At 70.0% G+C, this 109,019-nt stretch carries 123 protein-coding genes, 3 tRNA genes and 2 riboswitches (2 of these 128 cut by a window edge); of the genes, 43 read left to right on the forward strand and 83 right to left on the reverse strand.

What is annotated here, in order from left to right; genetic code table 11:
* The 12 genes from ACFQRI_RS11595 to ACFQRI_RS11650 all read right to left on the reverse strand — a co-directional run.
* On the reverse strand, positions 1-943 hold the 5' portion of the coding sequence (locus tag ACFQRI_RS11595) for an FtsK/SpoIIIE domain-containing protein (protein WP_380667552.1). It extends 890 nt beyond the left edge of the window; the window shows 943 of its 1,833 coding nt (coding positions 1-943); its start codon is at positions 941-943; its stop codon lies beyond the left edge, outside the window.
* Between the two features lie 83 nt (positions 944-1,026).
* Positions 1,027-2,211, reverse strand: a complete 1,185-nt coding sequence (locus ACFQRI_RS11600) for a hypothetical protein (protein ID WP_380667554.1) — start codon at positions 2,209-2,211, stop codon at positions 1,027-1,029.
* 1 nt (position 2,212) lies between these two features.
* A complete protein-coding gene (locus ACFQRI_RS11605; RefSeq protein WP_380667556.1) occupies positions 2,213-2,620 on the reverse strand; it encodes a hypothetical protein in 408 nt (135 codons plus the stop codon).
* Positions 2,621-2,635: 15 nt separating this feature from the next.
* The gene (locus tag ACFQRI_RS11610; protein WP_380667558.1) at positions 2,636-3,151 is read right to left on the reverse strand and encodes a hypothetical protein; all 516 of its coding nucleotides are present in this window, start codon (positions 3,149-3,151) and stop codon (positions 2,636-2,638) included.
* Complete coding sequence (locus ACFQRI_RS11615) at positions 3,151-3,393, reverse strand: hypothetical protein (RefSeq protein WP_380667560.1); 243 nt, start codon at positions 3,391-3,393, stop codon at positions 3,151-3,153. The genes ACFQRI_RS11610 and ACFQRI_RS11615 overlap by 1 nt, the downstream gene beginning before the upstream one ends.
* Positions 3,394-3,605: 212 nt before the next feature.
* Positions 3,606-4,547, reverse strand: coding sequence for a hypothetical protein (locus ACFQRI_RS11620; RefSeq protein WP_380667562.1), 942 nt, complete (start codon positions 4,545-4,547; stop codon positions 3,606-3,608).
* Positions 4,547-5,050, reverse strand: a complete 504-nt coding sequence (locus ACFQRI_RS11625; protein WP_380667564.1) for a WhiB family transcriptional regulator — start codon at positions 5,048-5,050, stop codon at positions 4,547-4,549. Before ACFQRI_RS11625 ends, ACFQRI_RS11620 begins: the two co-directional genes overlap by 1 nt.
* Complete coding sequence (locus ACFQRI_RS11630) at positions 5,050-5,616, reverse strand: hypothetical protein (protein ID WP_380667566.1); 567 nt, start codon at positions 5,614-5,616, stop codon at positions 5,050-5,052. The genes ACFQRI_RS11625 and ACFQRI_RS11630 overlap by 1 nt, the downstream gene beginning before the upstream one ends.
* 93 nt (positions 5,617-5,709) lie before the next feature.
* Positions 5,710-5,979 (reverse strand): hypothetical protein, encoded by a 270-nt coding sequence (locus ACFQRI_RS11635; protein ID WP_380667569.1) that lies wholly within the window; start codon positions 5,977-5,979, stop codon positions 5,710-5,712.
* On the reverse strand, positions 5,960-6,874 hold the full coding sequence (locus ACFQRI_RS11640; protein ID WP_380667571.1) for a helix-turn-helix domain-containing protein: 915 nt from the start codon (positions 6,872-6,874) through the stop codon (positions 5,960-5,962). The genes ACFQRI_RS11635 and ACFQRI_RS11640 overlap by 20 nt, the downstream gene beginning before the upstream one ends.
* Before the next feature lie 16 nt (positions 6,875-6,890).
* Positions 6,891-7,358, reverse strand: a complete 468-nt coding sequence (locus tag ACFQRI_RS11645) for a transcriptional regulator (protein WP_380667573.1) — start codon at positions 7,356-7,358, stop codon at positions 6,891-6,893.
* A complete protein-coding gene (locus ACFQRI_RS11650) occupies positions 7,355-7,603 on the reverse strand; it encodes a helix-turn-helix domain-containing protein (protein WP_380667575.1) in 249 nt (82 codons plus the stop codon). The genes ACFQRI_RS11645 and ACFQRI_RS11650 overlap by 4 nt, the downstream gene beginning before the upstream one ends.
* 186 nt (positions 7,604-7,789) lie before the next feature.
* Here ACFQRI_RS11650 and ACFQRI_RS11655 point away from each other — a divergent pair, with 186 nt between their 5' ends.
* From ACFQRI_RS11655 to ACFQRI_RS11665, 3 genes are all read left to right on the forward strand, one after another.
* Positions 7,790-8,152, forward strand: coding sequence for a helix-turn-helix domain-containing protein (locus tag ACFQRI_RS11655; protein WP_380667578.1), 363 nt, complete (start codon positions 7,790-7,792; stop codon positions 8,150-8,152).
* 234 nt (positions 8,153-8,386) lie between these two features.
* Entirely contained in the window at positions 8,387-9,586 is a 1,200-nt protein-coding gene (locus tag ACFQRI_RS11660) for a helix-turn-helix domain-containing protein (protein WP_380667580.1), read from the forward strand.
* Positions 9,583-10,125: a flavoprotein gene (locus ACFQRI_RS11665; protein ID WP_380667582.1), complete on the forward strand. Its 543-nt coding sequence runs from the start codon at positions 9,583-9,585 to the stop codon at positions 10,123-10,125. The genes ACFQRI_RS11660 and ACFQRI_RS11665 overlap by 4 nt, the downstream gene beginning before the upstream one ends.
* Here the strand turns inward: ACFQRI_RS11665 and ACFQRI_RS11670 are convergent.
* The 3 genes from ACFQRI_RS11670 to ACFQRI_RS11680 form a co-directional block, all read right to left on the reverse strand.
* Positions 10,119-11,129 (reverse strand): hypothetical protein, encoded by a 1,011-nt coding sequence (locus tag ACFQRI_RS11670; protein ID WP_380667585.1) that lies wholly within the window; start codon positions 11,127-11,129, stop codon positions 10,119-10,121. The genes ACFQRI_RS11665 and ACFQRI_RS11670 overlap by 7 nt on opposite strands.
* A 119-nt stretch (positions 11,130-11,248) precedes the next feature.
* Positions 11,249-11,458 (reverse strand): MerR family DNA-binding transcriptional regulator, encoded by a 210-nt coding sequence (locus ACFQRI_RS11675; protein WP_380667587.1) that lies wholly within the window; start codon positions 11,456-11,458, stop codon positions 11,249-11,251.
* A gap of 134 nt (positions 11,459-11,592) precedes the next feature.
* Positions 11,593-11,781 (reverse strand): hypothetical protein, encoded by a 189-nt coding sequence (locus ACFQRI_RS11680; protein WP_380667590.1) that lies wholly within the window; start codon positions 11,779-11,781, stop codon positions 11,593-11,595.
* A gap of 119 nt (positions 11,782-11,900) precedes the next feature.
* On the opposite strand from ACFQRI_RS11680, the gene ACFQRI_RS11685 reads away from it, so the two are divergent.
* Both ACFQRI_RS11685 and ACFQRI_RS11690 read left to right on the forward strand, forming a co-directional pair.
* On the forward strand, positions 11,901-12,287 hold the full coding sequence (locus ACFQRI_RS11685; RefSeq protein WP_380667592.1) for a hypothetical protein: 387 nt from the start codon (positions 11,901-11,903) through the stop codon (positions 12,285-12,287).
* Positions 12,256-12,606 (forward strand): Tn3 family transposase, encoded by a 351-nt coding sequence (locus ACFQRI_RS11690; RefSeq protein WP_380667595.1) that lies wholly within the window; start codon positions 12,256-12,258, stop codon positions 12,604-12,606. The genes ACFQRI_RS11685 and ACFQRI_RS11690 overlap by 32 nt, the downstream gene beginning before the upstream one ends.
* On the opposite strand, the gene ACFQRI_RS11695 is transcribed toward ACFQRI_RS11690, so the two are convergent.
* The 4 genes from ACFQRI_RS11695 to ACFQRI_RS11710 all read right to left on the reverse strand — a co-directional run bounded on the left by ACFQRI_RS11695 (position 12,545) and on the right by ACFQRI_RS11710 (position 16,276).
* Positions 12,545-13,066: a (R)-mandelonitrile lyase gene (locus ACFQRI_RS11695; RefSeq protein ID WP_380667596.1), complete on the reverse strand. Its 522-nt coding sequence runs from the start codon at positions 13,064-13,066 to the stop codon at positions 12,545-12,547. The genes ACFQRI_RS11690 and ACFQRI_RS11695 overlap by 62 nt on opposite strands.
* 82 nt (positions 13,067-13,148) lie before the next feature.
* Entirely contained in the window at positions 13,149-14,273 is a 1,125-nt protein-coding gene (locus ACFQRI_RS11700; protein WP_380667598.1) for an alpha/beta hydrolase, read from the reverse strand.
* Between the two features lie 147 nt (positions 14,274-14,420).
* The gene (locus ACFQRI_RS11705) at positions 14,421-15,443 is read right to left on the reverse strand and encodes a zinc-dependent alcohol dehydrogenase family protein (RefSeq protein WP_380667600.1); all 1,023 of its coding nucleotides are present in this window, start codon (positions 15,441-15,443) and stop codon (positions 14,421-14,423) included.
* A 65-nt stretch (positions 15,444-15,508) separates the two neighbouring features.
* A complete protein-coding gene (locus tag ACFQRI_RS11710; RefSeq protein ID WP_380667602.1) occupies positions 15,509-16,276 on the reverse strand; it encodes a glucose 1-dehydrogenase in 768 nt (255 codons plus the stop codon).
* A gap of 181 nt (positions 16,277-16,457) precedes the next feature.
* On the opposite strand from ACFQRI_RS11710, the gene ACFQRI_RS11715 reads away from it, so the two are divergent.
* Complete coding sequence (locus tag ACFQRI_RS11715; RefSeq protein WP_380667604.1) at positions 16,458-17,351, forward strand: helix-turn-helix transcriptional regulator; 894 nt, start codon at positions 16,458-16,460, stop codon at positions 17,349-17,351.
* Positions 17,352-18,021: 670 nt separating this feature from the next.
* Here ACFQRI_RS11715 and ACFQRI_RS11720 read toward each other — a convergent pair.
* From ACFQRI_RS11720 to ACFQRI_RS11735, 4 genes are all read right to left on the reverse strand, one after another.
* Positions 18,022-19,767 carry a tyrosine-type recombinase/integrase gene (locus tag ACFQRI_RS11720; RefSeq protein WP_380667606.1) on the reverse strand — a complete coding sequence of 582 codons (1,746 nt, stop codon included), beginning with the start codon at positions 19,765-19,767 and terminating at the stop codon, positions 18,022-18,024.
* Between the two features lie 164 nt (positions 19,768-19,931).
* Positions 19,932-20,003, reverse strand: a tRNA-Val gene (locus tag ACFQRI_RS11725).
* Positions 20,004-20,104: 101 nt separating this feature from the next.
* Positions 20,105-20,569: a peroxiredoxin gene (locus tag ACFQRI_RS11730; RefSeq protein ID WP_380667608.1), complete on the reverse strand. Its 465-nt coding sequence runs from the start codon at positions 20,567-20,569 to the stop codon at positions 20,105-20,107.
* Between the two features lie 111 nt (positions 20,570-20,680).
* Positions 20,681-21,115 (reverse strand): DUF3052 domain-containing protein, encoded by a 435-nt coding sequence (locus tag ACFQRI_RS11735; protein WP_344131635.1) that lies wholly within the window; start codon positions 21,113-21,115, stop codon positions 20,681-20,683.
* Between the two features lie 298 nt (positions 21,116-21,413).
* Here ACFQRI_RS11735 and aceE point away from each other — a divergent pair, with 298 nt between their 5' ends.
* Both aceE and ACFQRI_RS11745 read left to right on the forward strand, forming a co-directional pair.
* Positions 21,414-24,176 (forward strand): pyruvate dehydrogenase (acetyl-transferring), homodimeric type, encoded by a 2,763-nt coding sequence (gene aceE / locus ACFQRI_RS11740; RefSeq protein WP_380667610.1) that lies wholly within the window; start codon positions 21,414-21,416, stop codon positions 24,174-24,176.
* A gap of 103 nt (positions 24,177-24,279) precedes the next feature.
* Complete coding sequence (locus ACFQRI_RS11745) at positions 24,280-25,323, forward strand: isocitrate/isopropylmalate dehydrogenase family protein (protein WP_380667612.1); 1,044 nt, start codon at positions 24,280-24,282, stop codon at positions 25,321-25,323.
* 19 nt (positions 25,324-25,342) lie between these two features.
* On the opposite strand, the gene ACFQRI_RS11750 is transcribed toward ACFQRI_RS11745, so the two are convergent.
* A complete protein-coding gene (locus tag ACFQRI_RS11750; RefSeq protein WP_380667614.1) occupies positions 25,343-26,032 on the reverse strand; it encodes a nicotinamide mononucleotide transporter family protein in 690 nt (229 codons plus the stop codon).
* A gap of 77 nt (positions 26,033-26,109) precedes the next feature.
* Positions 26,110-26,240, reverse strand: a riboswitch (FMN riboswitch).
* A gap of 147 nt (positions 26,241-26,387) precedes the next feature.
* Between ACFQRI_RS11750 and ACFQRI_RS11755 the strand changes: the two genes are divergently transcribed.
* Positions 26,388-26,630: a DUF3263 domain-containing protein gene (locus tag ACFQRI_RS11755; protein WP_380667616.1), complete on the forward strand. Its 243-nt coding sequence runs from the start codon at positions 26,388-26,390 to the stop codon at positions 26,628-26,630.
* Positions 26,631-26,684: 54 nt separating this feature from the next.
* Here the strand turns inward: ACFQRI_RS11755 and ACFQRI_RS11760 are convergent, their stop codons facing one another.
* Together ACFQRI_RS11760 and ACFQRI_RS11765 are read right to left on the reverse strand one after the other, a co-directional pair.
* Positions 26,685-27,545, reverse strand: coding sequence for a peptidoglycan recognition protein family protein (locus tag ACFQRI_RS11760; RefSeq protein ID WP_380667618.1), 861 nt, complete (start codon positions 27,543-27,545; stop codon positions 26,685-26,687).
* A 132-nt stretch (positions 27,546-27,677) separates the two neighbouring features.
* A complete protein-coding gene (locus tag ACFQRI_RS11765; RefSeq protein ID WP_380667620.1) occupies positions 27,678-28,421 on the reverse strand; it encodes a mechanosensitive ion channel family protein in 744 nt (247 codons plus the stop codon).
* A 221-nt stretch (positions 28,422-28,642) separates the two neighbouring features.
* Here ACFQRI_RS11765 and ACFQRI_RS11770 point away from each other — a divergent pair, with 221 nt between their 5' ends.
* From ACFQRI_RS11770 to ACFQRI_RS11795, 6 genes are all read left to right on the forward strand, one after another.
* Positions 28,643-29,857 (forward strand): PucR family transcriptional regulator, encoded by a 1,215-nt coding sequence (locus ACFQRI_RS11770; RefSeq protein ID WP_380667622.1) that lies wholly within the window; start codon positions 28,643-28,645, stop codon positions 29,855-29,857.
* 198 nt (positions 29,858-30,055) lie between these two features.
* On the forward strand, positions 30,056-30,976 hold the full coding sequence (locus ACFQRI_RS11775) for an ACP S-malonyltransferase (RefSeq protein ID WP_380668053.1): 921 nt from the start codon (positions 30,056-30,058) through the stop codon (positions 30,974-30,976).
* Positions 30,973-31,953, forward strand: coding sequence for a beta-ketoacyl-ACP synthase III (locus ACFQRI_RS11780; protein ID WP_380667624.1), 981 nt, complete (start codon positions 30,973-30,975; stop codon positions 31,951-31,953). The genes ACFQRI_RS11775 and ACFQRI_RS11780 overlap by 4 nt, the downstream gene beginning before the upstream one ends.
* Before the next feature lie 63 nt (positions 31,954-32,016).
* Positions 32,017-32,256: an acyl carrier protein gene (locus ACFQRI_RS11785; RefSeq protein ID WP_380667626.1), complete on the forward strand. Its 240-nt coding sequence runs from the start codon at positions 32,017-32,019 to the stop codon at positions 32,254-32,256.
* Complete coding sequence (locus tag ACFQRI_RS11790) at positions 32,253-33,497, forward strand: beta-ketoacyl-[acyl-carrier-protein] synthase family protein (RefSeq protein WP_380667628.1); 1,245 nt, start codon at positions 32,253-32,255, stop codon at positions 33,495-33,497. Before ACFQRI_RS11785 ends, ACFQRI_RS11790 begins: the two co-directional genes overlap by 4 nt.
* Before the next feature lie 134 nt (positions 33,498-33,631).
* Entirely contained in the window at positions 33,632-35,068 is a 1,437-nt protein-coding gene (locus ACFQRI_RS11795; protein WP_380667630.1) for an acyl-CoA carboxylase subunit beta, read from the forward strand.
* Between the two features lie 69 nt (positions 35,069-35,137).
* Here ACFQRI_RS11795 and ACFQRI_RS11800 read toward each other — a convergent pair whose 3' ends face one another.
* Positions 35,138-35,704 (reverse strand): hypothetical protein, encoded by a 567-nt coding sequence (locus tag ACFQRI_RS11800; RefSeq protein WP_380667632.1) that lies wholly within the window; start codon positions 35,702-35,704, stop codon positions 35,138-35,140.
* 80 nt (positions 35,705-35,784) lie between these two features.
* Positions 35,785-36,261, reverse strand: a complete 477-nt coding sequence (locus ACFQRI_RS11805; protein WP_380668055.1) for a DUF3145 domain-containing protein — start codon at positions 36,259-36,261, stop codon at positions 35,785-35,787.
* 423 nt (positions 36,262-36,684) lie between these two features.
* Here ACFQRI_RS11805 and ACFQRI_RS11810 point away from each other — a divergent pair, with 423 nt between their 5' ends.
* Entirely contained in the window at positions 36,685-37,893 is a 1,209-nt protein-coding gene (locus ACFQRI_RS11810) for a hypothetical protein (RefSeq protein ID WP_380667634.1), read from the forward strand.
* Here the strand turns inward: ACFQRI_RS11810 and ACFQRI_RS11815 are convergent.
* The 3 genes from ACFQRI_RS11815 to ACFQRI_RS11825 all read right to left on the reverse strand — a co-directional run bounded on the left by ACFQRI_RS11815 (position 37,880) and on the right by ACFQRI_RS11825 (position 40,152).
* Positions 37,880-38,500 carry a hypothetical protein gene (locus ACFQRI_RS11815; protein WP_380667636.1) on the reverse strand — a complete coding sequence of 207 codons (621 nt, stop codon included), beginning with the start codon at positions 38,498-38,500 and terminating at the stop codon, positions 37,880-37,882. The genes ACFQRI_RS11810 and ACFQRI_RS11815 overlap by 14 nt on opposite strands.
* Before the next feature lie 153 nt (positions 38,501-38,653).
* A complete protein-coding gene (locus ACFQRI_RS11820; RefSeq protein ID WP_380667638.1) occupies positions 38,654-39,664 on the reverse strand; it encodes a hypothetical protein in 1,011 nt (336 codons plus the stop codon).
* A complete protein-coding gene (locus tag ACFQRI_RS11825) occupies positions 39,661-40,152 on the reverse strand; it encodes a SigE family RNA polymerase sigma factor (RefSeq protein WP_380667640.1) in 492 nt (163 codons plus the stop codon). The genes ACFQRI_RS11820 and ACFQRI_RS11825 overlap by 4 nt, the downstream gene beginning before the upstream one ends.
* A gap of 257 nt (positions 40,153-40,409) precedes the next feature.
* Between ACFQRI_RS11825 and ACFQRI_RS11830 the strand changes: the two genes are divergently transcribed.
* Complete coding sequence (locus ACFQRI_RS11830) at positions 40,410-41,234, forward strand: LLM class F420-dependent oxidoreductase (protein ID WP_380667642.1); 825 nt, start codon at positions 40,410-40,412, stop codon at positions 41,232-41,234.
* 8 nt (positions 41,235-41,242) lie between these two features.
* Here the strand turns inward: ACFQRI_RS11830 and ACFQRI_RS11835 are convergent, their stop codons facing one another.
* Positions 41,243-41,836 (reverse strand): TetR/AcrR family transcriptional regulator, encoded by a 594-nt coding sequence (locus ACFQRI_RS11835; protein WP_380667644.1) that lies wholly within the window; start codon positions 41,834-41,836, stop codon positions 41,243-41,245.
* Positions 41,837-41,994: 158 nt separating this feature from the next.
* Between ACFQRI_RS11835 and pobA the strand changes: the two genes are divergently transcribed.
* The 5 genes from pobA (at position 41,995) to ACFQRI_RS11860 (ending at position 45,720) form a co-directional block, all read left to right on the forward strand.
* Positions 41,995-43,167: a 4-hydroxybenzoate 3-monooxygenase gene (gene pobA / locus ACFQRI_RS11840; protein ID WP_380668057.1), complete on the forward strand. Its 1,173-nt coding sequence runs from the start codon at positions 41,995-41,997 to the stop codon at positions 43,165-43,167.
* 53 nt (positions 43,168-43,220) lie between these two features.
* Positions 43,221-43,919: a class I SAM-dependent DNA methyltransferase gene (locus tag ACFQRI_RS11845; RefSeq protein WP_380667646.1), complete on the forward strand. Its 699-nt coding sequence runs from the start codon at positions 43,221-43,223 to the stop codon at positions 43,917-43,919.
* 55 nt (positions 43,920-43,974) lie between these two features.
* Entirely contained in the window at positions 43,975-44,796 is an 822-nt protein-coding gene (locus ACFQRI_RS11850) for an LLM class F420-dependent oxidoreductase (protein WP_380667648.1), read from the forward strand.
* Between the two features lie 363 nt (positions 44,797-45,159).
* The gene (locus tag ACFQRI_RS11855; RefSeq protein ID WP_380667650.1) at positions 45,160-45,462 is read left to right on the forward strand and encodes a hypothetical protein; all 303 of its coding nucleotides are present in this window, start codon (positions 45,160-45,162) and stop codon (positions 45,460-45,462) included.
* A 183-nt stretch (positions 45,463-45,645) separates the two neighbouring features.
* Positions 45,646-45,720, forward strand: a tRNA-Ile gene (locus ACFQRI_RS11860).
* 186 nt (positions 45,721-45,906) lie between these two features.
* Here ACFQRI_RS11860 and ACFQRI_RS11865 read toward each other — a convergent pair.
* The 13 genes from ACFQRI_RS11865 to ACFQRI_RS11925 all read right to left on the reverse strand — a co-directional run bounded on the left by ACFQRI_RS11865 (position 45,907) and on the right by ACFQRI_RS11925 (position 53,948).
* Positions 45,907-47,082 (reverse strand): tyrosine-type recombinase/integrase, encoded by a 1,176-nt coding sequence (locus ACFQRI_RS11865; protein WP_380667652.1) that lies wholly within the window; start codon positions 47,080-47,082, stop codon positions 45,907-45,909.
* Positions 47,082-47,264 (reverse strand): helix-turn-helix domain-containing protein, encoded by a 183-nt coding sequence (locus ACFQRI_RS11870; protein ID WP_380667654.1) that lies wholly within the window; start codon positions 47,262-47,264, stop codon positions 47,082-47,084. The genes ACFQRI_RS11865 and ACFQRI_RS11870 overlap by 1 nt, the downstream gene beginning before the upstream one ends.
* A 2-nt stretch (positions 47,265-47,266) precedes the next feature.
* A complete protein-coding gene (locus tag ACFQRI_RS11875; protein WP_380667656.1) occupies positions 47,267-48,793 on the reverse strand; it encodes a replication initiator in 1,527 nt (508 codons plus the stop codon).
* 105 nt (positions 48,794-48,898) lie between these two features.
* Positions 48,899-49,837 (reverse strand): hypothetical protein, encoded by a 939-nt coding sequence (locus ACFQRI_RS11880; RefSeq protein ID WP_380667658.1) that lies wholly within the window; start codon positions 49,835-49,837, stop codon positions 48,899-48,901.
* Between the two features lie 9 nt (positions 49,838-49,846).
* On the reverse strand, positions 49,847-50,038 hold the full coding sequence (locus ACFQRI_RS11885) for a hypothetical protein (protein ID WP_380667660.1): 192 nt from the start codon (positions 50,036-50,038) through the stop codon (positions 49,847-49,849).
* On the reverse strand, positions 50,035-50,286 hold the full coding sequence (locus ACFQRI_RS11890; protein WP_380667662.1) for a hypothetical protein: 252 nt from the start codon (positions 50,284-50,286) through the stop codon (positions 50,035-50,037). The genes ACFQRI_RS11885 and ACFQRI_RS11890 overlap by 4 nt, the downstream gene beginning before the upstream one ends.
* A gap of 23 nt (positions 50,287-50,309) precedes the next feature.
* Positions 50,310-51,656, reverse strand: a complete 1,347-nt coding sequence (locus ACFQRI_RS11895) for a cell division protein FtsK (RefSeq protein WP_380667664.1) — start codon at positions 51,654-51,656, stop codon at positions 50,310-50,312.
* Between the two features lie 142 nt (positions 51,657-51,798).
* Positions 51,799-51,990 carry a hypothetical protein gene (locus ACFQRI_RS11900; protein WP_380667666.1) on the reverse strand — a complete coding sequence of 64 codons (192 nt, stop codon included), beginning with the start codon at positions 51,988-51,990 and terminating at the stop codon, positions 51,799-51,801.
* Between the two features lie 2 nt (positions 51,991-51,992).
* Entirely contained in the window at positions 51,993-52,223 is a 231-nt protein-coding gene (locus ACFQRI_RS11905; RefSeq protein WP_380667668.1) for a hypothetical protein, read from the reverse strand.
* A gap of 38 nt (positions 52,224-52,261) precedes the next feature.
* A complete protein-coding gene (locus ACFQRI_RS11910; protein ID WP_380667670.1) occupies positions 52,262-52,450 on the reverse strand; it encodes a hypothetical protein in 189 nt (62 codons plus the stop codon).
* Positions 52,447-52,770, reverse strand: coding sequence for a hypothetical protein (locus ACFQRI_RS11915; RefSeq protein ID WP_380667672.1), 324 nt, complete (start codon positions 52,768-52,770; stop codon positions 52,447-52,449). Before ACFQRI_RS11915 ends, ACFQRI_RS11910 begins: the two co-directional genes overlap by 4 nt.
* Positions 52,746-53,120 carry a hypothetical protein gene (locus ACFQRI_RS11920; RefSeq protein WP_380667675.1) on the reverse strand — a complete coding sequence of 125 codons (375 nt, stop codon included), beginning with the start codon at positions 53,118-53,120 and terminating at the stop codon, positions 52,746-52,748. Before ACFQRI_RS11920 ends, ACFQRI_RS11915 begins: the two co-directional genes overlap by 25 nt.
* Before the next feature lie 465 nt (positions 53,121-53,585).
* On the reverse strand, positions 53,586-53,948 hold the full coding sequence (locus tag ACFQRI_RS11925; RefSeq protein ID WP_380667677.1) for a hypothetical protein: 363 nt from the start codon (positions 53,946-53,948) through the stop codon (positions 53,586-53,588).
* A 155-nt stretch (positions 53,949-54,103) separates the two neighbouring features.
* Here ACFQRI_RS11925 and ACFQRI_RS11930 point away from each other — a divergent pair, with 155 nt between their 5' ends.
* From ACFQRI_RS11930 to ACFQRI_RS11940, 3 genes are read left to right on the forward strand one after another with little or no spacing between them, the layout of a single operon-like run.
* A complete protein-coding gene (locus ACFQRI_RS11930; protein ID WP_380667679.1) occupies positions 54,104-54,871 on the forward strand; it encodes a GntR family transcriptional regulator in 768 nt (255 codons plus the stop codon).
* Complete coding sequence (locus ACFQRI_RS11935) at positions 54,868-55,350, forward strand: HIT family protein (protein WP_380667681.1); 483 nt, start codon at positions 54,868-54,870, stop codon at positions 55,348-55,350. Before ACFQRI_RS11930 ends, ACFQRI_RS11935 begins: the two co-directional genes overlap by 4 nt.
* Before the next feature lie 10 nt (positions 55,351-55,360).
* Entirely contained in the window at positions 55,361-55,831 is a 471-nt protein-coding gene (locus ACFQRI_RS11940) for an NUDIX domain-containing protein (RefSeq protein WP_380667683.1), read from the forward strand.
* Positions 55,832-56,301: 470 nt separating this feature from the next.
* Here the strand turns inward: ACFQRI_RS11940 and ACFQRI_RS11945 are convergent, their stop codons facing one another.
* From ACFQRI_RS11945 to ACFQRI_RS11955, 3 genes are all read right to left on the reverse strand, one after another.
* Positions 56,302-57,801 carry a hypothetical protein gene (locus tag ACFQRI_RS11945; protein ID WP_380667685.1) on the reverse strand — a complete coding sequence of 500 codons (1,500 nt, stop codon included), beginning with the start codon at positions 57,799-57,801 and terminating at the stop codon, positions 56,302-56,304.
* A gap of 180 nt (positions 57,802-57,981) precedes the next feature.
* Positions 57,982-58,536 (reverse strand): hypothetical protein, encoded by a 555-nt coding sequence (locus tag ACFQRI_RS11950; protein ID WP_380667687.1) that lies wholly within the window; start codon positions 58,534-58,536, stop codon positions 57,982-57,984.
* A gap of 843 nt (positions 58,537-59,379) precedes the next feature.
* A complete protein-coding gene (locus ACFQRI_RS11955; protein ID WP_380667689.1) occupies positions 59,380-61,092 on the reverse strand; it encodes a carbon starvation CstA family protein in 1,713 nt (570 codons plus the stop codon).
* 141 nt (positions 61,093-61,233) lie between these two features.
* Between ACFQRI_RS11955 and ACFQRI_RS11960 the strand changes: the two genes are divergently transcribed.
* Positions 61,234-62,052, forward strand: a complete 819-nt coding sequence (locus ACFQRI_RS11960) for a hypothetical protein (RefSeq protein WP_380667691.1) — start codon at positions 61,234-61,236, stop codon at positions 62,050-62,052.
* A 47-nt stretch (positions 62,053-62,099) separates the two neighbouring features.
* On the opposite strand, the gene ACFQRI_RS11965 is transcribed toward ACFQRI_RS11960, so the two are convergent.
* The 3 genes from ACFQRI_RS11965 to ACFQRI_RS11975 are packed head-to-tail and all read right to left on the reverse strand — an operon-like array spanning position 62,100 to position 64,929.
* On the reverse strand, positions 62,100-62,903 hold the full coding sequence (locus ACFQRI_RS11965; RefSeq protein WP_380667693.1) for an ABC transporter ATP-binding protein: 804 nt from the start codon (positions 62,901-62,903) through the stop codon (positions 62,100-62,102).
* Positions 62,900-63,916 carry a FecCD family ABC transporter permease gene (locus ACFQRI_RS11970; RefSeq protein ID WP_380667695.1) on the reverse strand — a complete coding sequence of 339 codons (1,017 nt, stop codon included), beginning with the start codon at positions 63,914-63,916 and terminating at the stop codon, positions 62,900-62,902. The genes ACFQRI_RS11965 and ACFQRI_RS11970 overlap by 4 nt, the downstream gene beginning before the upstream one ends.
* A complete protein-coding gene (locus tag ACFQRI_RS11975; protein ID WP_380667697.1) occupies positions 63,913-64,929 on the reverse strand; it encodes an ABC transporter substrate-binding protein in 1,017 nt (338 codons plus the stop codon). Before ACFQRI_RS11975 ends, ACFQRI_RS11970 begins: the two co-directional genes overlap by 4 nt.
* 57 nt (positions 64,930-64,986) lie before the next feature.
* A riboswitch (cobalamin riboswitch) is annotated at positions 64,987-65,174 on the reverse strand.
* Between the two features lie 93 nt (positions 65,175-65,267).
* Here ACFQRI_RS11975 and ACFQRI_RS11980 point away from each other — a divergent pair.
* Positions 65,268-65,891: an alpha/beta fold hydrolase gene (locus ACFQRI_RS11980; protein WP_380667699.1), complete on the forward strand. Its 624-nt coding sequence runs from the start codon at positions 65,268-65,270 to the stop codon at positions 65,889-65,891.
* Positions 65,892-65,969: 78 nt separating this feature from the next.
* On the forward strand, positions 65,970-66,233 hold the full coding sequence (locus ACFQRI_RS11985) for an alpha/beta fold hydrolase (protein ID WP_380667701.1): 264 nt from the start codon (positions 65,970-65,972) through the stop codon (positions 66,231-66,233).
* A 48-nt stretch (positions 66,234-66,281) separates the two neighbouring features.
* Here the strand turns inward: ACFQRI_RS11985 and ACFQRI_RS11990 are convergent, their stop codons facing one another.
* Positions 66,282-66,488, reverse strand: a complete 207-nt coding sequence (locus tag ACFQRI_RS11990) for a hypothetical protein (RefSeq protein ID WP_380667703.1) — start codon at positions 66,486-66,488, stop codon at positions 66,282-66,284.
* Between the two features lie 781 nt (positions 66,489-67,269).
* Between ACFQRI_RS11990 and ACFQRI_RS11995 the strand changes: the two genes are divergently transcribed.
* Positions 67,270-68,133, forward strand: coding sequence for an SAM-dependent methyltransferase (locus ACFQRI_RS11995; protein WP_380667706.1), 864 nt, complete (start codon positions 67,270-67,272; stop codon positions 68,131-68,133).
* A gap of 53 nt (positions 68,134-68,186) precedes the next feature.
* Here ACFQRI_RS11995 and ACFQRI_RS12000 read toward each other — a convergent pair whose 3' ends face one another.
* The 3 genes from ACFQRI_RS12000 to ACFQRI_RS12010 are packed head-to-tail and all read right to left on the reverse strand — an operon-like array spanning position 68,187 to position 69,361.
* The gene (locus ACFQRI_RS12000; RefSeq protein WP_380667708.1) at positions 68,187-68,675 is read right to left on the reverse strand and encodes an ADP-ribosylglycohydrolase family protein; all 489 of its coding nucleotides are present in this window, start codon (positions 68,673-68,675) and stop codon (positions 68,187-68,189) included.
* 51 nt (positions 68,676-68,726) lie between these two features.
* Positions 68,727-69,083 (reverse strand): hypothetical protein, encoded by a 357-nt coding sequence (locus ACFQRI_RS12005; protein ID WP_380667710.1) that lies wholly within the window; start codon positions 69,081-69,083, stop codon positions 68,727-68,729.
* A complete protein-coding gene (locus tag ACFQRI_RS12010) occupies positions 69,080-69,361 on the reverse strand; it encodes a YbaB/EbfC family nucleoid-associated protein (protein ID WP_380667712.1) in 282 nt (93 codons plus the stop codon). Before ACFQRI_RS12010 ends, ACFQRI_RS12005 begins: the two co-directional genes overlap by 4 nt.
* A gap of 235 nt (positions 69,362-69,596) precedes the next feature.
* Between ACFQRI_RS12010 and ACFQRI_RS12015 the strand changes: the two genes are divergently transcribed.
* Positions 69,597-70,964, forward strand: coding sequence for an FAD-binding oxidoreductase (locus tag ACFQRI_RS12015; protein WP_380667714.1), 1,368 nt, complete (start codon positions 69,597-69,599; stop codon positions 70,962-70,964).
* A 100-nt stretch (positions 70,965-71,064) separates the two neighbouring features.
* Here ACFQRI_RS12015 and ACFQRI_RS12020 read toward each other — a convergent pair.
* The 4 genes from ACFQRI_RS12020 to dnaG all read right to left on the reverse strand — a co-directional run bounded on the left by ACFQRI_RS12020 (position 71,065) and on the right by dnaG (position 74,492).
* Positions 71,065-71,136, reverse strand: a tRNA-Asn gene (locus ACFQRI_RS12020).
* Positions 71,137-71,247: 111 nt separating this feature from the next.
* Entirely contained in the window at positions 71,248-72,009 is a 762-nt protein-coding gene (locus ACFQRI_RS12025; RefSeq protein ID WP_380667716.1) for a trans-aconitate 2-methyltransferase, read from the reverse strand.
* A gap of 84 nt (positions 72,010-72,093) precedes the next feature.
* On the reverse strand, positions 72,094-72,606 hold the full coding sequence (locus ACFQRI_RS12030; RefSeq protein ID WP_380667718.1) for a hypothetical protein: 513 nt from the start codon (positions 72,604-72,606) through the stop codon (positions 72,094-72,096).
* Positions 72,603-74,492 (reverse strand): DNA primase, encoded by a 1,890-nt coding sequence (dnaG, locus tag ACFQRI_RS12035; RefSeq protein WP_380667720.1) that lies wholly within the window; start codon positions 74,490-74,492, stop codon positions 72,603-72,605. Before dnaG ends, ACFQRI_RS12030 begins: the two co-directional genes overlap by 4 nt.
* A gap of 68 nt (positions 74,493-74,560) precedes the next feature.
* On the opposite strand from dnaG, the gene ACFQRI_RS12040 reads away from it, so the two are divergent.
* Positions 74,561-75,448 (forward strand): sigma-70 family RNA polymerase sigma factor, encoded by an 888-nt coding sequence (locus ACFQRI_RS12040; RefSeq protein ID WP_380667722.1) that lies wholly within the window; start codon positions 74,561-74,563, stop codon positions 75,446-75,448.
* Between the two features lie 77 nt (positions 75,449-75,525).
* Here the strand turns inward: ACFQRI_RS12040 and ACFQRI_RS12045 are convergent, their stop codons facing one another.
* The 6 genes from ACFQRI_RS12045 to ACFQRI_RS12070 all read right to left on the reverse strand — a co-directional run bounded on the left by ACFQRI_RS12045 (position 75,526) and on the right by ACFQRI_RS12070 (position 81,264).
* Positions 75,526-76,086, reverse strand: a complete 561-nt coding sequence (locus tag ACFQRI_RS12045; protein WP_380667724.1) for a carboxymuconolactone decarboxylase family protein — start codon at positions 76,084-76,086, stop codon at positions 75,526-75,528.
* Between the two features lie 79 nt (positions 76,087-76,165).
* Positions 76,166-77,257 carry a serpin family protein gene (locus ACFQRI_RS12050; protein ID WP_380667726.1) on the reverse strand — a complete coding sequence of 364 codons (1,092 nt, stop codon included), beginning with the start codon at positions 77,255-77,257 and terminating at the stop codon, positions 76,166-76,168.
* 135 nt (positions 77,258-77,392) lie between these two features.
* Positions 77,393-77,578, reverse strand: coding sequence for a hypothetical protein (locus ACFQRI_RS12055; protein ID WP_380667728.1), 186 nt, complete (start codon positions 77,576-77,578; stop codon positions 77,393-77,395).
* Positions 77,579-77,755: 177 nt separating this feature from the next.
* The gene (locus ACFQRI_RS12060) at positions 77,756-79,060 is read right to left on the reverse strand and encodes a deoxyguanosinetriphosphate triphosphohydrolase (protein WP_380667730.1); all 1,305 of its coding nucleotides are present in this window, start codon (positions 79,058-79,060) and stop codon (positions 77,756-77,758) included.
* Between the two features lie 97 nt (positions 79,061-79,157).
* The gene (locus ACFQRI_RS12065; RefSeq protein ID WP_380667732.1) at positions 79,158-79,808 is read right to left on the reverse strand and encodes a YdcF family protein; all 651 of its coding nucleotides are present in this window, start codon (positions 79,806-79,808) and stop codon (positions 79,158-79,160) included.
* A gap of 70 nt (positions 79,809-79,878) precedes the next feature.
* Positions 79,879-81,264, reverse strand: a complete 1,386-nt coding sequence (locus ACFQRI_RS12070) for a glycine--tRNA ligase (protein WP_380668059.1) — start codon at positions 81,262-81,264, stop codon at positions 79,879-79,881.
* A gap of 234 nt (positions 81,265-81,498) precedes the next feature.
* On the opposite strand from ACFQRI_RS12070, the gene ACFQRI_RS12075 reads away from it, so the two are divergent.
* Positions 81,499-81,930, forward strand: a complete 432-nt coding sequence (locus tag ACFQRI_RS12075) for an ArsR/SmtB family transcription factor (protein ID WP_380667734.1) — start codon at positions 81,499-81,501, stop codon at positions 81,928-81,930.
* Positions 81,927-82,352 carry a Fur family transcriptional regulator gene (locus ACFQRI_RS12080; protein WP_380667736.1) on the forward strand — a complete coding sequence of 142 codons (426 nt, stop codon included), beginning with the start codon at positions 81,927-81,929 and terminating at the stop codon, positions 82,350-82,352. The genes ACFQRI_RS12075 and ACFQRI_RS12080 overlap by 4 nt, the downstream gene beginning before the upstream one ends.
* Positions 82,353-82,416: 64 nt before the next feature.
* Here the strand turns inward: ACFQRI_RS12080 and ACFQRI_RS12085 are convergent, their stop codons facing one another.
* The 5 genes from ACFQRI_RS12085 to recO form a co-directional block, all read right to left on the reverse strand.
* Positions 82,417-83,106 carry a TIGR03943 family putative permease subunit gene (locus ACFQRI_RS12085; RefSeq protein ID WP_380667738.1) on the reverse strand — a complete coding sequence of 230 codons (690 nt, stop codon included), beginning with the start codon at positions 83,104-83,106 and terminating at the stop codon, positions 82,417-82,419.
* Positions 83,106-84,119 (reverse strand): permease, encoded by a 1,014-nt coding sequence (locus ACFQRI_RS12090; RefSeq protein ID WP_380668061.1) that lies wholly within the window; start codon positions 84,117-84,119, stop codon positions 83,106-83,108. The genes ACFQRI_RS12085 and ACFQRI_RS12090 overlap by 1 nt, the downstream gene beginning before the upstream one ends.
* A gap of 164 nt (positions 84,120-84,283) precedes the next feature.
* A complete protein-coding gene (locus tag ACFQRI_RS12095) occupies positions 84,284-84,703 on the reverse strand; it encodes a YbjN domain-containing protein (RefSeq protein ID WP_380667740.1) in 420 nt (139 codons plus the stop codon).
* Complete coding sequence (locus tag ACFQRI_RS12100) at positions 84,703-85,536, reverse strand: isoprenyl transferase (protein WP_380667742.1); 834 nt, start codon at positions 85,534-85,536, stop codon at positions 84,703-84,705. Before ACFQRI_RS12100 ends, ACFQRI_RS12095 begins: the two co-directional genes overlap by 1 nt.
* A 67-nt stretch (positions 85,537-85,603) precedes the next feature.
* Positions 85,604-86,401 carry a DNA repair protein RecO gene (gene recO / locus ACFQRI_RS12105; protein ID WP_380667744.1) on the reverse strand — a complete coding sequence of 266 codons (798 nt, stop codon included), beginning with the start codon at positions 86,399-86,401 and terminating at the stop codon, positions 85,604-85,606.
* Positions 86,402-86,527: 126 nt separating this feature from the next.
* Here recO and ACFQRI_RS12110 point away from each other — a divergent pair, with 126 nt between their 5' ends.
* The gene (locus ACFQRI_RS12110; RefSeq protein WP_380667746.1) at positions 86,528-86,881 is read left to right on the forward strand and encodes a DUF4190 domain-containing protein; all 354 of its coding nucleotides are present in this window, start codon (positions 86,528-86,530) and stop codon (positions 86,879-86,881) included.
* A 35-nt stretch (positions 86,882-86,916) separates the two neighbouring features.
* Here the strand turns inward: ACFQRI_RS12110 and ACFQRI_RS12115 are convergent, their stop codons facing one another.
* The 13 genes from ACFQRI_RS12115 to hemW all read right to left on the reverse strand — a co-directional run bounded on the left by ACFQRI_RS12115 (position 86,917) and on the right by hemW (position 98,087).
* Entirely contained in the window at positions 86,917-87,333 is a 417-nt protein-coding gene (locus ACFQRI_RS12115) for a DUF2752 domain-containing protein (protein WP_380667748.1), read from the reverse strand.
* Positions 87,333-87,728, reverse strand: a complete 396-nt coding sequence (locus ACFQRI_RS12120) for a CD225/dispanin family protein (RefSeq protein ID WP_380667750.1) — start codon at positions 87,726-87,728, stop codon at positions 87,333-87,335. Before ACFQRI_RS12120 ends, ACFQRI_RS12115 begins: the two co-directional genes overlap by 1 nt.
* Positions 87,729-87,798: 70 nt before the next feature.
* Positions 87,799-88,569 (reverse strand): RDD family protein, encoded by a 771-nt coding sequence (locus tag ACFQRI_RS12125; protein WP_380667752.1) that lies wholly within the window; start codon positions 88,567-88,569, stop codon positions 87,799-87,801.
* 157 nt (positions 88,570-88,726) lie between these two features.
* A complete protein-coding gene (era, locus tag ACFQRI_RS12130; RefSeq protein ID WP_380667754.1) occupies positions 88,727-89,632 on the reverse strand; it encodes a GTPase Era in 906 nt (301 codons plus the stop codon).
* 95 nt (positions 89,633-89,727) lie between these two features.
* Entirely contained in the window at positions 89,728-90,093 is a 366-nt protein-coding gene (locus tag ACFQRI_RS12135; RefSeq protein WP_380667756.1) for a cytidine deaminase, read from the reverse strand.
* Positions 90,086-91,408 (reverse strand): hemolysin family protein, encoded by a 1,323-nt coding sequence (locus ACFQRI_RS12140; protein WP_380667758.1) that lies wholly within the window; start codon positions 91,406-91,408, stop codon positions 90,086-90,088. The genes ACFQRI_RS12135 and ACFQRI_RS12140 overlap by 8 nt, the downstream gene beginning before the upstream one ends.
* A 9-nt stretch (positions 91,409-91,417) precedes the next feature.
* Positions 91,418-91,969 carry an rRNA maturation RNase YbeY gene (ybeY, locus tag ACFQRI_RS12145; protein WP_380667760.1) on the reverse strand — a complete coding sequence of 184 codons (552 nt, stop codon included), beginning with the start codon at positions 91,967-91,969 and terminating at the stop codon, positions 91,418-91,420.
* On the reverse strand, positions 91,966-93,030 hold the full coding sequence (locus ACFQRI_RS12150; protein WP_380667762.1) for a PhoH family protein: 1,065 nt from the start codon (positions 93,028-93,030) through the stop codon (positions 91,966-91,968). The genes ybeY and ACFQRI_RS12150 overlap by 4 nt, the downstream gene beginning before the upstream one ends.
* Positions 93,031-93,147: 117 nt before the next feature.
* A complete protein-coding gene (locus ACFQRI_RS12155; protein ID WP_380667764.1) occupies positions 93,148-93,513 on the reverse strand; it encodes a histidine triad nucleotide-binding protein in 366 nt (121 codons plus the stop codon).
* A 101-nt stretch (positions 93,514-93,614) separates the two neighbouring features.
* Positions 93,615-94,349: a 16S rRNA (uracil(1498)-N(3))-methyltransferase gene (locus ACFQRI_RS12160; protein WP_380667766.1), complete on the reverse strand. Its 735-nt coding sequence runs from the start codon at positions 94,347-94,349 to the stop codon at positions 93,615-93,617.
* Between the two features lies 1 nt (position 94,350).
* Positions 94,351-95,523 carry a molecular chaperone DnaJ gene (dnaJ, locus tag ACFQRI_RS12165; RefSeq protein ID WP_380667768.1) on the reverse strand — a complete coding sequence of 391 codons (1,173 nt, stop codon included), beginning with the start codon at positions 95,521-95,523 and terminating at the stop codon, positions 94,351-94,353.
* A gap of 62 nt (positions 95,524-95,585) precedes the next feature.
* Complete coding sequence (gene hrcA / locus ACFQRI_RS12170) at positions 95,586-96,611, reverse strand: heat-inducible transcriptional repressor HrcA (protein WP_380667770.1); 1,026 nt, start codon at positions 96,609-96,611, stop codon at positions 95,586-95,588.
* Positions 96,612-96,860: 249 nt separating this feature from the next.
* Positions 96,861-98,087 carry a radical SAM family heme chaperone HemW gene (gene hemW / locus ACFQRI_RS12175; protein ID WP_380667772.1) on the reverse strand — a complete coding sequence of 409 codons (1,227 nt, stop codon included), beginning with the start codon at positions 98,085-98,087 and terminating at the stop codon, positions 96,861-96,863.
* 65 nt (positions 98,088-98,152) lie between these two features.
* Between hemW and ACFQRI_RS12180 the strand changes: the two genes are divergently transcribed.
* From ACFQRI_RS12180 to ACFQRI_RS12220, 9 genes are all read left to right on the forward strand, one after another.
* Entirely contained in the window at positions 98,153-98,245 is a 93-nt protein-coding gene (locus ACFQRI_RS12180) for a putative leader peptide (RefSeq protein ID WP_380667774.1), read from the forward strand.
* A gap of 117 nt (positions 98,246-98,362) precedes the next feature.
* Positions 98,363-100,060, forward strand: a complete 1,698-nt coding sequence (locus ACFQRI_RS12185; RefSeq protein WP_380667776.1) for a nitrite/sulfite reductase — start codon at positions 98,363-98,365, stop codon at positions 100,058-100,060.
* Positions 100,057-100,215, forward strand: coding sequence for an Insertion element protein (locus ACFQRI_RS12190; protein ID WP_380667779.1), 159 nt, complete (start codon positions 100,057-100,059; stop codon positions 100,213-100,215). Before ACFQRI_RS12185 ends, ACFQRI_RS12190 begins: the two co-directional genes overlap by 4 nt.
* Entirely contained in the window at positions 100,212-100,937 is a 726-nt protein-coding gene (locus tag ACFQRI_RS12195; protein ID WP_380667781.1) for a phosphoadenylyl-sulfate reductase, read from the forward strand. Before ACFQRI_RS12190 ends, ACFQRI_RS12195 begins: the two co-directional genes overlap by 4 nt.
* A gap of 105 nt (positions 100,938-101,042) precedes the next feature.
* The gene (cysD, locus tag ACFQRI_RS12200) at positions 101,043-101,978 is read left to right on the forward strand and encodes a sulfate adenylyltransferase subunit CysD (RefSeq protein WP_380667784.1); all 936 of its coding nucleotides are present in this window, start codon (positions 101,043-101,045) and stop codon (positions 101,976-101,978) included.
* Between the two features lie 119 nt (positions 101,979-102,097).
* On the forward strand, positions 102,098-103,432 hold the full coding sequence (locus ACFQRI_RS12205; protein ID WP_380667786.1) for a sulfate adenylyltransferase subunit 1: 1,335 nt from the start codon (positions 102,098-102,100) through the stop codon (positions 103,430-103,432).
* Entirely contained in the window at positions 103,429-104,178 is a 750-nt protein-coding gene (locus ACFQRI_RS12210; RefSeq protein ID WP_380667788.1) for a sirohydrochlorin chelatase, read from the forward strand. Before ACFQRI_RS12205 ends, ACFQRI_RS12210 begins: the two co-directional genes overlap by 4 nt.
* Positions 104,179-104,317: 139 nt before the next feature.
* The gene (locus ACFQRI_RS12215; RefSeq protein WP_380667790.1) at positions 104,318-104,569 is read left to right on the forward strand and encodes a hypothetical protein; all 252 of its coding nucleotides are present in this window, start codon (positions 104,318-104,320) and stop codon (positions 104,567-104,569) included.
* Between the two features lie 214 nt (positions 104,570-104,783).
* A protein-coding gene (locus ACFQRI_RS12220) for a type VII secretion system-associated protein (RefSeq protein ID WP_380667792.1) crosses the window boundary here: on the forward strand, positions 104,784-109,019 show its 5' portion. 540 nt of this gene lie beyond the right edge of the window; 4,236 of the gene's 4,776 nt are visible here — the first part of the coding sequence; the start codon lies at positions 104,784-104,786; its stop codon lies off the right edge, out of view.

The raw sequence follows: 109,019 nt of genomic DNA on the forward strand, positions 1-109,019 counted from the left end.
GCACCTTGGTCTTGCCGGAGCCCTGAACGCCGGACACCAGGCCGTGCGTCGCTCCCCCACCCGGCCACCAGAAGCGGAAGTCCAGCCGCTCCCCGTCGGCGGTGGTCATCAGCGGGAACGACCCATCGGACGGGTCGAGCTGCGGGCCCTCCCAGCGGACGACCTCCTGCAGCGGATCGCTGGTGAGAACCGTGATCTGCGCTGTGCGCACCGACGCCCCCGGGATGGCCTCGACGAACACGCGCCCATCCGGCAAGTCGTAGACCGAGAGGATGGTCTGCTGGACCTTCAGAAGCGAATGCCAGTGCTCACCGATGTTGAGCTCGACGACGCCCCGCCAGCCGAACGGCAGCTCGGACACCCGCGTGAGCTTGGAACCCGGAAGCGCTTTGCCACTCGCTCCGAGGTGCTTCTCCCACCGTTCGACACGGGCGTCCGCAGCATTTGGTACTGCTGGCAAGGCCGACTGCTTAGCGGCCGGGCTGGCAAGCTCAGCGGTGACGTCGGGCTCCGGTTCTGTGTGCCGAACCCACCAGGGCACCGAAGCCACCGCGCCAACGCCCCACAGCAGGCTCGCCGCGATCCCGGTCGGTCCGTCGACGGCCACCGCGGCCTGGCCAGCTGCAGCACCGAACGCGGCGATACCGGCGTAAAGGCGGTTCCACCGCGAAGCCCGCTGCCGGGCGTACCCGTAGGCACCACCAGCAGTCGCCCAACCAGCCGCTACCGGTAGCAGGGCAGCCGGCCCGGACATCGCCGAGGCCGCAGCGCCGACCGCGTGGCTCGCGCTGATGCCGACGAGCGGGAGAGCCTGGCGCCTCCAGCGCTTGCTGAGTCGGACGGCTTCCCGCCCCACCAGGAGGGCGGCATCGGTGGTGGAATTCTGCTCGGTGCCTGCGGTGCCCGTGGCCTCTCGGCCGGCACTTCGCGTTGCCTGAATCATGGGTGCTCCCTGTGGTTCCAAGAACCTGTCCGAGTCCGCACCCCGCCTCGGCAGCTGCCGAGGCGGGACACGCACCCGGCAGATCAGTAGTCGTCGTACCAGGACCGTTCAGCGACATTGCCGCTTCCGCCTGCGCTGGCGACAGCGTCAGCGACCGGGGCGTGGCGGTTCTCGACGTGGCGGTGGAGGTTCGCCGCAAGCGGTGCGGCAGTCTCGAGAAGGTCGGTCAGCTCGCTGATCTGACCGATCGTGGCCGCGTCGAGCTGGTTCGCGGTCAAGTGCTCGCCGAGGCTCTGGGCCTCCTCGTAGGCCTTGCCGAGCAGCAGTGCCATCGTCGAAAGTGACGTGATGGTGTCCGTGTAGCCGTCTCCTGTCGAAGCCGGCACTGCACCGTTCGCCGATACGAGCTCACCCACGGTTTTCCCTCCGATTTCCTTGGTCGGTTCCTTGTTCACGTCCGTGCGCTCCGCATGGACGTAGATTCGTTGGGACCGGGTGTCGTCGTTGCTCTCGCTCGACCTGGGCCCTTGCTGACTGGTCTTCTTCCGCGACGACGAGCCGGTGCCCCGGCACTCCCGGCACCGGGTGTGGCGGTGGCGGCCACCGAAGTTCGAGATGAACTCGCCGCGGCCAGCGCAGTCACCGCACAGCCCCTGCGCTTCCGCGTCGTCCGGGCTCATGTCGCTGTTCTTGCAGTTGCCATCGCACTGGCCTCCGTGCGAACAGATCTCGCACCAGCCGTCCGTATCGAGCAGGTACTGAGGGAATTCAGCACCGCACCAAGCACAGCGCCGCGGGCGGGAGGCCTGCTCCTTGATCTCGCAGTCCGGGCAAACCCTGCCGAGCACGGGCACGACCACCACCAGCTCGAAGGCAACGCGCACACCGCAGCTCTGGCAGTTCTCGACCGCGCCAGAACGCCACCGCCGCCAGGTGCCGCGGTATCCCCAGCCGGAACGTGCTCCTTCGCGTCCGAGGACGTAGCCGGCACGAGCACCGGTCACCGCTCCCGCGACCAACCCGTGCACGCCGGCGACGGCGCCAGCACCGACTGCCGCGAGAGTCCAGCCCGCCGCGTAGGGCCACCACAGCGGATCGCGCGGTCCCTTGGAACCTGCCGAACGAACCCGGTCGGCCTTTCGCTGCCAGCTCTCGGCGGCACGGTGGCGGGTCTCCCGCCACGCGTCCTTGGAACGGCTCTTGGCCTGCTCCCAGGCGCGCGTGATGAGCGCCGCCAGGGCCATCGCCAATATCAGGTCCGCACCCATGTCAGCCCCCGATCAGCTTTCCGAGGCTGTTCGCGCCCATGTTCGCGACGGCGTCGGTAAGCCCGACTCCAGCGCCGGCCAGTGGACCAACCGCGGCCAGCAGGAGAACCGGAAGCAAGATCAGGCCGACCTTCGCCGGGGTGTCCGCCTTCTTGTCGACTGCGATGTCGTAGATGACGATCACGCTGACGATCAACGCGATCCCTCCCGCCAGAACGGGACCCTGAGCTCCCATGAGCGCGTTCGCGATCTCGCGGAAGCGATTGGCCAGCCAAACCCCGATCCCGGTATTCGCGAGGCACGAGCCACCGATGAAGGCGAGCGCAGCTCGGAGCCACCACGGGATCTTGGTGCGCTTCCGAAGCGCCCAGAGCAGCACGAAGCAGATAAGCATGATCACGAAGTACATGCGGTTTCCTCCTGGTCAGAGTGCGAAGAAAACGATCGCGATGGCGATCGCCGTGGCGACGGCGGTGCGCGAGGGCCGGCGGGCGATCCACAGGACCGCGTACCCGAGCGCGGTGATTAGCAGCGAGACGTAGCCGAAGGCGATGCCGGGAATCACCAGCCACCGAAGGCCGGCGGCCCATTCGGCTCGCTGCACGCGGGCGTGGATGTCCCGCAGCGAGGGCGGGCGAGAGCGCCATACCGATCCGTCGATGGCGGCGCGACCGCTCTCGTGGGCTTCCCGGACCCAGACCGAGGCCGCTTCCTTCCAGTTCGGTCCCGAACTGGCGTCGTCACTTGGAGTGAGCTCCTGGCTGACACCCGGGAAGGGAACGAGATCGCCATGCCCCGTGTCCGTTGTGGACTCCGAGTAGGATCGCGCGCGCTCGCGCGGGTGCTCGCGCTCGCGCTCCCGCTCGGGCGCCCCATTGGCGGGGGCCTGGTCGTTGTCGGTGGGTTCCTCCGGCTGGGCCCACGGGTCCGGGATGGGCATTACCGCGCTCCTCCTTCTCCGCTGATGCGGTTGGTTTCCGCGGTGAAGTGCTCGGTGTAGTGGGAGAAAAGCCGGTCACGTTCAGTGGCCGGGAGCTGTCCGATGGCTCCGCGCAGGCACATCAGCGCGGTGGACAGCCGCTGCAGGTCGGTGCCGGCCAGGGCGAGCTTCTGCTCGTACAGCGCGCGGCTGCTGTCCTTGGGCTCGGCGCGGTCGAGCACGCGGCGAACGTGCTCGACCACGTCCTCGCGGAGTAGGCGCGAGACTCGCGCCCGGTTTCGGACGTGCGCCACCGAGCTTCGAAGCGCGTACTCGGCGGCCTGGTATTGCTCGGCCGGAGTCGCGGCCTTCCGGAGGCGCTCGGCGTACTGAGCTGCTCGACGACGTGTCGAACGGACCCGCTTGGGTTCGCGCCGAGCCTCAGTTGTCATCGCGGTATTCCTCCCCACTGGTATCAACTCGCGTGAACGGTTTCGGCGGTATCCGCAGGCGCCGTATCGGAACTCGAAGTGCCCGAGGAATGCGCCTCCGTACCGCCCGTAGTCGAATCGGTGCTGATGCCGTGGTTTTGAGTCGTGGCTTCTACCTGGCCGTGCTTCGCGGCGGCCGCCAAGACCGCGTTGCGCAATGGGCTGGCGGCGTTCCGCGACATCCGCAGCTCGGAGTGGAACTCGCCGAGCTTCGGGTCGCGGCCGTGTTCGCGCTGGTAGCGGGCAACGAGCTCCACAGCGGCACTCCACTGCTGCTGAGTCCACTGGCCACCAGCCGAACCGTTCGGCCGCGTTGGCTTCGCAGGCGGCTTGGCCCGGCTCGATCGCGTTGTGGTTCGGCGGTCACGTGCGGCTTCGCCAGCCGCGCCGGTACCGGAAGGTCGGACGCGACGGGGACCGCTCGCCGGTACCGGCTGCTCCTCGATACTCAATACCGAGATCTCCTGATACCGGCGCTCAGCTTGGGCCCTCGATACCGCGTGGCTGAAGGCGATCTGATACCCCTGACTGGCTTCAGTCAGGACGATCAGCAACACCGGGAAGATCGCGTGCAGACCGGCTGCCACCCAGTCGCCTCGCTCGGCTGACTGGCCGCAGTTGAGGACCAGGCTCATCGCCGCGGTCACCCACCTCAGCCCGGCGCCCCACGGGGTCTGCTGGCCGTAGCGGTGGAGCTGGCGGTCACCGATCAATGCGACGATCAGCGCCGCGTCGACGGCGAGCCCGCCAGCCAGCCCGAGACCCCACGGCACGCCGTGATCGGCGAGCAGCTCAGCACCGGCGAAGGCCGAGAAGACCATGACCACGCTGGCGACGAGCCAGACGAAGAGGTTGATCATCGCCCCGGCCTTGGCCAGCTGACGCTCCTCATCCGCTGGGTCCGGCGATCCCTGGAGGTCGGTCATCACGCGGCCCCCTTGGCTCCAGCGCGCTGCTGACCACGGCGACGCCGCTCGGCTTCACGCGCGTCCGGGCAACGGCAGCCGTAGTTGGCGTAGGCGCTGCCGGTTCCGTGTCGAGGTGCATCGCAGCCCGTGCGATCGACGGTCGGGTCTTCCGCCTCGTCGGGGTTCTCGCGCCGCCACAGCCGCGCCAGTTCCTGGAAGTCGGGCTGAGCGACGCCGCCCCAGCTGCCGTAGCGCTCACCACGCAGCAACGCGCCGGCCAGGCACTCATCGCGCACCGGGCACCCGCTGCACTCCTCCGCGATCTTCTTCCGCAGCGCTGCACGCTGCTGCCTTCCGCTGAACTCGTCGGCGGCCGGGAAGAAGACGTCGACCGGAACGTCCGCGCAGTTTCGGCCAGCAGCGCGCTCGACCAGGCCCAGCAGCTTCCAACCGTCGGAGCCCGCGAAGCGCTGCACCCGGTCCAGCTGCGTTCCGAGGAAGTTCGTGACTCGGGTTCGCATCAGGCGACCTCCTTCCGGTCGGCGCGGCCGAGGACGCGGGACAGCGCGAAGTTGAGGCGTCCGGCGACCATCTGGACCGCGTGCTTGGCGACATCCGTGACGGGCTCGGCGAGGGGCGAATACTCCGGCTCGGGCAATCCCTCCGCCTCGATGGGCACGCGGAACCGCAGGACCGCAGTCGCGGTCGGCAAGTCGTTGTCCTCGGGCTCCATCCAGAACTGTCGGCTCTCCCATCCACGCCACGGGCCGCGGAGCTTGCGGTGGATCTCCCGAGGAACGCCGGAGGCGACCTCGACTGCGATTGCCAGGCGGTGGTCGTAGTCCCAGACGCCGGTGGCGCCGAGAACCGCCCGGTCGGCCACGACATAGCTCGGGCTCATGGCCGGCGCCTGCGCGATGCGCCAGGCGGCCGCGGCGAACTCCAGCGGGTCAGCCGTAGGCTCGTCGTCGCAGTCGAGGAAGTGCCCGGCGTTGCGCCGGAGGTACTGGCCGTACCTGGAGATGAAGTCGCTGGCGTGCTCGCGGTCGTAGCGCTCGTCAACGCCGAAGGGCTGTGAAAAAGGCACAGTCGTCTCCCGTCGTCTGGTGATTGCTGGGGTGGAGAACTCGGAGCGGCGGGTGCTTGGCGGCTTCGGCCACCCCGAGTTGATGTCGGAAGTTCAGAGAACGGTTCGCGCCAGGTCGTCCCGCAAGGCCAGGTGCCCCGCCGAGGTCAGGGCTGCCGGTGCGCGCTCCCCCGGCCGACCATCCAGCTCGCGCCGCAGCAAGCCGCGGTGAACGAGGGCGTGACCGGTGGGTTGATCGCAGAAGCAGACGCCGTCGATGTAGAGGTCCGGCTCGCAGCTGCAGGTCATCTCGACCCGCCCGGCCTCCGCTGCGGTGAGCACCGCGCGCTCCCGGTGGTTGAGCTCAGGCGCTGTACGGGACACTTGTGTTGCTCCTTCCGGTCTGGTGATCGGTTGGTGTGGAGGACTCGGGGCGGCGGGTGCTTGGCGGCTTCGGCCGCCCCGAGTTCCGGTCTTGGGCGTGCGGGTGGCAGTCCGGGCATCTACCCCACCGGCCGTCGTCCCGCTCGATCGTTCGGCTGGGCTCGTCGCATGCTCCGCACCACTCCGGGCGCTCTCGTGTCTTCGAGGCCGGTTCTGCAGGCGGAAGATCGTCGAGCCGCTTGGACAGAACCGCGGCCGGCGAACGCACGCCGTTTGGATTCGCACCGAGGTAGGCGGCCAGCCGCTCTTTCGACCAGCCAGCCTGCAACGCCTCGACGACCTTGGGGCGCAAGCGCTGCCGCTGCGATGGCGTCAGCTGCCAGGCAGGACCCAACGCATCCAGCACGGCATCGATGTCCTGAGAGGACTCCACCTCCTCCACATCGGACCCGATCAGCCGCAGCCGGTTCTCCCAACCGTCCCCGGTGGAGGGTTCATTGACGGTTCCGGACGGTTCGGGTGGCACAGCTGTGCCGGGGGTGGGGTGACGCAGCTTCGCCGCCCCTGCGGTGGCATCAGCGCCACCGGTGGCAACTTGCCGGGGACGGCGATTTGCCGGGGCTGTGGACAACTCCGCATTCATCACCACGGAGTAGCGATTCGGGTGGCGCCCGCCCCGCTCCTCGACGAGGAGTTGCCCCTGATCGGACAGCTTCCGGATGATGCGCTGCACCGTCCGCTGGTCCAGGCGCGTCTTGCGGGCGAGCGTGCTCACCGACGGGAAGGCGTTGGTGCCGTCGTCCGCGGCGTTGTCGGCAATGGCCAGCAACATCAGCAGCTCCGTTCCCTTGGCCGGGGACTCATCCCAGACCCAGTTCATGACCTTGATGCTCATGCGTTCCTCAGCCCGTTCAGATCAATGCGGTGACCAGCGCCGCGATCCCAAGCCACAGCCAGTGCCAGGACTGGTCGAGGACGTAGGCGCCGGTGCCGAGTGAGGGGTTGTCGTCCTTGTCCGGACGAGGCACACCGAGGCGGTAGAAGCCGTCGTTGCCGGTGAGCACCGCAAGTCGCTCGAGCGTGAATCGTCGATCTGCCCAGTAGTGTGTGACCGCACTGAGCACCTGGCCGAGGACAAATCCCGGAACGCTGATCGCCAGGCCGAACGCCATCCACACAAGAGTCACGCTCCCCGCGGTGACGGCCGTGTAGGACACGACGTGCTTCGCGCAGTTCCAGCTGCCCAGCCAGCCGGGCTGACCCTTCACCGCAGCTTGATGCGAGGTCTGCACCCAGTGGTCCGCCACGTTGTGGGCGACCAGCAGCGCAGGCAAGGTCGCGCCGAACGCGGCAGCGGCCTCGATGCCTTCGGGCGTCATGCCGCGTCCTCCCCGGCGAAGTCGGCGGCGTCCACGACGCAGTTCCCGCCGAGGGCGGCCTCGATCATCCGCTCGACTGCTACCGCCGGGATGATCAGTCGACCCCGGATCCGAACGGCCGGGAACTGCCCGTCAGCGATCGCTCGGTAGAGCGTCATCTGCGAGGTCTGGAACATCCGCGCGGCCTCGGCAACGCTGTAGAACCTCGGCGACTTCTCGCTCGAAGCCTGGCTCCAAGGCTTCATCACCTGCCTCATTAGCTACCTCCTAGCTCTCGGCCAACGCGAACCACAGTAGCCAACGTAGCTAATTTTGGCTACCCCGACTTGCAAATCGGTGCGTCTTACCAGGTCGGTAGCCAGAATCAGCCAAGAAGCAGCTAGCCTCGACGACGCAACAAAAGCGCTGGGACGACACGCCGGAGGCAAGTGGTGGCGGATGACTGGGCGGCCGTAGCGGATGCGATCTCGGCCCGGCTGAAGGAACTGGGCATGACGCAGCTCGAGGCCGCGGCGAAGTCCCAGGTCGCCCCGGCCACGATCCGGGAGCTCCAGTACAACAAGATGCCGCGTCGCCGGAACCCGCGGACGCTGCAGGCCCTCTCCGAAGCGCTCGACTGGCCGGCCGATTACCTCGGGAACGTTCTGGCCGGAACAGCGGCGACGCCGCACGGAGACGAGGCCGACGACCCGGTTCTCCGGAAGCTCGACGATGTCCTTGAAGAGCTTCATCAGCTCAAGACCCGCGTCGAAGCTGTCGAGCAGCGCCAAGCGCGCGAAGACGAGCAGTCCTGAGTTCTCGGACGACAGCGATCAAGTGATCCACGTCCGAGCTGCTGACATCAGCCCACGTTCGAGAGACGAGCGATTCCTCGTCCCTCCGTTTCGCCTGCTGGTCGGTGGTCATGACCAGTAGCCTGGAGCCCAGTCAGGCGCGTGACCCGCACGAAGTGCCTACCGCAGTGGCGTGTGGGAGGGACTAGTACAAAAGTGCGGGTTCCCGCGCTCGCGGGGAGGTGGAATGCGGACATGGTGACTGAAGGACCCATTGGTGAACGCATCCGTATCTACCGCCGCCGGCGCGGCCTCAGCCAGCGCGAGCTGGCCGAGCTGGTCGGCCGCTCCGAGTCCTGGTTGTCGCAGGTCGAACGGCAGATCCGTTCCGTCGATCGACTCTCCGTTCTGATCGACATCGCGCGCGTCCTCAAGACCGATGTCGAGACCCTCGCCGGCAACCGAATGGCGCACGCGCCCAACGGGCAGCCCGAGCTCAACGGGCTGGATGAGATCCGCGGAGCCCTTAGCTCCTATCCCGGACTCGGCCTCAGCGAGGTGCCGGCCGGAGACCTCTGCGAGATCGAGCGCCTGACTACCGAGGTACACCGCCGCTACCAGGCGGCCGACTACGGCGCCGCCGCCAACATCCTCCCGAGCCTCATCACCACGAGCGACGCGATAGTCGCCGAGGCGTCCCCGAGCGAACGCCGCCGCGCCCTCGAGGTCCAGAACCACGTCTACGTCGCCGCTGCCAAGCTGGTGACCAAGACCGGCGACGGACAACTCGCGTGGATCGCCGCTGACCGCGCGGTCAACGCGGCGATGCAGGCCGACTCCACGATGTTGCGAGCGGCCGCCGCCTACCAAGTGGCCTGCGCGTTCCTGAAGCTCGACCAGGTCGAGCGCGCCGAGCAGATCGCCATGACGACCGCCGAAAACTTCACCGACGACAGCCCGCTCGGCCTCTCCTACCAAGGCGCGCTGTTCCTCATCGGCTCCGTCATCGCCGGCCGACGAAGCGACCGCACCGAAGCCACCGACCGCCTACGCCGCGCGCAGTACCTCGCCGACGTGCTCGGCCACGACGGCAACTACGGCTGGACCGCCTTCGGCCCCACCAACGTCGCCATCCACCGCGTCTCGGCAGCCGCCGAGCTCGGCGACTCAAAGCAAGCCATCGCCCTGACCGAAGGCATCGACACCGACAACATGCCCGACGGCCTGCAGAGCCGACGCGCGCAGGTCCACATCGACACCGCCTGGGCTTACTCCCAGCACCGCGAAGACGCGGCGGTCGTCGTCAACCTCATGGAAGCCGAGCGGGTGGCGCCCCAGGCCCTGCGCTACAACGTCATCGTGCGCGAACTCCTCCGCGAAATGCTCAAGCGCGAACGCCGATCGGCTACCCCCGGACTGCGGCCCCTCGCCCAGCGGGCAGGTGTCCTGCATTGAGCCAGCGTCCCGTCGTCTACCTCATCGCCTCAGCCGCTCCCCCAGTTCGCCAGCTCGACGAACCGCTGGCCCTGCTCGACGAGGCTGGCTGGTCAGCATGCGTCATCCTGACCCCGACCGCAGCAACCTGGATCGACCCCAGCAGCCTGGAAGCCAAGACGGGCTTCCCCGTCCGAGTTCATCCACGACTCCCGGACGAACAAGACCCTCTACCACCAGCGGACGCCGTACTCGCAGCACCGATCACCTTCAACACATTTAACAAGGTCGCCGCGGGAATCAGCGACACCCTCGCGACAAGCCTGCTCAACGAGCTCCTCGCCGCTGACGTGCCGATGGTGTTCGCACCCTGCGTCAAATCAGCCCTGCGCGGACACCCTGCGTATAAGTCGAGCTATGACCTAATGAGTCGGCATTTGGCGAAGATTATCGACCCCAATAGCGTTACAGACCGCGGATCAGGCAATTTGGCGACATTCAAATGGCCAAAGATCATATCCGAACTGACGCCCCGGATGCCGAACAATTCGTCTCACTGATTAAGAAACCCACTCTTCCCTAAGCTGGGGAACACGGCCCTATAGTTCTTCGGGAAGAGGCCCGGGTTCGCGTTTTCCTCGTCAGCGGGGGACACAGGATAAATTCGCTCCCTGTTCAAGAATTCCACTAGCGGCGGAGAGTCGTCGAAGTACACATACTCACCCTCGATGACCTGGATATTCCGTCTCGGGCTTTCATCCACCCTGCAGTAAGGAGAGAGCGGATGCCAATCATAATTAAATTGATGATTGTCTACAAGCTCCGGGTTTGCGGCAGAGACAAAGTTTACCGTGAAACCCCCAAAAACGCCCAGCTTATCGGTACTCTTTTTCCTTCGATCCAAGTACCAGTCGTGAAGCTGGTAGCTTTTCGTCCACTTCAGAATAACTTCATCCCTGGGCCTGAGAAGCAGATGATCCCCGTCGTAGACCTCTCCTCTACCGTCCGGCAACTCCCACTCGCCACTCGCGCCAGCGACAGTTGCGAGAACCGAGCAGCTCCCTTCGTTTATTACGACAACTTCGCCAGATACCCACGCTTCCCATAACCCATGACCTTCGGCAGGGGCGCCAAAAGTAAACCGGTCCGGGATAGATTCTTCTGGAACAATTTCACCTCGAAGATCTTCCAAGCTTACCTTCGTAAACCCAATCCGAGTTGCGGAACTGTTTACGACGGTGGCGAGATTTGGCGCTTGGGTGTCATACCTAGTTAATTCCGCAGAGCGGAGATTATTCCGGCTGTACTCGACGCTCGCGCGTGCGGCTGCAGCTTGCGCCTCCGCCGTCGCGGCTTGCTGTGATGCGACGTCAACTTGCGCTAGGGCAGCACGCAACTGCTTCCTTGTTATCAATAAGAGCACCAGCGCACAAAGAGCGGAAACAAGGGCGCCAATTCCCGAAATTGTAGACGCCAGCGGCTCTATAAAATCGAAAAGGCGCCGTATTGAAAGAAGTGAAGACTCGTTACCCATGACCCCATCAACATAGCCGTTAGCCTGCATCCCTCTTCACTAAAGGCTATATGAAGATGAGCCCACATCAAGAACTATCGATACCTCGGACAGCACCGTCACCCGGACGCCCGAGAACGTAGGCCGCCAGCCTCAGAACGGGCCTGCTGTCAAACGTCCCCTTGTCGACGCCGTCGCTCTGCGAGCTCCCGCATCTCCGTCACGACATCGTCGTAACGCCAGCGGTACTGACCACCAGGAGTAATGACGGCGGGCGTGATCAAGCCGTTCTTGGCGTAGTGGGAGATGGTCCGCCGGGCCAGGCCAAGCTTCTTGGCCAGCTCGGAGCTGGAGATCAGCGGAGCCTCGTCTTCTGCCACCCAGCCATGGTGTGTGCCTCGAAAGGATGTCGCTGCCTTGCTTGCCTCGATAGACTGGCAATACCCTGATTGCCTACTTTGCCTTGTTGGAGGTGGGCATGCGGTCGGATTCGCAGCTCGCGGTACTGGCGCGTTCAGTGCAGTGGGAACTGGACGAGGCGGCGTTTGAGCTGGGTGGCGGCCGATACACGCATGAACAGCGGCAGCAGTTGGCGAGCCAGCTTGTCACTCTCGCCGAGGAGCTCCGCGCCGAGGAACAGCCCGGACTCCCCGGCGCGAACGACCACTAATCGCAACGGCGTCGCGCCCAAGAGCTTCAGCACCCCAGAGCCTTTTGCTAGACAGCAGGAGTTCCGGGCGTTTCTGGCTGCGCGGGCGTGGACGACCACCGAGGGCCCGCGCAAGCTTGCGGCACAAGGTGCTGCTTCCGGGGATCACCACCTTGGCCAAACGGGTCGCCGAGATTCGCGATGATCAGGTCCAGCAGCTGTACACGGCGGTGGGAGCGCTGGTTTCGCCGGAGCAGGCCGGCGAGCTTGAGCAGCTGGGACTGACCGCCGACGGGGCGCGCCTATCGGAAGTGGAACGGCTGCGGCGGCCCCCGACGGACAACACCCCCACGGAACTGACACGGCAGGCCGAGCGGCTGGGCGAACTGCGCGCGTTCGCGCTGGCTGAGGTGGATGTCTCCCAGATTCCTGAACCGGCTGTGACACCTGGCTCGCTACGGGCTCGGGTCGAAAGCGTCCACGATTCGCGGGCCGAGCCCGGCGCCGAAAACGGCCACGCTGGTGGCCATGGTGCGGGCGCTGACCCCGACTGGCGCTGAACATGGTCGTGCTCTGGAAAGCGTCTATCTCGACGCCATCGTCAAATACCTGCGCGAGCAGGGCTATCCCGTCCGCGACGAGGACGTGGCCCGCCTGTCCCCGCTCGGATGGCGACACATCAACCTCCAGGGACGCTATGCCTTCATCAGCAGCCCGCCAAGCGAGCTGCGCCCGCTGCGCGATCCCATCCCACCAACCCCGACGACGAGCTCTGAACTTCTGTACGGAGGGGATCGCCTTGCGGACGTCCGAGGCTTCAGTCGGCGCTTGTCGTCGAGGTGCCGTATTCCTGGTCGGCGACGTGTCGACCCCAGGTGACAGGGTTGCCGGATTCGTCGTTCTGTTGGATGGCGATGTGGGTCATGAATCGGTTGGGGGCCGCGCCGTGCCAGTGGTTCTCTTCTGGTTCGAAGAACACGCGGTCGCCGGGTCGGAGGGTCTCGACGGGGCCGCCTTCGCGTTGGCACAGCCCCACGCCTTCGGTGACGAAGATCGTTTGTCCGTGTGGGTGGGTGTGCCAGGCGGTGCGTGCCCCGGGGGTGAAGTGCACGGCGGCGGCGCCAAATGTGGAGCTGCCGGCGGGGGCGGCGACGGCGTCGATGTAGACGTCGCCGGTGAACCAGTCGGCCGGCCCTTTCTGGGTGTTCATGTTGCTGCTGCGGGTGATCTGCATGAGGTACTCGCTTTCGTCGCTCGTAGATGGCCCCGTACTCCTGAAACTGCCCTGAGGGGGTTCGGCGAGCAGTGCGCGGGCGTGGCGGATCTGCTCGCCGGTCATGGCCGATGGTCGGCCTAGCCGGACGCCGCCGGCGCGGGACGTTCCGGATCGTGGCAGGACCGGCAGTTGGGATGCTTTCTGCTCAGATGAGGTTTTTGGTGAAGAACGCGTCGAGGTTGTCGAAGGGGATGAGGTCCTTGCGGTCGTACAGGTCGACGTGGCCCGCGCCCGGGACGATCACGAGGTCGATGGTGTCGGGGGCCTTTGCCTGCACGTCCTCGGAGTAGTAGCGGGAGTGCGCGTCGGCGCCGGCCACCAGGAGGGCCTTGCGGGGTGCCAGCATGTCGATGTTCGTCATCTGCTGGAAAGCGAAGAACGACATCGGTGTGGTCGCGGTCCACGCGGTGGTGGAGTTGATCGAGCGCGGGTGGTAGCCACGCTCGGTGCGGTAGTAGTCGAAGAAGCTCGCGGTGATCGGGTCGGCGTCCGGCGGGAGTGTCTTGGGCAGAACGCGGTTCGAGGGGGCGACGTTGCCGTCCTCGTCAAAGGGCACTTCGTGGGAGCCGCGGGCGTAGGTGCCGTTCTCGGCGTCGATCCAGCGCTGACGACTGAGGTAGTCCACAACCTTCTGGCGCTGCGCACGCGTGTAGTAGTCCTCGTGGCCGCGGGAGATACTGCGCGACATGTCGTACATCGAGGCCGTGGCGACCGCCTTGATACGACTGTCTGCAGCGGTCGCGGTGAGCGCCATACCGCTCAACCCGCAGACGGCCTGCGCGCCGATCCGCTCGCGGTCGACGACCTTCTGCAGGCCGAGGAAGTCGACGGCGGCGCTGTAGTCCTCGGTGTAGATGTCGGGCGAGGCCACGTCGCGCACCGTGCCACCGCTCTGCCCGGTGAAGGACGGGTCGAAGGCGAGGGCGACGTAGCCGCGGCGGGCGAACTCGTTGGCGTAGAGCCCCGAGGATTGTTCCTTGACCGCGCCGAACGGGCCGCTGACCGCCAGGGCGGGCAGCTTGCCCCTGGCGGTCTTCGGCACGTAGAGGTCCCCGGCGATCCCGATGCCGTAGCGGTTCGTGAACCGCACCGAGCTCCGTGTGACGTTCGTGTCCAGCGCGAAGGTGTAGCCGCCCTTGGCCGCGGCCTTACCTTGTCCTGCGGCGCCCGCTGCGCGGCCGGTCTCCGCACCGACGGAGGGCAGAGCGGTGACGGCGGCGGCGCCGGTGGCGGTAGCGGTGATCAGTCGGAGCGCTGTGCGTCGTTCCATGGAGTGGCCCTCATCTTCGGTGGTGGAAAAGCTGGCGCGATCCCAGGAGACCGCTTCTGGGCCAGGCGTGGCAGGCCGGTTTATGGGGGTACAAGCTCGCCCCGTACCCGTGGTGTGCGTCGTTGCGTGGACGGCAGTGAGAAGCGGTCAGGGGGTGAGGAGGGTCTTGATGGCGCGGCGTTCGTCCATGGCCCGGTACCCCTCGGCCGCCTGCTCCAACGGGAGGGTGAGGTCGAAGACCTTGCCGGGGTTGATCTCGCGGTGCCAGATCAACTCGATCAGCTCGGGCAGGAATCGGCGCACCGGGGCCGGACCGCCGAGCACGTGGACCTGGGAGAAGAACAGCTCCTCCCCACTGAGAGCGACGTCGTGATTGACGCCGACGAAGCCCATGTGCCCGCCAGGCCGCGTGGCCCGCAGCGCCTGCTGCATCGACTCCTGGGTTCCGACGGCCTCGACGACGGAGTGGGCACCCAGCCCGCCGGTCAGGTCCTTGATCGTGGCCACGCCGTCGTCGCCGCGCTCGGTGACGATGTCGGTGGCGCCGAACTCGCGGGCGAGCCGCTGCCGCGGCTCGTGACGGCTCATCGCGATGATGCGCTGCGCGCCCAGTTGCTGGGCGGCCAGCACGGCCAGCAGCCCGACGGCGCCGTCGCCGACGACGGCGACGGTCTTGCCCGGGCCGGCCTCGGCGGCCACCGCTCCGAACCAGCCGGTGCCGAGTACGTCGGAGGCGGCCAGCAGGCTGGGGATCAGGTCCGCGTCGGGCTCGCCCGGCAGCGCTACGAGGGTGCCGTCGGCGTGCGGGATCAGCGCGCGCTCGGACTGGGTGCCGACCTGGGCCATGAACACGCGGTGCACGCAGGAGGAGGGATAGCCCGCCCGGCAGAACTCGCAGCTGCCGCACGAGGCCACGAAGGAGCCGACCACGTACTGGCCGGGCTCGACGCTCGTGACCGCGCTGCCCACCTGTTCGACCACGCCGACGTACTCGTGACCCATCGGCATGGGCCCCTCGACGGGCTCGACGCCGCGGTAGGGCCACAGGTCCGAACCGCAGACGCAGGTGGCTGTGACGCGGATGATCGCGTCCGTGCCGGTGGTGATCTGTGGGTCGGCGATCTCGTCCACCCGGACGTCGCCGGGTGATTGCAGGACTGCGCCACGCATGATGGTGCTCCTTCCGGTGGGACAGCCGGTACGGCACGTCCGGGTATAGGGGTTGCGCGGGAGGTTCAGCGGGCGGTGTAGCCGCCGTCGACGGGCAGGGCGATGCCGACGACGAAACTGGCGGCGGGGCTGCAAAGCCACAGCACGGCCGCGGCCATCTCCTCGGCCGTGCCGAGCCTGCCGATCGGCTGGCTGGCGGCGGCATCGTCGGCGTCGAGGTCCCCGCTGTCGATCATCCTGGCGACCATCGGGGTTTCGATGGTGCCGGGGCAGATGGCGTTGATGCGCACCCCTCGGGGGGCGTATTCGAGCGCAGCGGATTGGGTGAGCCCGAGAACCCCGTGCTTGGACGCGTGATACGCGGCGCGGCCCGGGTTCCCGACCAGTCCACCGAGCGAGGAACAGTTCACGATCGCGCCGAATCCTTGAGCGCGCATCTGGGCGAGTTCGTGTTTCATGCTGGCCCAGATCCCGCGCAGGTTGATGGCGTTGACGCGATCGAAGACCTCGGCGGCCTCGTCGGCGGCGTCGGTGGCCGGTGACTGGACGCCGGCGTTGTTGTAGGCGAAGTCCAGGCCGTCGAATGCCTCAACAGTGGCCGCCACGGCGGCCGCGATCTGGTCTTCGTCGGCGACGTCGCAGCGCACACCCAAGACTCGGTGCCCGGCCGCCCGCAGCTCTGCCTCTGCCGCGTCGAGCGCCTCGGCATCGACGTCGGCCAGCGTCACAGCGGCACCGGCGTCGGCGAAAGCCCGGGCGGTGGCCAGGCCCATCCCGGAGCTGGCGCCGGTGACGAACGCGACGCGGCCGGAGAAGTCGTACGTCGGATTCACTTTTCCTGCTCCTCAACGTCGCTCGGCCCATGCATGATCACCCACACATGCGGCCGTTCTCCCCCGTCATTTCGAGTTCGCCACCCAGTCAACCGCTGTCCCGGCGGCTATGGGTATGCCTGTTGTGGGGTGTACCGCCAATACACCCCAGTGAAGGCTGGAGCGGACCTATGCTCGTGGCATGGACAATCGTGCCGAGGTTCGCGAGTTCCTCATGTCCCGGCGCGCTAAGATCACCCCGGCCCAGGCCGGAATCACCCCGGGCCCGAACCGGCGGGTGGCCGGGCTGCGGCGCACCGAGGTCGCCCTGCTAGCCGGTGTCAGCGTCGAGTACTACGCCAAACTCGAACGCGGCGCCATCGCCGGCGCCTCCGCATCCGTGCTCGACGCCCTCGCACAGGCCCTGCAACTCGACGACACCGAACGCGCCCACCTGTTCGACCTCGCCCGCGCAGCCGACGGCATCCCCACCTCCGGGCGACCCCGGCGAAAAGCCACCACGCAGAACGCTTCGCGCCCCAGCCTGCAGTGGGCACTCGACTCCATCACCGACGCCGTCGCGTTCGTCCGCAACCAGCAACAAGACTTGCTGGCCACCAACCCGCTCGGCCGCGTGTTCTACTCACCGCTGATCGGCGACGGCGGCCGCACCCCGAACCTGGCCCGCTTCCAATTCCTCGACCCCTCCTCCCACGAGTTCTACCCGGACTGGGATCGCTTCGCGGAAATGTGCGTCGCGATCATGCGGTCCGAAGCCGGCCGCGACCCCCATGACCGCGGCCTGCAGAACCTCGTCGGAGAACTATCCACCCGCAGCGAAACCTTCCGCACCCTCTGGGGTTCCCACAACGTCCGCACCCACGGCACCGGAACCAAACGCTTCCATCACCCCGACGTCGGCGAGCTCACCCTCGCCTATGAAGAGCTCGCCGTCACAGCCGAACCCGGCCTCATCCTGATGCTCTACACAGCCGAACCCGGCTCACCCTCAGCGGAACGCCTCCAGCTGCTCGCCTCCTTGGCCGCAGAACACACTCCCCAGGCAACCCTGCACACGGACAAGCGCACGCACTGACACGGGACACACTGAACAAGACCCTGACGAGGATTCAGCAAAGAGCTACAGACAGTTCCGTGTTGAAACCCAAGCTGGCATGCTGTGTCTCACAGAGGAACCTTGAACGCCCTGACCTGGCTTAACCTGCGTCCCCGTGGTCTGATCCACTCCGACATTGTGCCTGAGCAGGGCGAGCACTTGCGGCGATCGCGCTCTTGTCTGCGCCTGCCAGGACTCGTCGAGCCAACTCGCCAGCAGCCCTCCCGCACCTACTCCGCTATCGGGACCTGCAGCGTGCTTCCTCAGCCCACAGGACCCATAATAGAACCTGTGTTCGATAGCGCCCATCCGGAGCCCTCGTGGAAGCGAGGTGATGATCGCCGGTTCAAGCCGCCACGGCCGGTGTGGGTCGACCTTGCACGCCTCTATCCCCGTTCAGCCGACATCCGCCCGTCGCCCGAAGGATGGGATGTGCAGGCTGTCGTCCCAGGGGAGCAAACCGCGTGGTTGAAGACCACCACGGGCACATGGATCGCTGAAGTCCGCTACTCCATCCGCCGTGGGGACGGCAGCGAAGGTGTCCAGCACACAGGATGGCTCCCTGCCGAAGCGGTACGCCTCAGACACGACACGCCAGCGCGGCGAGGGCCAGACCGCTGAGACCGACGCCCCACCACAGGCTCGACGCTCACGCAGTCATGCTCACGAAGGTCCTCAAGACGGGCCCACCGGGTCGCCGAACATCCATCTCGTAGTCAAGGATTTCACCGAGGTCCCGACCATCGCGTCGCACGGCGGTCGCGAGGAGCGTCCGAAGGTGGCCAGCGTCCGCCGGATCAGCCTCAGCGGAAAACTCCCTGACCGACTCGCCGTGGCGACGAATCTCGAACTCGAGCAACTCAGGACCGCTCGGCGCCTCGACGGGCTTAGGAGACACCTGTTCCGCCTCGCCCGCTACCAGTGACTCCCCAGCCGCCGGTGTCGTTCTCACCGTTGCGGCGTGGTTCGCGGCGACCTGTGCCCGCCTACCGCGCGAGACCTCGACCGTGCCCCACTCCTGCAGCAGTTGAACTGCACGCTGAACGGTCCCGACCGAGATCCCGTAGTCGCCGGCGAGCCGCTTCATCGACGGGAGCTCGTCGCCAGCGGACAGCTCACCGCGCTCGACCTGGTCGTAGACGTCGACCGCGAGCTTCTCGTAGGGATTCCTCGGGTTCGCCCGAATCCGCTCCGCCGAGGTCAACGGCTTCGGCCGCTCCGGTACCCGATCCGCCAACGCAGTCGACGCGCGCTGGTCAGCCTCGGAAACCCACGCCGTGTAGACGCGCAAGGTGGTTTGCCCGCCTGATCCGTGCCCGAGGCGGCCAGCCACCGTGCGGACGTCCACGCCCGAAGAGATGAGCTCGGTGGCCGAGTAGTGCCGCAGTCTGTGCAGCGTCGTGTTGATACCGAGGCGCTTGACCATCCGCTCATAGCGCTGCGTCACCGAGCTCGGCTTCTGGAACTCAGCCCCATCAGGCGCCTGCGAAAACATGAACGCCTCTCGCTTCAGGCTCAAGCCAATCGCAACGGCGCGCTTTTCGCAGCGTTCGCGGTGCTCGGTGAGGACCTCGACGGTGACCGAGTCCAGCGCGACCCGTCGCTGCTGGTGAGTCTTGGTGTCCTTCTCGTACCAGACCCGCCCCTCCGGATCCCACGAAATCGCGCGCTTGAGCGTGACGACCGCAGCATCCGGCTCGAAATCCGCCCACCGCAACGCACACAACTCACCGCGGCGGGCGCCGGTGGTCATCGCCAGCCACAGCAGGCTGCCCCAATCCTCGTCCTGCCACGCCTCGGTCAGGATCCGCGCCGACTCGTCCGCGCTCGGCGGGCTCGGATCCGCCGGCGGGGATGCCGGCGGATCGACGTCGATCGTCGGGTTTTTGGACACCCAGCCCCAGCGCACCGCGCGCTTGTAGGCACCCGACAGCAGATAGTGAATCTGCCGAATCGCCGTCGCGCCCAACGGCTTGCACTGGTGCGGACGACACCGCTCATCGCACTCGTGCTTCCGCGAGGTGCGGTGATCGATACGCCGCTTGTTCGTGCAGTGCTCCCGGCAGCGACGCAGCTCCGCGTACAACGAATCCAAGATGTCGGCATCGATCCGGCCGACCGGCTCATCTCCGATAAACGGCGCGATGTGCTTGCGCACGTAATCCCGGTACTGCTGCCGCGTGGACGGCTCGCCCTCGAAGTGCTGATCCAGATAGCGCTTCAACAGCTGCTTGACCGGAGCGCTGGTCCGCGGGGTCCGCCGCTCGTTGACCTCGTTCAGCAGCCGAGTCAGGACGACCTCGGCCTCGCGCTCGGCGTTCGGCCCCGCCGGCACGGTCTCGCGAAGGTAGTGCCGACGCTTCGTCACGGCGTCGAAGCCGGCGTAGACCTTCACTCGCAGGGCTCCGCTGGGCAGTTCTTCGACGGTTCCGCGGGGACGCTGCCGCCTCGTGCTCGACCTGACCATGGATCAAGCCTAAGGTCGATTCGCACCATGAATGGGGCCACGAAGTCGCAGCCACCGATTAGAGAATCTTCAAAACCCCAGTTCAAAAACGGTGGGCACAGTTGGGTTCGAACCAACGACCCCCTGCTTGTAAGGCAGGTGCTCTTCCGCTGAGCTATGTGCCCTGGTGGTGGTCGCACCGGGCCGCCGGACGAACACCGCGGTCATTTTACCCGCGCGTTCCGCCCGGTTCGGCGACCGGTCGACCACCTGTGCGCTTGAGCGCTCAGCTGCGGACCTCCGCCAGGGCCCTCTTCCAGGCTTCCTGGTCGCGGGCCTCGCCCGGCTGGTTGACCTCGGCGAAGCGGACCTTGCCCCCGGTGTCGATGAGGAACGTGCCGCGGTTGGCCATGCCGGCGGCGTCGTTGAACACGCCGTAGGCCTTGGCGACCTCGCCGTGCGGCCAGAAGTCGCTCAGCAGCGGGAACGTGTAGCCCTGCTGGTCGGCCCAGGCCTTGAGCGAGAACGGGGTGTCGACCGAAACGCCCAGAACCTGAACGTCGTCGTTCTGGAATTCGCCGATGTCGTCGCGGACCTGGCAGAGCTCGCCCTGGCAGACGCCGCTGAACGCGAACGGGTAGAAGACCAGAAGCACGTTCTTGCTGCCCCGGAAATCGGCCAGCGAGACCTTTTCCTTGTTGTAGTCGGGCAGCGTGAAGTCCGGCGCCTGCGCACCGACCTCGACCGTCATGAGAACACCCTCCTGCTCGAGGTGACCTTGTCGTCGCCGAACCTACACGTCACGCGAGTAGTGGGCACCGGTGGCGCGGCCACGGGTGCCCACTGCTCGAATGCGCTCGGCTCAGCGACGCGCCTTGGCGCGGCGGTAGGCCAGCCTGGTTCCGATCCAGCCCTCGCTGATGCTGGAGTTCCCGGTCTGGGCCAGGTTCGCCGTCGATGCCGCCTCCGCGATGTCGGCGGGCTCGACGTAGCCATCCCGGCCGGTCTTGGGCGTCAGGACCCAGATGACCCCGTCATCGGACAGGGGCGTCATCGCATCGAGAAGCGTGTCCGTGAGGTCACCGTCGTCTTCCCGCCACCACAGCAGCACGACATCGACCACTTCGTCAGCGTCTTCGTCGAGCAGTTCGCTCCCGCAACGCTCCTCGATCCGGGCCCGGACATCGTCATCGACGTCCTCGTCCCAGCCGAGTTCCTGGACAACCATCTCCGGCTCGATGTCGAGCTTCTCGGCGACGTCGGCTTCGCCTTTACCGGCGTCTCCCGCGGCGACCACGGTTGGCTCACTCCTCCAATGCACCGGTGCGGTGGCACTCCGGCCCCGCACATCTTCCAAACCTGGCCGATAGCGAACACTGCGGACCGCTACCGGCGCAACTGCTGGGCGTACGACACGCCGTAGCAACGCGTTGAGATTCGACTCTAGACCGGCTTCGCCCGCACGGACAGCCCGCAGTCCCCGACAACCCCTCCCGGCTACCTCCATTCCGGGCCGAAATGCGGGACCATGTCCGTGTCGGATGTCACCTTCCGAACAACCCTGCCACGCATCCCGACGCAGTCGAGGAGTTCCCTTGTCCCCGCTCAACAACGACGCAGCCGGTACCCAGCGGGTCCGGGTGATCCGGGAGGGCCTGTCGGCCCACCTGCCCGACATCGACCCGCAGGAGACCGACGAGTGGTTGCAGTCCTTCGACTCGCTGCTCACCGCCGGTGGCCAGCAGCGAGCCCGCTACCTGATGCTGCGCCTGCTCGAGCGCGCCCGCGAGACCGGTGTCGGCGTGCCCTCGCTGACCGGCACCGACTACGTCAACAGCATCCCCACCGAGCAGGAGCCCTGGTTCCCGGGCGACGAGGAGACCGAGCGCCGCTACCGGGCCTGGATGCGCTGGAACGCGGCGATGATGGTGCACCGCGCGCAGCGGCCGGGCATCGGCGTCGGCGGGCACATCTCCTCGTTCGCCTCCTCGGCCAGCCTCTACGAGGTCGGGCTGAACTGGTTCTTCCGCGGCAAGGACCACGCCGGCGGCGGTGACCACCTCTACATCCAGGGCCACGCCTCCCCCGGCATCTACGCGCGCGCGTTCCTGGAGGGCAGGCTCGACGAGCACCAGCTCGACGGGTTCCGGCAGGAGCACTCGCACGCGGGTGCCGGCGGCGGCCTGCCCTCCTACCCGCACCCGCGGCTGATGCCGGACTTCTGGGAGTTCCCCACCGTGTCCATGGGCCTGGGCCCGATGAACGCGATCTTCCAGGCGCGGTTCAACCGCTACCTGCACGACCGGGGGATCTCGGACACCTCGCAGCAGCGCGTGTGGGCGTTCCTCGGCGACGGCGAGATGAACGAGCCCGAGTCGCGCGGCCTGCTGCACATCGCGGCCAACGAGGGCCTGGACAACCTCACCTTCGTGATCAACTGCAACCTGCAGCAGCTGGACGGGCCGGTGCGCGGCAACGGCAAGATCATCCAGGAGCTGGAGGCCTTCTTCCGCGGCGCGGGCTGGAACGTGATCAAGGTGATCTGGGGCCGCGAGTGGGACTCGCTGCTGCACGCCGACCGGGACGGCGCCCTGGTCAACCTGATGAACACCACGCCCGACGGCGACTACCAGACCTACAAGGCCAACGACGGCGCCTTCGTGCGGGAGCACTTCTTCGGCCGCGACCCGCGCACCAAGGAGATGGTCAAGCACCTCTCCGACGACGAGATCTGGGGCCTGCGGCGCGGCGGGCACGACTACCGCAAGGTCTACGCGGCGTACAAGGCGGCCACCGAGCACCACGGGCAGCCCACCGTGATCCTGGCCAAGACGATCAAGGGCTACGGCCTGGGCCCGCACTTCGAGGGCCGCAACGCCACGCACCAGATGAAGAAGCTCACCGTCGAGGACCTCAAGCTGTTCCGCGACAGCCTGCGCATCCCGATCCCCGACGAGCAGCTCGACCCGTACCTGCCGCCCTACTACCACCCGGGCCAGGACTCGCCGGAGATCCAGTACCTGCAGGAGCGGCGCACCCAGCTGGGCGGCTACCTGCCGGAGCGGCGGGCCAAGTCCAAGCCGCTGGTGCTGCCGGGCGACGAGGTCTACGAGGTCATCCGCAAGGGCTCGGGCAAGCAGGAGGTCGCCACCACCATGGCGTTCGTCCGGCTGCTCAAGGACCTGGCCAAGGACCGCGAGCTCGGCCACCGGATCGTGCCGATCATCCCGGACGAGGCGCGGACCTTCGGCATGGACTCGATGTTCCCGTCGCAGAAGATCTACAACCCGCTCGGGCAGCTGTACACGCCGGTGGACTACCAGCTGATGCTGGCCTACCGGGAGAGCGAGCAGGGCCAGATCCTGCACGAGGGCATCAACGAGGCGGGCTCGACCGCGTCGTTCACCGCGGCGGGCACCAGCTACGCCACGCACGGCGAGCCGATGATCCCGGTCTACATCTTCTACTCGATGTTCGGCTTCCAGCGCACCGGCGACGGGTTCTGGGCCGCGGCCGACCAGATGGCGCGCGGGTTCGTGCTGGGCGCCACCGCGGGGCGCACCACGCTGACCGGTGAGGGCCTGCAGCACGCCGACGGCCACTCGCAGCTGATCGCCGCGACCAACCCGGCGGTGATCGCCTACGACCCGGCCTGGGCCTTCGAGGTGGCGCACATCGTCAAGGACGGGCTGCGCCGGATGTTCGGCGAGGACCCGGAGAACGTCTTCTACTACCTGACGGTCTACAACGAGCCCTACCAGCAGCCCGCCGAGCCCGCCGGGCTGGACGTCGACGGCCTGCTGCGCGGGCTGTACCGCTACCAGGCGGCGCCGTCGGGCTCCGGGCCGCGCACCCAGCTGATCGGGTCCGGCGTGATCCTGCCGGAGGTGGTGCGGGCCGCGCAGCTGCTGGCCGAGGACTGGGGCGTGCGGGCCGACGTGTGGTCGGCGACCTCCTGGTCCCAGCTGCGCCGCGAGGCCGAGCAGATCGACCGCCACAACCTGCTGCACCCGGACGCCGAGCCGCAGGTGCCGTACGTGACCCGCGCGCTCGCGCAGGCCGAGGGCCCGGTGGTGGCGGTCAGCGACTGGATGCGCGCGGTGCCCGACCTGATCCGGCCGTGGGTGCCCGGCGACATGGTCAGCCTGGGCGCCGACGGGTTCGGCTTCTCCGACACGCGCCCCGCGGCCCGCCGGGTGTTCCTGGTCGACGCCGAGTCGACCGTGGTCGCCGCGTTGCAGGCGCTGGCCAGGGCGGGCCAGGTCGACAAGAGCAAGGTGGTCGAGGCCGCGCGGAAGTACCGGCTGGACGACGTGCGCGCGGCCGGCCCGCAGACCTCGGACCCGGGCGACGCCTGAGCCGGTCTCGTCAGGAGCCCTCGACGCACCGCGCGTCGGGGGCTCCTCGCGCGGGCGGGCACCGGCCTGCCTCCCCCGGATCGCGCCGGGCGATACTCGGCGGATGGTGCGGATCGCGTGCGTCGACGGCGACGGTATCGGGCCCGAGCTGATGGACTCCGCTCGTGAGGTGCTGCGCGCCGCAGCGGAGCTCGACGGGCTGGAGATCGTCTTCGGGAGCGAGCCCGGCGGGGCCGGGACCTACCTGGAGACCGGGGAGCCGCTCGCGCCCGGCGCGCTGGAGCGGTTCCGCGACGAGTACGACGCGGTGCTCAAGGGCCCCGTCGGGTTGCCCGAGGTCCGCAAGCCGGACGGGACCGAGGCCGGCGTGCTCGGCGGTGTGCTGCGCAACGGGCTGGACACCTACGCCAACGTGCGGCCGGTGCGGCTGCTGCCCGGCGTGCCGGGCACCGCGGAGCGCATCGACTACGTGCTGGTCCGGGAGAACACCGAGGGGCTGTACCTGTCGCGGGGCAGCGGGGTGCGCAACGAGCGGGCCGCCAGCGACCAGCTGCTGATGACCCGGGTCGGGGTGGAGCGGGTGGTGCGCTTCGCCTTCGAGACCGCGCGCGAGCGCGCGGGCGCGCCCGCCGACGGGGTGCGGCGGGTGACCTGCGTGGACAAGAGCAACGTGCTGCGCAGCTTCGCGTTCTTCCGGGACGTCTTCGACGAGGTCGCCGCTGAGTACCCCGACGTGGAGGCCGATCACCGCTACACCGACGCGGCGGCCCACGACCTGGTGGCCGATCCGGGGCGCTTCGACGTGCTGGTCACCGAGAACTTCGTCGGCGACATGCTCAGCGACCTGGGCGCGGCCACGGTCGGCGGACTGGGCACGTGCCCGGCGGCCAACATCGGCGCGGGCACCGCCTACTTCGAGCCCGCGCACGGCAGCGCGCCCGCGATCGCCGGCCAGGACCGGGCCAACCCGACCTCGCAGGTGCTCTCGGCGGTGCTGCTGCTGGAGCACCTCGGCCACTCCGCGACCGCGAAGCGGATCACCGCGGCCGTGGAGTCCGCCTACGCCGACGGCGCCATCCGGCTCGACGGCGGTTCGCCGGAGCGCGGCACCGAGGCGGCCGCGGCAGCCGTCGTCGACCGCCTGTGACCGCCCCGCGCGGGCCGGTCTAGAGCGGTCGCGCGTTCGCGCCCGATCCGTCGGCGGCGCTCTCGGCGGAACCGCGCGGGCCGCCGGAGGTGCGCTGGGCTCGGACGGTGCGGTTCCAGCTCCAGAAGCCGTGGACCACCAGGGCCGCGAAGACGACGTAGATCGCGGCGCTGAAGTGCAGGCCCGAGGCGAACTGCAGCGGCACGCCCACCGCGTCGACGGCCAGCCAGACCAGCCAGAACTCGACCAGCCCGCGCCCCTGCGCCCAGAAGGCCACCGCGGTGCCCACGAAGATCCAGGCGTCCGGCCAGGGCGCCCAGGAAGCGTCCAGCGCCGAGAGCAGCAGCGCGAACGCGGAGGTGCCCGCGACCAGCACGCCGACCAGCACCAGGCGCTCCAGGCCGGTGGCGCGGCGGATCACCACGCCGTAGACCGGGTCGGTGCGGCGCTTCCACGCCCACCACCCGTAGATCGAGATCAGCAGGATCACCACCTGCCGGATCGCCAGCCCGCCCAGCTGCGCCGAGGCGTAGACGGCGAACAGCAGCACCGTGGCCGAGACCTGCACCGGCCAGGTGGCCAGCCACCTGCGCTGCGCGAGGAACACCACGGCCAGCGCGCACAGCTGCCCGACCAGTTCCGCCCACGAGATGTGCTGGCCCAGCACGGTGATCCCGTTGTCCAGCAACCACTGCCCCACCGCTCGCACGTCCGCTCCTCCCAGCCGGTGCGCCGGGGCGGACGCGGGCGGCCGGCGCGGCACCGCGGGCGCGCGCACGGCCGCCCGTGCGCGTCCTCTCCTCCGGACTTTCACCGTCGGCACCGGAGTTCCACCGGTTCGGCCGGCTCCCGGATCGGGAGCGGTTCGCGGACTGTCACCGCCGGTTCGGACTTGCACCGAGCCCCGGAGCGCACGAGTTCGTACAGACCCGTCCAACATCATTGGCCCGCGGATCTGTTCCCGGCGCGGATCGTAAGGCGGATCACAACGCCACGGACGGCCGATCGAACAGGCGTGCCCTGATCGGTAGACTCGATCAACCACGTCCGAGGGAGGAGCGCCGATGAACGACACCGACCGCGCGATCCTCGCCTTCGAGCTGGAGCACTGGCACTACCAGGGCAACAAGGAGCGCGTGATCCAGGAGCGCTTCGGGTTCTCCCCGAACCGCTACTACCAGCGGCTCAACCGGCTGCTCGACGAGCCGGAGGCCCTGGCCCAGCAGCCCGCCCTGGTCAAGCGCCTGCTCAACCGCCGCGACCAGCGCGCCCAGCGCCGCCGCGTGGCGCACGAGGACCGCAGCTGAGCCACCGCCGCGACGCCGTTCTGGCGGCGGCGCGCGGAGGATCGGGGAGCAGTCCTAGCCCGCCGCGGGCTGCCGCTGCTGCTGGATGCGCACCAGCTCGGCGAGCAGCGGTGCCGCTTCCTGCGGCGAGAGCGCTTCGAAGGCCGCCTTGATCTCCTCGGGCCCCTTGCCCGCCGCGGGCTCGCGGGCGGGCTGCTCGTCGGCCGGGACCAGCTTGTTGACCAGGTCGACCAGCATCGCCACGATCGTGCGCGGCCCGACCTCGGTCTGCCAACCGCGGATCTCGCCGTTCGGGCCGCGCGGCCCGAGCAGCTCGTGCTCCAAGCGCCGCAGGATGGCGTCCTGCTCCGGGCTCATCTCGTCCTCCTGGTCCTTGGCCGCAAGATCGGCGCGGAAGCGCTCCATGTCGACGTGACCCGGATCGATCTTGCCGGTCACGCTGGTCTCCTTGTGGCCGCGCGCGGCCTCCATCGGAAGCCCGAGGTGGCGCAGCACGGCGTGCGTCGCGGCGATCGCCGCCGCGTACTGCTCGGGGCTCGGCCCCTGCTCGACGCCCTGGTAGTCCCATTCGAAGCCGACGTAGAGGGTGTTGCCGTCGCCGCCCGGGTTCGGCCCGGACTCCGCGGCCCGCCCCGCGTGGTTGGCCCGGCCCGCCGCGATCAGGTGCACCACGCCGTCGAAGCCGATGACCGCGTGGCAGAGCGGCCCGGGCAGGTCGGAACGCCCCTCGATGCACAGCCGCACGCTCGGCGCCGGGTCGTCGTAGGACGCCGGGGTCGCGGTGTGGTGTTCGAGCACGCCGACCGGCGCGGGTTGTTCCCCGGAGGCGGTGCGCTCCCGCCAACCGTCGGTCTCGACCACGCCGAGACCGGCCGCGCGCAGCACGTCGGCGAGCCACTCCAGCGGCAGCGGCACGGGCGATCACCCCCAGTCGCTCTCCCCGCCGTTCATGGTGGCCGGATCTTCCGGCGGCCGGAAACGGCCATCGGCGTGAAAAATCGGGACCCACCGCGTTGGTGAGCCCCGATCTTCCGCGCTTCGCTCAGATCACTGCTGCGGCGGCTGCGGGGGCCGCGGCATCTGCTGGGTCTGCTCCGCGCTTCCCGGGGCCGGAGCAGCACCGCGATCGCCACCGCTGAACTGCTGCTCGGCGCTCTCCAGCCAGCGGGTCCAGCGCTGCTGCATCGGCTGGATGAGGCCGCCCCCGACACCGACGACGACCACGCCGGCGGCCGCGGCCAGCACCGCGATCAGCACCGGGGTCGTCACGGTGACGGCGATGCCGATCTGGTTGAGCGCCGAGATGATGCCCAGCGCCAGGATGATGCCGAAGGCGATCTTGCCCAGCAGCGGGCCCGCCGGGCGGTTGCCCAGCGCGCTCTGGATCAGGTCGCCGACCGCGCGCCCGATGGCCGCGGCCACCAGCACCAGCACGACCGCCACCAGAATGCGCGGCAGGAACAGCACGACGCGGTCGATGAGGTCCTTGACCGCGTTCGGGCCGAAGGCGCTCAGCGCCAGCTGCAGGAAGATCAGGAAGATGAAGTAGTACACCAGCTTGACGAGAATGCCGGCGATATCGATGTTCGAGCTCTTCGTCATCTCGCCGAGCCCGGACTTGGCGATGAGCTTGTTGAACCCGAGCCGGTTGAACAGCATCGAGATGGCCTTGGAAACGGCCTTCGCGATCAGCCAACCGACCAGCAGGATGACCAGGAAGACGATCAGTTTTGGCACGAAGGTGGCCACTGCGGACCAGGCCGCGGCCAATCCTTGTTGGAGGGCTCCCACTATTTCTCCTCGAAATGTTCAAGCGAAGTCGCGTCGTCGCGGAATCGTTCTCGATCGACTTCTCGACAGCAAGAACAACATGCTTCACGAAATAATGAACCACGTAGCTCGATGGTCTGATTTGTGATTACTCTCCGGAATTGATTGGGACGCCCGGTGAACCCGGTCGCATCCCCACCTCCGTCGCCCCGCGCTGATCCGAGGCGTGCGATTCTGGGGCCATGAGTACCGAACGCGCTGGTGAGCGGGACACCGGTACGCCCTCCGACATCTCCGCGGCCACCCTCCGCGGCATCGAGCGGGCCTCCGGCGGGCTCGCGACGGCCAGCATCACCGCGATGGAGCAGCGGCTGCCGTGGTTCAACCGGCTGCCCGCCGACCAGCGAGCCAGCGTGCAGCTGGTGACCCAGACCGGCGTGGCCAACTTCGTGGCCTGGCTGGAGGACCCCACGCAGTCGATCCGGCTGACCGCCGAGGCCTTCCGCCACGCGCCCCAGGACCTGTCCCGCTGGGTCAGCCTCCGGCAGACACTGGAGCTCGTCCGGGTCGCCATCGACGTCTTCGAGCAGCAGCTGCCCGGGCTGGCCGAGCAGGAGCACGAGCGCTTCCTGCTGCTGGAGTCGATCCTGCGCTACACCCGGGAGATCGCCTTCGCCGCGGCCACCTCCTACGCGGCAGCCGCCGAGGCGCGCGGCGCCTGGGACGCCCGGCTGGAGGCCCTGGTCGTCGACGGGATCGTCCGCGGCGACGCCGAGGAGTCGCTGCTCTCCCGCGCCGCCGCGCTGGGCTGGGACCCGGCATCGGAGGCCACCGTGCTGGTGGGCAACGCGCCCTCGGACGACCCGCCGACGATCGTCTACCAGGTGCGCAGCCGCGCGGCCCGGGTCGGCTGCCCGGTGCTGCTGGGCGTCCAGGGCAGCAGGCTGGTCGTGGTCTTCGGCGGCAGCGGCGAGAGCTCCGCGGTGGAGCAGACCGCCGAGCGGCTCGCCGAGGCCTTCGGCGAGGGGGCGGTGGTCGTCGGCCCCACCACGCCGAGCCTCGCCGAGGCGCACCGCTCGGCCGGCGACGCGATGTCGGCGCTGCGCGCCGTGGTGGCCTGGCCGACCGCGCCGCGCCCGGTGCCCTCCGGCGACCTGCTCCCCGAGCGCGCGCTGGCCGGGGACCCGGAGGCCGAGCGCCAGCTGGTCGAGCAGATCGTGCTGCCGCTGGCCGACGCCGGCGGGGCGCTGATGGACACCGTGGACACCTACTTGGAGGTCGGCGGGGTCCTGGAGAACTGCGCCAAGCAGCTCTACGTGCACCCCAACACCGTGCGCTACCGGCTTCGCCGGGTCGCCGAGCTCACCGGTCGCACCCCGGCCAACGCCCGCGACGCGCACGTGCTGCGGACCGGGTTGGCCGTCGGGCGGCTGGCCAAGGCCCGCGGGTTGTGGTGATCGACTCGACGACGCAGCGTTCACGCCCGGTCGCAACCGGTTCACCTGTCGGCTATTTACCGGTCAGTACCCACAAGATTGCCCGCGGTTTCCGTGCCTGGTGGACGCCTGACTTGTAGACACCCCACAATTTTGGCCGCCGGACTTCGTTTCTCCCGGCATCACCCCGATCAGGCCGTGGAGTGTTCAGTGGCAAGAGTGATCGCGCTTCTCGCCCCCGGACAGGGGTCCCAGACCCCAGGGATGCTCAACCCGTGGCTCGAGCTCGACGGCGTCGCCGAACGGCTGGGCGCCTGGTCCGAGCTGACCGGCCTCGACCTGACCCGCCTCGGCACCACCGCCGAGGCCGAGGAGATCAAGGACACCGCAGTCACCCAACCGCTGGTGGTCGCGCTGTCGCTGATCGCCGCCGAGGAATTGGACCGCCGGGTGACCGTGCCGGCCGACGCCCCGGTCGCCGGGCACTCCGTCGGCGAGCTGGCCGCCGCCGCGGTTGCCGGCGCGCTCAGCCCGGACGACGCGGTGGCGCTGGCCGCGGTGCGCGGCCGGGAGATGGCCGCCGCATGCGCGCTGGAGCCCACCGGGATGTCGGCGATGCTGGGCGGTGACGAGGCCGCCGTGCTGGCCCACCTGGAGAAGCTGGGCCTGGACCCGGCCAACCGCAACGCCACCGGCCAGATCGTGGCCGCGGGCAAGACCGGTGCGCTGGAGCAGCTGGCCGCCGAACCGCCGGAGGGCGCCCGGGTCCGCCCGCTGCCGGTCGCCGGCGCCTTCCACACCCGGTTCATGGCCCCGGCCAAGGAGGCCATGGCCAAGCACGCCGAGGACGTAAAGACCAACGACGCCACCCGGCCGCTGCTGTCCAACGCCGACGGCGCGGTGGTCTCCGAAGCCGGGGAGATCCTGCGCCGCCTGGTCGACCAGGTGACCAACCCGGTGCGCTGGGACAGCTGCATGGCCACCCTCGCCGAGCGCGGGGTCGAGGCCGTCGTGGAGTTCCCGCCCGCGGGCACCTTGACCGGCCTGGTGCGCCGCGAGCTCAAGGGCGTCCAGACCGTCGCCCTCAAGACACCTGCCGACCTGGACAAGGTCGCCGAACTGATCGGGAGCGCCGCGTGAGCCTGCCCCGCATCGCCACCAAGCCCACCGTCGAGGGCACGAAGCTGCTGGGCTTCGGCAGCACCCAGGGCAACCGGGTCGTCACCAACGACGACCTGGCCAAGATCGTCGACACCAACGACGAGTGGATCCAGCAGCGCGTCGGCATCGTGCACCGCCGCCTCGCCGACGACGACCAGACGGTGGTCAGCATGGCCGTCGAGGCCGGTGCCAAGGCGGTGGCCGACGCCGGGCTGAGCCCGTCCGACGTGGACCAGGTGATCGTGGCTACCTGCACCATGCCCGGCGGGATCCCGAACGCCGCCGCGCAGGTCGCCGACCAGATCGGGATCAAGGCCCGGAGCGCCTACGACCTCAACGCCGCCTGCGCCGGGTTCGTCTACGCGACCTCGCTGGCCTCCGACGCGGTGCGCGCGGGTTCGGCGCGCAACGTGCTGGTGATCGGCTCCGAGCGGTTCCAGGAGTGGCTGGACTGGGAGGACCGCGCCAACTGCATCATCTTCGCCGACGGCGCAGGTGCCGCGGTGGTCGGCCCGGCCGAGGAACCGCAGCTGGGGCCGGGCGTGCTCGGCAGCGCGGGCGACCTGGTCGACACCATCTACCTGCGCGAGAACAAGTACATCTACCAGGAGGGCCAGTCGGTCTTCCGGTGGGCGACGACGCAGATCGCCCCGGTCGCCGCGCAGGCGGTCGAGGCCGCCGGGCTGCAGCTGTCCGATGTGGACGTGCTGGTCCCGCACCAGGCGAACCTGCGCATCGTCGAGGCCATCGCGCGCAAGCTGCAGAACCAGGGTGCCCGCGACGACCTGGTGGTCGCGCGTGACATCGTCTACTCCGGCAACACCTCGTCGGCGTCCATCCCGCTGTCCATCGACCACATGCGGTCGGCCGGGGAGATCCCCAGCGGGGCCGTGATGTTGCTCGTGGGCTTCGGAGCCGGGCTGTCCTACTCGGCCCAGGTCGCCGTCTGCCCCTGACCCCAGAAACCACCGCGGGCTCCTGCGCTCGCGGTTCAGCAGGAACCAGGAAGGGAAAACCCAGTGTCGAACGAAGAAATCACCTCCGGTCTGGCCACCATCGTCGAGGAGGTCGCCGGTGTCGACGCCGCCGACGTGACCACCGAAAAGTCCTTCGTCGACGACCTGGACATCGACTCGCTGTCCATGGTGGAGATCGCCGTGCAGGCCGAGGACAAGTTCGGCGTCAAGATCCCGGACGACGAGCTGGCCAACCTCAAGACCGTCGGTGATGCGGTGGACTACATCACCAAGAACGCATGACCACCGATGTCGTGATCACCGGGCTGGGCGCGACGACACCGCTGGGCGGTGACGTCGCGTCCACCTGGGACGGACTGCTCAACGGAAGCACCGGCATCCAGCGCCTGGACGTCGAGTGGCTGGACACCTACGAGCTGCCCACCAAGATCGCCGCACCGCTGGCGGTCGAGCCGAGCGAGGTCCTGCCGCGCGTGCAGCTGCGCCGGATGGACCGCTGCGAGGCCATCTCGGTGATCGCCGCGCGCGAGGCGTGGGCCGACGCGGGCCTGGAGCTGCCCACCGACGAGTCCGAGCCCGTCGACCCGGACCGCCTCGGCGTCTCGCTGGGCACCGGCATCGGCGGGCCGCTGACCCTGCTGCAGCAGGACGACCTGCTGGAGACCTCGGGGCTGCGCAAGGTCTCGCCGCTGACCGTGCCGATGCTCATGCCGAACGGCCCGGCCGCCATGGTCAGCCTCGACCTGCGCGCTCGCGCGGGCGTGCACTCGCCGGCCTCGGCGTGCGCCTCCGGCGCCGAGGGCCTGGCCAAGGGCTTGGACATGATCCGGTCCGGGCAGGCCGACGTGGTGGTCGCCGGTGGTGCGGAGTCCTGCATCCACCCGATCACCGTGGCCGGGTTCAACCAGGCGCGGACCCTGAGCACCCGCAACGACGAGCCGGATCGCGCGTCCCGGCCGTTCGACGTGGACCGCGACGGGTTCGTCATGGGCGAGGGCGCCGGCGTGGTGGTGCTGGAGAGCGCCGAGCACGCCAAGGCCCGCGGTGCCCGGATCTACGGCCGCCTCGCCGGCTCCGGGATCACCTCGGACGCCTACCACATCACCGGGAGCCACCCGGACGGGCTGGGCCAGATCGCGGCGATGCGCAAGGCCCTCGAGGCCGCCGAGCTCTCGCCGAGCGACATCGGGCACGTCAACGCGCACGCGACCTCCACCGTGGTGGGCGACGTGGGCGAGGCGAACTCGGTGCGAAAGGCCATCGGCGACGGCGCGGTGGTGACCGCGCCGAAGGGCTCGCTGGGCCACCTGGTCGGTGGCGCCGGCGCGGTGGAAAGCATCGTGACGATCCTGTCGCTGCACCACGGCGTCATCCCGGCGACCCGCAACCTCGAGACGCTCGACGAGAAGGTGGAGCTGGACGTGGTGGCCGACAAGCCGCGCCACGTCGAGCAGACCGCCGCCATCAACAACGCCTTCGGTTTCGGTGGGCACAACGTCGCGCTCGCCTTCGCCAGGGCATGATCGCCGCCGGCGGGGACGGGCGCTGACCCGTCCCCGCCGAGCTGCGTTTCGACCCGCCGCGACGCGCTCTCGTCAGCGGCGCCGCTCGGCCGCGCTCGCGGCCTGCTGACACCCCGAACTTCCGGAGGAACCCCATGACGGCATTGGCCGATCGGCTGGAAGCCGAGCAGGAGCGACGAGATCCGCGCGATCCCGAGGTGCGCTTGGAGCAACTGCTCGACGCGGAATCGATCGAGCCGCTGCACCCGCGCGACAACAGCGGCATGCTCGCCGCGCGCGGCCGAATCGACGGCACCAAGGTCATCGTCTACTGCAGCGACGCCACCAAGATGGGCGGTGCGCTGGGTTCCGAGGGCTGCGGGCACATCGTCGACGCCATCGACGTGGCGGTGCGCGAGCGCTGCCCGGTCATCGGCGTGTGGCACTCCGGCGGCGCCCGCATCCCGGAGGGCGTGGAGTCGCTCAACGGCATGGGCGAGATGTTCGCCGCGATGACCCGCGCCTCCGGTCGGGTCCCGCAGATCTCCGTGGTCGTCGGTCCCGCCGCGGGCGGCGCGGCCTACGGTCCCGCGCTGACCGACGTGGTGATCATGTCGCCGAAGGGCCGCGTCTTCGTCACCGGCCCGGACGTGGTCCGCAGCGTCACCGGCGAGGACATCGACCAGGAGGGCCTGGGCGGGGTCAGCGCGCACGGCGAGAAGTCCGGCGTGGTGCACGTGGTCGCCTCCGACGAGTCCGACGCCTACCAGCGCGCCCGGCGGCTGACCGGCCTGTTCGCCCGGCCCGGCATGTTCGACCTGCACTCGGTGCAGGACGAGGAGGACCTGCGCGCGCTGCTGCCGGACCGCCCGCAGCGCGCCTACGACGTCAAGCCGGTGATCCGCGGCGTGCTCGACAGCCGCCCCGACGGCTCGGCGGACTTCGAGGAGCTGCAGGCCAAGTGGGCGCCGAACGTGGTGATCGGCCTGGGCAGGCTCGGCGGCCGCAGCATCGGCATGATCGCGAACAACCCGCTGCGCAAGGGCGGCTGCCTGGACTCGCTGTCGGCCGAGAAGGCCGCCCGCTTCGTGCGGATGTGCGACTCCTTCGGCGTTCCGCTGCTGGTGCTGGTCGACGTCCCGGGCTACCTGCCGGGCGTCGGGCAGGAGTGGGGCGGCGTGGTCCGCCGGGGCGCGAAGCTGCTGCACGCCTTCGGCGAGGCGGTCGTGCCGCGGGTGACCCTGGTGACCCGCAAGTCCTACGGCGGCGCCTACATCGCGATGAACTCCCGCGCGCTGGGCGCCACCTCGGTGCTCGCCTGGCCCGAGGCCGAGACCGCGGTGATGGGGGCCAAGGCCGCGGTCGGCGTGCTGCACCGCAAGAAGATCGCCGCCGCTCCGGAGGAGGAGCGCGAGCAGCTGGTCGAGGAACTGACCGAGGAGCACCAGCGGGTCGCCGGTGGTGTGGGCCGGGCGATGTCGATCGGCGTGGTCGACGAGGTCATCGACCCGAAGACCACCCGCCGCCGGATCGCCGAAGCGCTCGCCGCCGCGCCCGCCGGCCGAGGCGCCCACGGCAACATCCCGCTGTGACCCCCGCGCGCGAGGCGGCCCGCGAAACCAGTCGGCCGCCTCGCGCTGCGCCGGGTCCGCGCGAGCCGATCAGCAGGGCGCCGCGATGGCGCTGTTGGGGAGCTTGCTGATGTCGAGCTGGGCGTTGCCGGTCGCCGAGAGGACCACCGGGTAGACCACGTTCCACTGCACGCAGCGCGACTGCACCTGCGGCGGGGCGTCCTCCAGCGCCTGCTCGCTCTTGAAGCTCAGCATCACCAGCGCGGAGCGGTCCTTCGCCGGGACGATGCGGTTGACCCGGATGTCGAAGTCGCGGGTGCTGTCGTAGGCCTCCTGCCACTTCGACTTCGGCAGCTCGTTCCACTTGCTCGGGGTCACCGTGGACCGCCACAGCTCGTAGTTCTTGCGGTTGATGCCGTCGAAGTAGTTGTCCAGCAATCCCTCGATGATCCGCTGGTCGGGATAGGCCGCCGCGTCAGCCGAGTACACCACGCCGGAGCGCGAGGTCCGCTCGGAACCGACGGCCTGCGCGGCCGCCTGCCGCTGGGAGTTCTCCCGCGCGCCCGCGAACTCCTGCTGGGCGAGCAGCACGCCACCGCCCGCGGCGACGAGCAGCACGACGAGACCGAGCGGTATCCCCCATTTCAGCCAACGCACGCCGAACAGCTTGGCACAACGCCCGCGCGCCGTGGGGCGGCCCGGCGAAACCGCCGGGCGAAGCTCGTTTCGAGCGGTTCCTAGCCGACGCGGTGCAGCCAGGTCACGGGTGCGCCGTCGCCGGCGCGGCGGAAGGGCTCCAGGGCGTCGTCCCAGGCCGTGCCGAGCAACTGGTCCACCCGGTGCCCGAAGGCGTCGGCGCCCTTGGCGTTGGCCGCGAGCGTGCGCAATTGATCTTCGCTGACCACGATGTCACCATTGGCGCCGGTGCACGCGCGCCACAGGCCGAGCCCCGGCGCGTGGCAGAACCGCTGGCCGTCGATCCCGGGACTCGGGTCCTCGGTGATCTCGAAGCGCAGCATCGGCCACGCGCGCAAGGCCGTCACCAGGCGCGCGCCAGTACCCGGCTCGCCCGTCCAGTTGCACTCCGCGCGGAGTTGCCCTGGGGCTGCCGGTTGGGCCGTCCAGCGGAGTTCCGTCCGGATGCCGAGTGCGCCGGAAATCGCCCACTCGACGTGCGGGCAGACCGCAGACGGCGACGAGTGAACGTAGACCACACCGGTGGTGTGGCCACGGTCGCTGCCACGGGTGCTCACTGCTGACCTCCGCTGTTCGACGAGGGACGTCTTCCCCTACGACCTCGCGAACCCGACGATCACCAGATTGCGGCGTCATTCTGCATCGCCGGTGGAGATCTTCGCCACCGGCGGAGAGCGGGTTCACCTTTCCCGAGACGCGCCTCGAACCGCGCGCGGACGTACCGCACCAATTGCTCCGTTGTGCTGAAATCGCAGATCCCGGGCGCGGCGCACGGGTTTCGCGTTCCCTCGGACGCACCAAGCCGACGGGGTCAACAGGGCAACGAGATCCACTCGAACGGGCGAAAGAACGATCTCGGGGACAACGCACCCCGCGCCCGGCTAACGTCGACGCGGCGGTGGCCGGAGGCCCCGCCTCGCAGCGGTCCTGGGAGGTCTGGAATGCACGTGGTGCGGCTCGGCGACAAGTCGGCGGAGGTCGGCGCCGACGTCCGGGCGGCGCTGGCCGCGTGGGGTGCGGGCCGGTCGGTGCTGGGCGGCGTCGCCGTGCTCGGCGCCCGGCCGCCGGGCAGCCCGCGCCCGATGGAGGCGGTGATCGCCCAGCCGCGCGGGATCGTCGTGGTGCACGGCGTCGACCTGCCCGAACCCGCCGCGAAGCTGGACGCCCCGCTGGGCACCCCGTGGACGGTCGACGGCTGGCCGCTGGTGCGCACCGAGGGCAAGGTCAACCCGGGCCAGGAGGGCCTGGAGTCGGCCGCCGCGCTCGCGCGCAGCGCGCAGTCGCGCGGCATGGAACCGCTGCCGGTGGCCGCGATCGTGGCCGTGGGCCCCTACGCCGGGCAGATCACCCAGCCGACCGCCGATCTGCACCGCGGGGTCCGGGTGATCTCGCCGAGCACGACCGCGCTGCTCGCCGCCGCGCGCGAGCTGGCCACCTACGAGACGCCGTGCTCGGCCGAGTCCGCGCGCGAGCTGCTGCGCCTGCTGGGCGTGGAGCGGGAGGACGACCTCGACGTGGAGCTGCTGCTCGCCGAGGGCTTCCCGGCTTCCCCGGAGACGGACCTGGCCAGGCGCGAGACGGCGCTGATCCCGAAGTACGCCGAACCGTCCCGGCCCGCGGCGGCGCGCGTGCCGCGACGTCCGGTGCTGATCGCGGCCGCCGCGCTGCTGGTGGTGCTGTGCGCGGTGCTGGCGATCGCGCTCGCCTGGCCGCGCGCCGAGCCCGTGGTGGCGCAGCGGGTCGACGGGGTGCGCTTCACCGAGCAGGCGGTGTCCACCGACACCTCCTGCGCCCGCCACGCCTTCGGCGACCTGCGGAGCTGGTTCGAGCAGCACGGCTGCTCGACCCTGCGGCGGGAGTCGCACCGGGCGGCAGCGTCCGGAGGCCCGGTGCGGGTGTCGGTGGTCGAGATCGGCACCGGGGCTCCGGAGGCCGCCGCCGAGCTGCGCGCGCTGGCGACCGCCCCGGGCACCGGTGGGATCACCGCCCTGGGCGGTCGCGAGCGGTTCGCCGGTGCCGCGCGGGTCGTGGAGCAGCGCGACGCGGCGGTGCGGATCGTGCAGACCGCCTGGTCCAACCGCGAATCCAGCCCCGACGACACCGCGCTGCGCGCGATGGCCGAGCGCGCGCTGCGGCTCACTCCGCGGTAGAGCGCCGCGACCGCCCGCCGACCGCGTCGTCCTCGCCGCGCGCGCTCGGGATCACCCGCGGCCCCTTGGTGAGGTACGGGCTGCCCAGCCGGGACAGGAAGAGCAGCGGCGCGAACAGCGGCACCACAGCCGACAGCGCGGCGGCGGTGACTCCCGCGCGCAGCACGTCCGGCGGGAGCAGCGCGCCGTGCCCGAAGCGGCGCGCCAGCCGGGCGGCCACCCACAGCACCGCGACGAAGCCGACCATGGTGGCCAGCGCGACCAGGATCGCCGGCCGGTACCCGAGCCGCTCGGCGCCGAGCATCACCGCGACCCAGCCCAGCAGCGCCGGGGTCTGCCCGCGCTCGGTGGTCGCCGCCCACAGCAGCCCGCCGAGCACGACCAGGGCGGCCCCGCCCTCGCGCCAGGCGGCTGCCAGCTGCTGCGCCCACGGGCCGCCGACCACGCCGAACCGCGCGCCGAACCGGTCGAGCACGTCGATCGCGCTCGGCCCCTCCACCGGTGCCAGGAAGTGCCCGGTGATCCAGGCCAGCGTCCACAGCGAGATCACGAACGCCGCGAACTGCTGCCATCGGGGGCGCTGCAGCACCACCCGGCACAACCGCACCACTTCTCCTCGCTGCGTGCGCACGGACCACCCAACCCGTCGAGGGACACCCGCGCCCATGCTCCCCAGCCGCCGCGACCGAACGCGACGATTGATCACATCGGGGGCGTGTCCCGCCCGGGGCGTGCGGGTGCGCGGCACCCGGACCAGCGACTAGAAGGTGGCCGAGCCGTCGGCGCAGTGGCCTTCGGGGTCGCAGGCCGGCGGGATGCGGCGGACCTGGGTTCCGTCGACCAGCCACTGCCCCCGGTCGGCGGCCGAGACCAGGAACCGGCCGAGCTCGTCGGCCGACAGGTCCAGGCCGTCGGGCGCCAGCGGCGGGGTGTCGAAGGCCTGGCCCGCGGCGAGCTTGCGGCCCGCCGCGGCGTCGTAGGTCGCCACCCTGGCCCGGCGCATCGAGCAGTCGGGTTCCACGGCGGCCACCGAGTCCGCGCGCCACGCGATGGCCAGCGGTCCGCAGGGCGCCACCACGCGCAGCTCCCGCGATCCGTCCAAAGTGGTCGCGCCCGGACCGGCGACCAGCACGTCGCGCGTTCCGGCGCGCTCGACCAGCAGGGCCAGCTCGCCGTCGTCGGCCAGGGCCAGGTCCAGCACCGCCATGCCGTCCAGGGGCAGCTCGCGGCGACCGCCCGCGCCCAGGGTCACCACGTGGTTGGCGCCGTCGACGTAGGCCACGCGCCCGCCCCCGGCGGTCAGCGCGCGCCCGTCGGCCACCTCGGCGATGGTGCGTCGCTCCCCGTCCGGGGCGATCTCCACCACCCGGCGGCCGCGGGGAGTCGACACCGAGGTGAACACGCGGCCGGAGTCGGTGGCCAGGTCCGACCCGTCGGCGCCGCGCACCCGCGCGACCTCGGCCTTCTGCCGCCCGGTGCGCACGTCGAAGGCCGCGATCACCCCGGGCTGAGCGGCGGCGACGTAGCTGTCCGGCTGCACCGCGACCGGAGTGCTGCGCGACTGGGCGAAGAGGCCCAGCGCGAGCCCGACGAACGCCGCGCAGGCCAGCGCAGCCGACACGCCCACCAGCACCGGGACGCGGCGGCGCGCCGAGCGGCGCCGGGCCGCCGACAGCAGCCGGGGCAGCGCGTCGGGCGCGGGTTCGACGTCGTCGACCAGCCGGTGCAGCTGGGCGCGCACCAGCTCGACGTCCTCCTTGCGCTGGCTCAAACCCGCTCCCCCAACAACGCCGACAGCTTGGACACCCCGCGCGAGCAGTAGGACTTCACCGTGCCCGGGCTGCACCCCATCACTTCGGCGACCCGCTGCTCGCTGAGGTCGGCGTAGTAGCGCAGCACGATCGCCTCGCGCTGCCTGCGCGGCAGCGAGGCCAGCGCCTGCGCGAGCACCATGCGGTCCATGCCGCGTCCGGTGTCGTCGGGCACGTGGTCCTCGGTGGCCAGCTGCGCGCGGTAGCGGCGGAACACCGACCGCTTGCGCAGCGCCGACCGCGCGCCGTTCACGACCGCGGTGCGCAGGAACGCCAGCGCCTTTTCCGGGTCCTTCAGGTTCCTCCGCGAGCGGAACACCCGCAGGTAGGCGTCCTGCACGACGTCCTCGGCGGCGGCGCGTTCGTCCACCAGCAAGGCCGCGATCCGCAGCAGCTGCTTGTAGTGCTGCTGGTACAGATCGGTCAGCTTGCCCGTCAGCTCATCCATTTCCGCCGGCCCGTCGCCCGGTAGGGCGGCCAGGGGCAAGGCGATCGACACCGTCACACTCGTGCATGACGCCCGAGACCCCTCCTCAGGTTGCGACCGGATTCGCGCGAGTTCACCGATTCCGCTGCGTTCAACGGCCGTTCAGTCTAACGAGCGGCGCGCCGCGCCGAGGCCGATTCGGGAAACCCGGCCGCTCTTGCCGAGCCGGGGCCGCGGCGGTACGCCTGGAGGTGCAGGCCAATTCGAGGAGGTTCCCGGTGAAATTCGGCGTTTCCACGTTCATCACCGACGAGGGCATCGCCCCCGCCGACCTCGGCAGAGCGCTGGAGGAGCGCGAGTTCGACTCGTTGTTCATCGCCGAGCACACGCACATCCCCGCCAGCCGCGAAACGCCGTACCCGGGCGGCGGCGACCTACCGCGCATCTACTACCGCACCCTCGACCCGTTCGTGGCGCTGTCGGCGATCGCGCCGGTAACCGAGCGGCTGCGGCTGGCCACCGGGATCGCGCTGGTCGTCGAGCGGGACCCGATCACCACGGCCAAGGAGGTCGCCAGCCTGGACCTGATCTCCGGCGGCCGGGCGATCTTCGGGGTCGGCGCCGGCTGGAACCGCGAGGAGATGCGCAACCACGGCACCGATCCGCGCACCCGCGGCGCCCTGATGGACGAGCGGATCCGCGCGATGCGCGAGATCTGGACCGCCGAGGCCGCGGAGTTCCACGGCGAGCACGTCGACTTCGACCCGATCTGCGCCTGGCCCAAGCCGGTGCAGCGACCGCACCCGCCCATCTACATCGGCGGCGAGAGCGAGCGCTCGATGGCGCGGGTCGCCGAGTACGGCGGCGGCTGGCTGCCGCGCGGCGGCACCGAGAACCTCGGCGAGCTCATCGGGAAGGTCCGCGACCGAGCCGGATGGCGGGTCCCGGTGTCGGTCTACGCCGCGCCGGCCGACGCCGCCGAGCTGGCCGGCTACGCCGACGCGGGCGTGGATTCCGCGCTCCTGCTGCTGCCCACCCGGCCGCGCGACGAAACCCTGCGCAAGCTCGACGAACTCGCGCGGCTGACCACCTCGGTGGGGTGAGCCGGCGGTCAGCCGGCGCGGACCCCGGTCAGGACGGTGTCGACGAGGGCGTCGACGTAGTCCGGGGATTCGGCGTCCAGCAGGTCCGGCGGCGTGGTGTTGACGTGGTTGGTGACCGCCCCCGCGATCAGGTCGGCCACCAGCGCCACCGAGGTCGCCTCGGGCAGCTCGCCGCGCTCGACGCCCCGCCGCACGATCGCCCTCGTGGCTCGGATGTGCTCCGGGTAGGGGTCGTCGGCCATCGCCGCGGCCAGCTCCGGGGAGAACCGGGCGTCGACGTTGAGCCGGAAGATCAGCGCGCCCTCCTCGGTGCGCAGGTAGTCCCGCCACCCGCGCGCCAGCTCCAGCAGGTCGGCGCGCAGCTCGCCGGTGTCGATCTCGGCGATGAACCCGACCCGCTCGCGCACCGCGGCGATGAGCAACGAGGCCTTGTCCGGCCACCGCAGGTACAGCGAGCCCTTGCCGATCCCGGAGCGGCGCGCGATCTCGTCCAGCGAGAACCCGCTCCACCCGCGCGCGGCGTAGATCGCGCGCGCGGCCCGCAGGGCTCGCGGCTCGACTTCGGGATCGCGCGGCCGACCGGCCCGCTGCGACTTCGCCACGCCCACATGCTGGCATCCCCGGGCGCGTTCCGGCACCGGCCGAGAGGGTGTGGCCGCTCCGGGCGAAGCGGACTACCGCTCAGCGGAAGCCCGGCGATGGCCGATCGGCGGGCGACGATCGACAGTGGTGCGGTCCGCATCGGAGAGCGAGGTTCGTGTTGCGCACTCAGGTCGCCATCGTCGGCGGAGGACCCGCCGGTCTGCTGCTGTCCCACCTGCTGCACCTGCAGGGCGTCGACTCGGTGGTGCTGGAGCGGCGCAGCCGGGACTACGTCGAGCAGCGGGTTCGGGCCGGGGTGCTCGAGCAGGGCACGGTCGACCTGCTGCGGGACTGCGGGCTCGGCGAGCGGATGCAGCGCGAGGGCGAGGTGCACGAGGGCGTGTTCGTGCAGTTCGACCAGGAGCGGGTGCACATCCCGTTCGCCGAGCTCACCGGCCGCTCGATCACCGTCTACGGGCAGAAGCAGGTGGTGCGCGACCTCAACGAGCGGCGCAGCGCCGACGGCGGCCAGGTGCTGTTCGAGGTCGACGACGTGGCGGTGCACGACATCACCACCGACCGGCCGAGCGTGACCTTCACCCACGAGGGCCGGGCGCGGACTCTGGAGGCCGATTTCGTCGCGGGCTGCGACGGGTTCCACGGCGTGTGCCGGGACGCGATCCCGGCCGAGGTGCGCCGCGTCTACGAGCGGGTCTACCCGTTCGGCTGGCTGGGGATCCTCGCCGAGGTCGCCCCCTCGACCGACGAGCTGATCTACGCCAACAACTCCCGCGGGTTCGCCCTGCACAGCATGCGCTCGTCCACGATCAGCCGCTTCTACCTGCAGTGCGCCCCGGACGAGCCGATCGAGAACTGGCCGGACCGGCGGATCTGGGACGAGCTGGCGACCCGGCTGGGCACCCCCGGCTGGGAGCTGCGCGAGGGCCCGATCTTCGACAAGTCGGTGACGCCGATGCGCAGCTTCGTCGCCGAGCCGCTGCGCCACGGCAGGCTGTTCCTGGCCGGCGACTCAGCGCACATCGTGCCGCCGACCGGTGCCAAGGGCCTCAACCTCGCGGTCGCCGACGTGGACCGGCTGGCCGAGGCGATCACCGACCACTACCGCACCGGCAGCGAGACGGGTCTCGACGAGTACTCGGCGGCCTGCCTGCGCCGGGTGTGGCGGGTGCAGCACTTCTCCTGGTGGATGACCTCGCTGACGCACCGCTTCGAAGGGCCGGACCAGGAGTTCGACCGCAGGCTGCAGCAGTCCCAGTTCGACTACCTGCGCAGTTCGCAGGCCGCGGCGACGACGCTGGCGGAGAACTACGTGGGCCTGCCGCTGCGCTGACCCCGCCGGAAAACCGCTTTCCGCCAGGGCCGCGCCCGGACAGAATCGGCGGCATGGAGTTCAGCGGTTTCGACGCGCGCGGTTATCGGACGGTCGACGTCAGGACGGGGTACGTGGAGTGGGTGGCCTCCTACGAGGACACCGTCGAGGACGTGATGGACCTGGCGCTGCTGGAGCGCCTGGTCGATCCGGTGTGGCCGGAGGTGGCGCGGGCCGCCGACCTGGGCTGCGGCACCGGCCGCACCGGCGAGTGGCTGCGCGGCAAGGGCGTGGCGCGCGTCGACGGGGTCGACGTGACCCCGGAGATGCTGGACCTGGCCCGCCGCCGGGGCGCGCACGACCGGCTGGTGGAGGGCGACGCGATCAGCACCGGGCTGGAGAGCGGGTCCTACGACCTGGTGATCTGCTCGCTGATCGACGAGCACCTCGCCGACCTCGGGCCGCTCTACGCGGAGGCCTACCGGCTGGCCGCGCCGAAGGCCTCGTTCGTGCTGGTCACCTACCACCCGCACTTCATCATGACCTCGGGCATGCCCACCCACTACACCAACGCCGCGGGCGAGAACGTCGCGATCAGCACGAACGTGCACCTGATCAGCGACCACGCGCGCGCGGGCCTGCGGGCGGGCTGGCGGCTGGCGGAGCTGCACGAGGGCGTGATCGACGACGACTGGCTGGCGGTCAAGCCGAAGTGGGAGCGGTTCCGCGACCACCCGATCTCGGCGGCCTACGCCTGGCGCAAGGACGGGTGATCCCCGACCGGGGGACGATCGGAATGCGGTCGCACCGGCGATCGTTGCGCGGGGCATGACGGCACAGCTTGGCAAGATCGGAATCTGGCGCCCGCACACCGACCTGTCCCCCGAACTGGCGGTCGAGGTCGAGAAGCTCGGCTACGGCACGATCTGGGTGGGCGGCTCCCCGCCCGCCGACCTCGGCGTCGTCGAACGGCTGCTGGAGGCCACCGACGGGATCGCGGTCGCGACCGGCATCGTCAACATCTGGAACTCCGACGCGAAGGCCGTCGCCGAGTCCTACCACCGGGTGACCGAGAAGCACCCGGACCGGCTGCTGCTGGGCATCGGCGCGGGCCACCGCGAGGCCACCGCCGAGTACACCAAGCCCTACACCGCGCTGGTGAACTACCTGGACGTGCTGGACGCCGAGGGCGTGCCCGCCTCCGGGCGGGTGCTGGCGGCGCTGGGCCCGCGCGTGCTGGAGCTGGCCCGCGACCGGGCCGCGGGCGCCCACCCGTACCTGACGGTCCCCGCGCACACCGAGAAGGCGCGCAGCGTGCTCGGGGCGGAGCCGATCCTCGCCCCGGAGCAGAAGGTCGTGCTGGATCCCGACCCGCAGCGCGCCCGCACCACGGCGCGCCCGATGATCCAGTTCTACCTGCGCCTGAACAACTACACGCGCAACCTCAAGCGCTTCGGCTACACCGATCAGGACGTCGCGGGCACGGGCTCGGACCGCCTGGTCGACGACCTGGCGGTGCACGGCACGGCCGAGGAGATCGCCACCCGCCTCAAGTCCCACGTCGAGGCAGGCGCCAACCACGTGGCCATCCAACCCCTCGGCGAGGACCCCCTGTCGGCGTACAAGGCCCTGGCCACCGCCCTCTCCTGACCGAATCACCTCCTGATCCCCCCGGAATCACCTCCTGTTCGGCGTCGCGTTCAGGAGGTTCTTCCGGGGGTGGACGAGTCGACGACCTGCGACAACGTCCGCATCAACGACGCCCGGTCCAGCGCGACCTCGGGCGGCGAAGCGCAGAACTCCGCGATCTCCTCGGGGCGGGGCCGTCCGGCAGGACGAACCGATCCCCGGCGATCGCCGCCAGGCAGCAGCGCCAGCCGCGCGGTGCGGCGACCATCTCCTCGGCCGAGCCCACGAGCCGACCACATCGCGCCGACCGATCACTGCGGTCGCGTTCATGGGAGCGGCACCCGATACTCGGCCGACCGGTTCCGGGCCGTCGAGGAGGGGCGCATGAGCAGGCCGATCGCGACCACCGTCCTCGCGATCGCACTGCTCGCCTCCGAGGGCGCACCGGTGGCACCACCGTCCTCGACCGACGCACCGACCACACCCGCCGTGCACCCCGCCGGGCAGCCACCCGACCCCTACCGGAGCTACCAGCAGCGCACCGGCTACCCCCACGAAGCCGAGCGGTACGAGCAGCTACCCGGCCACCAGCGCTGCGGCACGGCCTGCGGCCGCGAACCCACCAGCGGCGAGCAGCAACTCCGCCACCTGTGCGACCGAGACCTGATATCCCCCTCGCGCTGCTGATCGAGACCCCTGCGCAAGATCAACGACAGCGTCGTAGTCGATCACTGCTCCGCCCGCACCAACGGCGTTGCCCAGGCATTTCCACCGATGCGACCAACGCGGGCATGGGCCGGACGGCCGCTCCACCCGGCGCCTACACCGCGCTGCGACCTCGCTACGATCTCGATACAGAGAGCACCGCTGGGGGCAGTAGCTCAGCTGGTCAGAGCAGCGGACTCATAATCCGTCAGGTCGTGGGTTCAAGTCCCACCTGCCCCACATCTTCCCTCGTCACGCTGCCCTCAGACACAAGAGCCTTGATCGTGTCCATGCTTTTCCCATGCTTTACTCGGCGAACCACTCAACCTCGGACTCCCCCGGTGACGATCGTTCGATACCCAGCTGAGGCCGGTTGGAGCGGCAAACGCAATGAGGGAGGCACGGTTGATCCGCACCTCCCTCATTTCAACTACCGAACCATTCGGCCTTCCCCAGCGCCTCAGCGGCCTTGCGGCTCTTCACTCGACGCCCCATGTAGATGTCCTGGGTCGTTGAGACCTTGGAGTGCCCCAGCTGGTCGGCGATCTCGCGAGCGCTGAGCCCGGCCTCGTCCAGGATGGTCGCGACCGAGCGGCGGAAGGTCTTGAAGGTCACCCACGGGTAGTCAGTCCCCGCTCGGAACTCTCTCCAACGAGCCAGGGTGTTGTGCTTGTCGCGGAGCCCGCCCTTGGTATTGGGAAAGACCGGACCTGTCAGCTCGGCGGGGTCACAGCCAAACCGCTCCCCCACCCTCGTGCGCCGCTCGCGGAGCATCGAGGTCAACCAGTCCGGCAACACCAAGACGCGTTCCGACACCTCGGTCTTGCCGTCGCTGATCATCAGACCGGTCCCCTTTGCTCGGATCAGGTTGCCTGCCCAGTCGGCGACTCCGGCTTCGAGATCCAGGTGGCCCCAGTGGACCGCGAGCGCCTCGCCGGTTCGAACTCCGGTCCCGGCATACCAGCGCACCAGGTCCGGCAGGTCGTGACGGACGGCGAAGTCGCTGGTGTCGAGCTTGTGCAGCAAGTCCTTCATCTCATCCGCCTCCAGCGCCCGGGATGCCTTGCGGCGTCCTTCCAGCGCGCTCATGTCGCGGACGGGGTTGGTCTGCATGGCCCGGTAGCGAACGGCGAGCCCGCAGATTCCCGAGATGATGTTGCGAACCGTTCGTGCCGAATCGACGCTCAGGTTGCGTCGCACCGATTGGCAGGTCTGTTCAACACGGAAGGTCGTGACCTCGCGCAGCCTGAGTTCGCCCAGCGGTGGAAGCACGTAGCTGTCGAGTCTGCCGCGATAGGTATCGAGTGAGGTCGGAGAGCGCACGCCCTCTTCAACGGATCGCTCGAACTCCTCGATCCACAGCGCGGCGGCCTCTCGGAACCTTGAGTCGGCCGACAAGCCGGAGTTCTGCACGGGCGCAAGCCGGTCGGCGAGTTCCCTCTTGAGCTTCCGGGTCGCCTTCGCCGCCGACGGCCCCGTTCGCTCCACCTGCCGAGTAACGCCGTCGAAGTCGCGGTATTGCGTGATGGCTCGGTAGCCCGTGGAGGTCTTCTGGGTACGGATCTTGCCGTACGTCCCAACTTCGAGTGACGGGCGAGGCATCAGATCACCTCCTCGGGAAGGTCCGCGAACCATCGTTCGACTTCGTCGGGCTTGTACCGAACGTGCTTGCCAACTCGACGACCGGGAGGTCCGCCTCCACGACTCCGCCACTGGTAGACGGTGCCGACCGGGACGCCGAGGTAGCTGGCGACGTCTTGGGGGCTCCAGAGGTTGCGGATCATGGTTAGTCCTTCCTTTCGTTGGCGAGGCGGTGTTTGCGGGCGTCGCGTTGGCGTTGGGCGATGGCCGCGGCGAGTTCGCGTTCTTCTTGGGTGCGGTGGCCGACGCTGACCAGGGACCAGTCGTTGATGACGGTGATGGTGTCGTCGGTGACGCCGAGTTCGGTGAGGGTTTCTTCGTGCCGGTAGCGGCGGCGGTCGTCGCGGATGTGCCGGAAGGGCACGGAGTAGTGCTGGGATTTGGTGAGGAAGTGGCCGCGGAAGGCGAGCATGTGGGCCCAGTGGCGCAGCTTGAGCGCGTCCAGCGGGTCGGGCTTGTCGGCCTGGTCGGGGTGCAGCCGGTGCAGGCGGGTGGTGCGGGTGACTTCGCCGCCGTTGCCGCAGGTGTGGCAGTACTGGGCGTGCTGGCAGCCGCAGCCGTCGGTGGTGTGGAAGCCCTCGGGGTGGCAGTCCGGGCAAGGCACCGGGGCCACGAGGTCCCAGGCGGTTTGGATGATCCGCCGGTGGTGGTCGGTGACCGTCAGCCGGTCGATGTCGGCTTGGGTGCGGATACGCCGGTCGACGGCCTCGCTTTTGCCGGTGCCCTTGGTGGCGTATTTGGCCACGTAGGAGGCCAACCGGTCATCGGTGATCACGCCGTGCTCGTCTTCGACTTGGTTGGCGTTGGCCGGGCGGATCGGGCGGATGTCGATCTGTTCGCCGAAGGCCAGCTCCCAGCTGCGCCCGTTGACCTCGGGTGAGGTGATGGCGGTGTTGGCGTGGGCGATGCGGATCGCTTCGGTGAGCACCTCGGGGGTGGCCCACCTTGGGGTGGGGTCGCTGGCTCCGTCGGGGCCGTCGAGGCGGATGACGGCGTGGAAGTGGATGACGCCGCGGCGCTGGAACTCAGCGACCTTGGCGAACGACAGCCGGGCGTGGTCGGCGAACTGGCGCTGCGGGAGCCCGGCCGCGGTGGCCAGGTGGCGCTTGAGGTTGGTGGTGAAGCGGTGCCAGAGCTGCCCGGCGTGGGCCTGCCAGAGCACGTGCCCGGTGTAGTCGTAGCTGCCGGGCTCGAGCGGCTGCCCGATCCGCGGGTCATCAGGGTGGTGGTAGTCGCCGCAGCGGCATGGGATTGCCTTCCCGCCAGGCGCCCGGCGGTTGTGCACCGGCCCGAAGCTCGGTGCGGTCAAGGTGAGAAACAGGCGGGGCTTGTCGGCGACTGAGGCGGGCACGCCCTTGGTTTCGCCGGAGAGCCCGGCTCGCAGGAGGTGGAAGGCGTCGGCGGCGTAGCGATCCGAGCACGACGGGCAGACTGATTCGCGGCGGTTTCCACACGGGACGGTGACATGCCCAGTGCGGGAGGCAAGCGCCGAACCGGTGGCGGTGTCCTGGATGGCCCACGAGCCCGACAGCCGGATCGGGTGGGTGCAGCCGCCGGTGCTGGCGGTCTGCGCGCGCCACTGCTGGAAGTCGGTGCTGCGGGCGCGGTGTTGGAAGCCGTCAGCGACTCGTGCGCGGTAATCCTGCGCGGTCATCAGCGCGGTCGGTGACATGTCCACCTCCTGACGAAGGACAGGGCGGGACGTCACCGGGCCGTGTGCTCGCCGGGTGGCGTCCCGCCGAGCGAACGGTGCTTTTCAGTTGTGCGGCAACGCCTTTTACGCGAGGGCGTGGCCATTGGTGGGTTGGGTGTAGCTGGCCACGATCTGTTCAGCCAGGTCGGGCGCAACCTTGATGACGGCGTTGACGTCGCCTGCGGTGAACTCGCGCCCTTCCTGCTGGGCGCGGGCGAAAGCCGACTGGACCGCCTGAGCCATCGGCGGCGGCAACTTCGGTCCCTTGCTGATGGCCTTGGGGATCTCCGCGGTCCGCTGCTCCCGAGTTGCCGTGCCGGCCGCGGATTCCGAGGGTTTCGGCGGTGCCGTGCCGGCTACAGGTTCCGGCGGCTTCGGCGGTGCCGGTGGAGCCGGTTCGGCGGGCGGTGGTGCGGTGGCGTCGGCTGCTTCGTAGGCGGCGAGGATGACCGCGCGTTGGCGGGCCTGGATGACCGGGATGACCTCGGCGATGCCGTAGACGATGACCGGGATGATCGCGTGTACCGCCGCCGAGCCCGGATTGAACTCACCCCACGAGCTGCTGACCAGCGGCATGACCTGCGGGATGACGTTCATAGCCATCGTGGAGGCCAGCAGCACGTGCTTGAGGCGTGACCACCAGTCGTGATCCGGCTCGATGCCGTGGGAGAGGATCACGGCTTCGAAGTTGAGCAGCACGATCAGCAGACCGGCGAACATCGGCTCGACGGTCCAGGCCGCCCACCACAATGGATCGGCCATCGTGGTCTTTCCGGCGAGGAAGCGCTGCACACCAGCGGTGGTGAACACCAGCCCCAGCGCCAGGAAGAACCACAACCCCACCAACGTGCGCCGCCCGCTGCGCTCCATCTCCACGGCCTGCAGATCCGGGTCACGCACCAGGCCACGCAGGTGGCGGGCTTCGGAGATGCGGTCTCCGAGCTTGCGGACCCGCCGCGTCTGCCCCTTATCCGCCTTGCCCTCGTCGCGCTCGGGCTGGTCGGGTTCGTTGGGTTCGGACACGCCAGCCTCCTACTCCGTGCTGGGGGTGAACAGGGCATACAGGCCCCGCACGACCAGGACCACGCCGATGCCTCCAGCGATGGCGTAGGCAGGGCTGATCACCAGCCACACCAACGCGAGGATCGCGGTGGCGATGGCCAGTAACAGCAGCACGGTCTTGATGGCCTTGCCGGTCAGTTCCACGTGCACAACGGGCTTCATCGGTTCGTTCCTTCCTGGTCGGTGAACAGTGCGTACTGATCGGGATGGTTGGCTTCGAGTGCGGCGGTCTGGATCTGAACTCCGTCCGCGATGAGGTGCTTGAAGCTGTCGAAGCTCAGGTGGCATGCCGCGCCGGGCTTGTCGTCGTCGCAGGGCCAGGTGATGGCCACCGTGACCCCCTCCGAGCTGGGGCGTAGCGAGACGATCGCGTTCGGCGATCCGGCGTAGAAGTGCCGCGTCGAGTCCATGAGGTTCCTTTCTGCGTGGGTGGTCAGGCCGCGTCTTCGTCGGCGTCGTCGTCACGGCGGAACTCGACGACGTTGGAGCTGGTGTCGCCGGTGGGTGCCGGGCAGGTGCGGACGAGTTCGCTGATGTCGTCGTCGGAGACGTAGCCCGCGCGCACCCGGACCGGGCGGCGGGCGTACTGGTCGACGCGGAAGCCGATTCCGGCGTGTTCCTCGTCGGCGGGGATCTCGTCGGCCAGCGCGCCCTTGACCCGCATGCCTTCGCCGAGGGCCATGTCGGCGTGGTTTTCGGCGGTGGTGCGCAGGCACATCCGGCGGGTGAACAGATCACGCACCGGCAGGATGTCCTTGGTCGGTTCCTGCAGGTAGGCACACACCGAGAACCCGGCCGCGCGGCCCTGGGTCATGACTTCGGCCAGGAGCTTGACGGCCTTGCGGGTGATGCCGGATTCGCCGAGGGCGGTCATCATGGCCAGCTCGTCGACCATGAGCACCCGCAGCGGGGTGTCGTGGCTGACGGTGAACTTGCGCTTGCCCGCCTCCCCGAGCTCGCGCTGGGTGGACTTCATGTCGTCGCGGAAGGCCTCGATGACCTCCAGGGCTTCGCCGGGTTCGTCGGCGTAGCGGTCGAACAGGGGGCGGGCGTTGCCTGCCTCCATGCCGCCCTTGACGTCGCACATGTCCACCTGCACGAGCCCGTCGCGGATCGCCGGTCCCATCGCGCGCAGGGGGTTCCAGATCAGCGAGCCCTTGCCCGAGCCAGTCGCACCGACCCCGAGCCAGTGCTGCCCGATCAGCGGTTCGGTCCAGTCGTTGCCGTACTCGTCCTCACCGAGGTAGAGCGCCGACAGGTCCACATCCGAGGAATCCGCGGGGATCTCGGCGGGGTCGATCACCTGCTCGAACGGGTTGCCGCGGACCACGGTTATGGCGATCACGCCGGGCTTGACCTTCACGATCCCCAGTGCGTCGGCCCGCAGGGCCATCGCGAGCTCGTCGGTGGCGTCCTGGAACCGCTTGAGCGATTGGCCCCGCAGGACCTTCACATACAGGGTGTCGATCGACGGGGAAGCCGAGCGGACCCGCAGCAGGCGGGGGACTTCGATGTGGCCGGTGCGGCGGTTCTCCCGGCCGAACTCGCAATCGATCATCAGCCCGCGCCAGCGGTGCCCGACATAGCGCACCCATCTACGCCGCGCCGAACGCAGAGCCGGTGCGGCCCACCGGTCGAAGGTCTTCGGGTGGCCCCGGTACCAGCCCAGCCCCGCGGCTCCGAGGGCGGCCAGCGCGCTGCCGGTGGTGACCGGCCCGAGCTCGAGCATGCTCGTGGCCAGTGCGGGCGGGGTGGTGGTGATGGCGGGGTGGCGTGCCATCCAGCCAGCAGCACGCCATTCCATGCCCTTACGTCGGTTGGCCCATGCCATGACTGATCAACTCCCTGGAAGAAGACAAAAGAAGGGGCTCGACCACCACCGCAGCGGTAGCCGAGCCCCTGAGGGACGTGCGTTGTTCGGGTTATTTCGCCTGGATGTAGGGGGCGAGGTCTTCGAGGTCGACCTTGTAGTTGGCCACCGCGCGCGCCAGCTCGTCGTGGTCCTTCTTGAACCCCGCCGTGCGCACCTGCAGGCCCTTCATCGCCTCGCGCAAGGCGTTCATGGCCTTGTCCAGGTCCTCGATCGTGGCGGTCACCTGGTAGTTGCTGCCCATCGTCAGACCCTCCATCCCTTCGAGACGAGTTCCTTTTCCCACTTGACCGTCGCGTCGTGAAACGCGGTCAGCTGCACCGCGGCCCGGGCGTGGCCGCCCTCGATCTCGTCGCGATCCGGCAGCCGCCAGTCGGTCTCGCCCGGATCCTGAATCTTCTTGTGGAGCTTTTTGGCCTCATCCAGCGCGGTCCGCACCAGAGCGATCGCGGTCATGAGCTCCTGGTACTTGCTCATCGCGTGACGGTTCACAGCCTGAACCTGCATACAACCTCCTAGTCGTCAATGTCGGTCAGTACTTGCGCGAAATTCCACTGAGCGCGCTGCAGAGCGTCGGAAAACGCCATGTAAGTGGCTGCGTCGGAAAACTGGAAAGGCCCGGTCACGGTGAACTGGGTTTCCATGTTCTGCAGCCTGCGCACACACGCCCAGGTGTGCTGGCTCACCTCCTCAGGATCGGTCACTGGTATTTCCTTTCGTCGAGCTCATTCAGGTGGCCCGCGGCCCAGGACCGCATCGTGGTGATGACCTCGTGCAATTCGGTGCGGGCTTCGTGCAGCCGGAACGAGAACGGCAGATCGGTGGATGCGTCAACTTCCTTTTCGTAGAACTTCAGCTCATACAGCACCGCGGTCAGCGCCTGCCGCAGCTTCACCTCGCCCGATTCGCCCTCATCGAGGGGTGCGAGGCGGCAGGAGCGGCAGGCCGGGTCCTCGGCATGCTGGCCACACCAGCGCGAACACGTAGCGGCCATGGTGATCAGGCCGCCTTCGGCACCGGGCACAAAGCCCCCCACAGGTAGGCCTTGCGCCGCGAGCGAGTCGGCACCAGTACCGACCGGGCGGGGCCCTGGTAGCGGTCGTAGCGCACGTGGTGTGTGCCGCCGACCTCCAGCCACTTCGCCTCGATCAGCTGATGCACCGCGGCATCAATGTGCTCGGGCACGCGCTCGACTTCATCGCCCTGCAGACGCTTGTAGACGTCCTCACGCACGCCCACCAGCACGAATCCCACCCGCGAGGCTGCCCGCAGGACCTTCTCGATCAACTCCATGTCGTTGATCTCCTCCCGCGGCACCTCACGCTTGGGCAGCGGCAACACCGGGTTACCGAACAAGTCCGTTTCCGAACTCACACCGGATCACCGCCCTGTCCCAAGCAGCCGGATCCGTGAAAACCCAAACCCTCACCCATGTCTGTCTCCCTTCAACTCGTTTTCAGCAGGCCTTCCAGCGGTGCGGGCAGTCCTGGCACTGCGCCCACCCCGAGGAATCCACGTGGAAAAATCAGTGCTGGCAACCCATCAGCTCACCTCCCCAGCCGAGTGGCGGCAAAACTGATCCTGCGAGTGCGCATACCGGTTCGCGCTGATGTCACACGCCGGGCAGTAGCACAACGACATACTGATCACTTCCCTTCAATCGAGAGCCATAAAGACCCCCGGAACACGCATGCAGCCGGGGGTCAATAAAGCCCTCCCGGCGGACAATTCCCGCCGGTTTTGGGCATAGCTCGGCCCACTCTGGAATTCTCAAACAACAAACAGCCGAAAATGCGGCTTAAAGAAGCGTCAGAGAGAAACGGTCAGAATCCGGAACCGTCAGGCGGCGGCCGACAGGTCCGCGCCCGCCGGGGTCAGCCCGTTGGCCTTGAACGACAGGCCCGAGCGCCCGTTGTTCTCCCAGTGGCTGACCGTCGCGTCGATCAGCTGGACGTAGGTGCCCTCCTCGAAGCCGTCGCCGGGGTCGGCGGTCAGGGTCACCCGGATCTCCTCGCCCTTACCCGCGAACTCGCCGGGCTGGGCCTTGCGCTTCGCGAACAGCGACACGACGAACTGCTGCACACCGTTGCGGTCGGTCGCGATCTCCTGCATGCCGTTGTCGTTCTCGCGCATCTTGGGCTGCGGCGGCTCGGTGACCATCAGCTTGTAGCCCTGCATGTTCGCCGGGATGTTCCTCAGCATCTCTGCCTCCGTCGTAGGAGAGTTAAGTTCCTATCGGTCTGCCTCCCTAGGGAGGTGCCAATAGGTTGCACCTCCCTAGGGAGGCTTGTCAAGCTGGGTGGGGTGACCTCACTAGAGAGGTTGCTAAAGTGGCAGCTAGACGAGAGGTGGCTTGAGTGGCAGAGCGTCAGTCCCTGAGCAAGCAGATCGCAGCTGACCTGCGGTCCGCGATCCTTCGAGGGGACCTCGCGCCAGGTGCGGCCCTGCCCTCCGAGCGACAGATCATCACCCAGTACGGGACCACCAAGGCGACCGCAGGGAAGGCCGTCGGCATTCTCGTCGCCGAGGGTCTGGCCACCGCGGAGTTCGGACGCGGCACCTTCGTACGCCAACGGCCGCCGTTGCGGCGCGTCTCGGCTGCCCGACGCCACTCAGCGCACCGGGACACCGGGAAGCCCGTGTTCGACGCCGGAGCAATTGACCAGGGCAGGACGCCCTCGCGACGAATGCTCTTCGTAGGCCGTCAAGCTCTGCCAGGTGCGGCCGCCCGATGGCTGCAGGCTGCACCAGGCGACGAGGCTGCCGTCCGCCGACGGCTACAGCTCCTCGACGGGGAGCCCGTCGTGCTGTCCACGAGCTACTACCCGATGTGGATCGCCGAGGGGACGGGCTTGGAACGCCCGGAAGCGATCCCGGAAGGCCCTGACGAGCTGATCGAGAAGCTCGGGCACAGGTTCTTTCGCGGCATTGAGGTCTTCTCTGCGCTCATGCCGACACCTGAAGAGGTGGAGCTGCTGGAGCTGCAGGCAGGTGTGCCGGTCGTGCACATGTGGGATGTCGACTACGACGAGAACGGCCGGACCCTCCAAGCTGCGCACGACATCTACGCAGCCGACAAGCACGAGTTCGCCTACGAGTGGCAGGAAGACGACATCAAGCCATGACCAGCGGATGGCCGCCCGATTGGACCGACAGGATCAGCGGAGCGAGCTGCGAGATGTGCCGCTCGCAGCGCAACGACGAAGACCAGTACGGCATCCGCATCCATGCCACCGAGCACACAGACGCGGTGCTGCAGCGCGCCGCGATTCAGCCCGGCTACACACTGGTGATCTGGCGCGGCCGACACGTCGTCGAACCGTTCGAGCTCACCGACGCTGAAGCGTCCGCGTACTGGCGGGATGTCCTGACGGTCGCTCGAGCGCTGAACGCCTTCTACCAGCCGCTCAAGATGAACTACGAAACGCTGGGCAACACCGTGCCGCACCTACACACCCACCTGCTGCCGCGCTATACCGAGGACCCAGCTCCGGGACGGCCTTTCCCGCTCCTGCCACAAAACGGTTCCGAGAACGTCGTCGACCCGGACAAGCTCGCCGAGGAAGCAGCAGCACTCCGGGACATCTTCAGCAACGACATGTAGTAGGCCGACGATGCCGAAGAAGGACTACTACAACGATCCTGACGCACCAGCCGCGAACAGCCTGATCGTGGCCGTTGCCGCCGTGGTCAGGAACGAAGTGGGCGAAGTCCTGATGATCGAGCGCTCCGATAACGGGCTCTGGGCAATCCCCGGCGGAGCGCAAGAGATCGGGGAGACAACCCGCGGAGCGGCCGTGCGGGAAGTCGAGGAGGAGACCGGGCTCCGGGTCGAAGTCGTCGACGTCACCGGGATCTACTCGGACCCTGGTCACGTCATCGCCTACGACGACGGCGAGGTCCGCCAGGAGTTTTCAATCACCTTCCGCGCTAAGCCGGTCAGCGGCGAGCTCTGCACGAGCTCTGAATCCAAACGTGTCGAGTGGGTGCCGCCCTCGCACATCCCCAACCTGAACATCCACCCGTCCGTTCGATTCAGGATCGACCACGCGCTCGAGAACCGGCGCAGGCCATACCTCACATAGCCCGGCGACGTCGCACAAGCGAGGTCGACATCAGCCAGCTCTCAGAGCGTGTGTTCAGAGTTTCTTTTCTTCATCAAGGGCGGCCCCTGCGGGGCCGCCTGCCTGCTGTTTCTTGGCCGGGACAGCGGGACGCCGGGCATGCGGCCTCCGGCCGGTCCGGGCGCCCGCGCCCCGGCCAGACCGGAAGGCAGGCGGCCCCGAGCCGCGCTTGAAGAACTGCACGCTGAAGCTCAAAGATGTCCTCGCCGGACGGGCAGGCCTCCGGGGTGAGGGGACAGGCACATCGGCTGCGGTCCGGTCGTGGCGGGCTCTGTCCTCACCCCATCGACCTCCACAAGGGCTATCAGCCCGCGTCAAGGGGGCAAGCTCGCGCACGAGACGTCCCGTGACGATCGGCGGTTGCCCCCTTGACACGACCTGATGAGGGCTTCGCCAGGTCGACGGGGTGAGGACAGAGGCCCTCCCTGGTGTTATTCGTCGCTGCCATGAAGCTCTTGAGCGGCCTGAGAGTCACGTTCCTTGGAGGCCGATTTCTTTCTTCTTGCATCGACTAGCGCGGGTTTGATTCGAAACCCATACTTCTGTGATGAAATTTCGGCCGCATTTTCTAGCTTTCGCTTCAATTCATCCGTATACTCGTCGTCCGTATACGCCAATACGAGAAATACACCGTAATCGACGCCTTCTGCGAGCTGATATTTAGGCTGCTGCGCGAGCACACCGTCCCAAAGTTTGCTGCTCCGGGCTAGCTTAACCTCAATTAGCGCTCTTGCTGACCAACCCTTGGAGAACTTGAAGTCTACAGGCCCTCGCCCAGCATTAGCCTCACCAGTCAGATCAACGTCAGCGATTCGGCAGTAGTTGCTTGCGACGGACCTAAACAAAACTTGCGCGGCCTGCTCGCTCCTGCCACGCCTCTCGTCCCATAACAAGTACCAGGAATCTTGGTTCTCAATTCCATGTGCGTACCAACCTACGACGGAGTCTACAAAACTCTCAAAATCGTTGGGAGTCTGCGGCACAGCTGGGGAAGAAAGTTCCTTGACGGCAGACTTGCCATGCTCGTTCACTTGGACGAGCAGTTTGGGGTCGTCGCCAACCGGGTAGGGGTCCTTAGGCTCCCCCTCTAACTCGCGCAAGTAGAGTACGACCGATTCAGGATGCTGTTGCGCCATTCTTGACTTGGTCTTCCTGTCGACCCTACTTGCGATATTAAAATTGAAGTCGCGGCGCAGGTCTTCTCCCATGTTCGACCAAGTCCAGGACCAATGATCATTAGGGGTAGCAACCGGGATGTTACGTAGGAACTTTTCAGGAACAAGGAGCACCGGCAGCTCCTTAGAGCGAAGCTTGCCGCCACGAAAATATTCAAAAAGATTGGCAGGGAGCTCATGGTACTCGTTCAGCCAGTGAGCACCCTTTATCGTCCATGTGGCATTTTTGACAAGGAAGCGTTTGGTGGGGATATCGTGGCGGATGCAAATATCCTTTGTATACCGGATGAAGTACCCCTTGAGGACATTGCATACAATATCGCCGATCCGGTCCAGTCCTATACCGCCTTGAAACAGGCTGATTGCTTCCATATGGACGATCTTGCTTAGCCCAGCGTTAAATGCTGCATTTAGACCAGCCATCATGTCGGCCTGCAGTTTCTTGTTGGATCCAGCTCCGAGGATTGACCCCTCTGATACCCCAAGGCAAAATTCTGCTGGCTCGGGGAACACTAGAAGATCGGAAGCTTGCTTCCACTCCTGGCTCTCGAGGTTTCCCTTGGCTGAGCGAACCAGGCTGAAAACCATGTCAAAAAAGTCAATGAGGTCGTCGTGGGCGGAACCCCAGAACGAGTCGTTCTTGTACTCCCACATTAAGAATGGATCCACTGCCAAGTTTGTGTCAACGGCTAACGATACGTCAAGCCAATCATCCTCCGCCGCCTTCGTAAGGTTGAATTTTTCTGAAAAATGCATCGCTCACCCTTCGACAGCGTCCGCCATCTTGATCATCCCAGACTTCCGGCGGCACGTGGGGTGATCTGGCGTGCTTCACCCGTAAAGACGATTGGAGAGTGGGCGTAGCAGGTACCTTAGCCCAAGGGTAGTCCTCGAAAGGGCGTCCACCTTCTTCCTTTGTCAGGACCATCTATTGCATCACTCAGTTTTTTGTGCGGCGCCGCCGGTAACCTTCTGCAGAGTTTTCTGATCAAGTTCACACAATCCGAGATCTTTGCGGACCGTGTTAATCCACGCATTCTTGACCTCTAGAGCCTTCTTCTCCAAATGAAGCAAGTGCTCTTCTCTGGAAGCGGCCCCGCCTGACTCCCCTTTAGTCGTAAGGAAGCGCAACAAGGCGTCCTGAAGCTCCTTTGTCTTAGTAACAACGTCTTTGTTGGAAACAATTGCGACGGTATTGGTCGCCTGATTGAGACTGTCATATACTTGACTAAAATCGACGTCGCTCATCACAGGTAAATCTGATCGTCGCTGAAGGTCCGAATGGAACTCAAGCAGTTCAAGTGCGCCTATCACTTTCACGTAAGCCTCTTGCCTATGGCTATTCCAGCGAAAGTGATCTTCTCGGGTGATCCTCCGACCTTCCATGTAGACGACAATTGCATTGCTGATTGTTATTCCGAGTACTGCCACCGCGAGCGTTAAGATCTGCGACAATTCCATATCGAGCACTAGGGCCTGTCTCGCGTACATAGCGATACCCTATGAGAAGGTCTGCTTGCCTTCTGGCTGAGCGAAGAAGTGAGACCTGTTTGGGCTAACTCTGCCGCTTGGAGCAGCGAGGTCACCGATCTTGCGGTGCCACTGAGGGCGTGAGCATGGCGACGATGATCACGTGGCTAAGCACGACGGGAGTCCTGACCAGGCCGAAGCAGCGAAGCACCTTCGACGATTCGAAGGCCACAACCTACGTATCGGACCAGGACGCAAGGTTCACCGCGTCAAGGTCAGCACCAAGAACGGACTGAAGCAGCCAACACCCGTGTGCGGGCAACCGGTCAGCCGATACCCGCTGTTCGACTGCGAAGCCGTCAACCTCCAAGCAAACTGCCGGAGGTGCCGGAAGCGGTGCAGCACTCCTGACCCGTGTTCAAGCCCAGACTTTCCCGAAGGTGACGACGGCCAGCTCGCCCTGTTCGGCATAGCACCGGCTTGATCATCTCCATGCTTTACCCATGGGAAACGTCGTCAAACACCGTCAGGAGGCGGCGGTCAACTGTGTTTGCGCTCGCGAACCAGGCTGGGCATGTCGGGTAACGACAATCATCAGCGAAGTAATCCCATGACCCGTCAGGTCGTGGGTTCAAGTCCCACCTGCCCCACATCTCCGCAGGTCGCTCGGTCGGAACCCGACCTCGTGGAGGCAGCCCGGCAAATAGTGGCTCGTGACCTGACACCTGGCGAGGCCGCCCGCCGAGGAGCGTCTCGCAGTTTGGCCGGGAACTGCACGCCTCGTGGCGTGCAGTTCCCGGCCAAACTGCGGGGTGCGCGAAACGGCCGCGCCGGTGGTGGGCGCGGCCGTTTCCTCGGGCGTGGTCAGCGCTCTTCGGTGACCGTCGTGTCCACTCCGGTGCGCTGCTTCCAGGCGTTGCGGAACGCGATGGCCGCTTCGACGACCATCCACAGGGCGAGCAGGAAGATGATCGCGTCCAGCGGGGCCAGGAAGAACGCCTGCAGCGGGTCGCTGGCCGTGACGAACTGCTGGAACTGCACCACCAGGGCCCACGAGGTCATGATCACCAGGAAGACCCAGGGGATGAGCACCGCGGTGGGGTTGCGGTTGCTCTTGGTCACCCAGACCGCGACGACGGCCAGGGCGAGCCCCGCGGTGAGCTGGTTGGTCGTGCCGAACAGCTGCCACAGCGTGCCGAAGGCGAAGTCGCCCGGCAGCAGCGCCACGCCCAGCGGGAGCAGCACGGCCAGCAGGCTCGCCGCGGTGATGTTGCGGGCCAGCGGGCGGAAGTTCACGATCTCGGCGATCTCCTGGATGATGTAGCGCTGCAGCCGCACCGCGGTGTCCAGGCTGGTCGCGGCGAAGCTGATGACCACCAGCGAGGCGAAGATCGTGCCGATGCCCAGCGGGACGCCCAGGTTCGCGGCGAAGTGCGCCACGCCCTCGACGAAGTAGCCGACCGCGCCGTCGGAGGCCGTGCTGAAGTCGGTGTAGAGCGAGTCCCACTCGCCGGCCGTCGCGGCCACGCCCGCCGTGCAGGCCAGGATCGCGCACAGCGCGAGCAGGCCCTCACCGGAGGAGGCCAGGTAGCCCACGTAGCGGGCATCGGCCTCGTTGTTCAGCTGCTTCGAGGTCGTCCCCGAGCTGACCAGGCTGTGGAAGCCGGAGACCGCGCCGCAGGCGATGGTCACGAACAGCAGCGGGAACCACGGCGGCGAGCCCGCGGGCACGTCGTTGATCGCAGGCGCGACGATGTAGTCCCAACCCACGACCACGCCGACGATGATCACCGCCAGCGCCAGCACCATCTGCATCTGGTTGATGTAGTCGCGCGGCTGCAGCAGCATCCACACCGGCAGGCGCGAGGCGAAGAAGGTGTAGAGGAAGATCAGCAGGATCCACAGCGTCTGGGCCTCCACGCCCACCGCGCCGGCGACCGAGTCCAGCGTGATCGGCCACATCTGCCCGAGCGGGATGCTCAGGTAGATCAGCACCATCGCGCCGAGCGCGGGCACCAGCGCCACGCTGCGCTTGCGGTAGACGTACTGCCCCACCCCGATCGCGAACGGCACGGTCAGCAGCACCGGCAGGACCGCTTCCGGGTTCGAGGTGAACAGGATCGCGATGACCACCGCGAACACGGCGTTGACCATCGTGACCAGGAAGAAGATGATCAGCAGGAACAGCGTCCGCGCGCGCGGCGTGATGATCTCGCTGGTCAGCGTACCGATGCTCTGCGCCCGGTGGCGAACCGAGATCACCAGCGCGCCGAAGTCGTGCACACCTGCGGCGAAGATCGTGCCCAGCACGACCCACATCAGCGCCGGTCCCCAGCCCCAGAACACCGCGGTTGCCGGGCCGACGATCGGCGCGGCGCCGGCCACCGAGATGAAGTGGTGGCTGAACACGATGTGCTTGTTCGTGGGGATGAAGTCGACGCCGTCCCGGTAGGTGTGGGCAGGTGTCGTGAAGGTCGGATCGAGCGCGTAGACCCGTTTGGCCAAGTACGCCGAGTAGTAGCGGTAGGCTAGCGCGAGTGCCGCGAGAGCGGTTGCCAGCACGACGACTGCGGGCATGGTTTTCCTCGTATCGCACTGTAGGGTTCGGTGCTCGCGGGAAACCCGTTGCCGGAGCTCAGCCCGGCGCGGAAGTCCCGTCAGGACCGACTAGAGTTCGGGTCAGAACGTAGCAATTCACGCCGGCGTTACACAGGTGTCATGCGGGACGAAATGGTTGCGGCTTGGTCTCGAGCCGCCGCGGCGGAGATCCTCTGGGCGACCCCGAGCGCTGCCGGGGGCATGCCCGTCGTGCCCCTGACCTGGCCCGCGGACCGCACCCCGTGCGCCGCGCTCCCGCTCTCCCGGCTGGACGAGGTGGACGCGCTGCCACCGCGCGCCGCGTTCGTCGCCCGCGAGCCCTCGCGGACGCTGGTCGCCATCGGCGACGTCGAGGTGCGCTGGGACGCCGAGGGCGAGGAGTTCGTCGAGCACCTGCTGCCGCAGGAAGCCGCCAAGCACCCGCCGACCCGGTTGCGCGCGGACACCCTGATCAGCCGCCGGGAGAACTGGTGGTGGGTCCCGCGAGCCCTGGTCACGCTCACCGCCGTCCGGCAGGTGCGCGTCCTGCCCGCGCGCACGCACGCCGAGGACGCCCTGCTGGTGCGCCCTGCCGGCGAGGACGATCCGCACGTCGGCGTGGTCACCGCGAAGCGCTGGCCCGACCCCGGGCAGGGCTCCGAGATCGAGCTGTGGCCCCGCGACGGAGCCGCGCTCGACGGCCGGGGCGAGCCGGCGCACGTGCTGGGCCACCGGCACAGCCCGGACTTCGAGCGCTGGGAGCGCTGGTACCGCAGCGGCGCCGTTCACGGCGAGGTCCTGCACGTGCTGGCCGGCGACAGCGGGCCGCGGCCGGGAGACGAGGAACCGGGCACCGCCGAGCCCCTCACCCTCCTCAACCGCTACGCGCACCACCGCCGCGTGGCCAAGGACTGCAAGGCCGGGATCGCAACCCTGGAATCCCGCCTCGCGAACCGCTGACCACTCGCGGTTTGGCCTGGAACCGCACGCCCCGAGCGCGTGCGGTTTCAGGCCAAACTGCTGTCGGACCTCGACCGGGTTCGGGTGGGTATGAAGCGGATGTGCGGGTGGCCCTCCGGGGTGCGGGTGATCTCGGTGCGGACGGCGTAGGCCTGCTCGATGAGCGGTTCGGTGAGGACTTCGGCCGGGGTTCCGGAGGCCAGGACCTCGCCGCGCTGCAGCAGCACGACCCGGTCGCAGAACATCGCGGCGTGATTGAGGTCGTGGAGGGCCACCACGGTGGTGACCGGCAGCTCGACCAGCAGCGACATCAGATCGAGCTGGTGCTGGACGTCCAGGTGGTTGGTGGGCTCGTCCAGGAGGAGCTCCCGGGGTTGCTGGGCCAGCGCCCTGGCGATCTGGACGCGCTGGCGCTCCCCGCCGGAGAGGGTCTGCCATCGCTGGTCGGCCTTGTCGGTCAGCCCGGTGCGCCGCATGGCCGCGCGGACAGCTTCCGCGTCCGCGGCGGTGGGGGCCTGCCAGGAGCGGCGGTGCGGGATCCGGCCGAGGCGCACCACGTCCCGCACGGTGAGCGGCACCTGCGTGTCGGAGTGCTGCTCGACCACCGCGATCCGGCGGGCCAGCGCGCGCCGCTCGAACTCGGCCAGGGCGCGCCCGTCCAGCGTGATCACGCCGGAGCTGGGCCGCAGCAGCCCGGCCAGCAGGCGCAGCAGCGTCGACTTGCCCGAGCCGTTGGGTCCGAGCAGGCCGACCGTCTCGCCCTCGCGCGGGCTGATGGTGACCCCGTCGACCACCGGCCGCCCGCCGAGGTCGCGCGACACCCGCTGCGCGGAGAGGCCTTCCTCGCTCATCGGGGCTCCCTGGCGCGGTAGAGGATCAGCACGAACGCGGGAACGCCGAGCAGCGCGGTGACCACCCCGACCGGGACCTCCTGCGGGGCGAGCACCGTGCGGCTCAGCGTGTCGACCCACACCAGGAAAACCGCCCCGGCCAGCGCGGTCAGCGGGAGCAGCCGGGCGTGGCCGGGTCCGACGAGAGCTCGGGTGGCGTGCGGGAGGACCAGGCCGACGAAGCCGATCGCGCCGGCCGAGCTCACCAGCACGGCGGTGAGCAGCGCGGTGATGCACAGCAGCACCAGGCGGGTGCGGGTGACCGGCACGCCGAGGGCCGCGGCGGCGTCCTCGCCGAAGGCGAAGGCGTCCAGCGCGCGGGCGTGCCCCCCGCACACCAGCAGCACCACCACCAGCGTCGCCGCGCACAGCAGCGCCTCCGGCCAGCCCGCGTTGCTCAGCGAGCCCAGCAGCCAGAACAGCACCGCGCGGGTGGTGTTGGCGTCGGCCGAGATGAGCACGATGAACGAGGTCAGCGCCGAGAAGAGCTGCATCGCCGCCACGCCGGAGAGCACCACGCGGTCGGTGGTGCCGCCGAGCACGTGGCTGAGCCACAGCACGCACCCGAACGACACCAGCGCTCCGACGAACGCGCCCGCCGACAGCGAGATCACGCCGCCGCCCACGCCGAGCACCACGACCACCACCGCACCGGTCGAAGCGCCCGAGGACACCCCCAGCACGAACGGATCGGCCAGCGGGTTGCGCAGCAGCGACTGCATGATCGCCCCGCACACCGCCAGCCCCGCGCCGCACACCGCCGCCAGCAGGGTGCGCGGCAGGCGCAGGTTCCACACGATGCCCTCGCGGATCAGCGAGAGGTCCGAGGCGCCGAGCCCGATGCGGTCGGCGACCACCGCCCAGACGTCGCCGAATCGGATGTGCGCGGGGCCGATGGTGATCGCCGCGGAGATCGAGGCGAGCAGCAGCGCGCTGCCGGCGACCACCAGCAGGGGTAGCGCGGGGCGGCTCACCCCGCCATCCCGAACTCGCGCAGCTTGGCGGCCACCTTCTCCACGCCGGCGACCGTGCGGATGGTGGGGTTCATCGCCTGCCCGCTCAGCAGCACGTAGCGCTTCTCGCGGACCGCGGTCATGTTGCGGGTGACCGGGTGCGACTCCAGGAACCCGATCTTGGCCCGGGCGGACTCGGCGGTCTCCCGGTCGCGGGTCAGGTCGCCGAGCACGAGCACGTCCGGATCGCGTTCGGCCAGCACCTCCCAGTTGATCTGCGGCCACTCGGCGCGGGTGTCGGCGAAGGCGTTGCGGGCGCCGACCTCGGCGGTGATGATGCCGGGCGCGCCGCAGCACCCGGCCAGGTAGGGCGATTCGGAGTTGGCGAACCAGTAGGCGATCGAGGCGTCCGAGGCGCGCAGGTCGCCGGTGGCGCGGTCCATCCGGCCCCGCAGCTCGGCGACCAACCGCTCGCCGCGGTCCTCGACGCCGAACATCCGCGCGAGATCGCGCACCTCGGTGAAGATCGACCGCATGGTCAGCGGGGCGTCGCGGCGCCCGTCGCCCGGTCCGCTGTTGTCCTTCGAGCAGTCCGACGGCGACAGGTAGGTCGGCACGCCCAGCTCGGCGAACTGCTCCCGCGTGGCGACGCCACCGGTGCCCAGGGTGGCCTCGAAGGAGGCGGTGACCAGCTCGGGTTCGGCGGCGAGCACCGACTCGTAGGAGGGCGTGTTGTCGGCCAACCGGGGAACCCCCTCGTTGGCCGCCGCGAGGTCGGCGGGCAGCGGGTCGGTCCAGGTCGCGGTGCCGGCGATGCGGTCGGCGAGGCCGAGCGCCAGCAAGATCTCGGTGCTGCCCTGGTCGAGCGAGACCACTCGACGCGGCGGGGCCTGGACCTCGGTGCGCTGCCCGCAGTTGTCCACCGCGCGCGGGAACCCGGGGGCGGACCGCTGCTCCTGCGGGGCGGCGCCGGTCCCGCACCCGGCCAGCAGGACCAGGACGGCGATGCTGTGCAGTGCTGCTGCGAAGCGCAATTGCGTTCCTTTTGCGTCAGGGCTCTGTTCCGCGAAGCCCAGTTGCCAAGACAAACCCGGTCGCACCGGGTGCCAGCAGGTCTTCGGACTCGGGTTCAACCGGGCGGAACGCCTTCCCAGGGCTTCGAGCCCCAGTGGCTTCGAGTTCCGCCGTCACCCACACCGCTGCGCGTCAGTTCCGGATTCGCACCGGATTCCCTGCTCGCGAAATGAGCGAGCTCGTGACTGGCAATTCGAACGTATCACACGATCGAGTGAGAACTCCGAGCTCGAACGGACACCGGCCGCGACCTCCCCGACCGCGCTATCGTCGGCGGCGTCGGCTTGCCGGGGCGAGGATGGCGGACGGTGGAAGCGGCGGGCGTCGCCGCCGGGTGCTGGGGATCACGATCATCGCGGGGGTCGCCGCGCTCGTCGCGGCGTTCGCGCTCCGCGCGCCCGCGCCGGTCGGGCACTGGAAGAGCGCCGCCGGGCACGCGGAGTTCGAAGCGGCCTACGCCGCGGCCATGCGCGAGCTGCCGGCCGCCTCCGAGGTGCGCGACGTGCGCACGGCCTTCGGCTTCGTGCGCGTCTACCGCTCCGCGGGCGCCGGCGGCGAACCGCTGGTGCTGCTGCCCGACCGCGCTTCGGCATCACCGGTGTGGGCCGACAACCTGCCCTCGCTGCTGCGCGTCGGCGACGTCTACGCCGTCGACCTGCTCGGCGAACTCGGCCGCAGCGTGCAGGAGGTCCCGATCACCGACGACGCCGACCAGGCCGCTTGGCTCGACCAGGTGCTGGAGGAGCTCCCGCAGGAGCGGTTCCACGTGATCGGGTTGTCGATCGGCGGGTGGACGGCGGCCAACCTGGCGATCCACCGGCCGCAGCGCGTCGCCACGCCGACCTTGATCGATCCGGTGCACACCTTCGACTCGATCCCGGCCTGGACCGCGTTCCGCGCGATCCCCGCCTCGGTGCCGTGACAGCCGAAGTCCTGGCGGGACTCCTTCAACTCCTACACCGCGGGTGGCGCACCGGTCCGGGACGTCCCGGTCGCGGACATGATCGAGGCCGGGATGCGCAACTACTCGATGGAGCTCCCCCAGCCCACCCGGATCGCCCCGGAAGCGCTGCGCGGGCTGCGGATGCCGGTGCTGGCCCTGATCGCGGGACGCTCGGTCGTGCACGATCCGGAAACCGCCCTGCGCACCGCGAGATCTGCTCTGGTCAACGGCGCGGTCGTCGAGCACCCGGAGGCCTCGCACGCGATCAACGGCGAGCACCCGCGCGAGATCGCCGAGGACATCGGCCGGTTCGCGCGATGAGAAGAGGGCCGGCGCACCCGTCGTGCACCGGCCCTCTCGCGGAATTGCTCAGCCGATCAGCCTGAAGATGTCGAAGGCGCCGGAGAGCTGGCCGATGACGGCGATGGTGGCCGCGAGCGCCCCGAGCGACGCCACCGTCAGCACTGCCATGACGACCAGATACACCAGCGCCCTGATCGGCTTCGGCAGCTTGGCCACCGAATCGAAGTCGGGCAGCGAGAAGTGTGGTTCCTTGCCGATCCCTGGTGCGGACATCCTGACTCCCCCGTCCTTGTCAGTTCTCCCGTGCGGTCATCCGCCTGGGAGACGGAGCGCAACCCCAGCCCGTTGCGCCATTTCGCATCACGAATTCGTCTCGGCCGGAAATCGAGCGGGCCGCCCCACGCGGTCAGCCCTCACGAGTCCCGTCAGCCACTTGGCCCGGTTCCAATCATCCGCACCGGAGCCCTCGACCGCGAGCCGATCTACGGGCTTGATCGCGCTTCGAACCTGGATCGTTATCCGGCCGGCCGTCCGCCCTCGCGCGGACTGGCGATGCTGGTAGATCACGGTGCGACGCCGTTGGAACACCGAACGACCACACCAAGATTCTCACACCCACCTGCTTCGATCTTCGCCAGGGTCACCTGCGCGCGACACCGCCGATCGGGCCTCGATCATCCGCTTCACCCGACCGGGAGAGCCGCCCCCTCGAATGGAAATTCGACATTCTGGCAGGAGCGGCGCGAACGGGACCGAGAAAAATCCGCGCGACCCCGGAAGAATTGGAACGCGGCGATGCGGGAACGACTGGAGCGATCATTCACGGCGACCGCCCGGGAGAAATGATCACGAAGCCGCCGCGGAACGATCGCGCCCGCGTCGCGCACCGCGCGAGCGGATCAACCGCGCCAACTACGCTCCGCAGACAGCGATTCAGCCCGATCGGCTGGTGACCACACCCCGACCCGGTGGCAAACTACGGCGCTACAGTTCGCGTGACGTGATCACCACGATCCGTCACCTCGCCGACCGACCGATGGAAGGGGCAGACCTCGTGAGCCAGCCGAGGCCGGAAGTGTTCTCGCCGGAAGGCGCGGACCTCGAGCACCCGAACGTCGCCCGGGTCTACGACTACTACCTCGGGGGCAGCGCGAACTATGCCATCGACCGGCTCTTCGCCGAGAAGGCGCTCGAACGCTACCCGTTCGTCCGCCCCGCCGCGATGGCCAACCGGCTCTTCCTGCACCGGGTGGTGCGGTACCTGGCCAAGCGGGGCATTCGCCAGTTCGTCGACATCGGCTCCGGCGTGCCCACGATGGGCAGCACCCACCAGGTCGCGGACGAGATCGTCCCGGACGCCCGCTGCGTCTACATCGACAACGAATCGGTCGCGGTCGCCCACTCGCGGATCCTGCTGGAGCGCGAGGAGGTCACCGACAAGCACGCGGTGGTGCAGGCCGACCTGCGCGAGCCCGATCTGCTGTGGTCCGAGGTCGGGCGAACGGGCGTGATCGACCTGGACCAGCCGGTCGCGCTGCTGCTGATCGCGGTCCTGCACGTCACCCAACCCGGCCCGGACGGCCAGGACATCGGCCCGCAGGCGGTCGCCCGCTACCGCGACCTTCTCCCCTCCGGCTCGTACCTGGTGATCACCCACGGGACCGACGACGACGTGCCGGAGCACCGGAAGCGCGAGATGGCCGAGTTCGGCAAGATGTACGACCAGTCGGCCACGCCGGTGCTGTGGCGACCGCACGCGGAGATCGAGGAGTTCTTCGGCGACCTGCCGCTGGTCGAGCCGGGCGCGACCTGGACCCCGCTGTGGCACCCGGAGGAGAGCGGCGCGAACGCCCCGGAGATCGAGTTCGACACCCCCAACGAATCAGTCGTCTGGGCAGGCGTCGCGCACAAGCCCTGACCAGCTCGGCCGGGAACCGCACCCCTGCGCTGCGATCCCCGGCCGAACTGCGATCACCACCCCGGGTAGCGCTCCTGCCAGATCTCGGGGAAGTCCTGCTGGTAGACGTTGCGGTGGGCGAAGGTCCAGAACGCCTCGTCCGCGAGTTCCTGGACGAGGTCACCGACGTCCAGGGCCTCGACCCACTCCGGCGGCAGACCCGCGACGCCCGCTCGTGCGCCGACCACCGCCCCGGCGAGCGCGCCGGTCATGGCGCTTCGACCGGAGTGGTTGACCGCGACTCGCAGCGCCGTGCGGGGATCGGTTTCCCGGCGGGCCGCCGCGAACAGGGCCCTGCCCATCATCGAGACCGTGTCCTGACCGGTGCCGATCTGCTCCATCTCGTTGTTGTCGTAGTGGAAGAACCGGAACAGACGCCGCACCACGTCCTTCCGCACGTCCGAGACCTCCCGGGCGGCCTCGGTGACTGGCCGCCCGCGCTGAGCTGCGATCGCCATCCAAGCCGAGTGGATGGTGCTGCGATTGGCGAACAGGTCCGCCATCAGGTCGCTGAACTGGGCAATCGCCGCGGCATCCGATGGTCGCACGTGCCACTAGGACCCGAGCTCGGCCAGCACCGCACCGCGGCCCAGCCCTCGCGGGACCCCCCAAGCCAGCGTCATCGGACCGTTGAGCCCGTGGTCCGAACCCGGCTCGGCGATCGCGGCGCGGAGCACGTCCAGCAGCTGCGGCGGCGCGCCGCGCTGGGCGTGCAGTTCCGGCACCCGCACCAGCCAGCCGTCCGGCTCCGGGTGCTCGGCGGCCAGCGGCCCCGCCGCCTGCTGCCACGGCACCCCCTGCGTCACCATCCACCGCGCGTGCGCCGAGCGCCACGCGAGCAGCTCCTCGGCCTTCTGCGCGCGGATCGCGGCCTCGGTGGCGAACAGCAGCAGCTGGGTCCGCCAGCTCACCTGGCCGGGGCCGTTCGCGCGAACTTCTGCGGATCGGCCTGCTTGAACGACTTCGCGTCGAACGGCAGGTCGGTGATCGCGCCGGTGGCGTCCACGGTGACCGTCACCGGGCCGTCCTCGGAGGTCGTGGTCGCGGTGGTCGACGAGGCGGCCTGCTGCGCCTCCTCCAGGAGCCTGGTCTGCCCGTGGAACTTGTCCAGCAGACCGTTCATCCGCTCCTTCATCGCGGCGTTGCGCGCCTCCATCGACGCCCGGTCGTCGTCGTCCAGCCCGGCCACCGGCCCACTCCTGCACGATCGGCCAACAGGTCATCTGCGAGCAGCACCCTAGCGATCTAGCACCCCGCGCGAGGCCGGTCCGCGCGAAATCACTCCTCCGCCAGCGCCGAAAGCGCCTGAACGGGACCAAATCGGGCGCGACCGCCCGCTCGGACTCCGCACCTCCACCGAGGGGGTCCAAGGCCTCTGTTCGCCCGCGGCACCACCGCATAGCGTCGTTGTCGAGGTGAGAGCCATGACGATCGGCGAAGCACGAGCGGTCGGCCCGATGCTCGGACCGGACGATCCGGGGTACGAGCAGGCGCGCGCCCTGTTCAACAGCGCGGTGCAGGCCCGCCCGCGGCTGATCGCGCCGTGCGAGCACGCGGCCGACGTCGTGGCCGCCCTGTCCTGCGCGCGGCAGCACCACTTCGAGATCGCGGTGCGCGGCGGGGGCCACAGCGTGGCGGGGGCGAGCACGGTCGACGACGGCCTGGTGATCGACATGCGCGCGATGAACTCCGTGTCGGTGGACGCGGCGCGGCGCACCGCGACGGTCGGGGGCGGCGCGCTCTGGCGCGACGTGGACCGCGCGACGCAGTCGCACGGCCTGGCCACGACCGGCGGGCGGGTCTCCACCACCGGCGTCGCCGGGTTGACGCTCGGCGGCGGTTCCGGGTGGCTGGAGCGCAAGTTCGGCCTGGCCTGCGACAACCTGCTGTCGGTGGAGCTGATCACGGCCGACGGTCGGCGCGTGGTCGCCGACGAGGAGCAGAACACCGAGCTGTTCTGGGGGCTGCACGGAGGTGGCGGCAACTTCGGAGTCGCCACGTCGCTGACGTTCCGGCTCCACGAGCTGCCCGCGTTCTCCGCGGCGCTGCTGATCTGGCCGCCCGAGGACGGCGCCGAGGTCGTGCGCACCTACCGCGACCTCGCGGCCGACGCACCGGACGCGTTCGGCGGCGGCGTGCTGTACCTGACCGCTCCACCGGAGGACTTCGTGCCCGCGGCGCTCGTCGGGAAGCTCGCCTGCGCGGTGCTCGTGACCTGCGCCGGGCCGGAGCAGGAGCTGCGCGATCAGATCGCGCCGCTGCTGGCGCTGCACCCGGCGGGCAGCATGATCGCCGAACTGCCGTACGCCGACCTGCAGAGCATGCTCGACGACCCGCCCGGCTACCGGAACTACTGGTCGGCCGAGTACCTGCGGGAACTGCCGGACGCCGCCGTGAGCTCCTTCTGCGCGAGGGCGCTCGACATGGTGGTCCCCTCGCCGTCGCAGCACGTCCTGTTCCCGTGGGGTGGCGCGGTCGCGCGCGCGGAGGGCCGCTGGCCGATGGCGAACCGGTCGGCTCCGTGGGTGGTGCACCCGCTGGGCATGTGGGAGGACCCGGCCGACGACGCGCGAGCGCGCGATTGGGCGCACGCGCTGCGCGACGAGCTCGAGCCCTACAGCACCGGTGCGGTGTACTTGAACTTCATCGGCGACGAGGGGCAGGGCCGGGTCGTCGCCGGGTTCGGCGAGCAGAACTACCGCAGGCTCGCGCGGATCAAGTCCGAGCACGATCCGGACAACGTCTTCCACCGGTGGCACAACGTGCTCCCGGATCCCGGCGCAACCCCGTGAGCACGAGCACGCGGGACGCACCGGGAAACGCAGTTCATTCCCCGCGCGAATTCCGCGGGGAATGAAAAAGCCCAGGCCACGCGGCCTGGGCTTTTCGATGCTCCTCCGACTGGACTCGAACCAGTAACCCTTCGGTTAACAGCCGAATGCTCTGCCATTGAGCTACGGAGGAATGCTGTTGTCGCCTGCGCTCTCTCGCGCTGACGGTGACTACTCTAGCGGATCCGCGGAGCGGGTTTCACGGGGGGTCCCCCGTTCTTCGCGTCACCATCGTCCTGGCTGGTCAGCCCGCTCGGGCCACGACGAAGAGCCGGCGGAACGGGAACCATGTCACTCCGTCGGGACGTCGAGGGTACGCCTCGGCGAGTCGCGGTGCCAGGTCCGCGCGGAACTGCTCCCACTCGGAATCGTCCAACGCGGCGCGCACGGGGCGCAGCGCGGTCCCGGTCACCCATTCCAGGACCGGATCGTCACCCCGCAGCGGCTGCACGTAGGTCGTCTCCCAGGCGTCGACCTCCGCGCCGAGGTCGGCCAGCGCGTCGGCGTAGCGCTGCGGGGTCAGCACCGCGTCCTCGCGGAAGGCCAGCTCGCGCAGGCGGTCGCCCCAGCGGGGCGAGGCGGCGAGCTCGCGGATCGCGCGGTGCGACGGGGCGTCGAAGTTGCCCGGAACCTGGAAGGCGAACCACGCGCCCGCGGGCAGCTCCGGGATCCACCTGGCGAGCAGGTCCGCGTGCTCGGGCACCCACTGCAGGACCGCGTTGCACAGCACCACGTCGGTGTCCGGGGCGGGCCACCAGGCGCGGACGTCGCGCACCTGGGCGGGCACGCCGCGACGCCGGGCGGCCTCGACCATCTCCGGCGAGGCGTCCAGGGCCTCCAGCTCGGCCGTCGGCCACCGGTCGGTGAGCAGGTGGGTGAGGTTTCCCGCCCCGCACCCCAGGTCGACCGCGCGTCGCGCCGTCTCCGCACCGACCCGGGCCATGAGCTCGCGGGCCGGGCGCCCCCGGTGGTCGCTGAACGACAGGTACGTGGCCGGGTCCCACATGGGGCCTCCTCGCGCGCCGCCGACCGGAAAGCAGTACGCTTGTACTGTATACTGCGGCCGGGCGAGCGCCAAGGCGCCGGGCCGCTACTGGTCGCCGAGGCGGCGGGTGAGCGCGCGGGCCAGGGCTTCGGCGGCCGCGTCGCTGGTGCCCTCGTCCGGACGGATCTGCAGCGCGACGCCGTCCTGCCCGGGAACCTTGCGCTGCACCACCCACGCACCGCCTTCCGGCAGGTCGCGGTGGTGCCGGGAGCGGATCGAGCGGTTGACCCGCTCGTGCACCACGTCCGGCAGCCGCCCGGGCTCGGTCAGGCGCAACCTCCGCACCGGCAGGTCGCGCAGCAGCACCGCGCCGCCGAGCTCACCGGCCTGCTCCGCCTCGATCACCGCGAGCAGGCCGTCGCGCCAGGTGGCCTTGCTGATCAGGTGCCACCCGATCCGACGGCCCTCCGGCAGCCACAGGCCGAGATGGGTGGCCAGCACCGGGCCGTCCTCGACGCGGCCCGCGGCCAGCACGTCCTCGTCGCGCTCCAGGGTGCCGCCGAAGTCGTCCGGGACCGCCGCGGTCCCGGACAGGCGCGCCAGCAGCCTGCGGATCACAACGTGCCCATCGCCTGCTCCAGCAGCGCCTTGCGGTAGCCCTCCAGGGCCACCAGGTCGCCGAACAGCGCGTTGTACTCCTCGGCGTCGTCGATCGGCGACATCCGCTGCACCTTCGACTTGATGTCCGCGATCTGCCTGCCGACCAGGCGCTCCTGCAACCGGGCGATCACCGCCGAGACGTAGCGGGGATCGTCCTCGGTCTGCCACTCCAGCGCCTCGACCGCCAGCTGCGTGCACAACCGCGCGGCCACCTGACTGGCGCACTGCTGGGAGACCGCCTCGACCAGCCCCGCGCCGCTGAGGCCGGAGGCCGTGCCACCCGCGTCGAGCAGGGCGCGCTGCACCTCGGCGTAGACCTGCTCGGTGAAGGCCTCTTCCGGCAGCGAGTCGTAGAGCGGACCCGCCAGCGCGGGGACCTGCAGGGCGACCTTGAGCGCCTCGCGCTGCAACCAGCGCGGGTCGTGCCGCGGCGGGCGCGGGGGCAGCTCCACGTCCATGCCCAGCGACTGCTGCGAGTCGTCGCTGCGCGGGCGGCGCTGCTTGCGCACCGGAGCTCCCGAGGACTCCCGCACCCGCTTGACCACCTGGTTCTCGTCGTTCCAGCCGGCCCACCAGGCCAGCTTCGCGGCGTAGCCGTCGCGGCTGGCGGGGTCCTTGATCTGGGCGACCAGCGGGACCGTGCGCTTGAGCGCGGCGACCCGGCCGTCGACCGAGTCCAGGTCGTAGTCCTCCAGCAGGCTGCGGATGGCGAACTCGAACAGCGGGCGGCGCCGGGCGACCAGGTCGCGCACCGCCGCGTCGCCCTTGGCCTCGCGCAGCTCGCAGGGGTCCATGTTCTCCGGGGTGATCGCCACGTAGGTCTGCCCGGAGAACTGCTGCTCGCCCTCGAAGGCCTTCAGCGCGGCCTTCTGCCCGGCCTCGTCGCCGTCGAAGGTGAAGATGACCTCGCCGCGGAAGGCGTCGTCGTCCATCATCAGCCTGCGCAGCACCGAGATGTGCTCGTCGCCGAACGCGGTGCCGCAGGAGGCGATGGCGGTGGGCACGCCCGCCAGGTGCATCGCCATCACGTCGGTGTAGCCCTCGACGACCACCGCCTGGCGGCGCTTGGCGATCTCCCGCTTGGCCAGGTCGATGCCGAACAGCACCTGCGACTTGTTGAAGATCGGGGTCGCCGAGGTGTTGACGTACTTCGCCTCGATCGGGTCGTCGTCGAAGATGCGCCGCGCGCCGAAGCCGACCACGTCACCGCCGAGGTCCTTCAGCGGCCACAGCAGTCGCCGGTGGAAGCGGTCCATCGGGCCGCGCCTGCCCTCCCGGGACAGGCCGCACTTGATCAGCTCGTCGACCTCGAAGCCCTTGTTGAGCAGCAGCTTGGTCAGCTTGTCCCAACCGCTGGGGGCGAAGCCGCAGCCGAAGCGCTGCGCGGCGGCCTCGTCGAAGCCGCGCGAGGTCAGGTACTCGCGGGCGGGCTGGGCCTCCGGGGAGCGCAGCTGCTCGGCGTAGAACTCGGCGGCGATGCGGTGCGCCTCGACCATCCGGGCGCGCGTGCCGCGATCGCGCTTGGGACCCGGCGCGCCGCCCTCGTAGGTCAGCTGCAGGCCGGCCCGGTCGGCGAGCCGTTCGACGGACTCGACGAAGCCGAGGTGCTCGATCTTCATCAGGAAGGCGATGACGTCGCCGCCCTCGCCGCACCCGAAGCAGTGGAACGTGCCGTGGCTGGGGCGGACGTTGAACGACGGGGTCTTCTCGTCGTGGAACGGGCACAGGCCCTTCTGCGCGCCGCCACCGGCGTTGCGCAGCGCGACGTACTCGCCGACGACGTCGTCGATCCGGATGCGATCGCGTACCTCGGCGATGTCGCTCTCCCGGATCCTGCCTGCCACGTCACCCAGTCTAGGACCAACCTGATCGTGCACGACCGGGTGGCCGCCGAGTGGTGCAGAATCCGGGTGTGGATTCCAGCGCAGCGGCCCTGGCCGCCGAGTTCGACCAGCACCGGGGTCGGTTGATCGGGTTGGGCTACCGGCTCACCGGCCGGTGGGCCGACGCCGAGGACGCGGTGCAGGACGCCTGGCTGCGGCTGGCCGCCGCCGATCGCGCGCAGATCCGCGACCTCGGCGCCTGGCTGACCACCGCGGTCGGCAGGCTGTGCCTGGACCGGATGCGCTCGGCCGCGGTCCGGCGGGAGAGCTACGTCGGACCGTGGCTGCCCGAGCCCCTGGTCACAGCACCGGAGGCGGACCCGGGCGAGCTGGTGGCCGACCAGGACGACCTGCGGATGGCGGCGCTGCGGGTGCTGCACGAGCTCTCCGCCGACCAGCGGCTGGCGTTCGTGCTGCACGACGGCTTCGAGGTGCCGTTCAACCAGATCGCCGAGGTGCTGGACTGCAGCCCGGCCGCGGCTCGCCAGCACGCCTCGCGGGCCCGCAAGGCGATGGCCGAGGCCGACCCGCCGGAGCGCGCGCCGCTGCCCGCGCAGCAGCGCGCGCTCGACGAGTTCCTGGCCGCGGTCGCCACCAAGGACATCGCCGCGATCACCCGGGCGCTGCACCCGGACGCGGTGGTCTACGGCGACAGCGACGGCAAGGCCCGCACCGCCCGCCACCCGGTGGCCGGGGCCGACAAGGTCGCCCGCTTCGCGGCCGGGCTGATGGACAAGTACGGGCCGGAACTGCTCGAACGCGCGCGACCGGTGCTGGTCAACGGCGATCCGGGCATGTGGTTACCGGGCTCCGGGCAGGTCGCGTCCCGGGTGTTCAGCATCGCCGTCCGCGACGGCCGCACCGCCGAGATCTACGACATCGTGAACCCGGACAAGCTCACCCGCGTCACCGGTTGATCGCCGGGCGGGCGATCCGTTCTCGATGGGAGTCCAGGCCCGCGTTCGTCGAGAAGAGTCGCCCGCCCCGCGCTCGATCAGGGCACCCGGCAGGCCTCTCCGCTGGTGAAGCCCTGGGCGGTGAGGCCGAGGGCGTGGTTGAAGCGGGTGCGCTGGTTCTCCACGGAGATCATGTAGGTCAGCTCGACCACGCCCCGGTGCCCGAGCCTGCGGTCCAGCTCGGCGACCTGCTCCTCGGTCACCTCCATCGGCTCGGCGGTCATGGCATCGGCGTAGGCGATGGCCAGCCGTTCGACCTCGGTGAACTTGTCCGAGGTGGCGTAGTCGTCGATCTCCTTCAGCCGGTCGACGTCCAGCCCCTCGTTGCGCTGCAGCATCGTGCCGAAGTCGACGCACCACGAGCAGCCGAGCCGGGTGGCCACCCGGTAGACCGCCAGCTCCCGCACGCTCGCGGGCAGCGCGGTGGCCGCCTTCTCCACGCCCGCCTCGGCCATCCCCGCCGCGGTGAGCAGCCGCGGGTGGTGCGCCATCACCGCCAGCGGGTCGAGCACCGCGCCGTAGCGCCGCTTGGAGTACCAGTAGAACAGCTTGACCAGCGGGTTGGCCGCCTTCGCGGGCACGCCGGGGATGAGCTGCATCGTCTCGCTCCTTCCGCACCACCCGGGCTCTCCGGGCCGTCTACCGGGAGGACGAGACGGGGTCGCGAGGTGTGACAGATCAGCTCGGATCGGTGACGCGGGACAGGAAGTAGACCGCGCCGGTGCTGCGGTGCCGGACCAGCACCAGGAACGGCCGGTCGACCTCGACGCGCAGCGGTTCGGGTTCGCGCACGACCGCGGTCAGCCGCATCATCATCGCCGTCGCCGCCGCGCCCTCCAGGCCGCTCTCGTCGACGTCCAGCACCGACTCGTGCACGACCGTGGACACCCGCAGCGGCATCGAGGTCAGCGGCGAGAAGTCCGCGCCCGGGGTGAACAGCTCGTGCACGCCCAGCGCGGCCAGCGGGTCGGTGAGCTCGGCACCGCCGGTGACCTTGAACTTCGGCAGGGACAGCGCGATCCGCCGCTGCTCCAGGGACTCCAGCAGCCCGCCGAGCGCGGCGGCGTCCAGCTCGCGCTCGGCGTCGGCCAGGTCGCCGTCGGGCAGCAGCACCACGGCGTCCACCCCGCCTGCCGCGGGCAGGCTCACCGCCTGCCAGCCGCCGGCGGCGGCGTAGCCGAGGTTGCGGGTGGCGTGCATGGTCGGCACCGCGCGCTGCCCGCGCGGTGCGTGGAAGGGCTGCTCGTCGGTGTCCGCGGTGTCGAAGGCCTCGCGCCAGGAGACCTTCAGGTACAGCGCGTTGACCAGGGCGGCGATGGTGCGCGGATGCACCGATCCCTCGGGCAGCAGCTCGGGGATGAGCTCGCGGGTCGTCTCGGCGACGTCGGCGTTGATCAGTTGCCGGGCGCGCTCCGGGTCGGCCAGGAACGGCGCGTTGCGCACCGAGCTGCCCGGCCAGTCCTTGAGCGCCAGCCGGTAGGACTCCTCCACCGGAAGGTCCTCGTGCGCCCAGAGCGTGTTGGCCACCGCCAGCACCGGGGCCTCGCCGGTGCCCGCGGCGAGCTCGGCGGACGGGACGAGCACGTCGAGCAGACCGGCGGGCTCCTCGCGCAGCGCGCTGACGATCTGCTCGCGGGTCTTGCCGCCGGTCGCGGTGGCCGCCAGGCCCAGCGCGCTGCTCACCGAGTACGGCGACCAGCAGAAGTCCTGGTCACCGGCCGGGGCCAACGCGTGGTGCAGGGCGAGGGTGAAGTCGAGGTGATGGCGCACGTCCGCAGGACTCCGTTCCGCGTTCGGCAAGGCTTCGGCCGACACCGAGTCTGCCAGACGCGCCGCTTCGGCCACCCCGATCGGCCTCGCGCGCTCTCCCCGGTTTTCCCGGGCGGGGTGCGCGGGCCGCCGGGGTCAGCGGAGGGATTCCTCGATGTCCGACAGCCCCATGAGGCGGAGCTCCTGGGCGATGTAGTCGGCGGCCTCCTGGGCTGCGGGGTCCTGCCAGCGCAGGTCCTTGATCCAGTCGGCGAGGTTGTCGGAGTTGACGTACGGCTCGCCGCCCACGACGAGCTTCTGGATGTAGTGCCGGTTGCGCATCGGGGTTCTCCTCGCGACCCGGTTTTCGGGGAGGCCGGGCCGCCGGCCGTCCGGCGCTGCGAAGCCGGACCGCCCAACGGGGATCGGGGTCTGGCGTCGACACCCTACCGAGCATCGACACTCTGCGTGCATATCCTCCAAGCGGGGCGAGATCGAGTCACCCCACATAGGTGAAGGTCACATCGTCGCGGACACGTTGAGTACATGTTGTTCGTGCCAGGACACGGCCTGTGCATCGGTCAGCGACGCGACCTGGTCCAGAACCACCCGAAACCGGGACGAATCGTCCGAAGCGCGCGAAAAGGCATCGCGCATCGCCGGGTCGAGCGAGTCGGGAGCTCGCCGGACCAGCGCCTCGAACAGCTCGGCGAGCAGCGCGCGCTGCCGCTCGACCTTCGCGCGGTGCTTCGCCCGCCGCAGCACGTAGCGCACCGCGACGGCCTTGAGCACCGTCACCTCGGCTGCCACCTCCTCCGGAACGACCAGGTCGGCGGCGTATCGGGTCAGCCCCGGCCCGTACCGCTGGACCGTGCCGGTCACCGCGGCGGCCACGAAGCGCCCGACCAGCTCGCTGGTCAGCCGCTTGAGCGCGACCTGCGCGGTGAAGCTGTGATCGTAGTCCAGCACCGCCTCCACCACCGGCCAGCTCACCAGGTCCGCGGCGGCCTTCTCCAGCAGGCCCTTGTCCCCGTTGCCGCCCAGGAAGCGGGTGTCGGCCTCCTCGGCGATCTCGGCCCGCTCGGCGGGGCTGGTCAGCGACCGCAGCGAGATGCGCCCGGAGATCACCCCGTCCTCGACGTCGTGCACCGAGTACGCCACGTCGTCGGCCCAGTCCATGACCTGCGCCTCCAAGCAGCGCCGCCCCGCGGGGGCGCCCGCGCGGAGCCATTCGAAGACCCCCATGTCCTCGGCGTAGACGCCGAACTTGGTCTCGCCGTCGCGCTTGGGCCACGGGTACTTGGTCGCCGCGTCCAAGCACGCCCGGGTCAGGTTCAGCCCGCGGCCGATCCCACCGGAATCGGTGATCTTCGGCTCCAGCCGGGTGAGGATCCGCAGCGTCTGCGCGTTGCCCTCGAAGCCGCCGTGCGCCGCGGCCAGCGCGTCGAGCGCGGCCTCGCCGTTGTGGCCGAACGGGGGGTGGCCGATGTCGTGCGCCATGCCCGCGGTGTCGACCACGTCGGGATCGCAGCCCAGCGCCGAGGCCAGCCCCCGACCGATCTGCGCGACCTCCAGCGAATGCGTCAGCCGGGTGCGCGGCTCCCGAGTGGGGCTGGGCTCGTCGACGCTCTCGAAGGGACCGACGACCTGCGTCTTGCCGGCCAATCGGCGCAGCGCGGCGGAGTGCAGGACCCGCGCGCGGTCGTGCTCGAACGGGGTGCGGTCGTCCGGGCGCGCGCCGTCGGGCAGCGAGCCCTTCGGCGCCTCGGGCAGCAGCCGCTGCAGGTCGTGCTCGCCGTACCCGGCCGGGATCTCGGACCTCATCGCCCAAAGGCTAGGCGCTCACCACGACACCGGGTACTTCCGCGGCGCGGTGTTTTCCGCCCGGAGCGCGCCGGGGCGCTCCGGGTTCCGCGCCGGTTCACCCCAGCCCGGCCCCGCTGATCTCGGCCGGTGCGTGGGTGAGGCGGTAGTACAGCAGGGCCGCGGTCTCGCGCACGATGTAGCGCGTCTGGATGTCGCGGGTCTGCACCACCGGGCCGGTGCGAGCCGGCGAGGCGTAGGCGTCCAGGCCCATGTCGTTGGCCATCGTGCGCGAGCGCAGCGAGTGCCACGGGTCGCTGACGATCAGCGCGGAGGTCCAGCTGTGCTGCCGCGCGACCTCGGCCACCGCCTCCAGGCTGCCCAGCGTGTCGCTGCCGGTGTCCACGTCGACGATCTTCGAGGACGGCACGTCGTGCTCGACGAGCCACTCCTTGCCCGCCTCGGCCTCGGTGTAGGCGTCACCGGACTTGCGGCCGCCCACGGTGATGATGTGGTCGGTCACGCCGTCCTCGTAGAGCTTGAGCGCGTGCCGCAGCCGCGCTTCGAGGACGTCCGAGGGCTCGCCGTGGTACTGCGCGGCGCCGAGCACCACGCTCACGTCCACCGGCTGGCGCTGATCCACGCGGGCCACCTGCCAGACGCGGAACGCGGTGCCGCCCACCACCAGCAGCGCGACTAACAGCGCTCCGGCCAGCGCGCGCCGCAGCAGCCGGCCGGATCGGGAGCGGTACGCGGGGGGACGACTCACCGCGGCATCCTCGCAGACTCGGGTCCGGTCGACCCGGCGCCCGCGGCGGGCACCGGGGCCGCTGCGGGCCTCAGCAACCGATCAGGCGGGTGGCCAGGTACTCCTCGAGCTTGTCGACGGCCACCCGCTCCTGGCTCATCGTGTCCCGCTCGCGCACCGTGACCGCGTGGTCGGACAGGGTGTCGAAGTCGACCGTGACGCAGAACGGCGTGCCGACCTCGTCCTGCCTGCGGTAGCGGCGGCCGATCGCACCGGCGTCGTCGAAGTCGACGTTCCAGTTGCGCCGCAGCATCGCCGAGATGTCCTTCGCCTTCGGCGAGAGGTCGGAGTTGCGCGACAGCGGCAGCACCGCGACCTTGACCGGGGCCAGGCGCCGGTCCAGCTTGAGCACCACGCGCTTGTCCACGCCGCCCTTGGCGTTCGGGGCCTCGTCCTCGGTGTAGGCGTCGATCAGGAACGCCATCATCGGGCGCCCCACACCGGCCGCGGGCTCGATGACGTAGGGCCGGAAGCGGGAGTTGCTGGCCTGGTCGAAGTAGCTCAGGTCCACGCCCGAGTGGTTCGAGTGCGTCGACAGGTCGAAGTCGGTGCGGTTGGCGATGCCCTCCAGCTCGCCCCACTCCTGACCGCCGAAGCGGAACCGGTACTCGATGTCGACGGTGCGCTTGGAGTAGTGCGACAGCTTGTCCTGCGGGTGCTCGTACTCGCGCAGGTTGTCCTTGCTGATGCCCAGCTCGGCGTACCACTTCATGCGCTCGTCGATCCAGTACTGGTGCCACTGCTCGTCCTCGCCGGGCTCGACGAAGAACTCCATCTCCATCTGCTCGAACTCGCGGGTCCGGAAGATGAAGTTGCCCGGCGTGATCTCGTTGCGGAACGACTTGCCGATCTGCCCGATGCCGAACGGCGGCTTCTTGCGCGCCGTGGTCATCACGTTGGCGAAGTTCACGAAGATGCCCTGCGCGGTCTCCGGGCGCAGGTAGTGCAGGCCCTCCTCGGACTCCACCGGGCCCAGGAAGGTCTTGAGCATCATGTTGAACTCGCGCGGCTCGGTGTACTCGCCGCGGTTCCCGCAGTTCGGGCAGGGGACGTCGGTGAGATCGTCCTCGCTGGCCTCCTTGCCGGTCCGCTCGGTGTACTCCTCGGCGAGCTGGTCGGCGCGGAAGCGCCGGTGGCAGGAGGTGCACTCCACCAGCGGGTCGTTGAACGCGTTGACGTGCCCGGAGGCCTCCCAGACCTGGCGGGGCAGGATCACCGAGGAGTCCAGGCCGACGACGTCGTCGCGGCCCTGCACCATGTGCTTCCACCACTGGCGCTTGATGTTGTCCTTGAGCTCGACGCCGAGCGGTCCGTAGTCCCAGGCCGACCGGGTACCGCCGTAGATCTCACCCGACGGGTAGACGAAACCACGGCGCTTGCAGAGGTTGACGATCGTGTCGATCTGGTCGGCGGGCACGTTCACTCCGGAATAATCACTGGATACGTCGAACCAGCTGGTCGGGCTGGAGTTTCCCAGCGTACCGACCACGCCCCGGCGGGCTCGCGCCCGGTCCTGGCTGCCCGGCCGGGGCCGCACTGCGCTGGCCCGGAGGACTCGATCCTGCGGGGAGGCCCGCGCTTACCCGTAGGATGGTCGGAGCAGAACGTCATGGCGTTCAGGCGGGCGGAGCCGCCCGCCGGGAAGGAAGCGATGCCTGCGGTCAGCCCGGAGTCCACCCCGCCCCGGCCGGCCGCGGACCGGCCAGAGGAGCACGTTCACTCCCCCGAGCGCGCCGCCCGACCAGCCCCGGCCCGCGACCAGCGGACCCTGCACGACGCCGGGGAGCTGCTGCGCGCGCTGGCCGCGCCGGTGCGCATCGCCATCGTGCTGCAGCTGCGGGAGGCCGACCGCTGCGTGCACGAGCTGGTGGACTCGCTGGGCGTGGCGCAACCCCTGATCAGCCAGCACCTGCGGGTGCTGAAGTCGGCCGGCGTGGTCTTCGGCGAACGGCACGGCCGCGAGGTGGTGTACCGGCTCGTCGACGAACACCTGGCGCATATCGTGGTGGACGCCGTGGCGCACTCCGAGGAGATCGCCCGCGGCGCGGACGACGGAAACGGCGAGGATACGGAGACAGCGTGACGACCGGCCAGGAACCCGCGGTTGGCGTACCCGGCCTGCGGGCCACCAAGCAACGGGCCGCGGTGTCGAACCTGCTGGACCAGGTCAACGACTTCCGCTCGGCCCAGGAACTGCACGAGGAGCTGCGGCGGCAGGGCGAGGGCATCGGCCTGACCACCGTCTACCGCACGTTGCAGACGCTCGCCGACGCCGGCGAGGTCGACGTGCTGCGCAACCCGCAGGGCGAGTCGGTCTACCGCCGCTGCTCCAGCCACCACCACCATCACCTGCTGTGCCGCGAGTGCAGCCGGACCGTCGAGGTCGCCGACCCGCCGGTGGAGAACTGGGCCGAGCGCATCGGCCAGGAGCACGGCTTCTCCAACGTCAGCCACACCGTGGAGATCGTCGGGACCTGCCCGGACTGCACCGCCAAGGGCCTGTGATCGGCCGGGAGCCGTTGGGCGGGTCGTCCCGCCCAGCGGACCTGCGCGCCGCGGGCAGCGGGGGCTAGGACTCGTACGGATCGCGGGGCGCTTCGATCGGGCGCAATTCGCTCGGCTCGAAGGTGGGCACGTAGTCGTTGTCCGGCGTCGGCGAGCCGGGGCGCAACCGGCCGGTGACCTCCAGCCAGGTGTCCTCGGGCAGCGCCGCGGCCCGCGGTGCGGCCAGCTCGACCACGACCGGGGATGCGTCGGCCGCGCAGCAGCTGATGCGCATCCTGGCCAGCTGCGTGCGACCCGGTTGCGGGTGCACCACGAACCCGCGCAGCCGCACGGTGCGCCCGTCGAGCTCGCCGGTGGTGTCCCAGACCGCCCGGGTGACGAACTCCGAGACCGGCAGCAGCGGTTCGCCCGGCGGCAGCTCCGGGAAGTGCGACTCGGCGGGTTCGGCGGGAGCGCTGACGGTGTCCCTGGCCACCGAGTCCGCGCCCAGGGCGGGCGGGGCGACCAGGAAGATCGCGAACACCGGCAGGGCGAGCAGCGCCGGGCTGCGGGTGCCGTGCTCGCCGCCGACCAGACCGCCCCGGATGTCCCGGGCGATGGCGATGCCCGCGAGCGCGATCATCACCGCGGCCGCCACGACCAACCACGGCAGCAGCGACGGCTTGACGTAGCGCAGGTAGGTGCCGGTCAGCGCGATCTTGAGCAGCGCTCCGCCGAAGAGCAGCAGCAGGATGTTCTGGGTCTCCCGGCGCATCAGGCACCTCCCAGCAGCGCTGCGCCCACCGCGCACGCGGATCCGACGGCCACCAGGAACGTCGCGGGCGCGAAGCGGGCCGCGAACCGGCGGCCGAACGCGCCGGACTGCAGGGCGATCAGCTTGATGTCCACCGCGGGCCCCACGACCAGGAACACCAGCTTCGCGGTCAGCGGCAGCCCGGGCATCGAGGCGACCACGAAGGCGTCGGCCTCGCTGCACAGCGCGAGCACCACCGCCAGCACCGCCATCACCAGCACGCCCAGCAGCAGCTGACCGCCGAGGCTCTCCATCCAGGCCGCGGGCACCAGCACGTTGAACACCGCCGAGGCCAGCCCGCCGAGCACCAGGAACCCACCGGCCTCGACCAGGTCGTGCCGCGCGGATTCGGTGAACGCCGCCCAGCGGCTGCCGCCCGAGGCGTGGCACTCGACGCGGCGCAGCACCCGCTCGGCCAGCCATTCGGCCCGCCCCAGCCGCGCCCACAGCCAGCCCATCGCGCAGGCGGTCAGCAGCGAGGCCAGGAAGCGCGCCAGCACCATGCGCGGCTCGGCCGGGAAGGCGACCGCGGTGGACACCAGCACGACCGGGTTCACCGCGGGGGCGGCCAGCAGGAAGGTGAACGCGGCGGCCGGGAGCACGCCCTGCTGGATCAGCCTGCGGGCCACCGGCACCGAGGCGCACTCGCAGCCCGGCAGCGCCAGGCCCGCCACACCGGCCACCGGCACCGCCGCCGCGGGTCTGCCGGGAAGCGCGCGGCGCAGCGCCGCGGGCGGCACGAAGGCCGCGATCAGCCCGCTGACCAGCACGCCGAACACCAGGAACGGCATGGCCTGCACGCACACCGCGACGAAGATCGTCGAGCCGGTGCGCAGCGCGGGCACGTCCAGCAGCGCGGCAAGCCTGCCCTGGAACAGCATGGCCAGCACGAGCAGCCCGCACAGCACCTCCAGCGAGGTGATCGCGGGTCGTCGCGTCCTGGGCGGGTCGACGAGGTCGGTCACGCCGGAGATCCTGCCAGCACCGCCCTCGCGACCGAGGCCGGCCGAGCAGGGCGCCGCGAAAGCGCTGGTCGGCGGCATGACCAACACGCCGCTGCATCACCCGAGCAGGTGGCGCGGCAGTTCGGTCGGAAACCACACCCCGGCGGCGGGGGTGTGGTTTCCGGCCGAACTGCTCAGGCGCCCTCGGTCTCGAGGAGCTCGGTGCGCAGCTGGGAGGCGGTGGCCACCACCAGCATCAGCAGGGTGCCCAGCGGTGACGGGTCCATGCCCTCGGCGGGGAAGGCGTACCGCAGGGTCACGTCCATGCCCCGCTCGGTGCGCACCACGCCCAGGGTCCCGAAGAGGCCCTGCCCGGCGCGTTCTGCCACCGACAGGGCCAGGTCGTCCTCCGCGGGCAGGTCCCAGGCCACCACGCAGGTCAGGCTCAGCACGGTCAGGCCCTCGGCGAGCTGCATGGCCTGGACCGCGCACGGCACGTCGGAATGCCGGAAGGTCAGCGCGCCGTCGTCGTCGACGTGCACGTCGTGGTAGCTCTCCAGCGCTTCCTTGGCCGCGGTCATCAACCGCGCGGTGGTTGCGGCCTCTTGAGTCATCAATCGTCCTCCGGGGCGGCCGCGGTGGCCGCCGCCTTGTCGATGGCACCGCCGAAGCGGCGATCCCGGCGCGCGTACTTCTCGCACGCAGCCCACAGGTGCGTCCGGTCGACGTCCGGGAACAGCGTGTCCTGGAAGACGAACTCGGCGTAGGCGGACTGCCAGAGCATGAAGTTCGACGTGCGCTCCTCGCCGGACGGGCGGATGAACAGGTCCACGTCCGGCATTTCCGGCTGGTAAAGGTGCTTGGCGATGGTCCTCTCGTCGACCCGCTCCGGGTTGATCTTGCCCGCCGCGGCCAGCCGCGCGATCTCCCGCGCCGCATCGCCGACCTCGGCCCGCCCACCGTAGTTGACGCACATCGTCAGGTTCATGACCTCGTTGCCGCGGGTGCGCTCCTCGGCCGCCTGCAGCGTGTTGACCACGCTGCGCCACAGCTTCGGCTTGCGCCCCGCCCAGCGCACCCGCACGCCCATCTCGTCGAGCTCGTCCACGCGGCGCGCGATCACGTCGCGGTTGAAGCCCATCAGGAAGCGGACCTCCTCGGGGCTGCGCTTCCAGTTCTCCGTGGAGAACGCGTACAGCGACAGCCACTTGACGCCGATCTCGATGGCGCCCTTGGCCAGCTCCAGCACCACGGCCTCGCCGCGCTTGTGCCCCTCGACCCTGGGGAGACCGCGCTCGTTGGCCCAGCGCCCGTTGCCGTCCATCACGATCGCGACGTGGTTGGGCACGAACTCCTGGGGCAGCGCCGGCGGCTCCGCCCCGGTCGGGTGCGGATCCGGCGCCTTGACGGTGGGGTCGTCCTTGCCCCGCCCACGGCGTCGCAACATAGCTCGGTTCTCCTTCGGACGTGCTCGAGGTGCGGTCCCATTGTCCCGGTCGAGCGCGCCGATCGATTCATCGCCCGTCGGTCGCCGCTTCGACCAGCTCCGCGTCGGCCGCGCGCTCGCGGATCAGCTCCGGCACGGTGCGCTCCACCAACGGCAGCGAGCGCAGCTGCCGCTCCATGTACCACTGCAGGTGCGCGGCGATCAGCCCGCTGGCCTCCCGCCGCACCGGGCCCGCCGCCTCCTCCGCGGCGTCCCAGTCGCCGTGCAGCAGGGCCTCCATCAGCGGCAGCGTGTGCTGCGAGGGCCGCACCGAGCCCGCCGGGCGGCACTCCGGGCACACCGCTCCCCCGCCCTGCACGTTGAACGTCGCGTGCGGGCCGCTCGCGCCGCAGCGGGCGCACTCGGTCAGCGCGGGCGCCCAACCCGCGAACGCCATCGCGCGCAGCAGGAAGGCGTCGAGCACCTGGGAGGCGTCGCGCTCCCGCCCGGCCAGCGCGCGCAGCGCGCCCACGGCCAGCAGGTACAGCCGCAGCACCGGCTCGCCCTCCTCGGCGGCCAGCCGGTCGACCGTCTCCAGCACCGCGCACGCCGCGGTGTAGCGCTGGTAGTCGTCGACGATGTGCACGCCGAAGGCGTCGATGGTCTGCACCTGGGTGATCACGTCCAGCGTGCGCCCGGTGTAGAGCTGCACGTCGACGTGGCAGAACGGTTCGACGCGCGCCCCGAACCGCGAGGTCGTGCGGCGCACGCCCTTGGCGACCGCGCGCAGCTTGCCGTAGCGGCGGCTGAGCAGCGTGATGATCCGATCCGCCTCGCCCAGCTTCTGCACCCGCAGCACCACTGCGGTATCCCGGTAGAGGCTCACCCGACCATCTTCCCACCTCGCCGCGCCGCGCTTCACCGGATCACCACGAGCGGTTTGCCACGTTCCTCGGATTCATCCCGAGTCGGCGTGGATAATCTCGGTGATCAAGCCTGGGGAAGGAATTCGATGAGCAATCCGTACGGTCAAGACCCGTACCAGCAGTACCCGCAGTACGGCGCGTACCCGCAGGGCTATCCGGGGATGCCGATGCCGCCGCGGAACAACGGCCTGGCGATCGCGTCCATGTGCGTGTCCCTCGGCGCGCTGATCACCTGCTACGGGGCGCTGCTGATCGGACCGGTCGGCGCGATCCTCGGGCACGTGGCGCTGAGCCAGATCAAGAAGGCCCCGCAGCAGCAGCTCGGCCGCGGCATGGCCCTGACCGGCGTCATCGTCGGGTGGGCGCTGTTCGGGCTGTGGCTGCTGTTCATCGCGCTCATCGCGATCGGCGCCGTGACGTCGTCGTTCGAGACGCACTGACGCGCGGGCCTCGCCGCGGGGAGGCCCCGCCGCTCCTACGCGCGCAGCGCGGTGAACGGCGGGAACGGCAGGTTGCGGAGCACCATCCACGCCGCGGCGAGGCCCAGCAGGACGAACGGGGTGCCGCGCCAGCGCGGGAAGCGCGGTGGCGCGCCGCGCCAGCGGCCCACCACCCACGCGCCCCACAGTCCCAGCGCGACCGGCAGGAGCAGCACCGCGACCGCGTTGTAGTCCAGCGCGGTCGGCAGATCGCCGTGCAGCAGGCTCCACACCGCGCGGGTCCCGCCGCAGCCCGGGCAGTCCAGCCCGGTGAGCGCCTCGATCGGGCAAGGCGGCAGCCAGATCCCCGACTCCGAGGTCGGGTCGGCCGCCAGCACCGCACCGATGGCCGCGACGCCGGCGAGCACCGTCGCCGCGGGCATCCGCATCGCCCGGGCGCGAGCGGTGACCATCACTGCTGCATTTCCTGCCGCATCTGGCCGAACAGGAAGATCATGAAGATCACGTACCCGATCATCAGCAGGATCAGCAGGCCGTAGAGCACGCCGCCGGCGATGACCCCGGCCTTGCCCCAGCTCTTCGCGGCGCGCGAGGAGTCCTCGGCACCCCGGTAGTTGCCCTGGTACCACAGCGGCGCCACCTCGACGCACTTCACCAGGGCCGGGATGCCCAGCGGCCAGAACAGCAGCATCCCCGCGATCGCCCAGCCGATGTGGTTCTTGATCGGCATCGGCGGCTGCGGCACGAAGTCGAACTGCGGCTGCGGGTACTGCCCCTGCGGGTACTCCGCGCCCTGCAGCTGCGGGTGCTGCGGCTGCTCGCCGCGCGGTGCGGGCTCGTCGGTCATCGCGCTGTCCCCCCTGGTCGGTCGAAGCGAAGCGGCCGGCCGCGGCGAATGCCGAGGCCGGCCGCACAGGTCACTGCGGAGGCCGCCCGAACGGCGGCTGGCCGGGCGGCGGGAAACCGCCCTGCGGCGGCTGACCCGGTGCGGGCGGGTAGCCGCCCTGCGGCGGCATGCCCGGGGCGCCCGGCACCTGGCCGTGCGGCATCGAGCCCGGGCCGTCGAGGTGCACCACCACGGTGCTCATGATCTTGTCCGCCCAGGTCTGCTTCTTCTCGTCCCACAGCGGGGCGAGCCAGCCGATGGGCAGGCCGCAGATGATCGAGTCGACGATGTGCACGATCTGCCGCAGGAAGGCGTAGCCGAACCCGATCGGCTGCCCGGTCTGCTCCGAGACCGTCTTGATCTTCATGTACTTCTGGCCCAGCGTCTGCCCGGTGGTGCCCCGCCGGTAGCAGAGGTTCCAGATGCTGAAGCCCACGATCGCCAGGTAGGCCAGGGCCATGAACACGATCAGGATCCAGAAGCTGACCGGAGGGCTCTGGCTGTCCCCGTTGGCCGCGATGATCCCGGCCATCGCTCCACCGCCGATCAGGTACAGCACGAAGACCATCGCCATCGGGATGGCGCCGTCGATCAGGTACCCGACCGCCCGCGTGCCCCACTCCGCGAGCACCCCGGCCGGGCCCGCGCCCATCGGGCCGAACGACGGCTGCGGGTAGCCCGGGTAGGGCTGCTGCGGCTGCGGGCCCGACGGCGGACCGTAGGGCTGCTGCGGCTGCGGACCCGAGGGCGGGCCGCCGTGGGGCTGCTGCGGTCCGGGTGGCGGGCCGTAGGGGTTGGTCACGTCAGGAGTCCTTCGTCATCGGGGTTGCGAACGCCGTTCCGCCGGGCGTCCGCGCCGGACCGGAACGTACTTCAGACGCGACCCCCGCGCGGCCGGTTTCGGGCAAAACCAGGACCGGGTGTGATCTCCGTCCGAGCGACGCGGTGCCCCAGGGGCTTCAGAACCCGAGCTTGCGCAGCTGCTTGGGGTCGCGCTGCCAGTCCTTGGCGATCTTGACGTGCAGGTCCAGGTAGATCTTGCTGCCCAGCAGCGCCTGGATCTGCCTGCGCGCCTCGGAACCGACGTTGCGCAGCCGCTCGCCGCCGCGCCCGATCACGATGGCCTTCTGGCTGTTGCGCTCGACGTGGATGACCGCGTGCACGTCCAGCAGGTCCTCGCGGCCCTCGCGCGGGGCCATCTCCTCGATGGTCACCGCCAGCGAGTGCGGCAGCTCGTCGCGCACGCCCTCCAGGGCCGCTTCCCGGACCAGCTCGGCGATCAGGGTCGTCTCCGGCTCGTCGGTGATGTCGCCGTCCGGGTAGAGCTGCGGGCCCTCCGGCAGCTGCTTGACCAGCACGTCGGCGAGCTCCTCGACCTGGAAGGAGTCCTTGGCCGAGACCGGGATCAGCTCGGCGAAGTCCATCAGCTGCTGCAGCGCGAGCAGCTGCTCGGCGACCTGCTGCTTGCCGACCAGGTCGGTCTTGGTGACCACGCCGATCACCGGGGTGCGCCGGGCGACCTTCTTGAGCTCCTCGGCGATGAACTTGTCCCCGGGGCCGATCTTCTGGTCCGCGGGCACGCAGAACCCGACGACGTCGACCTCCGACCAGGTCTCGTAGACCAGGTCGTTGAGCCTGCGGCCGAGCAGCGTGCGGGGGCGGTGCAGACCGGGCGTGTCGACGACGATCAGCTGGGCGTCCGGCCGGTGCAGGATGCCGCGGATGGCGTGCCGGGTGGTCTGGGGCTTGCTGGAGGTGATCGCGACCTTGGTTCCGACCAGGCTGTTCGTCAGCGTCGACTTCCCGGCGTTGGGCCGACCGACGAAACACGTGAAACCGGAACGGTGCGCATCTTCGGTGCTCACCTCACCATTGTGACGGCCCGCCCGAGCAGGCGCGGAAGGGCCCGGCCCGGCGCTTCGGCCGGGAACCGCGCTCGGCGCGGTTCCCGGCCGAGCCGCTACGCCCCGACGACGCCCTGGGGCTCGCCCTTGGCGTTGGCCCGGATGACCGGGGAGTTCCGGGTCATGTCGTGCGCCGCGGCGATCGAGTCGTGGCCCAGCTCCGCGGCGTCGGTGACCACCGCGGAGGCCTCCAGCCCCTCGGCGCCGCTGGACACCGCGGCCGCCACGGCGGCCTGCAGGGCGGTGAGCCGCAGCGAGGGGAGGTCCACGGTGGTGGCCGCGTAGGTGCGACCGTCGGTGTCGCGGACCGCGGCGCCCTCGGCCGCGCCGTTGCGGGCGCGCGCCGACCGCGCGAGCGTGACGATCTTGGCGTCCTCGGCGTCGAGCTCCTGCGGGGCCGCCTGTTCGACGTGCTCAGCCACGAGTGTTGGTTCCCTCCTGGTCGGCACCGCGCAGCGGTGCTTGATCTGTGTTCACCGGCCGGACCAGCAGCGCGTTGATGCGGATCCGGCCGCGGTGGTCCTTGCCGCCCTCGGCGCGCAACCGCAGCCCGGCGATCTCGGCCTCGGCCCCCGGCAGCGGCACCCGGCCCAGCCGCTGGGCCAGCAGCCCGCCCGCGGTCTCCACGTCCGAGTCGTCGAGCTCGACGCCGAACAGCTCGCCGAGGTCGGCCACCGGCAGCCGCGAGCTCACCCGCACCGTGCCGTCGTCGAGGTGCTCGACCGGCCGGTGCTCCTCCAGGTCGGACTCGTCGGTGATCTCCCCGACGATCTCCTCGACGATGTCCTCGATGGTCAGCAGCCCGGCCGTCCCGCCGTACTCGTCGACGGCGATGGCCAGGTGGCTGCGGGACAGCTGCATCTCGCGCAGCAGCTCGTCGAGCCGCTTGGTGTCGGGGACGAAGCTGGCCTCGCGCATGAGCTCGGTCATCGTCGGCACCGGCGTGCCGGAGGCGGTCAGCATCGCCTGCGTGAGGTCCTTGAGCGTCACCACGCCCACGATGTCGTCGACGCTCTCGCCGATCACCGGAACGCGGGAGAACCCGGAGCGCAGGCACAGCGCCAGCGCCTGCCGCGCGGACTTGCTCTGCTCGATCCAGATGATCTCGGTGCGGGGCACCATCACCTCGCGGGCAAGGGTGTCGCCGAGCTCGAAGACCGAGTGGATCATCTCGCGCTCGCCCGCGGCCACCACGCCGCGCTCGCCCGCCAGGTCGACCAGCTCGCGCAGCTCGACCTCGGTGGAGAACGGCCCCTCCCGGAAGCCCTTGCCCGGGGTGATCATGTTGCCGATCAGGATCAGCAACCGGGTCAGCGGGTTGAGCACGCGGGCCAGCACGCGCACCGGCGCGGCGATCTTGACCCCGATGCCGTACGGGTGCTGCCTGCCCAGGGTGCGCGGGCCGACGCCGACGACCACGTAGGAGATCACCAGCATGATCAGCACGGCGACGACCAGCGCCCAGTTCTCCGACTCGGCGATCCGCAGCGCCACCACCGTGACCAGCACCGTGGCGCCCATCTCGCAGGTCAACCGGAGCAGGAGCAGCAGGTTGACGTGCCGCGGGCGGTCGCCCAGCAGCTGGGCGAGCTGGCCGGCCCCGGCGCGGCCCTCCCTGGCGAGCTCCTTCGCCCGGGCCTGCGAACCGGCGCTGATCGCCGCCTCGGAGGCCGCGAAGACCCCGGCGGCGAGCACCAGCAGCACCGCGAGCACCAAGAACGCGGTGGAACCGGTCACCGGCCCTCCTTACTTCGCGGGACCGGAGTCGGGGTCGTCGAGCCCGACCGCGCCGAGCACCTTGTCGTCGGCGCTGCGCTGGGCCTGCTCCCGCTCCGCCTCGTCCCGCGCCTCGCGGAACTCGGCGAGGATGCGGTTCTGCAGGCCGAACATCTCGCGCTCCTCCTCCGGCTCCGCGTGGTCGTAGCCGAGGATGTGCAGCACGCCGTGCACGGTGAGCAGGTGCAGCTCGTCGAGCGTGCTGTGCCCGGCCTTCTTGGCCTGGTCCTTGGCGAACGCCGGGCACAGGACGATGTCGCCGAGCAGCGCGGGCCCGGAGCCCGCGGCGTCCGGACGGCGAGCCGAGTCGTACTCGTCCATGGGGAAGGACATCACGTCGGTGGGACCGGGCAGGTCCATCCACCGCTCGTGCAGGTCGGCCATCACGTCGAGGTCCACCAGCACGATGGACAGCTCGGCGAGCTGGCTGACGTTCATCTTGTCCAGGGCGAAGCGCGCGCACGAGACGATGGTCGCCTCGGGGACCGCGACGCCGGATTCGTTGGCGATCTCGATGGTCATTCTCGTCCTCGTCGCTGGCCGTTGCGGCGCCGGTCCTGCTGCTGCTCGTTGTCCTGGCGTGCCTGCCAGCGGTCGTAGGCGTCGACGATGTCGGTCACCAGCCGGTGCCGGACCACGTCCTGGCTTTCCAGCAGGGAGAAGTGCACGTCGTCGACGTCGCCGAGGATCTCCTGCACCATCTTCAGCCCGCTGCGCTGCCCGCCGGGCAGGTCGATCTGGGTGACGTCGCCGGTCACCACGATCTTCGAGCCGAAGCCCAGCCGGGTCAGGAACATCTTCATCTGCTCGGGCGTGGTGTTCTGCGCCTCGTCGAGGATGATGAAGGCGTCGTTCAGGGTGCGTCCCCGCATGTACGCCAGGGGGGCGATCTCGATCGTGCCCGCCTGGGTCAGGCGCGGGACCGACGCCGGGTCGACCATGTCGTGCAGCGCGTCGTACAGCGGCCGCAGGTAGGGGTCGATCTTCTCGTACAGCGAGCCGGGCAGGAAGCCCAGGCGCTCGCCCGCCTCGACCGCCGGGCGGGTCAGGATGATCCGGTTGACCTGCTTGGACTGCAGCGCCTGCACGGCCTTGGCCATGGCCAGGTAGGTCTTGCCGGTACCGGCGGGACCGATCCCGAACACCACCGTGTGGTCGTCGATGGCCTCGACGTAGCGCTTCTGGTTGAGCGTCTTCGGGCGGATCGTGCGACCGCGCTTGGACACGATGTCCATGCTGAGCACGTCGGCGGGCGACTCGTCGTGGTCCGCCGCGAGCATGCCGACGCTGCGGCGCACGGCGTCCGGGGTGACCGGCCCGCCCTTGCCGACCAGCGCGATGAGCTCGGCGAAGACCCGCTCGGCGAACGCGACCTCGGCGGGGTCACCCGACAGCGTCACCTCGTTGCCCCGGACGTGCACGTCGGCGGTGAGCATGTCCTCGATGACCCGCAGGTTCTCGTCCCGGGTCCCGACCAGCGTCAGAACGGCCTCGTCGGGGACGACGACCTTCGACTGAGCGGTAGCGGTCTGAGGTTGATCTCCGGACTGGGCGGCGGCGCCGCCCCCTGCGATACCGGCCACGTAGTTCGGGCCTACTTTCTGCGCGTTCCGCGCTGGTCGTGCGGACAGTTATCCCTGGCCCCGATGGTAGTCCAACCGGCAATCGGATTGCCCTCGCAGCCACCCGCGCCGGGCGGCTCAGCCCTTGAGCGGACCGCCGGTCATGCCACCGAGCCACTCGCCGCCCAGCAGGTGCATGTGGACGTGGAAGATGGTCTGCCCAGCGTCGGCGTTGGTGTTGAACAACAACCGGTAACCGGACTCGTCGATTCCCTCGGACTCGGCGATCTCGCGAGCTGTGGTGAACAACTCGGCCAGCAGCTGCGGGTCCGCGGCGGCCAGCTCGGCGGCGTTGCGGTAGCGCTGCTTGGGGATGACCAGCACGTGGGTCGGGGCCTGCGGGTTGATGTCCCGGATGGCGATGACCCGGTCGTTCTCCCGGACGATCTCGGCGGGCACCTCGCGGTCGATGATCCGCAGGAACAGCGAGTCCATGTCACTCATGCCGCGAAGGTTAGCCGAGCCACCCGTCCCCCTTCGATCACCGGGCGGCCCAACGCGGGGATCACCCGCCCCATCCGCATCACGCGGTCGTGGCGCGACCGTCAGGACCAGCGGGTGGTGAGCGGCCCGAGGGCGCCCAGGGCGACCGCGCCGGCCGTGGAGGCCCGCAGCACCGCGGGCCCCAGGCGCAGCGGCCGGGCACCGGCCGCGGCCAGGGCTTCGAGCTCCTGGTCGGTGACGCCGCCCTCGGGGCCCACGACCAGCAGCAGCTCGCCCGAGGCGGGCAGGTCCTCGGCGGTGAGGGCGTGCTCCGCGGACTCGTGCAGCACCAGGGCGGCATCGGCCTCGGCGACCAGCTTCGCCAGCTGCTTGGTGCTGACCGGTTCGGCCACCTCGGGGACCCAGGCCCGGCGGGCCTGCTTGGCCGCCGCGGTCGCGGTGCTGCGCCAGCGCGCCAGCGCCTTGGCGCCGCGCGGGCCGTCGTCCCACTTGGCCACGCAGCGGGCAGCCCGCCACGGGGTGACCGCGTCGACGCCGGCCTCGGTGGCCAGCTCGACGGCCAGCTCCCCGCGGTCGCCCTTGATCAGCGCCTGCACCAGCCGCACCCGCAGCTCCGGGAGCGGTTCGTGCCAGCTCTCGACGACGTCGAGGCTCAGCGCGTCCTTGGCGGCCTCGGTGACCGCGCAGCGCGCCATCCCGCCGCTGCCGTCGGAGAGCAGCAGCTCCTCGCCCGCGCGCATCCGGCGCACGGTCGCCGCGTGCTTTCCCTCGGGACCGTCGAGGGTCGCCGGGCCGATGCCCGGCAACCGCTCGACGGCGAAGACCGGGAGGGACACGTCAGCGGTGGCCGAAGGAGCGGAACCGGGAGAAGATCCCCTTCCCGCCGCTGCCGTTGGCGGTCACGGCGGGTTCCGGCTGCTCCTCGCCGCGCAGCGAGGCCAGCTGCCGCAGCAGGTCGGCCTGCTGGTCGTCCAGCGCGGTGGGCGTGACCACGTCGAGGTGCACGTGCAGGTCGCCGTGCCCGCTGACCTTGCCGTTGGAGCGCAGCTTGGGCAGGCCGCGACCGGTGATCACGTGCTCGGTGCCCGCCTGCGTGCCCGGCTCGACGGCGATCTCCTCCAGCGCGCCGTCGAGGGTCTGCAGCGGCAGCACGGTGCCCAGCGCCGCGGCGGTCATCGGCAGCTCGATGTTGCAGTGCAGGTCGGCGCCGTCGCGGGTGAAGCGGTCGTGCGGCTTCTCCTCGACCTCGACGAACAGGTCGCCGGCGGGACCGCCGCCGGGGCCGACCTCGCCCTCGCCCGCCAGGCGGACGCGCATGCCGTCGCCGACGCCCGCCGGGATCTTGACGGTGATGGTGCGCCGCGCGCGGACCCGGCCGTCCCCGCTGCACTGGTTGCAGGGGTCGGTGATGACCTCGCCGAAACCGCGGCAGACCGGGCAGGGCCGCGAGGTCATGACCTGGCCGAGGAAGGAGCGCTGCACCGACTGCACCTCGCCGCGACCACCGCAGGTGTCGCAGGTCGAGGGGGCGCTGCCCGCCTTGGACCCGCCGCCGTCGCAGGAGTCGCACAGCACGGCGGTGTCCACGGTGATGTCGCGGTCGACGCCGCTGAGGCACTCCTCCAGCGTCAGCTCCAGGCGCAGCAGCGCGTCCGAGCCCTGCTGCACGCGGCTGCGCGGGCCTCGCCCGCCGCCACCGGCTCCGCCGCCGAAGAAGGCGTCCATGATGTCGCCGAGGCCGCCGAAGCCGGCGAACGGGTCGCCGCCCATGCCGCCGCCCGCGCCGCCGCCGTTGCCCATGGGGTCGCCGCCCATGTCGACGATCTCGCGCTTCTTCGGGTCGGAGAGCACCTCGTAGGCCGTGGTCACCTCGGCGAACCGCTCCTGGGCGGCATCATCGGGGTTGACGTCCGGGTGCAGTTCGCGCGCGAGCTTGCGGTAGGCCCGCTTGATCTGCTCGGGTGTCGCGTCCTTGGACACGCCCAAAGTCGCGTAGTAGTCCCTGGCCACGTTCTCCGTACTTCCTCTGCTCGATCGTCTCGAGAATTGCCGGTCTCCGGTACGCCGCGATGTCAGCGGCCGACCAGGATCTCACCCACGTAGGAGGCAACTGCGCGGACCGCCGCCATCGTGCCCGGATAATCCATCCGGGTGGGGCCGACGACGCCCAGCCCGCCGAGCACCATGCCATCCGAACCGTATCCGGTGGAAATCACCGAGGTCGTCTGCATCTCCAGCGCCTCGTTCTCCACGCCGATGCTGACCCGCACCGTACTCGAGTCGCGGGCGGAGGCCAGCAGCTTGAGCACCACCACCTGCTCCTCCAGGGCCTCCAGGACCTGGCGCAGCGAGTTCGGGAAGTCGGCGACGTTGCGGGTCAGGTTCGGGGTGCCCCCGAGCACCATCCGCTCCTCGGGGTGCTCGACCAGCGACTCGATGAGCACGCTGCACACCCGCACGAGCACGTCGCGCAGCTCCGGGGGCGCCTGGTCGGGCAGCTCGGCCACCGCGGCCGAGGCGTCCGGCAGGCGCTGCTCGGCCATCGCCGAGTTGAGCACGTTGCGCAACCGGGCCACGTCCTCGTCGCCGATCACGTCGCCGAGGTCGACCATGCGCTGGTCGACGCGGCCGGTGTCGGTGATCAGCACCAGCATCAGGCGGGCCGGTGTGATGGCCACGACCTCGACGTGCCGGACGGTGGAGCGGGTCAGCGTGGGGTACTGCACCACGGCGACCTGCTGGGTGAGCTGGGCGAGCAGCCGCACGCTGCGCCGCATCACGTCCTCGAGGTCGACCGCGCCGTCCAGGAACTTCTGGATGGCCCGGCGCTCCGCGGTGGTCAGCGGCTTGACCTCGTTGAGGCGGTCGACGAACAGGCGGTAGCCCTTGTCGGTGGGGATCCGGCCCGCGCTGGTGTGCGGCTGAACGATCAGCCCTGCCTCCTCCAGCGCGGCCATGTCGTTGCGTACCGTGGCGCTGGACACGCCGAGGTCGTGATTGTCGACGAGTGCCTTGGATCCCACTGGCTCCTTGGTCGACACGAAGTCGGCCACGATCGCCCGCAAGACCTCGAATCGGCGTTCCTCCGCGCTCGCCACGCGACACACCTCCTCAACGTCCCAGCGCAGCGGCCGCGCGCCGACGTGCGTCCGTGCGCGACCGCGCACCCGGGCGCGACTCGCCCCGGGCACCACCCCCGAGTTTACGGCGTTCGCCGCGCAGATCCGAGGAGCGAGGACGAGCATCACGGACACGCCGCGCGGTGCGGGTGTCCTGAGGAAGCCGTCCGCGGCGCGACCTGGGCCCTCTTCGTCAGGAGTCCAGCGCGTGGCCCCGGTGACCGCCGCTCAGCCGATGAGGTCCTGGACGACGGCGTCGGCCAGGAGGCGTCCCCGGTCGGTGAGGACGCAGCGGCCCCGGTCGAGGTCCTCGCCGCGCAGCAGGCCGTCGGCGACCGCCCGCTTCGCCGCGCGGCGACCGTCCTCGTCGAGGGCTTCGACGCCCAGGCCGGCCCGCACCCGCAGCTCCAGCATGATGCGCTCGACGCGCTGGTCCTCGGCGGTGAGCAGCTCGCGCGCCTGCGCCGGGGAGCCGCCCTCGGCCAGCAGTGCGCTGTAGCGGGCGGGGTGCTTGACGTTCCACCAGCGCACGCCGCCGACGTGGCTGTGCGCGCCGGGGCCCGCGCCCCACCAGTCGCCGCCCCGCCAGTAGCCGAGGTTGTGCCTGCACTCGGCGGCGGGCCCGGAGGCCCAGTTGGAGACCTCGTACCAGCCCAGCCCGGCCTCGCCGAGCGCCTCGTCGAGCATCTCGTAGCGGTCGGCGAGCACGTCCTCGTCGGGCATCGGCAGCTCGCCGCGGCGGACCTTGCGCGCCATGGCCGTGCCGTCCTCGACGATCAGCGAGTAGGCCGAGACGTGGTCCACCCCGGCTTCGAGCACCGCGTCCAGCGAGCGGCGCAGGTCCTCGTCGCGCTCGCCGGGGGTGCCGTAGATGAGGTCGAGGTTGACGTGCTCGAAGCCGGCGGCGCGGGCCTCGCGGGCGGCCGCCACGGCGCGCCCGGGCGTGTGGGTGCGCTCCAGGACCCGCAGCACGTGCTCGGCCGCCGACTGCATGCCCAGCGAGACCCTGGTGTAGCCGGCCTCGCGGATGCGCTCGAAGAACTCCGGCGAGGTCGACTCCGGGTTGGACTCGGTGGTCACCTCCGCGTCCGCGGTCAGGCCGAAGGTCTCGCGGATCGCGTCGAGCACCGAGCCGAGCCGCTCACCGCCGAGCAGCGAGGGCGTGCCGCCCCCGACGAACACGGTTTCGGCCGCGGGAGCGGCACCGCCAGCGGAGAGCACCTCGGCGGCGAGCCGCAGCTCGGCGCGCAGCCCGTCGAGCCAGCTGTCGAAGCCGGAAGCCGAGCCGAGCTCGTCGGCGGTGTAGGTGTTGAAGTCGCAGTAGCCGCAGCGGGTGGCGCAGAACGGCACGTGCGCGTAGACCCCGAACGGCCGGGACCCGATGCCGGTCAGGGCCGATTCGGGCAGCGATCCGTCGGCCGGGGCGGGTTCGCCGGGTGGAGGTTGTCCAGGCACGCCTCCACTGTCTCACCATTCGGATGGGGTTGGACCGCCTGGTGAGCGCGTGGCACGCTCCAGCCATGGGTTCGACCGCGCTGCGCCTGCACCTGGTCGCCCGCCGGTACGTTGACCTGCGGCGGGTTGCCAGCGCGCTGTGCATGCGCGAGGTCTGAAAACCCGCCGTCTTCGTTCAACTCGTCCAGTCGGCGCGGTCCATCCGAAGTGAGAACCGTCACCGCCGACGGACTTCCCCTGCGGAGGACCGCGCCTGTATCCCGGAGGTCGCGGACATGGTTCCTCCCGCGGAATCGCCTGCACGCCCTGCTCGCAAACGGAAGAGTCGCGGCGAGGGCCAGTGGGCGCTCGGCCACCGCGAACCGCTCAACGGCAACGAGCGCTCCAAGAAGGACGACAACCCGCTCAACGTTCGCCAGCGCATCGAGAACATCTACGCCCACCGCGGCTTCGAGTCGATCGACCCGGCCGACCTGCGCGGGCGCTTCAGGTGGTGGGGCCTGTACACCCAGCGCGCACCGGGCATCCCCGGCGCGCGCACCTCGACCATCGAGCCCGAGGACCTCGAGGACAGCTACTTCATGCTGCGGGTGCGCATCGACGGCGGCGCGCTGACCACCGAGCAGCTGCGGGTCATCGGCGAGGTCTCGCAGACCTACGCGCGCGACACCGCCGACATCACCGACCGGCAGAACGTGCAGCTGCACTGGATCCGGGTCGAGGACATGCCCACCATCTGGCAGAAGCTGGAGGGCGCCGGGCTGTCCACGACCGAGGCCTGCGGCGACTGCCCGCGCGTGGTGCTGGGCTCGCCGGTGGCGGGCATCGCGGCCGACGAGATCATCGACGCCACCCCGGCCATCGACGAGATCACCGAGAAGTTCATCGGCGACCGGTCGCTGTCGAACCTGCCGCGCAAGTTCAAGAGCGCCATCTCCGGTTCGCCGCGCTGGGACGCGGTGCCGGAGATCAACGACATCTCGCTGGTCGGCGTGGTCCACCCCGAGCACGGTCCCGGCTTCGACCTGTGGGTCGGCGGCGGGCTGTCGACCAACCCGAAGCTGGCGGTCCGGCTGGGCACCTGGGTGCCGCTGGACGAGGTCGCCGAGGTCTGGCACGGGGTCGTGCAGATCTTCCGGGACTACGGCTACCGGCGGCTGCGCAACCGCGCCCGGATCAAGTTCCTGGTGGCCGACTGGGGCGCGGAGAAGTTCCGGCAGGTGCTGGAGGACGAGTACCTGGGCCGCAAGCTCATCGACGGCCCCGCGCCGGAGACCCCGACCGGCCAGCGCGACCACGTGGGCGTGCACCAGCAGGTCGACGGCAACTACTACGTGGGGGTGAAGTCGCCGGCGGGCCGGGTCAGCGGTTCCACGCTGGTGGAGGTCGCCAAGGCCGCCGAGCGGGTGGGCTCCCGCCGGGTGCGCACCACCGTCGAGCAGAACCTGCTGGTCCTGGACGTCCCGGAGAACGAGGTCGACGGGCTGACCGGGGAGCTCGCGGGCCTGGGCCTGCACAGCGACCCCTCGCCGTGGCGGCGGGGCGTGATGGCCTGCACCGGCATCGAGTTCTGCAAGCTGGCCATCGTGGAGACCAAGCAGCGCTCGATCGACCTGATCGGCGACCTGGAGCGGCGGCTGGCCGACATCCAGGGCGAGATCGACAACGCGGTCACGGTCAACCTCAACGGTTGCCCGAACGCGTGCGCGCGCACCCAGGTCGCCGACATCGGCCTGAAGGGCCAGATGGTCCCGGACGGCAACGGCAACCAGGTCCCGGGCTTCCAGGTGCACCTCGGCGGCGGGCTGGCGATCGACGCCGGTTTTGGCCGTAAGATCCGCGGGCACAAGGTGACCTCCGAGGAGGTCGGAGACTACGTCGAGCGGCTCGTGCGCACCTACCTCGACCAGCGCGAGGACGGCGAGCGCTTCGCGCAGTGGGTGCTGCGGGCCGAGGAAGATGACCTCAAGTGAGCGAACGGGTGGTTGCGCAGTACTGCCCGTACTGCGGTGACGAGGACCTCATCCCGGAGGAAGAACCCGACGGGGCGTGGAAGTGCCAAGCTTGTCTACGAGTCTTCACGGTGCGGCTCGTCGGGTTGGCGCTGGGAGGGAGCGGAGAAGCATGACCACCGAAACCGCGAACATCGGTTCACGGCGCAGCGACGAGGAGCTCAAGGCGCTGGTCGAGCAGGCGGCGCCGGAGCTCGCCGAGGCCAGCGCCGAGGAGGCGCTGCGCTGGGCCGCGGACAACTTCGGGGGCGGCGGGCTGATCGTCGCCTCGAACATGCAGGACGCGGTGCTGATCGACCTGGCGGCCAAGGCGCTGCCGGGCGTGGACGTGCTGTTCCTGGAGACCGGCTACCACTTCGCCGAGACCATCGGCACGCGCGACGCGGTCGAGCAGGTCTACGACGTGCGGATGGTCAACGCGGTGCCCGAGCAGACGGTGGCCGAGCAGGACGAGGCCGAGGGCCCGCGACTCTACGAGCGCGACCCGAACCGCTGCTGCTTCCTGCGCAAGGTGGTCCCGCTGCGCAACACCCTGTCCCGGTACGAGGCCTGGGTGACCGGCGTGCGGCGGGTGGAGGCGCCGACCCGCGCCAACACCCCGATCGTGACCTGGGACGACCGCAACGGCCTCGTGAAGATCAACCCGCTGGCGGCCTGGTCCGACGAGGAGATGCAGCGCTACATCGACGACAACGGCGTGCTGGTCAACCCGCTGGTCCCGGCGGGCTACCCGTCGATCGGGTGCCAGCCCTGCACCGCCAAGCCCGCGCCGGGTGCCGACCCGCGCAGCGGCCGCTGGGCGGGCAACTCCAAGACCGAGTGCGGACTGCACGGCTGATACGAGAAACTGCCAACTCACCGGACGGGTGTCCGGCTAGTGCGACCATGCGGGCATCGCGAGTCGGGAGCGGTGCGGGTGTCCCGCGAATTCCACGGAGGGGAAATGACCACAGCAGAGACCGAGGTGTCCACGCCCGGCGCACCGCCGCAGGTGGACAACCTGGCCGCGCTGGAGTCCGAGGCCATTCACATCTTCCGCGAGGTGGCGGGTGAGTTCGACCGCCCGGTGATCCTGTTCTCCGGCGGCAAGGACTCCACGGTGCTGGTGCACCTGGCGATCAAGGCGTTCTGGCCGGCACCGGTGCCGTTCACGCTGCTGCACGTCGACACCGGGCACAACTTCCCGGAGGCGATCACCTTCCGCGACGAGCTGGTGGAGAAGAACCAGCTGCGCCTGGTGGTGGCCCACGTGCAGGACTACATCGACGACGGCAGGCTGCAGGAGCGCGCCGACGGCACGCGCAACCCGCTGCAGACCCAGCCGCTGCTGGACGCCATCTCGGACAACAAGTTCGACGCGGTCTTCGGCGGCGGTCGCCGCGACGAGGAGCGGGCCCGGGCCAAGGAGCGCATCTTCAGCCTGCGCAGCGCCTTCGGCCAGTGGGACCCGCGCAGGCAGCGGCCGGAGCTGTGGAACCTCTACAACGGCAGGCACCGCCCCGGCGAGCACGTGCGCGTGTTCCCGCTGTCGAACTGGACCGAGCTGGACGTCTGGCGCTACATCCAGCGGGAGAAGATCGAGCTCCCGGAGCTGTACTACGCGCACCGCCGCGAGGTCTACGAGCGCGACGGCATGTGGCTGACCTCCGGTCCGTGGGGCGGCCCGCGCGAGGGCGAGGACGTGGTGACCAAGACGGTGCGCTACCGCACGATGGGCGACGGCTCCTGCACCGGCGCGGTGGAGTCCGAGGCCTACACGGTCGACGACGTCATCGCCGAGGTCGCCGCCAGCCGGCTCACCGAGCGCGGCGCGACGCGGGCCGACGACCGCCTCTCCGAAGCGGCGATGGAAGACCGCAAGCGCGAGGGCTACTTCTAGGGAGCTGCGTCCGCGCGGCGCCGAGCGCGCCGCCCGGCAGGAGCAGACCCCCGCGAAACGCCCGGTCCCCCGACAGCACGATCAGCCAAGCCTTGACCACCAGGAGTGGGTTTTCCCTCATGACCGAGACCACCACCCGTACCGCCCCGGACAGCGGCACCGAGGTGACCCTGCCGGTGCACACCGACCTGCTGCGGCTGGCCACCGCGGGCTCCGTCGACGACGGCAAGAGCACCCTGGTGGGACGGCTGCTGCACGACACCAAGTCGGTGCTGGCCGACCAGCTCGACGCCGTGCACCAGGCCAGCGCTGACCGGGGCCTGGCCACCCCGGACCTGTCGCTGCTGGTCGACGGCCTGCGCGCGGAGCGCGAGCAGGGCATCACCATCGACGTGGCCTACCGCTACTTCGCGACCCCGAAGCGCTCCTTCGTGCTGGCCGACACCCCGGGGCACGTGCAGTACACGCGCAACACGGTCACCGGCGCGTCCACGGCGCAGCTGGCGGTGCTGCTGGTCGACGCGCGCAACGGCGTGGTCGAGCAGACCCGCAGGCACGCCGCGGTGCTGGCGCTGCTGGGCGTGCCGCGGCTGGTGCTGGCGGTCAACAAGATCGACATGGTGGACTTCGACGAGGCCACGTTCACCCGCATCGCCGAGGAGTTCTCCGCGCACGCCGAGGCGCTGGGCTACGCCGGCGACGAGGTGGTGACCATCCCGGTCTCCGCGCTGCTGGGCGACAACGTGGTGGAGCGCTCGGACAACACCCCGTGGTACTCCGGCCCGTCGCTGCTGGAGCACCTGGAGAGCGTGCCGGTGGCTCCGGACCCGCACGACGCGCCGTTCCGGATGCCGGTGCAGTACGTGATCCGGCCGCGCACCGCCGAGCACCCGGACTACCGGGGCTACGCGGGCACCATCGGGGCGGGCGTGGTCTCCCCCGGCGACGAGGTCGTGGTGCTCCCGGCGGGCCTGCGCACCAAGGTCACCAAGGTCGACACCGCCGACGGCGAGCTCGAGCAGGCCGCCGCGGGGCACTCGGTGACGCTGCTGCTGGACAACGACGTGGACATCTCCCGGGGCGATCTGATCGCCGCCGCGGACACCGCCCCGGCGCCGACCGACGAGCTGGACGCCACGGTGTGCTGGCTGGCCGAGAAGGCGCTCAACCCGGGGCAGAAGGTGCTGGTCAAGCACGGCACCCGCACGGTGCAGGCGATGGTCACCGAGCTGTCCGCGCGCTTCGACGAGCAGCAGCTGTCCAGCGTGGCCGCGCCGGATTCGCTGCGGCTCAACGAGATCGGCCGCGTGCAGCTGCGCACCTCCGAGCCGCTGCCGGTCGACGACTACGCGGAGAGCCGCCGAAACGGCGCGTTCCTGGTGATCGACCCGTCCGACGGCACGACCCTGGCCGCCGGGATGGTCGGCGACCCGTTGGCACCGTTCGCGCAATGACTCCGCTGATCGCCGTCGCGCACGGCAGCCGGGATCCGCGTTCCGCGGCGACCATCCGCGGGCTGCTCGACGTGGTCCGGGCGATGCGCCCGGAGCTGGACGTGCGCGCGGCGTTCCTGGACCTCTCGGAACCGCTGCTGGGCGACGTCCTGGACGCGGTCCGGGCCGACGGCCACCGCGAGGCCGTGGTCCTGCCGCTGCTGCTCGGCCGGGCGTTCCACGCGCGGGTGGACGTCCCGGCCGCGGTCTCCGAGGCCGAACGCCGTCACCCCGACCTGCGGGTCCGGGTGGGCGAGGTGCTCGGTCCGGATCCCCGGCTGGACGCCGCGGCCTGGCGCAGGCTGCTGGAGGCCGGCGCCGATCCGGCCGATCCCGAGCTGGGCGTGCTGCTGGCGGGCGCCGGGTCCTCGCACGCACCGGCCAACCGCCTGGTCGCCGAGGTGGCGGCCCGCTGGCAGGCCCGCACCTCGTGGGCCGGTGCGGTGGCGACCTTCGCGGCCGCGGCCGACCCGGACGTGCCGGCGGCCCTGGAGCTGCTGCGCGCCCGCGGCGCCCGCCGCTTCGCGGTGGGTTCCTGGTTCCTGGCCCCCGGGTTGCTCCCGGACCGGGTCGCCCAGCTGGCGCGGGACGGCGCCGGCTCCCCGCTGGTCGCCGCGCCGATGGCCGACGACCCGGAGGTCGCGGACCTCGTCCTGCACCGCTACGACCTCGCGATCAGCCGCGACCTCCTGCCCGCAGCGGTCTAGCGGTTCGGCCGCGAACTCCGGGGCGCGCCGGGGTTCGCGGCCGAACTGATCGCACCCGCAAGGCGTTGGCGGGAACCCGCCAACCTTTGGGTGCGTCGCAACCCCGTGTGCATGATGTGGCCAGCCGACGAGGGCGGGGGTGATCGCCGTGGCGCAGGTGCCGCACCTGATCGCCCGCGTGCGCGCCGAGTTCGCGCGCACCGAGCACGAGAAGTCCTGCCACTTCTTCCCGCTGCCGCCGGACGGCGACGGCGAGCTCCCGGAGACCCTGCGCGCGTACTGCGGCTTCGAGATCGCGCCCGGGCAGGCCGAGGCGTTCGAGGGCCCGGTCGGGATGCCGTGCCTGACCTGTCTGATGGCCGCCGCCTTGTCCGATTCCGAGTCGGCCTGATACCGCACCGGGGTGCGTTAACGCAGAGTTGTTCTTCGAAAGACTACGATTCACCCCAAGGGGCCATGAGAGAGTGCAAGGCAGCGTTCGGGCGGGGATCTGAACAGCTCCCTGTACACGTCGTCCCCGTCGAGCCCGCGCTGCCGAGTGACCGTCGTTGGCGCGGGGGCGAAAATTGCAAGGCTGGACGAGGAGTCGGGGACAACAGCGCGAGATGAACACGCAGCAGCCGAGTCGACCGGTCATCACGCCGGCTATGCAGGAGCAGGCCAAGAAGCAGCCGAACACCTGGCTGTACGTGGTCGACCCGATCTTCACCGACCCCAACGCGGAAGTCCCGCCGTGGGGCTTCATCGGGGGTTATCGGGTCGACGAGCGCGGTGAGATCACCGACGACTTCTCCCCCAACCCCAACTACCGCCCCTCGCCGGTCGCGCTGCGGCTGCCCGCTCCGTCCAACGACGTCGAGCGCGCGCTGCAGCTGACCACCACCGGCTACGCGCAGGGCGGCGCGCTGCTGACCGCGATGCTCGACTCCGAGCTGATCCTGTTCGCCCAGCCGCAGGGCAGCGGTCTGTTCACCATGGAGCACGAGTCCGGCCGCAGGCAGCTGCAGGTGTTCACCTCCGAGAACTTCCTGCCGTCGAACTGGACGACCTGGCAGCGCATGACCGGCAGGCACCTGGCCGGCTACAGCCTCAACGGGATCGACCTGCAGATCAACCCGACCAGCCCGGTCAAGGCGCGGATGCCCGCCGAGGAGCTGGTCAAGATCGCCAACACGGTCCCGCCGCAGCCGGTCGGCATGCCGGTCTCGCCGCCCCCGGGCAACCCCACCGCGGCACCCGCCTCGCCGCCCGTCGGCACGCCCGCGGCCCCGACCTCCCCGCCCGCGGGCACTCCCGCTGCCGCCGCGCAGCTGCCCGACACCGACTTCAACCGCCGGTTCCTGGGCTCGATGCTGGCGGGGGCGATCGGCGACGCGCTCGGCGCACCGGTCGAGTTCTACCCGGTCGACCAGATCCGCAGCCGGTTCGGCGCCGACGGCGTCACCGAGTACGACCGCGCCGGCGAGCACCCCGGCGAGTTCACCGACGACACCCAGCTGGTGATGTTCACCCTGGAGGGCCTGATCCGCGGCCGCATCGCCGGTGCCGACAGCAGCCCGCTGCCCGCCTTGCAGCTGGCCTACCAGCGCTGGCTGCACACCCAGGGCTACAACTGGGAACGCGCCGCGGGCCCGTTCGCGGCCAACCACCCGCAGCCCGACGGCTGGCTGGTCGGGCAGGCCGAGCTGTTCGCGGTGCGCTCGCCGAACTCCAGCTGCATCAGCGCGCTGCGCGAGTTCGCCTCGGTCGGCGCTCCGGGCACCTTCGACCGGGCGATCAACGACGCCGAGGACTGCGGGGGCGTGGTCCGCTCGGCGCCGATCGCGCTGTGGTCGGAGGATCCGCGCGAGGTCTTCGAGCTGGCCGCGGCCGGTGCCGCGCTCACCCACTCCAGGCCCAACGGCTACCTGCCCGCCGGCGTGCTGGCGGTGCTGGTGCACCGGCTGCTGCGCGGCGAATCGCTGCAGCACTCCCTCGCCCAGGCGCGCGAGCTGCTGGCCGGCTACCGCGATCACGAGGACGTCGAGCGCGCGCTGCGGGCCGCCGAGGAGCTGGCCGCGCAGGGCGCGCCGACCCCGGAGCAGCTCAAGGACCAGCTCGGGGGCGGCTGGTCGGGGCACGAGGCGCTGGCCATCGCGGTGTGCGCGGCGCTGAGCTCGGACGGCGTGGCCAAGGCGCTGATGCTCGCGACCAACCACTCCGGCGACAGCGACTCGACCGCCGCGATCTGCGGCAACATCGTCGGCGCGATCTTCGGCAACACCGCGCTGCCGGGCGTGTGGCTGCGCGATCTCAAGCAGCGCGAGACGCTCGAAGCGCTGGTCAGGGACGCCCTGCTGCAGTTCGGCGAGGAGCCGCCGACCGGCGAGGCCTGGGCGTTCCGCTACCCCGGCGCCAAGGACGTCTCCGACCTGGACTTCAGCGCCGCTCCGCCCACCGTCGAGGCCGCTGCCGGCGAGACGGCCCCGGCCGAGCCGGAACCCGCCCCGGTCGCCGAGGAATCGGTGGTTCAGCCGCCGGAGTCGGCCGCGCCGCGTCCGACCTCGCCCGCGGACCTGCACGCGCAGCGCGTGCGCGGCATGCTGCTGGGCGCTGCCGCCGGTGACGCGCTGGGCTACCCGATCGAGGCCGATTCGCTCGCCGAGATCCGCGCGAAGTACGGCGATTCGGGCCTCATCGACTACGTCGACGCGCACCACCCCGGCGGTTCGGTCAGCGACGAGACGCAGCTGCTCCTGTTCGCCGCCGACGGCCTGATCCGCGCTTCGATCGCGCGACTGCAGGCCGGCCGCACCGACCCGACCGAGCAGGTCGGCTACGCGCACCTGCGCTGGTTGCACACCCAGGGCTTCGAGTGGTCCGAGGCCGGTGGCCCGCTGGCCGCCCAGAAGCCCGACGGGCACCTCATCGCGCACCGGGAGCTGTTCGTGCGCCGCTCCCCCGCGGCGACGTGCCTGCAAGCGCTGCAGAGCTTCGCCTCCGGCGGTGCGCCGGGCTCCCCGCAGCACCCGGTCAACGAGGCGACCGACTGCGGCGCGCTGGTGCGGGCGGCTCCGGCCGCGCTGTGGGCCGACGACCCGGGCCAGGTGTTCCGCGCGGGCGCCGCGATCGCCGCGCTGACCCACGGCCACCCCGACGCGCACCTGCCCGCCGGTGCGCTGGCGGTGCTGGTCCAGCAGCTGCTGGCCAACCGCTCGCTGCCGCAGGCGGTGGACCGCGCGCTGCTGGAGCTGGCCGAGTGGGAGGGTCACGAGCAGGCCACCACCGCGCTGCGCAAGGCCGTCGAGCTGGCCGCCACCGGCACGCCGACGGCCGAGCAGGTCGAGAAGTCCTTCGGCGAGCTGCGCTCCGGTGCGCAGGCGCTGGCCACAGCGGTGTGCGCCGCGCTGACCCACCCGGAGTCCTTCCCGGAGGCCGTCGTGCTCGCGGCCAACCACTCCGGCGACAGCGATTCCGCGGCCGCGATCTGCGGCGCGATCATGGGCACCGCGCACACCGCGAGCGCGATCCCGCAGCACTGGCAGGACAAGATCGAGCTGTTCGAGCTCATCGCCGAGGTCGCGACCGACGCGAGCAAGGCCTTCGGCCCGAACCCGCCGGAGATGCAGGACCGCTACCCGGTCAACGAGCCCACCGCCGAGCAGCCGGAGGCGGCGCAGGCGAGCGCCGTCGTCGAACCGGAGCGGGAGACCGCGGACGTCCCGGCGGAACCGGAAGCCGAGCCGGAGGCGGAGACCGAAGGCGAGGCCGCGGTCGACGTCGAGGAGCAGGCCGACGGGGCGGACGAAGTCGAGCCCGAGCCGGAAACCGCCGCTCAGGCGCAGCAGGCCGAGCCGGAGCCGGAAGCCGAGCCCGAGCCCGAGCCGCAGGACGAAACCCAACCGGAGGCCGAGACCGACCCGGAGGCCGCGGCGCAGGAACCGGACGCCGATCCCGAGTCCGCGGCGCAGACGCAGGCGCAGGCGCAGGAAGCCGAGCCGGAGGCAGCGGCCGAGCAGGCACCGGATGCCGAGTCCGAGCCGGAAACCGCCGCTCAGGCGCAGCAGGCCGAGCCGGAGCCGGAAGCCGAGCCCGAGCCGCAGGACGAGACCGCCGACGAACCCGGCGCCGAGGCGAAGTCCGAGGACTCCGGCCTCTCCGGCGAGGAGCTCCGGTTGCTGGCCGCCTGGCGCAAGTTCCGGGACAACGAGGGCGGCAACTCCGACGAGCTCACCCAGGGCCTGCACAAGCTGCTCGTCGAGGCCTTCGGGGAGGATCGCGCCGCCCAGCTCATCGGCGAGGCGAGCCAGCAGGAGCCCGAACCCGCCGAGCCCGCCGAGGAGCCGCGCCCGCAGCCGAGCGCTCGGGAACGGCTCGCGGGCTGCGTGCTCGGCGGCGCCGTCGGCGACGCGCTGGGCGCTCCCTGGCTGTTCAGCGACCTGCTCACCACGCTGCGCGAGAACCCCGACGGAGTGCGGGAGTTCGCCGAGCACTTCGGGGCCGCGGGCACCGCGAGCGGCATCACTCAGCAGTCCGCGTTCCTGCTCTCCGGCCTGATCAGCGCTCGCACGCGATCGACCGACCGGCCGACCGCGGTGCGCACCGCGCTGCGGCACTGGTTGCACGCCCAGGGCGCCCGGGTCACCCCGCCGGAACCGGACGACCCGCTGGCGAGCTTCACCGAGCTGCGCGCGCAGCGGTTCCCGGACGAGGCCACGCTGACCGCGCTGGCGCGCTGGGCCGACCGCGGCGAGAACCCGACGCCGAGCAACCCGCCGAACGACGCCCGCTCGGCCACCGCCGTCGCCCGCGGCGCGGTCGTGGGCTTCGAGACCACCGGTCCGGCCGAGGCGATCGCGCTG

Source organism: Saccharopolyspora griseoalba (genome assembly GCF_042665275.1).
Taxonomy (GTDB): Bacteria; Actinomycetota; Actinomycetes; order Mycobacteriales; family Pseudonocardiaceae; genus Saccharopolyspora; species Saccharopolyspora griseoalba.

Coding starts and splice junctions, on each gene's coding strand:
- ACFQRI_RS11985 (WP_380667701.1), top strand. CDS start 65,970: ATGATCGAGGCCGGGATGCGCAACTACTCGATGGAGCTCCCCCAGCCC.
- ACFQRI_RS11730 (WP_380667608.1), bottom strand. CDS start 20,569: ATGACGGTCGAGGTCGGTGCGCAGGCGCCGGACTTCACGCTGCCCGAC.
- ACFQRI_RS11770 (WP_380667622.1), top strand. CDS start 28,643: ATGAGTACCGAACGCGCTGGTGAGCGGGACACCGGTACGCCCTCCGAC.
- ACFQRI_RS11895 (WP_380667664.1), bottom strand. CDS start 51,656: ATGGCACGCCACCCCGCCATCACCACCACCCCGCCCGCACTGGCCACG.
- ACFQRI_RS11810 (WP_380667634.1), top strand. CDS start 36,685: ATGCACGTGGTGCGGCTCGGCGACAAGTCGGCGGAGGTCGGCGCCGAC.
- ACFQRI_RS11905 (WP_380667668.1), bottom strand. CDS start 52,223: ATGAGCAAGTACCAGGAGCTCATGACCGCGATCGCTCTGGTGCGGACC.
- ACFQRI_RS11935 (WP_380667681.1), top strand. CDS start 54,868: ATGACCAGCGGATGGCCGCCCGATTGGACCGACAGGATCAGCGGAGCG.
- ACFQRI_RS12110 (WP_380667746.1), top strand. CDS start 86,528: ATGAGCAATCCGTACGGTCAAGACCCGTACCAGCAGTACCCGCAGTAC.
- ACFQRI_RS11875 (WP_380667656.1), bottom strand. CDS start 48,793: ATGTCACCGACCGCGCTGATGACCGCGCAGGATTACCGCGCACGAGTC.
- ACFQRI_RS11885 (WP_380667660.1), bottom strand. CDS start 50,038: ATGAAGCCCGTTGTGCACGTGGAACTGACCGGCAAGGCCATCAAGACC.
- ACFQRI_RS11645 (WP_380667573.1), bottom strand. CDS start 7,358: ATGACGCCCGAAGGCATCGAGGCCGCTGCCGCGTTCGGCGCGACCTTG.
- ACFQRI_RS11790 (WP_380667628.1), top strand. CDS start 32,253: ATGACCACCGATGTCGTGATCACCGGGCTGGGCGCGACGACACCGCTG.
- ACFQRI_RS11600 (WP_380667554.1), bottom strand. CDS start 2,211: ATGGGTGCGGACCTGATATTGGCGATGGCCCTGGCGGCGCTCATCACG.
- ACFQRI_RS11795 (WP_380667630.1), top strand. CDS start 33,632: ATGACGGCATTGGCCGATCGGCTGGAAGCCGAGCAGGAGCGACGAGAT.
- ACFQRI_RS12185 (WP_380667776.1), top strand. CDS start 98,363: ATGGTTCCTCCCGCGGAATCGCCTGCACGCCCTGCTCGCAAACGGAAG.
- ACFQRI_RS12205 (WP_380667786.1), top strand. CDS start 102,098: ATGACCGAGACCACCACCCGTACCGCCCCGGACAGCGGCACCGAGGTG.
- ACFQRI_RS12180 (WP_380667774.1), top strand. CDS start 98,153: ATGGGTTCGACCGCGCTGCGCCTGCACCTGGTCGCCCGCCGGTACGTT.
- ACFQRI_RS12055 (WP_380667728.1), bottom strand. CDS start 77,578: ATGCGCAACCGGCACTACATCCAGAAGCTCGTCGTGGGCGGCGAGCCG.
- ACFQRI_RS12000 (WP_380667708.1), bottom strand. CDS start 68,675: ATGGCGGACCTGTTCGCCAATCGCAGCACCATCCACTCGGCTTGGATG.
- ACFQRI_RS11620 (WP_380667562.1), bottom strand. CDS start 4,547: ATGACCGACCTCCAGGGATCGCCGGACCCAGCGGATGAGGAGCGTCAG.
- ACFQRI_RS11745 (WP_380667612.1), top strand. CDS start 24,280: ATGGTGCGGATCGCGTGCGTCGACGGCGACGGTATCGGGCCCGAGCTG.
- ACFQRI_RS11890 (WP_380667662.1), bottom strand. CDS start 50,286: ATGGACTCGACGCGGCACTTCTACGCCGGATCGCCGAACGCGATCGTC.
- ACFQRI_RS12085 (WP_380667738.1), bottom strand. CDS start 83,106: ATGCGCCGGGAGACCCAGAACATCCTGCTGCTGCTCTTCGGCGGAGCG.
- ACFQRI_RS12115 (WP_380667748.1), bottom strand. CDS start 87,333: ATGGTCACCGCTCGCGCCCGGGCGATGCGGATGCCCGCGGCGACGGTG.
- ACFQRI_RS12120 (WP_380667750.1), bottom strand. CDS start 87,728: ATGACCGACGAGCCCGCACCGCGCGGCGAGCAGCCGCAGCACCCGCAG.
- ACFQRI_RS12095 (WP_380667740.1), bottom strand. CDS start 84,703: ATGACTCAAGAGGCCGCAACCACCGCGCGGTTGATGACCGCGGCCAAG.
- ACFQRI_RS11925 (WP_380667677.1), bottom strand. CDS start 53,948: ATGCTGAGGAACATCCCGGCGAACATGCAGGGCTACAAGCTGATGGTC.
- ACFQRI_RS11945 (WP_380667685.1), bottom strand. CDS start 57,801: ATGCATTTTTCAGAAAAATTCAACCTTACGAAGGCGGCGGAGGATGAT.
- ACFQRI_RS12155 (WP_380667764.1), bottom strand. CDS start 93,513: ATGAGTGACATGGACTCGCTGTTCCTGCGGATCATCGACCGCGAGGTG.
- ACFQRI_RS11865 (WP_380667652.1), bottom strand. CDS start 47,082: ATGCCTCGCCCGTCACTCGAAGTTGGGACGTACGGCAAGATCCGTACC.
- ACFQRI_RS12045 (WP_380667724.1), bottom strand. CDS start 76,086: ATGCAGCTCATCCCCGGCGTGCCCGCGAAGGCGGCCAACCCGCTGGTC.
- ACFQRI_RS12100 (WP_380667742.1), bottom strand. CDS start 85,536: ATGTTGCGACGCCGTGGGCGGGGCAAGGACGACCCCACCGTCAAGGCG.
- ACFQRI_RS11870 (WP_380667654.1), bottom strand. CDS start 47,264: ATGATCCGCAACCTCTGGAGCCCCCAAGACGTCGCCAGCTACCTCGGC.
- ACFQRI_RS11670 (WP_380667585.1), bottom strand. CDS start 11,129: ATGCAGGCTAACGGCTATGTTGATGGGGTCATGGGTAACGAGTCTTCA.
- ybeY (WP_380667760.1), bottom strand. CDS start 91,969: ATGACCATCGAGATCGCCAACGAATCCGGCGTCGCGGTCCCCGAGGCG.
- ACFQRI_RS12015 (WP_380667714.1), top strand. CDS start 69,597: ATGACGATCGGCGAAGCACGAGCGGTCGGCCCGATGCTCGGACCGGAC.
- ACFQRI_RS11715 (WP_380667604.1), top strand. CDS start 16,458: ATGGACAATCGTGCCGAGGTTCGCGAGTTCCTCATGTCCCGGCGCGCT.
- ACFQRI_RS11940 (WP_380667683.1), top strand. CDS start 55,361: ATGCCGAAGAAGGACTACTACAACGATCCTGACGCACCAGCCGCGAAC.
- ACFQRI_RS11640 (WP_380667571.1), bottom strand. CDS start 6,874: ATGAGCATCAAGGTCATGAACTGGGTCTGGGATGAGTCCCCGGCCAAG.
- ACFQRI_RS11610 (WP_380667558.1), bottom strand. CDS start 3,151: ATGCCCATCCCGGACCCGTGGGCCCAGCCGGAGGAACCCACCGACAAC.
- ACFQRI_RS11845 (WP_380667646.1), top strand. CDS start 43,221: ATGGAGTTCAGCGGTTTCGACGCGCGCGGTTATCGGACGGTCGACGTC.
- ACFQRI_RS11900 (WP_380667666.1), bottom strand. CDS start 51,990: ATGGGCAGCAACTACCAGGTGACCGCCACGATCGAGGACCTGGACAAG.
- ACFQRI_RS12060 (WP_380667730.1), bottom strand. CDS start 79,060: ATGAGGTCCGAGATCCCGGCCGGGTACGGCGAGCACGACCTGCAGCGG.
- ACFQRI_RS11605 (WP_380667556.1), bottom strand. CDS start 2,620: ATGTACTTCGTGATCATGCTTATCTGCTTCGTGCTGCTCTGGGCGCTT.
- ACFQRI_RS11695 (WP_380667596.1), bottom strand. CDS start 13,066: ATGACCGGCGAGCAGATCCGCCACGCCCGCGCACTGCTCGCCGAACCC.
- ACFQRI_RS11755 (WP_380667616.1), top strand. CDS start 26,388: ATGAACGACACCGACCGCGCGATCCTCGCCTTCGAGCTGGAGCACTGG.
- ACFQRI_RS11705 (WP_380667600.1), bottom strand. CDS start 15,443: ATGCGTGGCGCAGTCCTGCAATCACCCGGCGACGTCCGGGTGGACGAG.
- ACFQRI_RS11825 (WP_380667640.1), bottom strand. CDS start 40,152: ATGGATGAGCTGACGGGCAAGCTGACCGATCTGTACCAGCAGCACTAC.
- ACFQRI_RS11950 (WP_380667687.1), bottom strand. CDS start 58,536: ATGTACGCGAGACAGGCCCTAGTGCTCGATATGGAATTGTCGCAGATC.
- ACFQRI_RS11650 (WP_380667575.1), bottom strand. CDS start 7,603: ATGAAGCCTTGGAGCCAGGCTTCGAGCGAGAAGTCGCCGAGGTTCTAC.
- ACFQRI_RS12210 (WP_380667788.1), top strand. CDS start 103,429: ATGACTCCGCTGATCGCCGTCGCGCACGGCAGCCGGGATCCGCGTTCC.
- ACFQRI_RS11625 (WP_380667564.1), bottom strand. CDS start 5,050: ATGCGAACCCGAGTCACGAACTTCCTCGGAACGCAGCTGGACCGGGTG.
- ACFQRI_RS12195 (WP_380667781.1), top strand. CDS start 100,212: ATGACCACCGAAACCGCGAACATCGGTTCACGGCGCAGCGACGAGGAG.
- ACFQRI_RS11955 (WP_380667689.1), bottom strand. CDS start 61,092: ATGCCCGCAGTCGTCGTGCTGGCAACCGCTCTCGCGGCACTCGCGCTA.
- ACFQRI_RS11960 (WP_380667691.1), top strand. CDS start 61,234: ATGCGGGACGAAATGGTTGCGGCTTGGTCTCGAGCCGCCGCGGCGGAG.
- ACFQRI_RS11990 (WP_380667703.1), bottom strand. CDS start 66,488: ATGTCCGCACCAGGGATCGGCAAGGAACCACACTTCTCGCTGCCCGAC.
- ACFQRI_RS11965 (WP_380667693.1), bottom strand. CDS start 62,903: ATGAGCGAGGAAGGCCTCTCCGCGCAGCGGGTGTCGCGCGACCTCGGC.
- ACFQRI_RS11850 (WP_380667648.1), top strand. CDS start 43,975: ATGACGGCACAGCTTGGCAAGATCGGAATCTGGCGCCCGCACACCGAC.
- ACFQRI_RS11690 (WP_380667595.1), top strand. CDS start 12,256: ATGGTGCGGGCGCTGACCCCGACTGGCGCTGAACATGGTCGTGCTCTG.
- ACFQRI_RS11855 (WP_380667650.1), top strand. CDS start 45,160: ATGAGCAGGCCGATCGCGACCACCGTCCTCGCGATCGCACTGCTCGCC.
- ACFQRI_RS11660 (WP_380667580.1), top strand. CDS start 8,387: ATGGTGACTGAAGGACCCATTGGTGAACGCATCCGTATCTACCGCCGC.
- ACFQRI_RS12075 (WP_380667734.1), top strand. CDS start 81,499: ATGCCTGCGGTCAGCCCGGAGTCCACCCCGCCCCGGCCGGCCGCGGAC.
- ACFQRI_RS11980 (WP_380667699.1), top strand. CDS start 65,268: ATGGCGGACGGTGGAAGCGGCGGGCGTCGCCGCCGGGTGCTGGGGATC.
- ACFQRI_RS12025 (WP_380667716.1), bottom strand. CDS start 72,009: ATGTGGGACCCGGCCACGTACCTGTCGTTCAGCGACCACCGGGGGCGC.
- ACFQRI_RS11700 (WP_380667598.1), bottom strand. CDS start 14,273: ATGGAACGACGCACAGCGCTCCGACTGATCACCGCTACCGCCACCGGC.
- cysD (WP_380667784.1), top strand. CDS start 101,043: ATGACCACAGCAGAGACCGAGGTGTCCACGCCCGGCGCACCGCCGCAG.